Genomic DNA, 115,343 nt, shown 5'->3' with positions numbered 1-115,343 from the left:
GAGCTTTGTCGGATGGTATTCTTGTTGGAGTTATTGATTGATTTACAGACTGAAGTAGCGTTCTCAATTTGAAAGCCCGGCTTACTGTGTAACAGATAAAAGAAGATAAAAGGACAGTATTCATCATGCGGCTGAGCATTCATATATTATTTATATCACTGGTTTTTTCATTTGCTTCTGCTTTTGCACAAACGGTTTCATCTTTGGAGCAGATGCGGCAAAAGTTGGCTTTAAGCAAACAGGATACTGCGAAAGCAGTGCTGTTAATTGATCTTGGAAGATATTATTTAAACAAACCCGGGGAATTGGCAAAAGACATGGATAGCGCATTGCTTTTCAGCAGGCAGGCAAAACAACTCAGTTTAGCGCTGGACTACGATGCCGGTGTCGGACGAAGTATCCTTCTTGACGGGCAGGTTTACCGTGAACGCGGTGACCGTGACCTGGCGTGGAAAACAAATGAAAAGGCTCTGGCATTTCTCGTTGCTCATAAAATGCCCTACGAAACAGGAGAGGCCTACAGGTCTGCCGCCGCTTTTTTCTCCGTTGACGATGATGATAACCTGCATAAGAAGATCGCCTATACGGAAAAGGCGGTGGCATTGATCGGTCAGGCCGGTAATAGTCTGGAATTAGCCTACACATTGCAGGACCTGGGCGATTATTACCAGATCAATGAAGAAATATCAAAGTCAATCAGTGCGTTGGAGAAAGCATTGGAGGTTTACAAAGCAGTTGGTTATAAACAAATTCAGGGGGTTACCAATCTGCTTGGTTACGTATACCATTTAAATGGGGAAAATATGCTTGCGCTGAAATACGGTTTGCTCGCCGTAAAAGTCGCAGAAGAGGTCCATGACGATGGTATGCAGCTATGCACCATATACCACCGGCTGGCGATCACTTACTATGTGCTGAAAAACTATCAGCTTGCCTTCGTATACTATACAAAGGCCGAGGCAATCGCTGAAAAGTACAAAGATGCCGGGGCCATACAGGAAATTAAGTTCAATCTGGCACTTTTGCTAAAAAAGCTGGACAATCCAAAGAAAGCCCTCGCGGAGCTGAATGGGTTGGTCAAGCGATATCCGCCAACAAAAAAGGATCAGCTGATAACGACAAATTTTCTGTTTGCCAATATCTATATGGACCTTAAACAGTATCCCAGGGCCAGGTATTATATCGATTCGCTGGATCGGCTCGGTAAAAAGTTTCCGGCGGAGGTCGGCCGGAATACTACTTTAAATAAAGCCCCGATACGCTATTTTTTTGAAACCGGGCAATACAGGAAAGCCTATAAATATCTCCGTCTCAATGATTCGATAACTGTGCTTAATCATATGCATAATGCCCGGATGGAAAACGAATTGTACTGGTCAAGAACCGATTCGGCATTAGGAAAATACGCTTCGGCATTAGCGCATTATAAATTATACAAAACGGTAAGCGATTCCAATAAAAACGAGGCGTTGAGAAAGCAGCTTAATGAACTGCAGCTGCAGTTTGACGTTGAACACAAAGACCAGCATATCGCTATGCTTACCCAGCAAAGTCAGCTGCAGGAAAACAGGATCAGGATCGAGTCGATCTACCGGAAAGTATTCATTGGAGGCCTTATCATATTATTCAGTTTCCTGGGACTTGTTTATAACCGGTACCTGCTGAAAACACGGAGTAATGCCATCATGGAAAAAAAGCAAAGTAAGATCAATAACCAAAATGAGTTACTGCGTAAGCTTTTACAGGAGAAGGAATGGCTGGTAAAGGAAATTCATCACCGGGTTAAAAATAATCTGCAGATCGTGATCAGCCTGCTTAATACGCAATCCGCATATCTCGAAAATGAAGACGCGCTGGACGCTATAAAGAACAGCCAGCATCGTATGCAGACCATGTCACTAATACATCAGAAGCTTTATCAGTCAGAAAATTTGTCAACGATCGACATGGCTGTTTATATCCGGGAACTGGTAGCATATCTAAGTGACAGTTTCAGCAGCGACAAAAATGTAGTTATGGATCTTAAAGTAAGTGCCGTTAAACTGGACGTTTCACAAGCTGTCCCCTTAGGGCTGATATTGAACGAAGCCATCAGCAATTCCATTAAATACGCTTTTAAAGAAACAAAAATGGGCCGGATAGATATCTTTCTGAAACCGGCAAACGATGGCAGATATCTGTTGTGTGTTACGGACAACGGGCCCGGGCTGCCCGAAGGCTTTGATCCTTATAACACCGGTTCGCTGGGGATGAGCCTCATGCAGGGACTAAGCCAGCAACTGGACGGCGAATTTTTGCTGGAAAACAAAAATGGTCTGAGGGTATGTGTTACCTTCAAAGCCATAGAATTTGATAACTTAGAGAATGATATTTCCTGATCCGTTTTCAGGTATTTAATAAATTGATGGAAGAGAATATTTTAATAGTTGAGGATGAGTTTATAGTAGCAAACGATCTCCGGATCATGCTTCAAAAGGCTGGATACAAAGTTTGCGGTATTGCACCCTCCGTTGCCAAGGCTATAGATCTGATCAAGTCCAAAAGTCCTGACTGGATACTGCTGGATATATTTCTGCAGGGTACAAAAACAGGTATTGACTTAGCCGGGCAGTTAAGCGAAATGGGCATTCCGTTCATTTATATATCGGCCAATACCAACCAGGCCATTTTGGAAGCGGCGAAGGCGACAGAACCCTATGGTTTCCTGGTGAAACCCTTTCGTGAGAAGGATTTGCTGGTGATGCTTGATATTGCGCTTTACAGGCATGAGCAAAGCAGGAAGTTTAACCAGCCGAAAGAAGCCTCCCTGCCGGAACAGATCGAACAAATCGCTGCCAGAACTGACAGCAGGGACGAAAAGCTTAAACAGGCAGCAACCGCCTTGCAAAGTATTATTCCTTTTGATTGTTTAAGCATTACCAGAAACGAGGGAGCGACAGAGGGTGAACATGTTTACCTGGTAAAAAATACTTTAAATATTTTTCAGGTTCTTTCACTCGGCTCTTTGCTGGATCTGACGGGTATTACGCAAAGGGATTACAGGTCATGGAAATCATCAGCGACAGATACCAGGAACCAGTTTTATAATAATTTTGAATTCCGCCGTCTGAAGATGGACAGTTTATGGTTAAAAGCTTTAAGCGATCATTATAAATACCAGTCCGCTTTATATTACGACGCCAAACCGGCGGATGGCTATGTATACAAGTTAACCTTTTTTAGTGCCGGTTCAGAAAGTTATAACAAACTTCAAATGGACCTGCTGCAAAAAAATGAAGCGGCCATCAATCAGTTGATCACCGGAATCCTGCTAAAAAAAGACGCTGAGATAAAACAGGAGCGCACGTTCAGAACCTCTTCCGCGCCGCTTACGGTGCCTGCCGCTCATCAGAGTTTTAACGGAATTATCGGCGAAAGCCCACTGCTCAAAGCTGTATTTAATAAAATTACTATCGTTGCGCCGGATGAAACATCTGTTTTGATTATGGGTGAAAGCGGTACCGGGAAAGAAAGGATTGCACAAACCATCCACAAATCATCGCCGAGAAAAGGTAAGCCGCTGGTAACAGTTAACTGTGCCGCACTGCCGATAAACCTGATAGAATCCGAGTTATTCGGCCATGAAAAGGGGGCATTTACCGGCGCTACCGAAAAACGAACAGGCAAATTTGAACAGGCCGACGGGGGAACCATATTTTTGGATGAGATAGGCGAGCTGCCGCTGGAGGCGCAGGTTAAGTTATTACGTGTTTTACAGGAAAAGGAAATTGAACGACTTGGCGGCAATTATATCAAAAAGGTTAATGTCCGTATTATAGCCGCAACCAACCGCAACCTGGAAAAGGAAGTTGCCGAGGGACGTTTCAGGCTCGATCTTTATTATAGGCTTAATGTTTTTCCGATAGAATTACCTTCTCTAAGGCAGCGGAAGGAAGATATTCCGCTGTTGGCTAATTACTTTCTGGGCCGTTTTATTAAAAAGTCAAACAAAAACGTAAAGGGTATAAGTGACGAGGCTATGCAGACCTTAATGGATTATGACTGGCCCGGTAATATCAGAGAGCTGGAACACCTTATTGAGCGGAGTTTGTTAATGGCGACAGATGACATTATAGCGTATATTGATATCCCCAGGGCCACTCCCGCAGGGGCCTTGCAGGGACAGGAAGGCTATCGTGTCAGGACAATGGAAGAAATGGAACGGGAGCATATCCTGGAAATATTAAAATTATGTAAAGGAAAGATATACGGCGAGGGCGGTGCAGCAGAAATGCTGAACATACCCTCCACCACGCTTAATTCAAAAATTAAAAAGCTCGGTATTAAATATGAGTACGTGAAATAATCACTTCAACTAATTTTGAAAAAAGGTCCCGTTTGTGCGGGGCCTTTTTTATTGCATAATGAAATGACCTGTAAACAAACGGAGTTTGTCATAAATTGACGATATGGCGTAAATATTTTATTGTGGTTTTGTATGTAAATATTTGTTTTTCAGTATTTTAAATATTGGTATGTCGATGGATTATATAGGCTGAGTTAATTTCTAAATAATCAGGATCAGCTGCACATGCCGGTTACACCGGCAACTTAATTTATAGTTATGTCGATAAGTACTCAAAATCAGAAATATGAATCCGCGGTATTTGATCCCCGGGTTTTGCCGGTAGAACGGGCTTCGCGAACACTAAATGATTTTAGTCTGGATAGGATCATGGCGGACTCAGCTATAGGCATATGGGCATTTGACGGAGACACCATGAGGGTAAGCCTGTGTTCAACTATCAAAAGCCTGCTCAGGCTGCCGGATAAGACAGGGTATACTTTTGCTGAACTGTTCCGGAAGATCACTTCTTCAAGTCGCAAAGAAGTATTTAATGCGCTAAGGGATTCGTGCGGAGCACATGGGCGATTCACTGCAGAGTTTATGGTTCAGGAGCCGGCAGGAACAGAAGGCAGGTGGTTTAAATTATGCGGTAAAACTTACGATCAGGCCGGGGACCGGCGGAGAAGGTACATGGGAACCCTGATTGACATTACAGAAACGAAAACGAAGGAAACATGGAACCATGACCGCCTTGGCTTGCTCAGTCATGAGTTAAAAGGTCCGCTCAGCGTCATCAAATTATATCTGCAGCGGGCGTATAAGATCTTAGCAGACAAAAAGATAGAAGATGTGACGTTATTTCTGAATAAAGCGGACGAGCAGGTGTCGATGATGGCTTTGCTTACGGAGGATTATCTTTCATTTGCGACCATAGGCAACGCTAAAATGAAGCTGTTTTATGAGAGTTTCAATATGGCCGCGCTCATGGATGATATTATCGCCCAGATACGGTTAAGGCATCCCGGGTATCGGTTCAATATTGAAACCAGTTCTTCAATAAACGTCAAGGCGGACAAACGGAAAATTACGCAGGTGATTTTAAATTATCTTTCCAATGCCGTCAAATACTCAGCGGCAAACAGCCTTATTGAACTTAAATGCCATCAGGGAAACGGCGAAGTGACGCTGGCTGTTACAGATAACGGTATAGGTATCCATCCTGAATATCATCAAAAGGTTTTTGACCGGTATTACCGCACGCCCGGCACTCATGCTGATGGTTATGGTTTAGGGTTATACCTGGTGAAAGAGATTATTAACCAGCACGGCGGAAAAGTCTGGGTGGAAAGTATGATCAATCAGGGGGCTTCTTTTTATTTCTCATTGCCGGCCCCGGCAGGCAATCCGTGAATGTTAATCTCTTGAAAATCATATGTATATGGCGCACTCCGATATGTTCTTTACCGGGATGTGTTTCTTAACCCAGGTCAGGTCCCCGGCGACTTGCGGCAGGTATTTTTACAGTAACAAAAAGGAAATCAACAAATATTATAAACAGATATGGAAAACAAATTAAAGGGTATTCATCACATTACAGCAATTGCAGGTGATGCTAAAAGCAATTATGATTTTTATACGAAAATTCTGGGTCTGAGATTCGTTAAAAAGACGGTCAACTTTGATGATCCTGAGACCTATCATTTTTATTATGGCGATGAGTTCGGTACGCCGGGTACTATTCTGACATTTTTTCCATGGGGTAAAGTGCAGGCGGGCCAATCCGGCTCAGGCCAGGCAACAGCAATCGGCTATTCGGTAGCGGCCGGCAGCCTGGAATTCTGGAAGCAGCGCCTGTCCGATAATAATATCCGGCTCGGAGAATTCGCGGAACGCTTCGGGGAGCGCTATCTTACCCTGTTTGACCCGGACGGCCTCAAACTTGAATTGATAGAATCCCAAACGATTGATAAACGCAAAGGCTGGGAAACTGACGAAATCAAGCCGGAAAATGCTTTGAAAGGATTTTATAATGTCACGATAACAGTCAGAAAGGCAGGTCCTACAGCTAATATATTAACGCAGATCTTTGACTATACTCAACGTGCAACCGAAGGTAACCGTTATCGTTACGCTACCGGCGCTATCGATACTGCTAATACAATAGATATAATTGAGGCAGATGAGAAAGGCGGGTTCGTCGCCGGAGGCTCTGTGCACCATGTGGCATTCCGTGTAGAAAATGAAGAAGTGCTGATGCAGTACAGGGATAAAGTAATCGCTGCCGGTTTATCCATAACCGAAAAAATAGACCGTAACTATTTCTATTCCCTGTATTTCAGGGAACCGGGAGGTGTACTTTTCGAAATTGCTACGGACAATCCGGGCTTCGCTGTTGACGAACCGGTGGCCGAACTGGGTATGAACCTGAAACTGCCGGCACAATATGAACAGTATCGTGAACACCTGGAAAAAGTTCTGCCTAAGATAAATTAAGCAACTTATGTTGAAAATAGATTTCCGGAGAAAGGAGTATTCCCTTTTCTCCGGTATCTGTTTCAATTGCATGGATATATTTATACCCCATGAAAAGCTGATCGTAGATCTGGTCTATAAGCTTTACGGTGAACGCGCTGTTTTCGATCGCTGAATTGCTTTGCAGGCAAAAGACCGTTTTGCCTGTATCAACTGCAAAATCATACACATATCCCTCACTATGAAGCTGTTTAACCCGCTCTGTTAATGAGTAATTGATCTTTCGTTTTGAAAAGTTTGTCATAAATAAAATTTCAAAGAGAATTGCAAATGGAAAACCATTTTATAACTTGTTGATATACAATTATATACTGTTGTTTTAGATGGTTTTAGATGACGATATTTCGGAAATTGACGATATCAATAGCTTGATTTTCAGTCGTCTGTATGTTTTGCATTGCATATCCTGTCAGATTTGGCCGCCAGATATGGCTGTAGCATAATAAGTAATGCTGTATGGAGTCTTGGTTCAGTGTCTGGTTATGATACAGCGGATCAGATATTGGATTTCAGCACAGCAAAAACAGGAACGCTGTTTTTTGTCCCTGCCATTGATATACCCGATGACTTTTTATCTTAGCTGCTTGCACAACGGAGAACGCGTTTTCAGACTATATTTAAACAAAAAATTGTAAATCATGAGCCTCATACAACAAACAGGAAATGTTATTCGCAGCACATTTATTAATGGCATTATATTTTTAATACCATTGGTGGCACTTGGTTGGGTATTCAGCGGGGCTATAGGCGGCATTGGTACAGCTATCGGGACTTTGCAAAATAATCTCTGGATAAAATCGCATGGCGGTCTGGTACTGCTGCTCCCTGTTGTTTTATTAGCGGCAATCGCCTTCATTTTTGCGCTGGGCATCCTCGTTCGCATTGCTTTGCTCCGGCGTGCAAAAAACTGGGTGGAGCATCAGGTGCTGGATATGATGCCCGGCTACAACTTTCTTAAATCAATGATGGAGGAGAAACTGCATGTAAAGGAGAACAATGGTATACCGGTACTCGTGCAATGGCCATCCTCTGAACAGTTGGGCATACTTGTTGACCAAAAGGTCTTGCGCTGCGTCGTCTTTTTCCCCAACAGCACGATTTTGGGTGGAGGTGCCGTTCATATAGTTGACGCTTCACAAGTGGTCCGCCTTCCTTTTTCACTTACTGAGTTTGATAACATATTGATCCGCTCCGGAGGCGGGTTGCTGGGTCAGCTGACTGCTGAGGACGGTAAGAATGATTGATATGGTTCTTATTGGAGGCTCCTTATCTTAACATTAGCGAATGATCCGCCAGCTAACGGATCATCTTCTGCGAGCCTATCCATTGGTACTGTAATAGATTCCTGTTTCTCGGAAAGACACCTTATATTCGGGGTACGGGTGGACCGGAGCAGTAAGGGCGAATAAAAACGATTTAAAAACCATCATGATGAAGCCGGAATTTGAAAATATTAAGCTAAATAAGAATGCGGAGAAAATGCGATTTGAAATCGAAGTAAACGGGCATTTTGCGTATATCGACTACAAAGAAACCACGCATTTGATCGCATTGATCCATACCGAAGCCGAACCGGAACTTGCCGGTACCGGGGCAGCGCAGGCCGTGGTAGAAAAAACACTGGCGTATATAAAAGAAAGCGGAAAGAAATTGCTGCCGTATTGCCCGTATGTGTTTGCCTATCTCAAAAAACATCCGGAGTGGACAAGCATTGTGGACGAATCATTTCCAGCCTATTCTCAGCTTTCAAATTAAAAACATCAAGCTATGCAATCGAATATTGGGTTAATTTTAGAAGAGCGTGCCGCGGATATCGGGAATTTTCTTGTAGGCAGGCTTCTCCCTTTCCGGGAAAAACGGGCAGTAGGGCCTTTTGTTTTTATAGATCACATGGGACCGACTCTTTTGAAAGATTATCAAAATCTGGACATTCCGCCGCATCCACATATCGGACTATCTACGCTGACTTATCTTTTGGAAGGAGCTATTTTCCACCGGGACAGCATCGGGAATGCCGTTGAAATAAAAGCAGGCGCAGTGAATTGGATGAATGCAGGAAAAGGCGTTGTACACTCCGAAAGAACACCCGAATATCTAAGAAATACAGAACAAAAACTTCACGGATTCCAGATCTGGGTGGCTCTTCCAAAGGAAAAGGAGCAAAGCGAGCCTTCATTTTTCCATATTGAGGCCGACGAAATCCCGGAATGGAGCGTAGGTGATATACATTACAAGCTAATTGCCGGTGAAGCATTTGGAAGGAAGTCGGGCGTTCCGGTGCATAGTCCGCTTTACTTTCTGGAGATAAAATCCCAAACAGCACAAAAAATAAATATTGGTCACGAGCTTTTTGGTGAAGTGGGTATGTATATTCTTAGCGGATTTGTAAATATCGAGGGGAACACTTACGGGCCTAAACAGTTATTGATTGCTAAAAACGCCAACTTATGCGAATTTGAAATGGGCGAGAACACCACGATTTATCTTTTTGGGGGTGAGCCATTCGCGGAAGAGCGGTATATTTTCTGGAATTTCGTCAATTCTGATAAAGAAATAATCGAACAGGCAAAAGTCAATTGGCTGAACCAAAACCTGAGCGCCTTCCCCAAAATTCCGGGAGATGATCTGGAATTTGTTCCGTTGCCAAATGCAGTATTGAACAGAAAGTAAAATATAACTTAAAGAAATGGCGGTAAAAGTAAAAGCAACTTTGGGTACCGAAAAATATTATACCGAAGTAATCGCAGGAGAAAACCGGTTGATAACAGATGAGCCTGTCGAAAGCGGTGGTGGGAACAAAGGCTTCAATCCTTACGAAATCCTCGCCACGTCACTCGCAAGCTGTACTGCAGCCACTTTGCGGATGTATGTTGACCGGAAAGGCTGGGACATCCCGGAAATCAATGTAGAAGTAGAGTTGAAAAACTTCCCGCAAACTCATACGGTACAATTCACGAGCGTAATCAATTTCGGGGATATTGAAATTGAAAAAGATCTGGCATTAAAAATTCACAAAATTGCTGAAGCCTGCCCCGTCCATAAGATTCTGACCGGGACTATTGAAGTAATAACGCTGCTAAAATAGATACCAATACTCTAAGTGACTATTCAAGTGGTTAACTTCCTTAAGAACGGTACCTTTGTGCAGCACGTTTGAGAATGTGGGGTTTTACCACTTTGACAGAATATCTGTAAGCGGCAGTTGGAATCCCTCAAATGGTTTGGCCAGAATGGTTTTGGCAACGTCAAATTTGAACATACGCAAGCCATTTCAAACGACTTATTAAGAGATGTTTATGGGGATGTGTTTTATTTCAATGGCAATACACAATTCAAATTGGGCAAAGGCTGGAACGCGGAACTGAACGTTTTTTTCCAATCTAAAACCCAAAACATCCAATTCGACCAGGCAGGTGTGGGGCGTGTAAATGCGGTTGTCCCGGAAAAGTTTTCAAACAGTCTTTCAGTGAGGTTAACCCTGACCGATTTCCTGGAGCTGTTTAAATATAGTGTCACTTATAGCATTTTGCGTTAACAAGAACTAATTATCAAAACACCTTCGATACCCGCGGTTTTAATGTCAGTTTATACGGTCAAAATGATCTTTACTTTTTTTTGTGTAAAAAACAGAATATGAAATGATTGCCATTTGTTTATTTCCAGGTTTTACCGTTGGTTATACCGGTATATCCCTGACAGAATCGAGCGTAGATTTTTTTGTGTGTAATCCCGGTAAAATAGCGAGGGCTATAATGGTCAGAAAAATAAGTATGCTGATCAGCGTATAATAATCTATTGCGGTTTTTAACAAAACCTGCCGGTCCAGTAAGTTTTTGAGCATATGTGCTGCACCGGTTATACTCGTACCGGTGTCGGAGTTATGGCGGAGAAGCAAATGCTGGTATGATTTCAGTCGGGAAACGGCGGCGGGGTCAGTTGCGGACAGTTGATCCTTGAATCTGTCAAGATGCAGACCGGTATCGTATAGCTGAAAATAATTGATGATGGCTATACTCAGCGTGGTACCCAATAATCGCATGGAGACTGCTGTAGCCCCTGCCGTGGGTCCCAGATCCGGGGGGACGGAAGTGACCATGAAAACAATGATAGGTGTTAACAGCATACCTGCACCGGTGCCCTGCAATAGCAGCGGTAAATAATAAGCTGAATCATTAGCCTGATTACTGAACAAAAAGATCATCCAGATATAATGCGTTAGTAAAATGGCGAACCCTGCCTGCCAGATGAGATAGAATGACCGCTTAAAGATCATTAGCCTGGATGATATCAGGGTTCCGGCGATTGCGCCAAGTATGTTGAAAATTAAAATATTGCCAAGGTGAGCAGGATCCATGCCCAGTACATTCGTAAAGTACAGGGTGGTAAAATTGAAAGCGCCCCGTGCCAGATATAAGATGATGATAAGGCCAATGCCGGTGCGGTATGCCGGGTATTTGTAAACGTCAAGGTTAAGATACGGCTGTTTAAGATATCGCTGCCTTATGATATAAGTTATGAGAGAAACGGCGAAAATGATCGTGCCTTTAATGATCCCGGGATCCGAAAACCAGTTCAGCTGCTGCCCGTAAACCAGTAAATAGGTAAGGGAGAGCAGAGCGGCTGCGTAAATAACAAAGCTTTGCCAATCGGGATGATCGAGCGGTATTTTAGGGATAAGCCGCTCCCTGTTCATGATCAGCATGGCGAATAAACCGCCCGGTAAAAAAGCATACATGACGATCAGGTAAAGTTCATTATAGTTTACCGTATCCAGAAAGGGGGCTGTCAGTATGGTAGTTACCGGAGAAATACACAGCAGGATGCAATAGACAACCGAATAACCGATTTCGCGTGCGCGTTCTGTTTTAAGGTGGTTAAATATTAGGGAAATGCAAATAGCGGCCAGGCTTATATTGGCTATTCCCTGCAGGAACCGGAATATCAGCAAGGAGACCAGGTCCCTGGAGCACCAGGCCCCGTATGTGGTTCCGATTTCCAATATCAGACTGATCAGGAGATAATCCTTAGTAACCAGGTATGCAGCAAATCTTCGTTCAAACGGAAAATAACTGACCAGTCCAGCGTACAAAACAATCAACGAATAATTGGCATCGTTCGGGTCTATACCGTAAAAACCGCAGGCGGCATTTATGCTTGCCGTTGATATGGTAAACAAGAGTAAATTGGGTACCAGCAGCATAAATATGCAGAGCTTGACTGCCCATTCCGGCACCCGGTCCTTATACATTTTCGGAGGTGTTATCATGGGTGCCTGATGACTTTAACCGTCGCATTCATTCCGGCACGAAGCATTCCGGTATGTTGTCTGCTATCGGTCAGTTTTATTTTAACAGGTATACGCTGCACTATTTTTACAAAATTCCCGGTAGCGTTATCTGTGGGCAGCAGGGAGAAACTGGAGCCCGTACCTGGAGAGAACGATTCTATCTGTCCATGAAAAACTTCATCCGGAAACGCGTCAGTTTCAATCAGGACCGGCTGGCCTGTACGCATTTCACTGATCTGGGTTTCCTTAAAGTTGGCGATAACCCATTTATCCGCATCCTGATTAACGATATTGGCCAGGGTTTGGTTCGCCTGGACAAATTCACCGTTCTGAATGGTTTTGCGGCCCATTTTTCCTTTATAGGGGGCTGTAATAACGGTATAGCTTAAATCAAGCATGGCCCTTTTCTGAACGGCATCGCGGCGCCTGATCTCCGCTGACAAACCGGCTTTCCGGGACCGGTAATCTTCAATACGGGAGAGGGCAGCCCGGTAATTGCCAAGAGCCGATTCATAGTCGGACCGGGCTATATCCAGCGCTTCTTTTACCGCCTCCAGCTGCTGTGCCGTTGCCGACTCAGCGGCGAACAATTTGCTGTAACGGCTATAGTCTTTCTCCTGTTTGGTCAATCGTGCTCTTGCGGCGGAAATCTGTGATTCACTGACTGAGGCAAGTCTTGCCGCTGTCATGATATTGCTTTCCAGTACGCTAAGCTCTGCCCCTGCATTAGCGGTAGCTTCCGCCGATTCTGATTCCAGCAACAGGAACTGACTGGGGTCGATCTTTATCAGTGTATCTCCCTGATCTACCTGCTGGTTATCTTCAAACCTGACCTCTTTGACATATCCGCTTACGCGCGCCACTACAGGATTGATATATTCCTGTACCTGTGCGTCATTGGTTATCTGATACCGGAAACGATCAGTTATTATTCTGATCCCCATTACCAGTAAAACAATGAGGATCACGATTGCCGTCCAGGAAGTGATCCGGGTAATTATTTTGTCAGTTGCTGTATAGTCTTGTGTTGTCTTATCCATTTTATAAGGTTCCGATTATTTTTTGAAGCTGGTAATATCTTAGCTGTGCAGCCACCCTGGCGGCCGTAAGATCAAATTTTGTCTGCAGCAACTGTACATCTGCGTCCAGGTAATCAGTGATCAGTGATGTTTGGTTCAGGTAGCTGTTTTTAACAATGCGCAGGTTTTCAGTTGCCTGAATGATGCTGGATCTGGCTACCCGGATACGTTCCTGGTCATCCAGAAACCGCAGATACACTTCCTTAAGACGATTCCTGATCTGATCTTCAATATCCAGATGCTCCATGGTGTTTTTTTTAACCTCCAGTGCCGCGATATTTACGCGGTGTTTGTTTTTAAACAGGGAAGAAAGGGGTAATGACGCCCGGACACCGACGGATCCAAGTCCGTAAAGTGAGAGTACATAAGGATAAAACCGCCCTTGCGGATAGCTGTAAGCATAATTGGCGAATAATCCTATAACAGGCTGCGTATTGGCTCTGACATCCCGCAACCGGAGCTCACTGAGGTTTCTTTCCTCTTGGGAAATATTAATCTCATGTGCACCGGCCAGCGCTTTTGAAAGTAATGTCTCGTATGCCGCAAGCTGTATAGTATCAGGTAAAAACGGCTGCAGCGGTTCAATAGGGGTGCTGTCGGCCTGACCCGTCAGCAGGTTTACTTTTTGCAGGGCTATCGCATTGTCGCTTTTAATTTCATTGACCTGCAATGTCTGCCGGGATAATTTCAGCTCGGCTCTCAGCACGTCGCTTTTTAGGATCACACCATTTTTATATATCGCTTTTATCTGCAGTAAAACTTTATTCTGCTCTGTGATGTCCTGGCGGAGCAGCTCCTGGAATGCCCTGCCCCGCAAAAGATCCAGATAATAAGCGGTTGCGAGCAGTTTAATTTCGGATTCCGTAAGGTTTCGCTGCTGTTCGCTGATCTTTACATTTATTTTTTGCGCGTCTATTTGCCTGTTTAAATGCCCGGCGTTATATAAATTGAAGAATACTGATGCACCGAGGCTATAGGTATTGTTGGCAACCGGGTAGTAAGTAGGACTATGAAAGATACCGTCTTCGAATTGCGGCAGATTACTGAGCTTGGCGTATTCTCCGTCAAGACTTATATCCGGGAGGCGCGAAACAATCGCGTCTTTTACCTCTTCCTTGTGTTGTAGCAGCTCAAGCTCTCTTATTTTCAGAACCTTACTGTTCAGAGATGCTTTTTGCCAAAGTTCATCGATGGTGAAATAAACAGCGGGATTCTGTGATGACGCCTGGGCGGTACAACTGAGGGACGCACCGGTAATAAACGTGTTTAAAAGAATAAAGAATTTTATGAGTGGTACAGGCCCTTTCGGCAAGGTCCCGGAACACACACGCTGTTTCCAACTGAAAACTTCATCCGGAAGGGTTTTGAAAGACTTCCTAAAGACCGTCGGTAATGAAGGTTCAGGCTCCTGATGGGCACTCACCTTATATTTTTGCCCCATATTCCAGGTTTTATCCATTTATCTGAATTTTATTCAGGCGTACCAATATGAGTACCATAGATTAAAGAATTGATTAACAGTTAATTGTATTGTTTGGCGGGTTTTGCTGTCTTATGATATATCGTAATTTTATGTTAAGGTTAAATGGAACTTATACAGAACCTTGTTCAATTGATCACCCGGAGAAGCATCTCCGGCTATGGCCGGACGTTGGCAGTGACCAGGCATATCGTCATAAATTGACGATATATCGTTATGTTGAAAAGTCTGATTGTGTTTGTTGTTGTTTGATTATCAGTAGAATATGAAACGGATTGGAATTTGATAAGTTCATTCCGTCACATCTACAGTTTATGTTAACTTATAACGAACCCCCTGAAAGAAAAAAATATGCCCGATAAAAAAATGCATAGTTATTTTTACGGGGCGGTTCAAAGGAAAATCTGTTTTAGCCTGGTACTCATCGCTGCCTGGTCCCGGGTTCAGTGTCAGACAGATCTTAAGAACTCGTTAAATGATCTGAAGACCCAGTTTGTCACGGCGAAAAGCGATAGTCAAAAAACCAAACTGGCCTTAACTATCGGCAGCTTTTACCTGACCAACAAGGTATCTACAAAAGCCATGCGCGATTCCTCCCGTTCATATCTCGCAATAGCGGAAGCATTGAATAATACAAGCCCTTTGAAAGACGGATCCGATGCAGTCAAAATGTTGAAACTGAGAATTCTTTTATTGGATAACCAGGCTGCGGAGGCAGACAAAATGATAGCAGAAAGTTCCGGGGCACTTTACTGCAAGCTCCACTTTTTGGCGGGCAGGTACTTTTTAGAAAAACCCGGTGAAGAAAAAGCAGACCTTGACCTTGCCGGCTCACATTTTTTATCAGCACAGCATTATGCCGATAAAAAAGGCATGCCGAATATTTCGCTCATTAACCAGGCCTATTTTTATAATCTGATGGTTGAACGCGGCATCGACGAAACGATTTGCAACAAATATTTCGACAAGATTTTAGCCCTTTGCAGAGCTTATAAAAGCAAACGGGTTGAAATAAAGTTATTGCAGAACAGGGCCATTAATGATTTGAACCACCATAACTTACCGGGTTATATGATTAAGACGGCAGCTGAAGCAAGGGCGGGAGGGGAAATAGCCGTTGAAATTTTTTGCCTGAAAGAAATAGCTGATTATAACCTGAGGCAGGGAAGGATAGATTCGGCAGAACAGCAGCTCAACACGGTTTTAAAGATGTACAAGGCTCTTGGCTATAAAAATCTGCAGTTTACCTATGATCTGTTGGCCGGTGCTGCTCTGGCAAAAGGTAATATGGAAAAGGGGATGAGATACAGCCTGGCCACGGTTAAAGCCGCTGAGGAAACAGGAACGGATCACGCCATCAACCTATTTTATAACAGGCTTGCCGGCCTGTGCCGTGACCTGGGATTAAAAAGACAAAGCCTGATGTGGTACCGCAAATGGCAGGAAGCCGCAATGAGATCAGAAACAAGTTTTCCGTATGCCGCCTATAGCGCGCTGGCAAACGAGTTAATCTCGCAGGGCAAGGCAAGGCAGGTGTTAAAGACGCTGGACAGCGCCGCCAGGGTATTTAAATTTGACGCGAACGGGATGTTTCTGATACCGCAGCTGAAGGCAGATTGTTATGTGGCTTTAGGCAAAACGGACAGCGCTGAATTTTACAACTTCAGCATCATCAAAAACCTGGAAAACAGGGGTATGAAAGACTATCTTTATTACCAGGCGTATCAAAACCAGGCTGCGTTTTATATTAAACAAAAGAAATTCGAAAAAGCATCGCCTTTTGTGGAAATACCTTTGAACGCAGGCATGGGAGTAGTCAGGGCAGTCGATATGGCGATCTTACAAAAATTTAAATTTAAGATAGACTCTGCACGGGGCAATTATCTATCAGCGATCAATCATTTCCAGGCGTCAAAAAATATCAGTGATTCTATTTATAATCATGTCAGGGTCAAACAAACGGAACAATTGCAGCTGCAGTATGCCACAGCGGAGCGCGACCATGAGAACCTGATACTCCGCAACAGGAACAATCTGCAGCGCAGCGAATTGGAAAAAGAAGGGTTAAACAGAAAACTGATCAGCATAGCGCTTTTGGGTTCTGTATTTGTTACAGGCCTGACACTTTATCTTTACCGCGCCAAGCAAAAAAACAATAAAATGCTTCAGATCAGACAGGAAGAGATCAATAAACAGAACATTCAGCTCAGCCAGCTCCTGCAGGAAAAACAATGGCTGATGAAAGAGATCCATCACCGCGTTAAAAACAACCTGCAGATCATCTCCAGTTTATTAAATACACAATCTTCTTTTCTTGATAACGAACAGGCTATAACTGCCATCAGGGACAGCCAGAACAGAATGCAGGCCATATCGATCGTGCACCAGAAACTTTATCAGTCTGACGACCTGGCTACCGTCAGCCTGCCGGTTTATATCGAAGATCTTGCCCGGAATATCCAGGATTCCTTTCAGACCAGGCAGCATGTTCAATTTGAAATAGATATAACCGAAGCTCAATTAAATACGGCTCAGTCTGTGCCCCTGGGACTTATTCTGAACGAAACTATTACCAACAGCGTTAAGTATGCTTTCACAGAAACCGAGGTTGGTGTTATTTCCCTTTCGTCTTCGATATCCCCGGACAATTATTATGAATTGGAAATACGTGATAATGGCAGGGGCTTGCCGGAAGATTTTGACATAGACTCCTGCACGTCATTAGGAATGAACCTGATCTCGGGTCTTACCGCCCAGTTGGGAGGAAGGCTTGACATCCGTTCGGAAAAGGGTGCCGTGATTTTAGTAGCGTTTCCTTTATAATTATTACCCCCTGCGCAGCGTTCCGGTTTTGAAATATGTCATACGGTCACGCATTGAAGGTTAATCAGTTTAGCCGGATAATCGGAAGGGTGCCTTTAAGGGCACCCTTTAAAACAGATCGTGTTGTGATAAGTTAAGACTGGATAAAAGCTAATATATCAGCATTTATCGTCGCCGCTTCGGTGGTCGGCATTCCGTGCGGAAATCCCGGGTAAGAAATTAGTTTTCCGTTTTTTAACAGTTTTACGGATTTCGCGCCTGAGATCGGGAAGGGGACAACCTGGTCATCTTCGCCGTGCAGTACCAATACCGGAATATCAACACTTTTCAGATCCTCCGTAAAGTCGAATTCTGAGAAAGCTTTTATGCCGTCATAATGAGCCTTAACTCCGCCCATCATGCCCTGGCGCCACCAATTGTCTCTGATCCCCCGTGAAATTTTTGCGCCTTCTCGGTTATACCCGTAAAACGGAATGGTGAAATCCTGGAAAAACTGCGGCCTGTTGGTTGCTGTTTCTACACGTATCCCGTCTAAAACGGCAATAGGAACACCTTCGGGATTGCTGTCACTTTGCAGCATGATGGGCGTCACCGCGCTTACCAAAACAGCTTTGGCCACACGATCTTTGCCATACTTTGCCGCGTAGCGGATAACTTCGCCGCCCCCTGTAGAATGACCGATATGGATGGCATTCCTCAGATCCAGGAATTCGGTAAGTTCTGCCACATCGGCTGCGTAGGTATTCATATCGTGACCAATGGAGCCTTGTGATGATCTGCCATGACCCCTGCGGTCATGCGCAATTACCCTGTATCCCTTTTCAAGGAAAAACATCATTTGCGCATCCCAGTCATCCCCGGATAAGGGCCAGCCATGATGAAATACGATAGGTTGCCCTGTGCCCCAGTCTTTGTAATAAATTTCAGTTCCGTCTTTTACTGTGATTTTCATGTTTTGCAAGTTATAAATATGATTTAATGCGTTTGGTTACCGGACCCAGTTTTGCTATTAACATGCCATTGGATTAAATATTTGAAAGTCAGTTTTTTGTATGTTTTTCGGGCGTTGTGCGGATGACGCTATATCGTCAATTTACGCCGGAGGAAACTAACTTCAACTGGTTTGGCATTTGATCGTATTTGATTATCGCAGATACAGGGGAGAAGGAGGCAATGCCGGATTGGAAGGGCGTCGGATATTTATCCTGGCAGCGGCATGCAAAGCTTTACCCGTAATGATTTGATTTTTTTCTGTTTTTTTCATCGTATTTATACGCTGTTAGTCCGTAATTAACTTTTTGTTAATCTCCGGCCTGAACTTTGGCCCGGTGTTTCAGTAAGCGCCGATACTTTATAAAACAATAAACGATGAGAAGAACAACAACTATGCTGTGTACCTGGGTGCTCCTTTGCTTTTTCGGCCCCGTGTATGCACAGAACAAACACGGTAAAACAACTTTATACCCCAGTTACAAGGGACTGGTGATGGCCGGTTACCAGGGGTGGTTCAGGGCACAGGGCGATGGCAGCGGGGCAAATCATTTTGCTTACGGGAATGAACAGCGGTCTGGTATTGATATGTGGCCTGATGTCAGCGAGTATGAAAAAACATATCCGACTCCCTTTAAACTTGCCGACGGCCAACCGGCACGATTTTTCAGTTCGACAGATAAAAGCACTGCCGATCTGCATTTTAAATGGATGCGTGATTACGGGGTAGACGGCGTTTTCATGCAGCGCTTTTTTACCAATGCCCGCCCCGAAAACCGCGGGGAGGACCGGGTGTTCCGCAACGCTTTTGAAGCCGCGTCGGCTTATAAACGTGCCATTGCGGTTATGTACGACCTTTCGGGGCTTGCCGGTAAAGGAGAAGATTGTTCAACCCTTATTGAAGACTGGAAATACCTCGTTGATGAGTTAAAGGTGACCAATCAGAAAGGTACAGGCACTTACCTGCACCATAATGGTAAACCCGTTGTTGCTATATGGGGTGTTGGTTTCCCCGACAGGCCATATAATATCCGGAACATTGGCATTGAACGCTTTATTGATTTTTTGAAGAACGATCCTGTTTACGGCGGGTGTGCCGTTATGATAGGCGTGCCGAACTCCTGGCGTACGCTCCGGGCTGATTGTGTAAATGATCCCTATCTGCATGATATCATCAAAAGATGCGATATTGTATTACCCTGGAGCGTACAGCGCTATTCACCCCTGCTGCATAATGATATGGAGAGGTACCGGGATGATGTAATTGATGATATTAAATGGTGCAGGGATAATCATCTTGATTACGTCCCCTGCGTATATCCCGGTTTCAGCTGGCATAACCTCAGCCGCTATGAGTTCCCCGACGATGTAAAGCCGGTGGGTTCTGTTCCGAGGCAGGGCGGCAGGTTTTACTGGCAAATGCTGTCAACGGCTGTATCCGCCGGGGCAGAGATGCTCTATGTTGCCATGTTTGATGAGGTGAACGAAGGAACCGCCATATTCAAGGGATCAGATAATCCGCCTAAAGTGGGAGATGGAACGGGCACCGCATTCATCAATCTGGACGGAAAGCCTTCGGATACCTACCTGTGGTTAACCGGTGAGGCAGCCAGGATGCTGCGCCGTGAAAAGCCGCTCGTGTTCAAAATGCCTGAACGCAAATAGAAAGCAATGAATTCAGTTAAACAAAGCCTGTTGCCGGTCCCGGTAACAGGCTTTGCTGTTGTGATACCGGATAAGGTGTATATGCAACTGGCAGCGGCAGCTTTATTAAACCTGATTAATTATCCCCGAAGCCTTAAATACTTGATTTTTGCTTGCTTTTTAACTAATTGATAATCAAGTTTTTAATTTTTAATAATAAAAATTATCTCAACTAATTCATTATTAACTTTTTATTAACTCCCACAAATTTCTTTGAGTTCATAATCAGATTTTACCAATTAATCTAAAGTTATGAACATGAAGAAAATTTTATTAATGCTATTGGCATGGTGCCTCTCGGTGCCATTGTTTGCGCAGGACATACCGATAAGCGGTAAAGTCATCGACCAATCGGGCGGACCGCTGATCGGCGCATCTGTAAAGGTAAAGGGCAGTTCACAGGGTGTGGTTACCGATACCAAGGGTACCTTTACTTTAAAGGTAACTGATCCCAAAGCCACGCTTACGGTCAGCTATATCGGCTACAATAGTGTCGATGTTGACCTTAAAAACAACCGGACCGTTACCGTAACCCTAACAGCGCAGCAAGGAAGCCTTGACGAAGTAGTTGTAGTGGCCTATGGTACACAGAAACGGGCCAATCTGACCGGTGCGGTATCGACCGTCGCCGGAAGAGATATCGTAAAGAACTCCAATAATGATGTCACCAACACTTTAACCGGCCGCGCGCCGGGTGTGCGTGTGGCGCAATTGTCCAGCCAGCCCGGTAAATTCGACAGCCAGATCGATATACGCGGTTTCAGTTATGTTGACCCGAACGACGTAAACGGGAACCAGCAGGGTGGGCCGCTTTTTATCATCGATGGTGTGCAGCGCGATAAATCGGGTTTTGATCACCTCGACCCGAATGAGATAGAAAGTGTAAGTGTTTTAAAAGATGCCACCGCGGCTATCTATGGTGTAAAAGCGGCGAACGGTGTTATTTTGGTTACCACTAAAAAAGGTAAACAAGGCAGCATACAGGTTACCTATACCATGCACCTGGGCAGGCAGTTCATTACCAAATATCCCAAGCTTTCAAACGCATACGAGTATGCCACGCTGTATGATGAACAGCAGATCAATAATTTTATCAGCGGTAACCAGCAGATAACGCCTCCGCAATACACGCCGCAGCAAATTGAAGATTTCCGGACCGGCAAAACGCCAAGTACCGATTTCCTGAAAGCCATCCTCGATAATACCACCTCGCAGCAGCAGCATAACATCACGGTCAGCGGGGGAAATGAAAAGTTAAGATTTTTTGTATCAGGAGGATATTTTGACGAAGGCGGTTTGCTGAAAACGGATATCGAATACGGTAAAAAATATAACTTCCGCACGGCTATTGACGGGCAGCTGGGTAAGGGACTTACCTTTGGCATTAACCTGGGCCTGAACAATGTGATGAGTAAGAGCCCGAATACAGCTGCCTGGTCACTGATCCGGAACGCATGGTCCATCAGTCCTACACAGTCACTTTATTCAAACGGCGATACCCGCTATCTGAACCAGTTCTATAATCAGCCTAACGATAATCCGCTCGGACAGATTACGGAAAGCCTGGCTGGCTACAATAAAACCAACGATAAAGCGCTCACCTCAACGTTTACATTAAATTACGAGCTGCCCTTTGTTCAGGGACTGAGCGTAAAGGGGCTTTTTGCTTATGATAACAGCTATACTTTTAACCGCAGCTTTCGTAAAGAGTTCTATCAGTATCAATATGACAATACCACACAGCTGCAAACCCCTTTTTCACACCAGGGGCCTTCGCAGCTGAATGAATATTTCGGCCAGGGCTTAACCAATGATCTACAGCTTTCTTTGAATTATAACCACAGCTTCGGAAAAAGCAATGTATCCGGCCTGCTTATTTATGAGCAGATCTACCGCCAGGGTAACAGCAATAATGCCCAAACCCAGTTCGTAATTGATGCTATTGATCAGCTGGCTGCCGGCAACCGTGCTACCGACGTGGTCGGCTCCGGATACAGCCAGAGCGGCAACCGCAGCTACGCCGGTAAATTCAACTATGATTATGCCGGTAAATACCTGGCCGAGTTCGGTTTCAGGGAGGATGGTTCGTCATACTTTCCCGTTAAAAGCCGCTGGGGATTTTTCCCTTACGGATCAGTAGGCTGGCGTATTTCAGAAGAGCCCTTTATAAAGGAGAAGCTGAAGTTTGTGGATAATATCAAGCTCAGGGCTACTTATGGTAAAGAGGGGGACGATCAGGCTGCAGCCAATACTTTTGCTTACTTAACCGGTTATATTTATCCGAGTTCAGGCTCTGGTTCACTGGCGGGTTCGGTATTCGGCCCCGGTTTTGTGAAAGGGGTTGACTTTAAAAATGCCGCCAACGCCAACATCACCTGGTATACTTCAACCCAAACGGATATAGGTCTGGATTTCTCCCTGTGGAATGGCAAGCTTACCTTTGAGGGCGACGTTTTCCGCCGAGAGCGCAGCGGCCTGCTGGGTTCGCCTATTTCTAAAATACCAGGTACTTACGGCGTGAATTTGCCTCAAGTAAACCTTAACGGCGACCGTACACAGGGTTTCGAGATCGTACTGGGGCACCGGAGCAAAATAGGAGCTGTTGACTTTGCCGTATCCGGTAATATGTCGTATGCCCGTACACAAAACCGGTATATCGAACAGACGCCTGCCAGCAGCGATGCCGATAATTATCGCAATAAAACCGCTTACCGCTACAACGATATTGTCTGGGGTTATAAGGTTGCGGGCCAGTTTCAGAATTTCCAGGAGATATATGCCGCCCCTATACAGGATGGAGCAGGCAACCGCAGCCTGCTCCCGGGTGACCTGAATTACGTTGATCTGAACGGCGATGGCATCATTGACGGGAAAGATCAGACCGTTATCGCCCGCGGCGGCGGTAAACCGGCCATTTATTTCGGTACCAATTTCGAGCTGGGTTACAAGGGGTTTGATTTTTCCATGCTGATACAGGGCGCAACCATGTATTCGGTATCTTATCTTGATCAGCTTTCACGGCCGTTTTACTTTCAGTATGCCAACCCCATCTCCGTTTTTGCCGACAGGTGGCACCGGCAGGATATATTTGATCCGAACAGCCCGTGGGTACCCGGCAGGTTCCCTTCAACAGGACAGCGTCAGAATTATAAGGACGGCGTTCCTAACTCGTTCAGCAATTTTGATGCAAGCTATGTGCGTATCAAAAGCATCGAGCTTGGCTACACCTTTGATAAAAAGCTGCTGGGGCGGTTGGGGATCAACCGGTTCCGGGTATTTCTTAACGCGTACAACCTGTACACCTTCACCGGGAAAGGATTGGATTTTATAGATCCTGAATATTCAAGTAACCGCTTATACAGCTATAACTATCCTATAACCCTTAATGTTAACGCCGGTGTACAGGCAACTTTTTAAACCCGATATCATGAAAAACTTAAAATATATAACTGCGATTTTTGTTTTGGCGGGTTTATGTGCCTGCCGCAAAAACCTGCTCGATGTGCAGCCGACCACGCTGCTCACCAAAGACCAGATCTACGGAAGCCCCGCCGGGGTAACAGCCTATTTCGCGTCGCTTTATAAGGATATGCCTGTTGAGGATTATGCCTTTTGCAACGGTCGTTTCGGGCAATTCCCGGGTAACGGTGATCAATACACCGCAAACTGGAGCGATGAGGCCTTTAGTTCAAACAATGCCGGCATCAATGATGAGAACTGGGGAAAACTCTATAAATCCATCCGTAATGTAAACACATTTATTCAGGAGATAGCGGCAGTAAGTAATGTCGATGCACCTACAAAAAAACGCTATCTGGCGGAGGCGCATTTCGTAAGGGCGTATTATTACTTCGGATTGGTAAAATATTATGGCGGAGTTCCGATCCTTACCGAACCGCCTGCGGATCCCAATGCCCTGCTGAAGCAGCCGCGTAATAAAGAAGAAGAAGTCTGGGATCTGATCAAAAACGATCTGGAACAGGCAGCGGCGGATCTGCCGGAGACAAGTGATTATGGGAGGGCAAACAAATATGCGGCCCTCGCGCTTGAATCGCGTGCGATGCTGCACGCAGGCTCGATAGGTAAGTTTGGTACAGTGCAGCTGGGTGGTGTAGTGGGCGTAAGCCCCGCTAAGGCTACCGATTATCTGCAGGCAGCCTACAATGCAGCTAAAACCATTATTACTGCCGGTAAATATAGCCTGTTCAATAAATATCCGACCGATCTCTCCAAAAACTTCCAGTACCTGTTTTACGAATGCAAACCGGGCGATGCCAATACCGAGGCCATACTCTGTAAGGGTTATGACTATGCAGGAACCCAGCGTACCCACTCGCAGGATCTAATGGTACTGCCGGATTATATCCGCTCGCCGGCCGGTTATGATAATCGTCTTGAGCCTACGCTTGACCTCGTTGAAAAATTTGAGTCAAAAACCAGTACAGCAGGGGCGGCGGAGCCATTGAACATCGGTACTCCGGCAAGTTATGTACACTATCCAACGTTAAGCGGTCCTTTCGAGAACAAGGATCCAAGGCTGATGGGGACCGTAGTGGTTACCGGCACCTCGTTCCGCGGGGCGGTGATCACCGGGCAACGGGGTGTTATTTATAATAACAGGGAATATAACGGCAACCAAGTACTTCAATATTTTGATGTGAATACGCAGTCGTTTACCTTAACGCCAACCAACGTTACAGGTACCGGTAACTCCAATTCAAATTCACTCACCTTCTGGCTTAAAAAATGGACGGACCCGGTTACCGACCGTAACCTGCTGCGTGACTATACTTCCCGTACCTCATGGCTTGACCTGCGTTACGGCGAGGTATTGCTTAATTACGCCGAGGCCTCGTTTGAATTGGGTAAAGATCCTTCAGAAGCGCTCGGCGCTGTCAACCAGCTGCGCGCAAGGGCTGGTATGCAGGCCCTTACAGCGATCAGCCGGGAAAAAATCAGGCATGAACGAATGGTTGAGCTATCTTTCGAGAACCGCACGTTTTGGGATTATATCAGATGGCGTACCCTTACCACTGACTTTAACCTGAGGCAGGAGTACGGCCTGGATATTTATTACGATATCAGCGCCAAAGACTATGTATTCAAGAAAGTTCCCGTAGGCGGCGGAAAAACCTATCAGCCCCGGAATTATTATTCACAGATACCGGGCGGCGAGCGTTCGCTAAACACATCACTTATTGATAACCCAGGCTATTAAACATCAATTGAAATCATGAGATCATCATTTATATATACCTTAATTCCCTGCATGCTGCTTCTTTATGCGGGATGTAAAAAATATGATAATTATAAGGCTCCCGATGCAGGCGTATTCGGGAAAGTGACCGATGTTGAAACCGGCAAAGGCCTTGAAACCAAGCTGCCCGGCGGCGGCGTTATCAGGTTTTTACAAAATAATAAGGCGAAATACCCGAGTCCGCAGCCTATTGATATATCCATTAAGGCTGACGGATCTTATTCGGCAAGCCAGTTTTTTGCTGATAATTATAAGGCATTTCCGCTGAACGGCCCTTTCATTTATGCCGGCGATTCGGTCAATGTGGTGTTAAGTTCAAACGGGAAAGCACAGCTTGACTTTAAAGTGATCCCTTATTACCGCATTTCGGCCGCTGTTACCGACAGCACATTCAATTATACCGTAAACAAAGCGCCCGAAAACGATTCGAAACTGGTTGAGCTGATATTTATGGTCAGCAAAGATCCTGTGGTGAACGAGAATGTCAGCTCGAACGTAGCCGGTCCGGGTACGTATTATGCGAACCTGTGGAAAGTGCCCACGGGCGGTACGCCGGATGCAGCCATCATCGGTATACCGCAAACCTTTACTTTTCACTGGGCAGATACGAGACTGCCCAAAGGCGAGTATTATTTCAGGATGGGGGCAAGGGCTTCCAATTCACCTAATTCAACCTATAACTACAGCCCGGTAATCAGGGCAACGGTACACTAAATACAATTTTGAACAATAAAACAATTAACCCAGATTTTTTAACATGAACAATTCCGTCCTGCATTATATTGCAGGGCGGAATTTGCCGGAAATACAGGTCGGTACCGCTCTCGGTCAGATCAGTATTTCCGGATTAATTACATTATGAAACGTATATTTTTATTATTCGCCCTATCCGCTTCAACTGCATTGCAGGGTTTTGGACAACAGCTGCAATACCCGGGCGTTTTTGCTCCTTCTGCAGGTTTTGTTAAAGACCCTGAAAAGCCCTACCGCCAGGAAATATGTTTAAATGGCTCGTGGCAGTTTCAGCCGGTAAAATTGCCTGCCGGATTTCATGAAGGAAACGATCCTGCGCCATCCCTGCCGGATATGCAGCCGGACAGCTGGGACAAAACGCCCATCCGTATCCCTTCTCCCTGGAATGTGAACAGCTTTGCAGATGAGCAGGGGCAAGGCGGCGATTTCCGTACTTTTCCGTCATATCCCCGGGAGTGGGAGCATGTAAAGATGGGTTGGCTGCGCCGCAAATTTATGGTCCCCGCTGGTTGGAACAGTAAACGTTTGCTGCTGCATTTTGAAGCGCTGGCCGGCGATGCCCGCATCCTGATCAACGGAAAACCGGCCGGTGAACATTTCGGTATCTTTTTGCCTTTTGATCTGGATGTAACCGCCATGGTGAAAGCAGGCGCTGAAAATGAGATTGCCATTGGTGTCAGAAAAGCATCATTGTTTGATAAAAACGGCAGCTACGGCAGGCGCGTTTATCAGGCCGGTTCATTTTGGGGGCAGCATGTAACAGGTATCTGGCAGGATGTTTTTTTGGTTGCTGTACCAAAGGTTTATGTGAAAGATGTTTTTGTTAAACCTGATGCACAGGGGGGACGCCTCGCTGCTGAAATCACCCTCAAAAACGATGGTGACCGCGAAGCTACGCTGACAGTTGACGCAGAGGCTTTTAAATGGCAAGCGGAAAATACTTCCAATCCTGCTGAGCCCGCCGGAAAACTGGCTTCGGCTGCTGCGTTGGATATGACCGCGGTTAAAGTGCGCGTACCTGCCCATACCGAACGCGTGGTGACGCTCGATGCTCCGGCGGGCGATAAACTTGCCCGCTGGTCGCCGGGTGATCCTAATTTGTATGCATTACTGACGCGCGTAAGCAACGGCAAGCAACCGCTCGATACAAAATACACCCGTTTTGGCTGGCGTACCGTCAGTTTAAAAGGAGGACAGGTACTGCTTAACGGAAACCCTGTTGTAATGAGGGGTGATTCCTGGCATTTCCTGGGCATACCGCAGATGACCCGTCGTTATGCTGCAGCGTGGTTTAAGGCTATGCGCGATGCCGGGCTGAATGCCGTGCGCCTTCATGCGCAGCCATATCCGTCGTTCTATATGGATGTAGCAGATGAAACGGGTATATTGGTGCTGGACGAAACCGCTATCTGGGCGAGCGACGGCGGCCCAAAACTGGATGACTCCCAATACTGGCAGGACACTAAACATCATGTTGCCGAATTGGTATTGCGTGATCGTAATCACCCCTCCGTTTTTGGATGGAGCGTATCCAACGAGGTGATGCCCGTGGTGGTGAATGTAATGCGCAATCCGCCGGGTGTAAAGGATACGCTGATAAAATTTTACGGTATCTGGGCGGATATCTGTCGTAAACTTGATCCCACCCGCGCCTGGATCTCGGCGGACGGGGAGGATGATGCAGAGGGTAAACTGCCGACTTATATAGAGCATTATGGAGGAAGGGAAGCCATGGAAAGAGCCCGTAAAAGCGGTAAACCCTGGGGAGTGGGTGAAGCCGGAAATGCCTATTACGGCACGCCGGAACAAGTAGCCGAGACAAACGGTAACCGGGCCTACGAATCATTTTTAGGAAGGATGGAGGGGGTTGCCCAGTCATCTTATCAAAACCTTGTTCAGCAGCGTGATAACGAAGCCATTTATAACAGTGTATTTAACCTGGTCTGGTATGGTTTACGGCCGCTGCCGCTCGGACTTAAGGATAAAACCAAAGCACCCACACTTGATGACGGCGTATATTTTACAAGCTATAGGGAGGATAGCCCGGGGGTACAGCCTGAACGGCTTGGCCCTTACAGTACGACACTGAATCCGGGTTATGACCCTTCTTTGCCGCTTTACGAAACCTGGCCCTTATTTGATGCCATAAAAGCCGCCGCCGAAAATAAACCTTTTGAAGTTGGCAAGCTTGGCGAAAATCATGAAGTCAAAGAGATAACACCTGCAGCCAAAGGTTTGCCTGCAGCAATAATGGGAGGTGCCGGCAGCACACTGGCTTCCGATCTTAAAAAAGCAGGTGTTACTGAACAACAGGTGAAAGGCGTACCGCGCATTTTATTTATTGATGGCAGTAATCCACCCGCTGCACAAAGTAAACAGGCCATTGATAAAGTGCTGGCAAACGGTGGTACGGTATTGGTTTGGGGTGTAAATAAAGCCGGGACTGAGGCGCTGAACAAATTGCTGCCTGCAGCAATTGAGTTAACTGACCGCAAAAGCTCGTCATTATTGCCGGCAGCGGCTGATGCTTTAACTGCAGGGATCGGTGCAGCTGATCTGTATTTTTCAGAGCTTAATCCGGCAGATGTGATCAGCAACGGGCTGGATGGTGAACTGGTTAAACAAAGTAAAATATTGTTAACAGCCAATAATACCGACTGGCAAAAATGGAATAAACAGCCTGAATACGCCAAAACCGCGATGGTACTCCGGTCTGAACTGGAAGCCAGGCCATCCGGCGCTGCGATGATCGTTTATGAACGCGGCGCAGGAAAACTGATCGTCACTACCTTGCCTGCGGCTCCTAAATTAATTAAGGGAATGCGGCTCGTGCGAAAACTACTCGGTAATGCCGGGGTAGCTTTGACTGAAGGTACGAATGGTGGTGTGCTGAATACGAACGGCGACATAACCGGTGTATTATATGCGGGTAACTTCACTGCGGCATCGGCGGATGAGGCAAAAAAAAGGGTATTTATTGATCCTGCCGCCGCTGATGAAATGAAAGACGGCCTGGAGATGCATCGTAAAATATGGACTTCACTGCATGCTGACAAGGAAACCTTTGATTTATCGATGCTGGATGGCGGTACAGGCGGAAGCAAACAGCAGGTTGCCTATTTAAGCTTCTGGATCTCAAGCCAGCGTTCACTTGAGGATCTGCTTGCTGAGCCAAACCTGCCGGTGGTTGATCTGCAGGTTAAAACCGGCGGTAGCGCAATTGTATTTTTGAACGGTAAACAAATACTTGAAGGCAGTGGCAATGCCGGTGCAAAAGCACTCAAACTGAAGCATGGCTGGAATCATTTTTTAGTCAAACTGGTACGTAGCGGAAATAACTGGCAGTTTGGTGCCAGGCTTACTTCAGATCAGCCTGAGTTTATAAAAACGCTTGGTTCGGCAATTCAAAAGCCGTAAAAACTGTTTTGCAAATTAAAGCCCCGTACCGGTATGCCACCGGTACGGGGCTTTAATTGCTCATCACATAAAATTATAGTTATAAGTCGTCTCCGTATTTACAAGGTCATATTATCAGGCTGATATGTTTCATGGCAGATCAGTCTGTTTTTTTACGAAAATCGAAATTATTTGTCCCGTGCATGAAATTGCTATGCGGCATCATGTTTTTAATTTAAATTTACCCTTGCTATTTATTTATAGCGGCCAATTATAAACGTTGCTGCGGCATTGCCTATTAAAAGATAATTGTTTGGGATAAGCATGGGGAAGTTTTATTTACTTTACAGTAAAGTTGTTTTTGTAGCGTTTTTTTGTTTTGCCGGCCTGAACTGCTTTGCTCAAAACTATGGTCTGAGGTTCGCCAGTCATGAAGTCGTACAAGATAAAAGAACATCGCTTGAGCTGAGCCCCCAAAAAGGTTTTTGTTTTAACGGTAGTTTTGAGCTGTCTTTTGATATTTCGTTCTTCCCGGCATATAATGTTTATTTTGGTTATGTTGTCCGTATTGTATCAGATGATAAACGCAATTTCGACCTGGTATACAACACGGCCAAAAATCACTTTGAACTGGTGACCGGTGACAAGGAGCCGCAGATCAGCTTTGATATCAGTCAGCATGCCCTTTATAACCAGTGGAACCGTATCAGGATATCATTTGACGCGTCCCGCAGCCGCCTGCAGGTTTTTTCGGGCGGAAAAACTTATACCCAGCAAAATGTGACCCTGAGTAAAATCGCCTGTTACCGCATCACCTTTGGTACCAATAATCACGGTGAGTTTGAGACAACAGATGTGCCTCCGATGAAGATCAGGGATATTCAAATCGTACAAAGCGGCAATACCCAATATAAATGGCCGCTTAATGAAACCGACGGAAATATTGCCCATGAGCAGATCAGGCATCAGGATGCATCTATTGTTAACCCTGTATGGGTATCGTTAATGCACCGGAACTGGAGCAAAGTACAGGCTTTCACGGTAAACGGAATGGCGAGTGTCAGTTTTGACCAGGATAGCGAGTCGTTATTTGTAATAGCTACAGATACGGTATATACGTATGATATTAACACCGGCATTGTCAAAAAGAACGCTGCTGTTTCAAAACTTAACCTTAACCAGGGTAACCGGGCCATCTACAACCCGCTGAATAAAAGTTTATATAGCTTTTATACGGATGCCAGGCAGGTATCCAGGTTCAATTTCAGCACCAACAGCTGGCAAAGCAATTTTAAACCGGGGCAAGTCACACGCTACTGGCACATCAATAAAATAATTTCGCAACGGGATTCGTCCATGTATCTTTTCGGCGGTTATGGTTACCTGCTTTATCATAACCAGGTGCTTCAGTACCATTTTAATACCAATAAATGGGACAGCATCATTTATAAAGGTGATTTTTATATGCCGCGCTATCTCGCAGCCACGGGTGCTACATCCAAAGGTGATACGGCTTATATACTTGGAGGCTACGGCAATGCCAGCGGTAAACAGATCCTCACGCCAAAATATATGTATGATATGATGCGTTACACCGTCAGCGATCATACGTTTAAAAAGATGTTTGAAATAGCTCCTCAGGGCACCGACGGCTTCACCTTTGCGAATTCGCTGGTTGTTGATCCGGAGAACAAAAATTATTATGCGCTTATTTTTCCGCGGCATATTTACAATTCTACCCTGAAACTGATACGGGGCTCGCTCAGTAAACCGGCCTACCAGGTACTTGAAAGCGGGATACCTTATCAGTTTCACGATGTGCACTCTTTTGCCGATCTGTATTTTGCACCGCGATCAAATAAATTTATAGTAGTTACCCTTTTGAGGAGCGAGGCCGGGCAAACCGGGGTCGCTGTATATACATTGCTGGGGCCGCCGCTATTTCAGGCTGTCCGGCCGGAAAGCTCCGGCAGCAATCCTGCGGTAACTGTGTGGGCAATTGCCGCAATTGGCCTCATTGCCGGCGGCGCGGTTTATTTAACGCGGAAACGGCAGCCGCGCACAACTGAAATTAAACAGGTGGTGTTTGAACCCCGGGCAGCACATTTTCAGCGAATCAATGACCAGAGCGGCCCGCCGGCAGAACCTGAGCCTGAACAAATACCTGTTGAGCGGGAACCGTTGAAAAATACCATCCTGCTGTTTGGTGGCCTGCAGATATTCGATGCCGGAGGAACAGAAATAACCAAACTTTTTACGCCGCTTATCAAGGAGATATTTTTGCTTATGCTGTTGTATACCATCCGTCTTGGCCGGGGTATAAGTTCCGAGCGTTTAAATGAGATGTTCTGGATAGATAAGCCCGAAAAAAGGGCAAGTAATAACCGGTCTGTAAGTATTATCAAACTAAAAACCCTGCTTGAAGGTATGGACCACTGCCGGCTGTCGAAAGAAACGGGTGCCTGGACCATCGATATTGATCCCGAAGTTGTGTATGTTGATTACAACCGCTATTTAACCCTTATTAAAAACAAGCGCAAACTGAACAAGCAAAAAATAAAAGAACTATCGGACATTACGCAGCGCGGGCAGTTCCTGCCGAACAGCGATTATGACTGGCTGGATAGTTTTAAATCGGAAATATCGAACGATATCATCAATACTTACCTGTATCACGCCCGTTCTGCGGAGTTTAGTCAGGACCCTGAATTTCTCATCGAACTGGCGAATTTTATTTTCTATTTCGATCCTGTCAATGAGGACGCCATGATATTGAAATGTAAAGCGTTCTCCGCACTGGGCAAACATTCATTGGCTAAACATACCTTTGAAAATTTCAGCAAAACATATAAGGCTATCTACGAGAGAGATTTTGAAAAAGAATTTCAGGCTATAGTATCCTGATGCCAGATATTTGAATCGGAGATATTCTCCTCCCGTTCCCCAAATAATATTTCCTGCTTAAAATCGCGCCCTTTTGGAAAAAAAATCCCGGCGCTAATCGGTTTTTAACTTTTTTTTAATAACCGCAGGTTCATTTGTGTAACCCGGAATTGATTTTCCGGGGCCAAACAGATCTCCGGCCAGGAACTGTTTGTGCTTTATTAAACCATTTTAAACCAGATTTTATGAAGAAGATTTACTCAGTTGCACAATTCCTGCTGCTCCTCTGCCGTACGGGGTGTTTAAAAAAGCCGTGGTCAGGGCCTGCCGGTGCGCCGGAGGCGCCCGGAATACCCCCTGCGGATAATACTAAACGGATTAAGACCAACGACCCGGGGCAGTATACCGACGTTGAGCCAGGCTATCAATCCATAGGGCTTGCAATTAACCAGACTACCGGCCCCGCGGCTTGTGATATAATGGGAACACAACAAAGCATGATCGTTTTAACCTGTACCGGTTATCCGGTACACTTTTCCGCAAATTAACAGCAGATTATTCACCATAACAGCTATAAATGGCAGCTTTTTATCGCTGCGTCAATACCATCGTAATGATTAAATATTTAAAATTTATAACCATCGTCCTGGCCGTTTCTTTATGTGCTATGGCATGTTCAAAAAAAGGCGGTAATCCTCCTGAACCCGTTAAACCCGTTGTAGATCCTCCGGCGAAACCCGAAGGCCCGTACCTTGGTGTAACATTAGGCTTTCAATACAGCGCACAGCTTACCGGACCTCCTGATTATCCACAAATGCAAAACCGGTCAATGTACAATCCTGATCCGGCCCACCCGGAACTTACCTGGCTAAGCTGGGCCGAACAGTTGGGACAGGCAGGTGTTGATTTTGTATGTCCCAATCTTACCGGTTCAAAGCCTAACGACAATGGTTCTCCTGTGAAAATAGCTGCCATGCTTGATGCGCTCAATAAACTGGGTCTTTCTTCAAAAATCAAAATCGCGCTTTTTGACGATAATGCGGCTTCATGGACGGCGCAATGGAATATGGCCAATGGCAGGGGATATGGTTATGCCCAGCCATTTGACATCAGCGATCCCAATAACTGGAAATATATTTATGATTATAATTATAAACTTTTTTTCGAGACCATTCCTGATGCCAACCGCTTTAAAATAGCCGGACGGCCGGTTATCATCATCTGGACCTGTAACCCGACCTTCGTAGGGAATGCAGCCGGAAATGCGTCAAGAGCCATCACTTATATACGGCAGAAATGTAAGGCGGATTTTGGCTTTAACCCCTACATTATTCTTAACGGCGATTTCTTTACCAGCGACCCGAGCTGCGCCAGTCCGGGTATTGCGGATGCCAAACACAACTGGTTCGGCCCGCCATCATCGCCTTATACGCTTGGAAGCTGGAATAGTGTAAACACCGGCGTAGTGGTGCCGCAGTTTCAAAACCCCGCTAAGGGCGGGTCATATCTGAATCCCGACCATGGAAAATTATTCAGCGATGGGCTGGCCGGAACCGTAGGCAGGGGTGCTCAGCTAACCTTATGCGAAGGTTTTACAGATTATGAGGAAGACGCCGCTATGTGGCGTGCAGCCAATATCAATCCTGATGGCTCTGTCAGGGACTACAGCCAGAGCGGATATGATTATCCTAATCAGCGTATTAATATTTTGCGCAAATACAGCAGTGATCCATTCCCGTCGGTGCTGAAGCTGGAGGCCGAAGGCTGTGATCAGTTTTACGGAGCGGCAGGCGGCAACGGCAGAGTGAACTATTACCGTAACGGCAATATCGCCGTTTACGGGACCAGCGACGCGGGAGGGGGCCATCATGTAGGTTCAATACAAGCCGGCGAAGCATTGGAATGGAACGAATTGCCGTTCGGCACTGCGGGGGGACACATACAGTTACGTATAGCTACAGATAACGCCGATACACGTGTGCACATCGAAATCGACGGCACAGCACTGCCTGCAAAAAATCTGCCCAATACAGGCGGGCTCGACAAGTGGAGCACATTTGATTATGGCACAGTTAACAATACAGCCAAAAGCTACCATAAAATTAAAGTGGTATTTGAAAAAGGCGGAGTTAATTTTAACTGGATGCAGATAGCCGGGTCCTGAAACAGGTCAGTTTAATATTATTGGTTTAAAATAATATCAATTCAGGCAGGCCAAGCACCGTGTTTATACACGGTGCTTTTTTATTTTTTTTAATATTAATATTCGTCATTAGGCATCTGTTATTAATCCGTTAATCTCCCAACTGTTATTTGTTCACCCGGACACCAATACCAATAAACCAGTTTAATCTTACTAATATCAATTTCCTTAGCTCAGTCATGAAGTTTATTTACACCCTGATTACCTTTTGCTGTTTTGTTTTTGCTGCCGCCGCTCAAACGCCTATGTGGCTTAACGAGCAGCAAAGTGAAGATAAACGTTTGCCTATGCACGCTACTTTTTATACCTACGAAAGCGAACGCCTGGCCCGGCTGGGAGATTGGAAACGTTCCGCCAGTTATATCGATATTAACGGTACATGGAAATTTAAATGGGTAGAAAAGCCCGACCTGCTTCCCCCGGATTTTGCGTCTGAAAAATTGGATGACACGCGCTGGGATAACTTTAAAATACCGGCCACCTGGGAGGTTAACGGCTACGGATATCCCATTTTTGTAAATATCGGTTATGAGTTTCAAAATATTATGCGCATTAATCCGCCTTATGTGCCGCTTACTTATGATCCTACGGGTGTGTACCGGAGAATTGTTAATATGGGCAGCGGATGGAAAGACAAGCAGGTCGTGCTGCATATCGGGGCAGCTAAATCAAATGTGCAGGTTTGGGTCAACGGCAAGTACGCGGGTTACGGTGAGGACAGCAAACTGGCATCGGAGTTTGATATCAGCCCGTTTTTGCGCACCGGAAAAAATCTGATAGCCCTGAAGGTCATGCGCTGGAGCGACGGTACCTATCTTGAGGGGCAGGATTTCTGGCGCCTGGGCGGAATTATGAGGGCGTGTTATCTTGAGGCACGCAACCGGTCAGCCGGCGTAAATGACGTGGAGCTGCACACTGTACTTCGCGATCATTACACAAACGGAACACTCCTTACAAAACTGAATTTCAGAAATCAGGCGGCGGGTACAACTGTCAAACTGGCCTTATCGCTTAATGGTGTTCCGAAAGCTGCGGTTCAATACCGCCTGAACAGCGATACCGCTGGCAGTAAAGAGTTTAAAATAAATGTTGCCGGCATAAAACTTTGGTCGGCTGAGCAGCCGACGCTTTATGACCTGATGATCACACTTACGGATCAGGGTGGACATGTCATAACTGCCATTCCCCAAAAAGTCGGTTTCAGAGAGGTGAAGATACAGGAGGGCAAACTGCTCGTAAATGGCAAACCAATATTGATAAAAGGCGTCAACCGGCATGAAACCGACCCTTTAACCGGCCAAACCATCTCAGAGGAATCTATGCTGAAGGATATCCAACTGATGAAGCAGTATAACATTAACGCCGTACGTACCTGCCATTATCCCAATGCCGAATACTGGTATGAACTGTGTGATCAATACGGGATATATGTTTTGGATGAGGCCAATATCGAATCGCACGGGGTAGGGTATAACCCCGATAAGACACTGGCTAATAAGCCCTCATGGAGAGACGCACACTTTAAACGGCTTACCCGTATGGTTGAGCGCGACAAAAACCATCCGAGTGTTATCATCTGGAGCCTGGGCAACGAAGCCGGTAACGGAGTGAATATGTACGATACCTATAACTGGCTGAGAAAGCGCGATCCTTCCCGTCCGGTGCATTATGAACAAGCCATTACGAGTTATGATAGCTTTAATGCCAAGTTCAACAGCGATATTATAGCGCCGATGTATCCCGGTCCGGGCCCAATGGTCAATTACGCGCGTAATAATCCAAAACCTTCCAGGCCGTTCATTATGTGTGAGTATGCGCACGCAATGGGTAATTCGCTTGGGAACTTTAAGGATTACTGGGACATTATCCGTAACAACAGGCACGCTTTTCAGGGCGGTTTTATATGGGATTTCGTTGATCAGGGTCTGCGGAAGATCACTGCTGCCGGTGATACAATTTATGCATATGGCGGCGATTTCGGCCCGGCGGATGTACCCAGTGATAACAATTCGATGAGTGACGGCGTATTCGAGTCGGACAGACGGCCAGAACCTGAGGCTTTTGAAATGAAGCATATTTATCAAAACCTCCACACGCGCTGGAAAGGCGGAAATACCATCAGTGTATATAATGAAAACTACTTTAAAGGTACGGATAACCTAACACTGCACTGGGAACTGATGATTGACGGAAAGCTGAGCCAGTCCGGCGATGTTAACAGTTTGCATATCGCGCCGCAGGACAGCGCAACGATCAGGCTACCGCTGAACACGGCATCAAGAGGTGAAATGTTCCTGAACCTGACTTACCGGTTAAAACACAATGAGTTATTAATGTCCGCCGGCCATATAGCAGCGTGGGACCAGTTTCACCTGGGCGGGCAGTTTGTTAATTCGCCTGCCGCCGTTAAACCTGGTAATACACAAATCACCGAAGACAGCGTCTCATTGATCATCACTTCTGAAAAGACAAATGTGCGGTTTAATAAAATGACCGGTTTCCCCGACAGGTACCGGGTAAATGGTACCGACATCATCGAGCCGGGTACCGATATGCGCCCGAATTTCTGGCGGGCGCCTACCGATAATGATATGGGCGCCAATGTGCAGACCCGCTGGAAAATATGGAAGCAGATCACTGAAGCGCCCGGTAAGCTCAGCATCAGTGCCCGCAGCATGGGCGACAGCAGTGTGGTTAATGTGTTTTATAACCTGAAAGATTTGAACGCAGATCTGTCCGTTATTTATACAGTAAAGGGAAATGGTGAACTGGCTGTAAGGCAGGAGCTGTTCCCGGGCCAGGGCAGCACAGCTCCGATGCTGCCCCGGTTTGGCATGAAGCTGATAACACCGGCCGGATTTGAGACCGTTAATTATTATGGACGCGGCCCGTACGAGAATTACCAGGACAGGAATGCCGCTGCTATGGTTGGCATTTATCACCAAACAGTCAAGCAGCAGTTTACTCCGTACACCCGCCCGCAGGAAACAGGCAATAAAACGGATATCCGGTGGTTTGAACTGCTTAAGGCGGAAAACAAGGGGATACGTGTAACCGGGAGCGGATTACTGAGCATGACAGCACTTCATCTTTTCCAGGAAGATCTTGATGACGGGGATGAGAAACACCAGCGGCACGCCGGAGAATTAAAACCGAGAAAGCAGACACAACTGAGCATCGACTATAAGCAAATGGGTGTAGGCAGTGTTACCAGTTGGGGCGATCTGCCGCTTAAGCCTTATTTACTGCCTTTTCAGAAATACAGTTATTCGTTTGTGATCACCCCGGTTAACCTGTAAACGCGATCAACGGCTGATAATCCAAACCCAACACCGATGAAGAAAATTAATGTCCGGTTTTTACTTACCGCTTTGGCTTTGCTTACAGTGAGCTGCGGTAAACCTGAAAAAAAACAACCGGGGGTTAACCTGGCTGACAAACAGCAAGGAGGAACAACAAACAGATCTCTGCCGGGGGACGATGATAAAACGCGGGACACTGTTAAATGGAAGGCCGAAACCGGCAAACTGCTCAGCGGCGCTGCCAGTGTGAGTTTTGACCCGGTCAACGATACTATTTATTTGTTCGCACGTGATTCCGTCTATGCTAAAAATATAAATTCCGGAAAGCTGAAAGCTTCCGGTTATCGTACCGGAGGACATCCCGTTATGGCCGGCAACCAGTCGCTTTTTATCGGAAACTGGCTTAATTCGGCCAGGGTCCTGAATTATTATCTCGACAGAAAGGCTGTGGCGCTTTTTGATCTGCATACCCTGTGCTGGAATGCAGGGTTCCCTTATCCTGATACTGTAACAGATTATTGGCAAACCAATAAATTTTATTCGCATGGTGACACATCGGTATACGTTTTAGGCGGATACGGTCATTACCGGTACAGAAATGAAGTATTCAGGTATAGCCTCAATACAGGCAAATGGGAAAAAATGAATGCGGGGGGCGATTTTTTCAGGCCGAGATACCTTTCGGCATTGGGCGCAGCAGAAAGGGGGGCATACGTATTAGGCGGATACGGCAGCGCGCAGGGTCGTCAGTTGCTGGGTGCACGCAACTTTTATGATATGATGTTTTATGATGTCGGGAGTAAAACGTTTAGAAAATTATATGATCTTAATTTTGATAAGGCAGTAACGTTTGCCAACTCCATGATCGTGGATGAGAAGAGCGGCCTGTTTTATGCGCTCGCATTCGAAAATCATAAATACAATTCGAGTTTGCGGCTTATAGAAGGCGCGCTGCACAAACCGGTTTTCAGATGGGTGGGAGATGAGATCCCTTATCTGTTCAACGACATTACCTCGTTTAGCGATCTGTTCTATTCACCTAAAAGCAAAAAACTTATCGCTGTTACCATGCTTATGAAGGGCGATAAAACTGAAGTAAAGTTGTACTCACTCATGATGCCCCGCCATTTGTCATCCGGAGACGAACAACCTACCGGGCCGGGGAAAGCCAGAGTAGAGCTGGGGCCGGAGTCTGCATTATTAATTTTCGGCGCCGTCTTATTCTTTTTGCTTTTTCTCAAGCTGCATAAAAGGCCATTGTAAAGGATATTTTACATAACGAAAAAGAACATATGCGGGGAATTAACAGCATCAATCAGGCGGCGGCTATCTGTTTTCTGAAATTTCAATTAAAATTTCAGCTAAATTAAGTATTTGATAATCAGAGTTTTAAATAAAAATATTTTGAATGGTTCACCTGTTATTAATCTGTTATTAATCTGTTAGCTGTAATAATGACATTTGATACTGTAACCAATAAATACGCCGGCATCTAACAGGCCGGCAAGATAACCACCTGTATCCGGGCTTTAATATCCCAGTCTGCAGGAAGTATAAACCAATTTATTAACCAGTTTTTTGATTATGATTAAAACATTTACACATTAAAACAGACTCCCGATCCTGTTGAAACAAGCGCTGTAACTGGCCAGTACAGCCACGTTGACTTCCATGGGAACGCGCCGGGATTTTAGCCAATTAAATCAGACACGATATAAAATTGAATTTGTTTGCTTATTCAGGGTGCTGAATCACGAGTAGCGGACAGATGATATATCCTGTCAAAACATGTACTAACTAACTAATTAACCTTTTGCAACCGAATTATGAAACTATCCATCAAGACTGAAATTTAGCGGGCGCTGTTCCGCATCCATGCCTTTAATGGCAGAATCTTCTTCCTGTCTCCTTCAGAAAATTTTAAAAGTTGCTGATTCGCTTATTTAATGCCTGTATTCGCATGCAGCAAAAGTTAAGCATGCCATGTCTTTTGCTTTTTCGAAAAACGACCGGAGCTAACCTAATTAACTCAACTCTTATTTATACAAAACCAAGAAATATGGAAAAGCTTTTACCCGACCTGGTTAAAGAACGACAAAACCTGATGCTTTTTCTTCGTTCCGGAAAGGGGACCTTTTTTAAAATCCTAACATTTTTAATTTTTACGCTGGTATTCGGTATCACACAGACCCGTGCTGACGAAGTTGTTGCGGGGGATGGCAGCCGCGACTGGACCGTTTCAGGCCGCGTGGTTGATGAACATGATAAAGCGCTGCCGGGCGTAACCGTTCGGCTTATAGGCGGAGCGGGCAGAACAGTGGCAACCGATGTCAGCGGCCACTTTGAAATATCGGTAACCAACAGTACGGATAGCTTGAGATTTACCTTTGTAGGCTACGCAGCCCAAACCCTATCCGTAGGGAATATGAAGGTGTTCCACGTTAAATTAATGCCGGCTACTGACGGGGCGCTTAACGAAGTTGTTGTTGTGGCTTTTGGCGGCAGGCAAAAAAAGATCACCACTATCGGCGCCCAATCATCCATTGTAGTTGCCGATCTGAAGCAGCCGGTGGCCAACCTGTCAAACTCCATTGCCGGGCGTATAGCCGGTGTTATCGGTGTGCAGCGCAGCGGCGAGCCGGGTTATGACGGGTCACAGATATTTATCAGGGGTATCTCGACATTTACCAACGCCAGCCCGCTTATTCTGGTTGATGGCGTGGAGCGTGCGTTCAGTAATATTGATCCCGAGGATATTGCCAGCTTTACCATCCTGAAAGATGCTTCGGCAACCGCGGTTTATGGTGTCCGGGGTGCCAATGGTATTATCCTTATAGAAACTAAAAAAGGTAAGGCAGGCAAGCCGGTATTTAACGCGCAGTTTAACCAGGGTATTACCGCTTTTACGCGTACCCCGCAATTTGCCGATGGCGTTACCTACCTGCAAATGGCTAATGAGGCGTTCCGCAACAGTAACCCTAATAACACCAGCCCTTTATACTCTGATGAGCGCCTTCAAAAAACAGCTGATGGTTCAGATCCTGATCTGTATCCTAATGTGAACTGGGTAAAGGAGATGTTTAAAAGTCACGGGCAAAACCGCAAGGCCAACCTTAATACCAGCGGCGGTTCCGAAAAGGCGCAATATTACCTGTCGCTTGGCTATTATGACGAGAATGGGTTATACAAAACGGACGAACTTGCCAAATACAACTCCTCCATTAAATTTACCCGTTATAATTTCACCAGTAACTTAAGTGTACAGGTATTCTCCAAAACCAAGGTCGATTTCGGTGCGTCCGGCTGGATATCTGACATTAACTCCCCCGGTAAAACTGTAAACGATATCTGGACTGCCGCACTGACCATGCCGCCGACCGTTATACCGGCACGTTATTCAAACGGCTACATCGCGCAGACAAGGGCCATCGATGTTCCAAACCCTTACGACCTGCTTACCCAGTCGGGCTATGCCAGCGAAACAAAAAGCCAGTTATGGTCAAATATCAGGGTTACGCAAAACCTTGACTGGCTCACCAAAGGTTTATCGCTGTATGGTATGTTCTCGTTTGATAACCTGAACAGCTACAGGCTTGCGCGTACCAAAACGGTAGACACTTATTTAGCCACCGGCCGCGACATCGACAATAACCTTATATTTGAACAAACCCGCATCGGTTCAAGCTATCTGAATTACGATCGAAAAAACGGCGGTTCGCGCCAGTTTTATACCGAAGCGGCTTTTACCTACAATAATTCGTTCGGCAGGCATGATGTAAGCGGTTTAATACTTTATAACCAAAGCGATAAATCTGATGCCTTTGCTGACGATTTTCTAAACTCCATCCCGAATCGCTACCAGGGTATCGCAGCAAGGGCTACCTATGCTTTCGACAATCGCTATATGGCCGAGTTTAATCTCGGTTACAACGGTTCTGAAACCTTTGCGCCAGGCAAACGTTTCGGATTTTTCCCTGCTTACGGTATCGGTTGGGTGCCGTCGCAGGAAAAATTCTTTGCGGGTATAAAAAACGCTATCCAGTTCCTTAAACTACGTGCATCATATGGTACGGTCGGTAACAGCAACATAGGCGGCAGGCGTTTCGCGTTCATCTCAACCGTGGCGAATACCAATGGCTATTCTTTCGGTAAAAACAACGACAACACCTACAGCGGCCTTGATATCGGCGATTACGCGGTTGAAGTAGCCTGGGAAAAAGCCAAAAAACTAAACATTGGCCTGGAACTGCACACCTGGCAGGACGCCATTTCCCTGGTGGTTGATGTTTTCCAGGAAAACCGTACAGGGATATACCTGCAGCGCGGGGATCTGCCTGCCTATGGTGGTATCAGAAATGCACCATACGGCAATCTTGGCGAGATCCGCAACCGCGGTATCGATGGTACAGTGTCATTATACAAAAAACTCTCAACCGACTGGAGCCTTGAGTTTCGCGGAAATCTTACCTGGAACAAGGCTATCGTGATCAGTAATGGCAATGTGCCAAAACCTTATCCATGGCAGCAGGCCATCGGCCGTCCCCTCGGTCAGCGTTTCGGAAAGATCGCTTTGGGTTTATTCCAGTCACAGGAAGAAATCGCCAACAGTCCGGTACAGACCGGAGATATAAAACCGGGGGACATCAAATATAAAGACCTGAACAGCGATGGCAAGATAGACAGCTATGATGAAGGCCCGATAGGCAACGGCTCTATACCGGCAATAGTTTACGGCTTCGGCCCTTCAATCACCTATAAGGGCTTTGCCATAGGCGGCTGGATAAAAGGCATCAGCAGCGTAGATATTTTTATGAACGGCGAAGGCTTGCAGCCCTTTCAAAAAGAGGGCATAAGGGGCAACGTTTTCAGTAATATCACCGACAGGTGGACACCCGAAAACAACGCCGCTCATCCGACCTATCCGCGTCTTACTTACCCTTCAACCGCCAACTCAAACTATGACAACAGCAGCTGGTGGATAAAGAACGGTGCCTTTTTGCGGATCCAGAATATTGAACTGAGCTATACTTTTCAGAAAAAGGCCTGGCTGCAAAAGATGGGGCTGTCAAACTTCAGGGTTTACCTTATGGGGTATAACGTAGCCACACTGACAGGCTTTAAAATGTGGGATGTGGAGCTCGGCGACGGTCGCGGTGCACAATACCCGCTGTTGAAGACCTATAACCTCGGAATTGATTGTCGTTTTTAAAAACTGAGAGTAATGAAACATTTAAAAAAAATAACACTTATATCGGCATTATTTGCGTCTGCAATGCTGCCTTCATGCAAAAAATATCTTGATCAGGTACCTGACGACAGGCAAACCATTGAAGAGGTTTTCCAGAAAAAAGGGCCTACGGAGCAATACCTGGCTAACGTTTACAGCTTTATCAAAGATGAAGGTGATCAATGGGGCGTGAACTACTGGGTTGGCAACACCGACGAAATGGAGATAGCCTGGGCAAAACACCCGATTTACCGGCTGAACGTAGGCAACTGGAGCGCCGCCGATGCCCCGCTGCATACCTGGCCGGAGTACTACCAGGGTGTTCGTTCTGCTACTTATTTTATTAACCACATTGACGGTAATAAGGAGATCCTTGCGCTGAACGGTCAAAAACTGATCGATCAGTATAAAGCCGAAGCACGGTTTTTAAGGGCATATTTTTACAGCCAGCTCATGAAGCAATACGGACCCGTGGTAATCATCGGCGATAAGGAACTCCCGGTCGATGCTGCCCTGTCCGATCTGCAGCTGGCCCGCAGCCCTTATGATGTGTGCGTTAATTACCTGTCGTCCGAACTGGATGAGGCCGCCAAATTTTTACCGCTGGTGCCCGCCGAAGACAGGGATTACGGCAGGATATCGAAAGGTGCTGCTTTAGCGCTTAAGGCCAGAATGCTGCTTTATGATGCCAGCCCTGAATTTAATGGCAACACTACCTGGTCCGGCTTTAAAAACGCCGACGGTACAAACCTGATTTCACAAACCTTTGACCGTGAAAAATGGAAGAAAGCGGCGGATGCGGCTAAAGCGGTGATTGACCTGGGTATTTACGATTTATACAAAGACCCGGGCAATAATCCGATCAAGTCATACCGGGGCGCGCATCTTGTCCCATGGAACTCGGAGTCCATATTTGTGAAAAAGAATAACAATATGTGGTACTGGGATATTCACGCGTCGATACGCGCTGCAGGCGGCTGGAACGGCCTGGGCCCGACCCAGGAACTGGTCGATGCCTACCTGATGAAGGATGGCAAAAGCATTACCGAATCTCCTTTATATAATGAGAACGGCTATACCAATAATATCCGTAACATGTACGTAAACCGTGAGCCCCGTTTTTACGCCTCGATACAGTTTAACGGCATGAAGTTTAAGGGCGGCGCAGTTACAGGTGATTCCGTAAATCTGGAGTTTAATTTCACTGGAAGGGATGGTAAGAAAAACGGGGGAGAGGACTATTCTCATACCGGTTACCTGGTGTTTAAAGACGTTTCGCCGGAAACCAACCGTCTTACCAATCAAAATGCTTCCCGGCCGCAGGTTATGATCCGTCTGGCCGAGATGTATCTGAATTATGCCGAGGCCCTGGCCGAATATGGCGGTAATGATGCGGAGGCTGTTAAGTATGTTAACCTGATCAGGGAACGTGCAGGCATACCTCAATACGGTGCAGGCCCTAATCAGCTTCCGGTTCCGGCAGGTGCAAACCTGATCAGGGCGATCCGTGCTGAACGCCGTATTGAGCTTGCTTTTGAACAGCATCGCTGGTTTGATGTGCGCCGATGGAAAACTGTTGCCGGCATTATGGGTAATCTGCATGGTATGAATGTAGAAAATGACGGAGACGGCTTTTACCAGCGTGTGGTTGTGGGTAACCACCTGTGGAAGGAAAATTATTATTTCTTCCCTATACAGCAATCTGAAATTGACCGGGATAAACTGATGGTGCAAAACCCCGGCTGGTAATAACTTTAAACATTTAACAAGATGATCAATAAAAAAATATATTGTTTGGCAGCTGCACTGGCCATACTTGGCGCTGCAGCATCATGTAAAAAGGCCATTGAAATTCCGGGAGGCTCAGAGTCGCGTTACAGCATGGTTTACTTACCGGCAGCAGCCACCAACTTAAATACCTATATTTTACGTATGACTGACTCGGTGCAGCAAATAGCCCTCGGCGCAACGCTGGGGGGTACCGGGCAAGCTGAAAAGGATATCCAGGTGCAATATCAGGTGGATCAGAAAATGGCTGACGCTTATAATGCGGCTAAAGGTACAACTTACCCTATTCTGCCGGCAGGCGCTTATGAAATGCCGGCAAGTACGGTAATACCAAAAGGACAGCTGAGTTCCCCGCTGGTACATATCAAGATCAATCCATCAAAAGGGTTGGAGCTTTTTAAACAATACCTGCTGCCTGTTACGATTCAAAGTATCAGTGATGGGGTGCAGTTAAATCAGAATCTGCGTACCGCCTATTATCTGGTTTCCGCGTCCTTAAACCTGAATGACTTTACGGAGTTCAGCAGGGATAAATGGACAATATTGTCCTACGATTCGCAGGAGCCCGCGGAAGGGCAGCCTAACGGTGGTCTGGCGCTGAATGCTATTGATAACAATACCGCATCATTCTGGCACAGCAAATGGAATGGCGGTGAAACGCCGATGCCGCACTGGCTGGCTGTCGATCTGGGTGAAACTAAAACGCTGCATGGCATTACGCTCATCGGCCGCCAATCGGACAATAAGGGAAAACCAAAGGATATCACAGTGGCTGTAAGTACCAACGGGACCGACTGGGAAGATGTCGGCCAGGTAACAGGAAAGGATACCAATGATAAACAGAAGTATTTTGTTACCACATTCCGTGAAGCGAGATATTTCCGGATAACCGTAACATCAGGCTACGGTGATACCCGGTATACGCACCTTGCCGAGCTTGGCGCGTTTTAAGCGCCGGTTTAAGTTGATTGATTGAAGAGGCTGCCATTACAAGGCAGCCTCTTCTTTTTGTAAATGAGGGTGATGTAAACAGGGTGGCGCATTTTTTTAATTTAATTATCTATTGATTAAGCTTAATTGAACAACATTAACTATTTTAGGTGATACAAAATTATAAACAACTGGGTGTTTCGGGGCTTAAGGTTTGTCAGTAATCTGATGGACGATCAGGTCTTCTAAAATTAATAAAGTATTTACCGGATTTTATAACGGGGCTTTATGCAGGTATTGTATCGATCCTGCCTGATACTCTTGTCCCTAATAACTGTGTAGATGATAACTCAGAGCAGGAGAATACTATGGTGAAACTTTACTTTTGGCGTTTTTTATCTGTAATATCGATATTGGTTTTTTTGGCGCCGGTCAGGCTTTTGGCGCAATCATATGGTTTGGGGTTTTACAGTCACGAGGTTGAACAGGATAAGCGCACCGGGCTTAATCTGAGTCCGTCCGGACCAATGTGTTTCAGCCGGAACTTCAGCGTTTCGTTTGATTTTAAATTTGTCCCCGGTTTGCGTACCTATTTCGGGTATATCCTGCGGATCGTGGAGGACGATAAACGTAATTTTGACTTTGTTTATGATAACGAGGCTGATACCTTCACGATGATAGTCGGAGAGGAGCTGACCTCTATCAAGTTCAGGATATCAAAGAACAGGTTACTTGATCAATGGAACAGGTTTACAATAACATTTGATCGGGATGCGGATGATATCTTACTTACTGCGGCGGGTAAGGAGTATAAACATCATATAGGCTTCACTAAAATCGGATGTTATAAGTTTTATTTCGGGGCCACTGCAGATAAAAATTTTGGCACGTCAGATGTGCCGCCAATGAAGCTCCGCGATATTAAGATAACCGAAGATGACAACCTGAAATATTACTGGCCTTTGAACGACAAAAGCGGTTTGCTTGCCCGCGAGGTGATCGGCGGAAAAAACGCGGCTGTTGTAAATCCGCTCTGGTTTAAAGCCGAACATTTTTACTGGAAGCAGCAGTATAGCCGAACCGTAAAAGGTCCCGCCAGCGCTGCGTTCGACGCAAAAAAAGAGCAGGTAGTTTTCCTGGCGAATGATTCGCTTTATACCTATGATGTTAAAACCGGGAAATTATCCGGTCGCGGTTACCAGGGTGCCGAATTGCCTTTAAACATCGGCAACCAATCCATAGTTGATCAGCGTAACGGCCGTTTATATAATTTTTACCCTGATGACGGCTTTTTTGCCGCTTATGATCATGTGAACGGCACTTTTAACAAACCTTTCAAAGCCGCCCCGATTACCGATTTTATCCAGATCAACAAGTTCATTTCACCTTTCGATTCATCACTTTATACACTTGGAGGATACGGTCATCACCAGTACCGCAACATGTTCAGGCGGTATAGACTTAATACCGGAACATGGGACACCATAAAAACGAAAGGTGATTTTTTTACCCCGCGATACCTCGCTGCATTGGGAACCACTGCGGGCGCAGATACCGCTTACATCTTGGGTGGGTACGGCAATACCAGCGGGCAGCAGATACTGAAGCCCAAAAGCCTGTACGATATGATGCAGTTTACTGTGAAAGATCACAAACTGAAGAAATTATTTGAGCTGAAGCCCAACGGGGAAGATTTCGTATTTGCCAATTCGCTTATTGTCGATAAAAAAACAAACAGCTATTATGCTGTCATCTTCCCTGAACTGAAATTTGATTCCAAATTACAATTAATCAAAGGTTCGCTGACAAATAATTCATATACCGCAGTGGGCAGTCAGATCCCTTTTCCGTTTAATGATATCCGTTCATTTGCCGATGTCTTTTACGCTCCTCAAAGTAATAAATTCATTGTAGTAACATTGCTGCGAAGTATGGACGATAAACGTTCGGACATAAAGATCCTTACACTGGCCGGCCCTCCGGAAACGGGCGAAGCGTCGGTAATCGTTGGCCGGCCGCAAAGATACCGGTTCTGGTTTTGGCTATGCGCGATCGTTGTTGCTATTCCCGGGCTGATATTTTTGATCGGGTGGGTTGGATGGCTTAAAAAAAGGATCAAACCGGTACCCTCTTCAAGGGTTGATCCGGTTCCTGATGTTCCTGCTACCCTGCCTGATGTTATTCCGCCACATAATTCAGTTGTCAGCAATTCGCAGTTTATCGTCGTTGATGAAAGTGTTTCGGCACCCGGCATTTACCTCTTCGGTGAACTGCAGCTGCTTGCCGCTAACGGGCAGGAAATCGTGTCTTCATTTACAAGGCTTACCAAAGAATTATTCATTTTCCTTTTTCTGCAGTCGGTAAGGTCAAACAGGGGCGTCAGTGCCGAAAAGCTTATCGAAACATTGTGGTTTGATAAAGATGAAAAGAGCGCGCGAAATAACCGGTCGGTAAATATGGCTAAATTAAAAAACGTCCTCGACCAGCTTGGCCCTTGTGTTATATCGCGCGAAACCGGGTACTATCGTATCGATACAGATTACACGAAGATCCATGTTGATTACTATAATTATCTGCAGATAGTACGCGACCAATCGGATCTCACCCGAGACAAGATCATCAGGCTGGCGGGTATTACGCAACGGGGAAAATTCCTGTCAAATTGTGAGTACGAGTGGCTTGATCAATCCAGGGCAGAAGTTACCGACGAAATTATTGACACCTACCTGAGGTATGTTCATCAGAACAGTATCGATAATGATCCGGAGTTTTTTATTAAAATAGCTAACTATATCTTCCTGCATGATACGGTTAATGAGGAAGCTATGCGTGTGAAATGCAAAGCCCTTGTATTCCTTGGTAAACATTCGCTGGCAAAAAGCACCTACGATAATTTCCGTAAGGAGTACAAAGGCATATACCAGGAAGATTTCAAGGAAGATTACGGTTCCGTGCTGGAGTAAAAATCTTTATATATTAGTATAATAAGTACCCGGTTGCCCTCATCTGCGCCGGGTATTTCTGTTTTACGCTTATTTTTTTGTGAATATTCCCTCCTGTTAGACAGCTGTTATTAATCTGTTAAGCCGCTCAGCTTTATTTGTCAGATATAAGCGCCATCCGTTATTTATTTTTTTAGCGGAGGCAATTGCAGTTTAACCAATTATTATGAGAAGAATTTTACTATGCCTGGCTTTGTCAGGTTGTTTGTTTGCCTGTTCAAAAAATGACGGCGGAAAAGTAAACCCCGGCGGCAAGGATACCACTCAAAAGCCCGTGGTTTCACCTGTCGGTGATGTTGTCGGAAAGGTGACCGCGGGTTACCAGGGATGGTTTTCGGCAACCGGTGACGGGTCGCCGCTGAATAGCTGGGGGCATATGAACCTGGAGTGCTGGCCTGATGTAAAAGATTATCCCGTAACCTATCAAACTGAATTTGGCAACCTGCAGAATGGTCAGCCCGCCAAAATGTTTTCATCGTATGATCAGTCCACGGTTAACCTCCATTTCAAATGGATGCAGCAATATGGTATAGATTGCGCCGCCCTGCAAAGGTTCAGCGGCGAATTGTCAAACGCCACATTAAAGAATCAGCGTGACGGTATGGCTCAAAAGGTGCGCAATGCCGCTGAAGCTGCCGGTCGCAAGTTCTATATTATGTACGATATATCGGGGCATAAAGAGATGCAGGCCACCCTTAAGGAAGACTGGATAAATACAATTACCGGCAAACTTGATCTGTTATCCTCGCCAGCATATGCCCGGCAGAACGGTAAGCCTGTCGTATGCATCTGGGGCATGGGTTATGTACAGCAGCCGGTACCGGGCGGCGGCGATCCGGTTGCATGCCTTGATTTGATCAACTGGTTCAAATCAAAAGGCTGTTATGTGATCGGTGGTGTGCCTATGGCCTGGCGGGCAGGTAACAACCAGTCCCGGGCCGATTTCTTTAGCGTTTATAAAGCATTTAATATGATATCCCCCTGGGCGGTAGGCGCGGAGGTAAACAGCACTTACGAACCCTGGATAAAAGGCGATAACGATTTTTGTGTAAAACAGGGTATTGATTATCAGCCGGTGGCTTATCCCGGTTTCTCATTCCACAACTCCAATTCCGGTTCCCGCCAAAATGAAATACCACGTGTGCATGGCGATTTTATGTGGAGCCAGGTGGCTACCATGAAACGCGTAGGGGCAAGAAGCCTTTACATGGCCATGTTTGATGAACTGAACGAAGGGACTGCCATATTTAAGGTCGCGCCGTCAGCCGCTGAGATACCTGCCGGCCGCTGGTACCTCACGCTTGATGCCGACGGAACGGCTACTTCATCTGACTTTTACCTGAGGCTTACCGGTGATGCAGGTAAGATGATAAAGGGAGAAATAGCTTACACTGAAAAACACCCTACATCGCATATGTAACGGTAATTTCTTAGTGTTTACTATGGTGCTTGCGGAAAGTGAGTTTTTACTTGTTGCCAAAAACAAATAAACCATATAAATCTATTTAAAACCCTTATGAGAAAGTTTGACCTTTTATGCCTTGCCGTGACCGTATTGGTTACCGGCTGTGCCAAAAAAGAACTGCTCGGGACCAATCCTGAGAGCAGTAGCAGTACAAAAAATGAACTGCGTTTAAAAGTGAACGGATCGCCGGCAGGTGATGTCGTCGGCAAGCTAACCGTTGGTTACCAGGGCTGGTTTGCCGCTCCGGGTGACGGCTCGCCCCAAAACAACTGGGTACACTGGGCAGGACATTCCACACCTGCCCCCGGCAACCAGGGCTTCGAACTATGGCCCGATGTGCGTGAGTACACCACTACTTTTCAAACAGGGTACGCGAACCTGGGCAACGGGCAGCCGGCCAAACTGTTTTCATCCTACACGACACAAACCGTTAACAAACATTTTGAGTGGATGCAAACCTACGGCATTGATTGTGCGGCGTTGCAACGCTTTGGCGGACCGACTTACGATGATGCGAGTATCAAAGCCCACAACGACGGTATGTCCCTGAAGGTAAAAACCGCTGCTGAAACGTACGGTCGCAAGTTTTATATCATGTATGATGTATCCGGCTGGCAGAATATGCAGTCGGTAATTAAAAGCGATTGGACAAATACTATTGTGGGAACGCTCAACCTGCTGTCGTCGCCTGCGTATGCGAAACAAAACGGGAAGCCGGTGGTGTGTATTTTCGGGATGGGCTACCTTTCAGCTCCGGTACCCGGCCCGGGTGATCCGACGGCCTGCCTTGATGTGATCAACTGGTTCAAATCGCAGGGTTGTTATGTAATAGGCAGTGTGCCCATGGACTGGCGCAATCCCAATAACGTTTTTTCACGGAATAATTTTGCAAGTGTTTATAATGCTTTTGATATGCTTGCGCCTTGGGCCGTAGGGGCCGAAGTAAATTCAACCTACCAGCCATGGATACAGGGTGATTACGATTATTGCGAAGCGCATGGGATCGATTATCAGCCTATTGCCTACCCTGGTTTTGCATGGTCAAACTGGAAAGGCGGAGCCCAAAATGCCATCCCGCGCATGCATGGAGACTTCATGTGGAGCCAGGCATCGGTAATGAAAACTGTGGGAGCCAAAAGCCTTTATATAGCCATGTTTGATGAATATGACGAGGGTACAGCCATCGCCAAGGCCGCAGAAAATGCGTCAATGAAACCTACCAATCAATATTTTCTTACGCTTGACGCAGATGGCGTTGCTGTATCGTCTGATTTTTATCTGCGGCTCGCACAGGATGCAGGGAAATTGATCAAAGGTCAGATCCCGCCGCAGGCCATTCACCCGACACCTCACATCATCGGCGGCGCGGGTCCGATTCCTAACGGGACTTATAAGATTGTCAATCGCAATAGTGGTCTGGCCGTGGATGCACAGGCCCAATTGACAGCAAACGGAACAGCTATAGACCAATGGACATACAACGGGGGCGGCAATCAAAAATGGGTGCTGACCAGCCTCGGCGGTAATATTTACAGTATAGTAGGTGTTCAGAGCAACCGCGCGCTTGATGTAACAGGACAATCTGTTGCAAACGGCGCGTTGATACAATTATATGATAATAATGGCGGCCCTAACCAAAAATGGGAGATAACGCCAACATCAGGTGGCTACTATACGGTTAAGGGTGTGCAAAGCGGTAAGGTACTGGATGTTCCTGCGCAATCAACGACTGCGGGTGTGCAACTGGATCAATGGCAAAGTGATGGGGGAACCAACCAGCAGTGGGCTTTCCAGGCCCCCTGAGTACAGTCGAATTTTTAAACTATTCACTATAAACGACAAACATGAAACTACGAACACTTTGCAGACTTTTAGTAACTGCTGCCATGTTGCCGCTCTTAAGCTGCGCCAAAAAAAACTTACCCGAACCTGCGGCCGAATCCGGACTTGAACCCGGAGTTAAAAACAGGAAAATGGAAGTGCAGGCTGCCAACGGATTGCTTGACGACACCAATATCAAGTACTTTGGCCGCTGGGATTTTAGTAACCCGGCGCAGTATGTAAGCAACTGGGGCGGGGCCTATATCAAGGTGAACTTTACAGGCACTACAGTTAAAATTAAGGTTGGGAATACCAATAACTATTTTGCCCGTATAGATGGCGGTGCCTGGGTTACCTATAATAACGTATCAGGTACGGTTAACCTGACCCCAACGCCCTTAAGCGCCGGAACGCACACACTGATCGTTGCTGAAGGGAAAGATTATGATTATGAGTTTAAGTTCGAAGGCCTTATACTCGATGCGGGGGCAGCAACAGCGGCGCCGTCAGTATCCAACTACCTTATCGAGTACATCGGCGATTCCATTACTGCGGGTTTTAAGGACTCACAGGCTAATGTGTCGGCCTATGGCTGGGTTTGCGCCGAAGGGCTGAATAGCGAACATACGCAGATAGCTTGGCCGGGCATCAAACTGATAAGCGGTACAAGTTCAAAAGGAATGGACTATCAATATCTGAGACTGAAAGGCAATTATAACGATCCCACGACGACCGCAACCTGGGATTTTACAAAATACACGCCGCAGATCGTAGTCGTGAATTTAGGTACAAACGATAATCCGGCTGAAACTTCAGATGCAGCTTTCCAGTCCGCTTATACATCGTTCCTGGCAACGATCAGAAGCAAATTTCCCAATGCGGAGATATTCGCTATGCGTACTTATGTAGGTGTTTGGGAAAATGCCACCCTTGCTGCAGTTAACGCGCGTATTACTGCGGGGGATAGTAAAGTTCATTTTGTAAATACCAGTGGCTGGCTTACTGCCAATACCAGTGATTACCTGCCGGGGGATAATACACACCCAAGCGAAAGCGGACACATCAAAGCCGGTAATCTTTTAAAATCAATTATTTCGCCTTATGCAGGAGGATCAGCGCTTATAGCAAATGGCACCTATAAAATAGTGAACCGTAACAGCGGCCTGGTGCTTGAGGCAACCGGTCAGGGTACCGGGAACGGCACTGCTATTGAGCAATGGTCTTACAACGGCGGCGACAATCAGAAATGGGTGGTTACCAATCTTGGCGGTAATACCTATAAAATAATCGGAGTCCAAAGCGGCAGGTCTCTTGATGTTAACGGACAATCGCTAATTGACGGTGCAGCCATCCAGTTATATGATTATAATGGTGGCGACAATCAAAAGTGGACTATTACGCCCACTACGGGCGGCTATGTCACTATAAGCGGGGTTCAGAGTGGAAAACTGGCCGAAGTTGAAGGGCAATCCACCGCTGCCGGAGCCCTTGTAAAACAATGGACAAGTAATGGCGGAACCAATCAGCAATGGATATTCCAGGCACCGTAATTTAAAACAACCGTATCTGTTTGTTTGCGGATAATCAGATCACAATAGAAAGACAATGCCTGCCAGCCCGCAGGCATTGTCCTTTCACTAAGCCTAATCTTATCATCACTAACCTTTTTGTATTTGAAAAAGATGACCAACTATATGTCAATAATTAATAAACCGATTTTGCTTTCGGTTATAAGCCTCAGCGCCTTAACATACCGGGTAAATGCGCAGTCGCTGCCTGCGGTAGAAACGCAGAAACCCAACAGCGAATATAAACCCGCTTTTGTCGGGCAAACCCGCATCGGCGGCGTCCGGACTAAAACAAAGTTAAATGTCACTGTGATCAATCACGAGCTTAAAGCCCCCTTTGCATTGCGCTGCCTTCCTGACGGGCGTTTCCTGATCACTGAGAAAGGCGGCAGTATGCGTATACTGAAAGCCGATGGAAGTTTTGATAAAAATATTGAAGGTCTGCCTGCAATCGCTACCGGCGGGCAGGGCGGTTTGCTGGATGTCAATTTCGATTCGTCCTTCACCAAAAACCGGACTTTATTCTGGGCTTATTCCGAACAGGTAGATGGCGGTTTTCAACTTGCCGTGGCTAAAGGCAGGTTATCCGCCGGTGATAACAAGCTTGAAAATGTTCAGGTGATCTACCATGCCAAACCTGCCTATAACGGTCATTCACAGTTTGGTTCACGGATTGTTTTTGATAAGCGGGGTAACCTCTTTGTAAGCACCGGTGAGCACGGGGCTGATGACATCCGTATGAAAGCACAGGACCTGGGCGCGGCTGTCGGCAAAGTTGTTCATATCACCCGGGAAGGTAAAGCTGTTCCTGGCGGTCCATTTGCAGGAAAGAGCGGTGTATTGCCTGAGATTTATGCCTATGGTCTGAGAAATCCTGAGGGCATGGCCACCAATCCTTTAACGGGTGAGTTATGGGAAGCTGAATTTGGTCCGCGCGGAGGCGATGAGATCAACATCATCCGGCCGGGAAAAAACTATGGCTGGCCCGTAGTAACTTATGGTATTGAGTATAGCGGCCAAAAGGTAGGAGATGGCATACAGCAAAAAGAGGGCGTAACGCAGCCAATATACTATTGGGACCCGAGTATATCTCCCTGCGGCATTATGTTTTATACTGGTAACCTGATCCCTGAATGGAAAAATAATTTGTTTGTAGGTGCGCTTGGCGGTTCGCATATTGCCCGCCTGGTGATCAAAAACAACAAAGTTGTGGCCGAAGAGCGCTTGCTGAAGGACAAGAATGAGCGCTGGCGTTCATTGGTTACCGGAAAAGATGGTGCATTGTACGGTGTCACAGATAACGGTAATTTATACAGAATAGGTAAATAGTCGTTTTTTTATGATTTTACTTTTTTGCCGGATTTAAAAAAGATATGCGATCCTGCTTTAAAAAAAGATGATCCGGAGCGAAGAAATCCTGGTATGTCACCTGAAGTTTTAGGGTCAATTACGGATGTGGAACCGATGTAAACAAGTATTGTCTTTGGTGTGCAGTACCTTCCCATCAAATCAGGACAAGTCTTCAAACGTATGCGTATAACGGACAGATTACTTAGATAATTGAGCAGGGTGTAAAATAAGCCTGCTCAATTACTCAATTCGTATAAGATGAAACTCAAAATGTTAGTTCTGTTTCAATTGATTTTTTTCTGGATTAACTGTAACTCCAGAAATGATCCAGGCCTGTTTATTGATCTTTCATCATTAAGGTTTGAGGGGTCAGTTAAAATTATATTATTAAAATTTAACCGTGATGGGGATTTTACACACGAATGGATAAAGGTTGATAGTATTACCACGAATGAGAAACGTGTAAACTGGGCCGTCAAATATGACCATCCGTTTCTGGCGCAGCTTTCTGTAATAGACAGCAAAAAGCATATCATCGGGTTTTTACCTTCTTTTATTTATTCTGAGTCCCATCTGAATATCGGTACAGATAAAAACATAAAGGTTTATAATAATAGTAGTCCATTCATTGCTGATGGCAGAGAAAACGAGCTTTATAATAAAAAGCAAGGCCTTTTCAAACGCCCCCATTTTAAAAATGATGAAGTTTATTATAATGCCATCAAAAACAATTACAAACCGGTAATTGATGACCCACAATTAATATCCCAGGTGAATGAATACGAAGAAAATGTTTTAGGAACAGTAAAGGAATACCATAATTATTACTTCACTGTACTTCAGCTAATGGACATAGCTGCATTTTTGAGTACAAATACGCTTGAAAAGTGTTATAACGAGTTAGATGCCAATTTGAGGCACACTATCGAAGGTCAACGTATTTCTAATTTTATTGACAACAATAAACTGTTATTTAATGGGAAAAATATCCCTCCTTTTGTTGTAAAAGACAAAAACGATAAAGAAATCAGTTCCGATAAGATCTTGAAGGGAAAATATCATTTTATAAACTTTTGGGCAAGTGGTTGTGCACCCTGCATAGACGAGATCAGAGATCTTAAATTAATGTATAATGGTTTGGACACAAATAAAATACAGATAGTTTCATTGAGTCTTAACAGCCATTTTGACGATTGGTTAAAAGCTTCAGATATAGTAAAAATAAACTGGCCGAGCTATGTACAAGCTAATAACGGGAATCAAAGCTTAATGAAGATATTCTCTTTAGGATATATTCCTCAAAGTATTCTCATAAATGAACAAGGTGTTATCGTAAACCACAATTTAAATATGCATCAATTAAGTTCATTTATAAAGAGCAATCGGATGCTGGTGACAAATTAAATGCGTGCATTCAGGTCACCACAGGCATGCGCACTTTTCAATTTTACCGGGGCAAAGCCATTTCGAAATGACCTGACAGACCTTAGGCAATAATGACGGCTTAATCAAATAATCAGGTTTATCAAAGCTATTATCAGTCTGCCTTAATGGACAATGGCATCCATATAAACGAAACCTTATCACAAAATGAAAAAAAAAACAATGTATGATAATACATATGCTGAAAATAAAGTTCTAACGATTGACTTGACAAAAGATCGGTCTGCTAATTTTCTGAGCGATTATCATCATTTATTTCAATTAATTATAAATCAAATTGGCTTTGTAGCAAATGGTATAGGGCACAGTCAGAACGCAGAAGATGACAGTAAAGATCACGTTCTTGTTTATTGTTTAGAAGGGAAGGGCAATTGCACTTTTGATAATAAAACTTATAAAGTAAAAGCTAATCAATATTTTATCTTGCCCGCGATGACCGTCAACAGGCGATATTGGGCTGACCCTGTTCAACCTTGGACAATTTATTGGATAAATTTTCAGGGTCACAAGATTGATCAATTTAACGAATTGTTACAATTGGACATCTACTCCGGGCCTGTAAGTATTCCATTCAACGAAAAGGGTATTGAGATTTGGCATTCTATATATGATATACTGAAGCAAGGTACGAATTTGGGAAATCTATGCAACTCAAATTTTCGCTTATATAATTTTCTCGCCACGTTTCTGTTTCCTGAAGATAAAAAAATAAAATCTGAAGCGAATGATCGGAATTTAGCAAATCACACTATTAAGCAAATGCTAAACAGTCTAAGTAAAAAAATATTTGTTGGCGACATGGCAAAACAGCAAAACTTGTCAGTGTCCAGATTTTCAAAATTATTTAAACAGGCTACGGGCATGGCTCCCAATGAATATTTTATTTATTTGAGAATGCAAAAAGCATGCGAGCTTTTGGATGATGAGGAAACGCGAATTAAAGAGGTTGCCATCAATCTGGGGTATAATGATCCTTTATATTTTTCAAAATTATTTAAAAGGCATATTGGATTATCTCCTGAGAATTATCGCCTTGCAGCCAAACTGGGTTCGATTGCTGATGATAGTTTAAAATCTACAGGATAAGAACTTATTGCATTAAATGAAATAAATATTTGGTGCGATTTGAATGCCGTGATTTCTGCGAGCGAATAGTCTATCTTGTGAACTAGCAAGCGGTGATCGTATACTATTTTTTGTCTCTCAGCGAACTATTGATCAAATGAAGTGCTAGAAAGTTTCTTGTTGCTATAAGCTTTTATCTATTGAGTTAAGGAATTCGGAATTATAAAACCTTAATCTCTTTATTGATTTTGATCATTCACATCGAAATCTACGAGGATGGAAATTTTGAGCACAGATATGGGATTAATTCAGCTCATTGCAATTAGTGTTTTTATCATACCGATTAATAACATTAAGCCTAAATAAATGCAAGCCAAAAAAGATAAAAGTCCATACAAACGCCTGAAAAAGACATTTGAAGAGACAAATTTGACATTTAACTTTGATTAATATCAATATTATTCAATAAATAATATTAATCTAAATTTAACACTATGAAGAAAACTGTAATCAGAGGGTTTACTGCCCTTATGCTAGGTGTTGCCGGAATTACCGTCTTATCATCATTTGATAGCGCCAGCGGAGCAAGTGGAAGTGGTTCTGGAGTATTCCAACAAGAATTGAAGATCGACTGCTCGGAAACAACAGATATTTACAATTACAATAGCACAGGAACTGGTGCCTCTGGTACTGTAAGTGGTAATGTAAGTCCGGGCGGCGGCGGTGGCGGATCTATCGGAGGCTCATATAACGGCAATACAGTTCAATCCGGTTACGTAGGCACACGAATAATACACAAAGATAAAATTGATTGTGTATGGGCTTGGAGTTTGTGGTGTAATCCACGTGCATGCGCAAGAAATGGTCAACCAGACTCATGGGTTTGGCTGCCTGGAAAATAATTAAACACCAATTAACCAGCTACCGGGTGGTAACTACGGAGCTGGTAATCTTTAAACAATGATTAAGTTATTACAGTGTTTAATATTTATTTCCGTAGTCACATTCTTGCTTTCTTGTGGTAGCTCAAACAATCCACACTTAAGAGATTCAATGGAAAAGGGGGAGCTCATTAATTTACATGTTGATAAAGGAACTAAGCCATTGATATTGGATGAACGCACTACTAAATTTACTGTCTCGAAAATAGACAGCAGTCAGCTTGTTGCAGAAGTAAGTAAAATTTTAACTATTGACGGAAACAATTTCATTCTTGATCGCAAAACGAACGCTTTGTTTTGCTTTGGACTGGATGGCATATTTAAATGGACTTATGGCAAACCTGGTAAGGGGCCAGAAGAACATGATGCACTTACCGATTTTAGTGTAAGAAGAGACACCGTTTATTTATTTGATAAATTAAACAAAATTCTAAAACTCGATACCTTAGGAAGATTCATTAAAGCCCAAAAACTAACCATTGGAGGGCAATGGTTTTACGCGGATTTATTTTTTGTAAATAAACAAGGTGAATACGTTTTTTATAACAGTGATATGGCCGATAGCCACGAGTTTGCCTATAAGTTTCTCACAGTGCCACCTACCTTCAAAAAAATAAACGATGTCTACATGAAAAAGACAAACAAGGAAGGTGACCGTCGCTGGGCAGCAGGTTTTTATCCTGTGCAGACTATGACCGATAATAGCGGGTTCTTTTATACGGAACCCTTGAACGATACCATCTATAAGTATGTGGATACAACGTTTACCCGTAAGTATGCCGTTGATTTTGGTAAGTATACCCTTTCTAAATCCTATCTAAATCAAAATAGACATGAGCTTTCCGATTTTTGGAAAACCAAATTCGGGAGCAATATTACATCGATATTTGAAACTGACTCACTTTTAACTTTTCGGACAACAATCGCCGGACAGCTTTATTACCATTTTTTTAGGAAAGCAACCCATGAAGTACAAAATTTCAGCGTAGTGTTGCTCAAATCCGGAGATTTCTACGCTTCGATGCAATTCATTGGAGGTGCTGAAAACAAACTGTACTTTTTGATTGAACCTGATCTTTTAATGAATGCATATAAATACATAAAGAAAGGGAAGTATAATAAGATCTCTGATACAGAGTACCGGAAAATCCTGACAAAAACAAGTCCATTATTTGCGAAATTATTGGACGGTACCAATATTTATTCTAATCAGCTGATTGTTTCCGTAAATATATCGACTAAGGATTTATTCAAAAGCAATAAGTTATGATTTACAGATGTGAAAGAATTACTTTTTATTTGGTCATTTTTATTTTTTATATCCTTTGTTCGTGTAAAGGGAGGGCGTCTATCGTTCAACAGGATGCCGTTGTCTCCACTAATGACAATAACTTAAATCGCTTGTTAGTAGAAAATGAGGCATTATTGAATAAGCTCAATAACTCTTATTTAAATGATAGCATAAAGTTTGAGAATTTTAAAACCGGAAACTTAGTAGGAGCTAAAGAGCTTTTTGAAAGTGGACGCCATTTAGTGCTGCAATATTCCGAACTTGATTGCGACGTTTGTGTCGATTCCGCACTTAATGATTTCCAAAGATATGCAAAGAAAATAGGTGTGAATAACGTAGTTGTGTTGGCTGCCGCTGATAATAGGAGATACATGGCGAACTTTGTTAGGTTGAATAAGTTTCATTTGGATAATATCTATTTGATCCCCCTACGCGACTGTAAAAGTCTTTATGTAATGACCCCTGGCATGCCATTTCTGTATATCACAGACGGTATGCTCAAATTAACTAATACATTCATTCCCAGAAAGGAGTTGCCAGCATTGAGCAAGTCTTACTACAAGAAAATTGAAAATATGTTTATTAATTAATATGACATTGCTTCGCAAAATTAATTATCATACAAGACCCGGGCTGTTTTCTTCAATTTTCCTTGGAATGGCATGTGTTTGTTCTGTTAAATTACTTAATGTAGACGCAACGGACGGTACCCAAATCGCGACTCCTCGGGATGGAATACAGGGAAGGGTTATGCGATTAAATACTAAAACGGATGATCCATACTGGAGCGAGTTTTCAACAAGCCGATTTCCTCTCACGAAACGTTTGGATTCCTCCTATTGTGTATATGATGATGGTAGACGCAGGTACACATTCAATACTCTTGTAGCGGGTAGGAATACATTATTCTACAAGTTTACATCGGTTAGCTATAGCGAGTTCATATTAAAGCAGATTGAGGATCTCGGGCGGGGGCTCAATATCTGTTTGGTGCACGAATCAGATACGTATCGTGATTTCAAAATCGATGGACAGTATATTAATCATGGCGCTTTTAATATTTTTTATGTGCCAAGAGAAACTATAGACTGTATCTATAAAGGAAAAAATGTCTCGTGTCTTTTCCTAGTAACGCCGGATTTTAACGTTCGCAGCGTTTTTCCATTAACTGGGAATAATATGAACATCAGCAGAAGGTATATAAATTACTTACGGCAATTACCTCAATCTAAATTATAAACGATCAATGAGAATAGTAAATAAGATAATATGCCTGGTAAAACTGGTAGGACGGGTAGGTCTGCTATCGTTAATATTATATTTGTCCTCAGATATTGTCAATGCCCAACCCAAATTCAGCGGTAAGGTGTTGATCAAAGGGAGGATTATTAACACAACGGATTCAAACTTGAAATTTTTCTTCCAGGACTGGTTCACGCCTCATCTGGATAGTGTTTCAATAAATAAAGATGGCGCTTTTACAATAACGAGGACCGTTGATCCTAATTCGCAGTTTGTTTTCTTCCTAAAGGGGCAATATCATGCCATAGATGTGTGTCCCGGCGATGTGTTGAGTTTTTTTTATGACGTCAGCAAATCCAGGTTATTATCAATATCAGGCAACAGAAAGGGCGGTAGCGCGTCGATAAGATACGACTTTTTAAACCTGCTGGCGGAGGGATTTCACAGAGACTCAATACTCTCATCGATTAGGCAGCAGTCCACAGATGATTCTTCAAGATATCGATTAATTCAAAAATTTTATCAAGAAGAGAGAACTCGGTTAGCGCAGAATAAGTCACACATTGGTGCAGCATACGGGCGATATCAGGCTGACTTATATTTCGGAATCATTAATTTCATGAGGTTGATCAACCTCATGAATTATGATATTTTAACAAAAGGAATAACTCCAGATAAAATAATGCAATCCTTAATAGCGGATCGCACTAACCCTTCAAAAAGCTTGTTGCTTCGATCAGGCAAATACCGAACGTTTCTTGTCGATCGATTCACGATTGTTTCTAGTCCGGCTGACACACTTTATGCAAAATTTGGAAGTACTCCAAAAGCCGCTCCATGGGTTGAATACCAAAAATCGGAGTTAATAGAAGACAACTACATTCGTTCATGGTTCATTGCGAGATCACTTATCTGGGCGTTTCAGCAATATGACATTAAGGAAACTGAAAAGGTAATGCAAAATTTTCTTAAAGGTCCTTTCGATGAAAATTTCAAGAAGAGGGTATTCGATTATTGGAACCTCAATTATAGGCTTCGGATTGGTAGTCAGGCGTCTGCATTTACATTACGGGATAGTTCCGGTAATAATGTTTCGCTTGCTGATTTCAAGGGAAAGGTTGTCTACGTTAATTTTTGGGGCGTACACTGTTCACCATGTTTGACTGAAATTAAGGAATCATTGCCGCAGTTTTATGAAAAATACAGTGCAAAAGGCCTTGTTATCTTAAATATCTGTATGGATGAGACCGAAGAGAACTGGAAAAAAGCCCTTTCGAAAATAAGGGTTCCCGGCAGAAACTTGGTTAGTAAATATGGATCAAGATTGGGGCAGGATTATAATATTGTTTCCGCGCCTCACTTTCTAATCATTGACAAGGAAAGTATCATAAACGAACTCAATGCGGGCGGCCCGAGTGAGTTCCTATCAGAAAGTATCAACAAATTAGATTTATTATTGAAGTAACAGATATTATTAATGAATAATAAAGTCGCGTTTAATAGAAGAAGATGCTATGATATGATCTCCTTAGCTATGGGAACAATAATTCTTTGTTCCAGCGGCTTTTGTAATAAATTTCCGCTATTAAGCTCTGACAGTGCTGCATACATCAACTCAGGTGGTGCCAGGATCGTTTCATTTGACCGGATATTTGGATATTCGCTTTTTAGCGGATTGGTGTCAGATTTGGGATCCGTCTGGTTCATAATACTTATTCAGGGGGCGCTCTGTTCTTTGCTTGTTTTTTATTGTTTTCTTTATTTTTCAAATAATCGGGATTTTCATTTTCATTTTATTACTTGTATAACCTTTGTTTCCGTTTTTATGACGACATCCGTCGCCGTGAGTACGATTCAACCTAATGTATTTTGCGCTCTTGGAATTCTTGGCATTGGTTTACAATTAGTAAATGAAAGGTTAAAACGAAGAGACTCAGTAATAATATCAATGCTTATTGTTTTTAGCGCTGCGATGGATATTTCATTCCTGGTACTCTTCCTGTTTTTAGCTGTTGGCTACTTTTTTATGACTTTATGGAGAGTGTTATCAAAGCGGAGATTCAAGCAAAGTTTGATGAATGCAGTTTATGTGATTTTTCTGGTTGGAGTTAGCTGTTTGGGCACATTGTTGGTTCATTATAAATATTCCGGCGAATTCAAGCTGTTACGCAGCGCACAAATATTGGAGTTGCCCCGCCTGAAAAATCTGAACTTAGTTCAAAAAAAACTTCAATTTGAGTACGAACACGGAGATTTTCTTTTGGGTAGCTACAATGACACACTTGAGAATATTGTTTCGAATCAAGGCAGATTTTTAGATGTGATAACGCCAGATCAAGCCAAAACGTTTGAGCTGATTTCATCGAGCGTCGGTTTTGATTCCTTATTTTCAAGAGCTTCGATATCAAAAGTTGTCCTGGATGCTTTACAACAAGTTGTCAATGTTAAAACAAGTGAATTCAATATTTCAGGTGCAAATGTGACTCTGCATAATGCTATTGTAAACTGGTTTGGAGCAGAGATCCGGGAATACTATTTGTCTTATCAAATGAACAGTGCGATAAATTTCAGGTTTCTGAATTATTGTCAGATAGTATCTGTCGGCGGTTTGATTTTTCTATCGATATCAGTATCGCGGCGACAGCTTATAAACAAAAAGATATTCTATTTCCTTTTGGTGGGAACTATCGCTAACGGGGTAATAACAGGGACGATTTATGGATGCGAAAATGACATGCAGAGCCATTTAATTTGGGTTCTCGCAATTCCATATTTCATTTATCTAACAAGGTTACCGGTAAAAGACTTCCCAACGGCAACCGAAATTGCTATTGAAACAACGATTGAACAATGAAACAGGCTGCCTTGTCTTTATTTTTAATTTTATTGTCAGGATTGGTTTTATGTTTTATGGCCATAAATAATGGTTTTCCATTGGCATTCAATGTTGACTCCCAAATGTACATTTCGTCAGCGTTTACGGGGGTTGTTCGCGATGATCGCCCGATCTTATACGGCTTGTTCATCATGTTCGTGAGCCTCCGTAAGTCATTGTGGTTGGTAACTATAGCACAAGCTATTTTGACGTCAACAATGATTTATTTCTATTTCCGCTACAGTAAAAACCAGGTTAAGAAAAGGTTAGCGCCGTTTTACATAGCTTACATTGCACTTGTTTCCTTTTTTATGGGGGCTTCATTCGAGGTTGGGTGGCTGATGTCGGATGTATTTGCATCCATATTTGTATTGGGGATAGGTTTACTTCTTTTTTACGGCAATATTAAATGGTATCATCATGCATTAATCTCTTTCATGACGGTGCTAAGTATAGCAATGCATAATTCACACTTGTACATATGCATTATTCTTTGCTCGCTTTTAATGGCAGGTTTTGTTTTTAAATCTACCAGAGCAAAATTATTTGTTGTTGGCATCACGCTGAAAAAGGTTTTTTATGTGCTTTTTCTAGCGGTTTTAAGCAATGTCTCGCTTTCATTGATACAATATTCATTTAACAAACAAATGGCGGCTTCAAAGGGAGGCGTTGTCTTTCTTTTTGGAAGTTTTGTCGAAATGGGGGTGATTGATAAATATTTGGATGAGAATTGTAATAGAAGTAATCTCAAACTTTGCAAGTTCAGGGATTCTATTCCGAGTAACTTTCTTTGGGATCAACGCAGCCCGCTTTTCAAATTAGGCGGGTGGGATAAAAATCGTGAAGAGTACTCTTTGATTCTGAAAAATATAGTCTCAAGTCCGAAATATTGGGGAATTATCGCTTACAAATCAACGCTGCTGACATTGAAGCAATTTTTTCAATTTGACACGGGAGAGGCATCAAAACCCTGGCCAATCGTTAATGAAGCGGTTGAACAATATTTTCCATCCGATTATTCCCAATATATTTCATCAAGGCAAAATAAGGAGGCATTGAACTTTGATTTTATAAATTTCACACAGAGGGTTATTATAGCAATAAGCCTGCTAACCTATATCTATGAATTTTTACACAAAAAGATGGCATCAAGATATCGTTATCTGATGGCATTTATCCTGATCGTACTCGTCGTCAATGCATGGTTTTGCGGAACTGTATCTGGGGTATACCCTCGCTATCAAAGTCGTTTAATTTGGCTTGTTCCTCTGCCTTTATTCATTTATTTAAGTGATTATACCCCACTGAAACGAATCAGAGCATTAAGGTTTGGTCAACTCTTAAAATATCTCGGGTTTAACTGAGCAAACCAATGTGTACAAGATAATACTACACCGAAGTTATGATTTAACCTAAACCACAAAATATGGAAATAACAGTTTTGATGCCTTGCCTCAATGAGGAAGAAACGCTTGAGATTTGTATTCGGAAGGCAAAACGATTTATAGAAAGGAACGGCCTGAAAGCGGAAATTCTGGTTGCCGACAATGGCAGCACAGATAATTCGATTGTTATAGCTCAGAATTTCGGGGCTCGGGTGATCAGAGTAGCAGAAAAGGGGTACGGTATGGCTTTGCGACGAGGAATAGAGAGTTCCCTTGGAGATTTTGTCATCATGGGAGACTCCGACGATAGCTATGATTTCGATAGCATCGAGCCATTTATTGTTAAACTTCGTGAAGGATATGATCTGGTTATAGGAAACAGATTTCAAGGGGGGATCAACGATAACGCTATGCCATTTTTACATCGATATTTGGGTAATCCGGTACTATCCTTTATAGCTCGTCTCTTTTTCAGAGTCAAAATAGGAGATTTTCATTGTGGTTTGAGGGCAATGAATAGGCAGTCGATATTAAAAGTCAATTTTTCGACGACCGGGATGGAGTTCGCCTCGGAAATGATTGTCAAATCATCTATGATGGATTTAAAAATTACCGAAGTGCCGACAAAACTTTACGTTGATGGGCGATCCCGGCCACCACATCTACGAACATGGCAAGATGGTTGGCGGCATTTGCGATTTTTACTTATGTATTGTCCCCGGTGGCTTTTTCTATATCCTGGATTGTTGTTTTTGTTTACGGGATTGATAGGAATAACTGTTCTTGCTGTCGGGTCTGTTAAATTTCTCGGCGCTAATTTTGACATAAGCACCATGCTTTTTTTTTCTTGTCTGATTGTAATTGGCTGGCAGGTTACGGCTTTTTACTTATTCATCAAACTAAATACTATAGATTTGAGGTCGAATAATTCCTTGGAAAAAAACCGAACACACAATCGATTGGTACAACTTTTTAGTTTGGAAAAAGGATTGAAGGTTGGAGGAATATTGTTTTTGATCGGACTTTTTATATCATTCTATAGTTTAAACATTTGGACGCGGGCGTCCTTCGGCGACTTGCAACCGGACCATATTCTAAGAATAGTCATTCCTGCTGTGACCTGCCTGATACTGGGGACGCAAACTGTTTTTAATAGTTTTTTTATCAGTATGATAGGATATACCACAATCGTAAGCCGAACTTTGGGGGATCCGCTGACATCCCGTATAGAACAAGCCGTTTACTAATCCCGTCCGACTATGAAATTTAATTATTGGGGCTATTTATGAGGAACTTTTTTTACTATGTTGTTGTAAACATATTAATCTTAAGTGCGTGTACGCCTTCCCAAGGTAACCTTGAACAGGATATACCTGTAACTGACCAGAAAACTGATATATCCAGTAAGGTGACAACTATGTATTTGAAAAGAAAGCCTTTCAATTATTTCATCCAGTGTGCCGGCAAAATCCGCCCTTTGCGGCAACAAACGGTGTCTGCACTAGTTGGTGGAATGGTTGTTTATGACAATCTTCATAATGGTCATAACGTATCTTCAGGTCAGCTATTGATGGCTTTTGAAAGTAAAAAACTGAAAGGGCAATTGACGATTGCAGAACAAAATTTGTTTAACAGTAAACTCACCTATGAAAGTGAAATCCTAAGCCAGGAGGGATTATTAGAGGGAAAGCGAAAGGGAATAAGAGATACCGTTTTGAGAAAGTTGAGTATTGCTTCCGGATTGTTGAGTGCGAGAAATGATGTCGAGCAGTTGAAGACCGACCTTGGCAACACAATGGTAAAAGCGCCTTTTTCCGGAAAACTAGCTAATGTAAGAGTGAAATCAGGTGAAGTTGCTAAAGTGGGGCAAGAATTATTTACGGTCTTCACAGCTAACGAAATGCTGCTTGAGGGTAATATCCTCGAGTTGGATTTTTCAAATGTTAGCATTGGACAGAGTGCAACGATAACCCCCGTTGCAAGTGGAAAAGAGTACAAAGCGGTGGTGACCGAATTAAATCCTTCTGTCAGCGAGGATGGTTTGATAACTTTAAAAATACGAATTTCCCATCCAGAAGGGTTGTTGCCCGGAATGAACGCAACAGCAGTAATTGATGTGCCCAAATCAAAATCTTTATCGGTTCCTAAAAGTGCTATCGTTAATCATAATGATAGGCCAGTGGTTTTTACTGTGGTAAATAATTTAGCGAAATGGAATTATGTTGTAGTTGGGAGAGACAACGGCAAAGATGTTGAGATCGTAAAGGGATTGAAAGAAGGTGATGAGATCATAATTAACAAAAATGTGCAACTCGTGGATAACTCACCAGTTCAAAGGCAACAATGATCGACTATCTTTTAAAACGTCCACGGGCGGTGCTTGCAACTTTCCTAACTTTATCAATGTTTGGTTTTTTCGTGCTCGGTAACATTCCCATAACCTTACTGCCTACAATCAGTATTCCTGAGATCACGATCAAAATACCATTCCCTAATAATTCTTCCCAGTCGATTGAGCATACGGTTTCACGGGTTCTTCGGGACCATCTCAAAACCTTAAATGGGTTAAAGGATATGAAAAGTATCAGTGAAAGTCATGCCGCTGTATTGAAATTGACCTTTGACTTTGGAACCCGTATGGATCTGGCGTTCATAGAGGTAAACGAAAAAATTGATTTAGCCACGAATTCGCTTCCTGCCAACTTAGATCGCCCTCAGGTTATCCGGGCAAATACTTCAGATGTTCCGATTGTCAGAATGGAAGTCGTACCAAAGAATGTCCAGGAGTTCTTTAATGTATCAAACCTTACGGATAAGGTTATCAGAAAGCGTTTGGAACAAATAAAAGGGGTGTCCCTTGTTGACATCAACGGATTGGAAAGGAACCGCATCACTGTGGCTCCGCGGATTGATATTTTAAGGTCCATGGGTTTAAAGAGCGACGATATTATAAACACGATTCAGGCCGCAAACTCAGAGCTTGGAAATTTGACTATATCTGATGGACAATATGAATATTTGGCGAGCATAAGCAATCCTCTTGAAACCGTTGAGCAACTTAATCATTTACCAATTAAATTGCCAAACGGTATGATGACTACGATTTCGGAGATCGCAGAAGTCGAGTCTGTGCCGGAGAGTCGACAGGGGGGCCATTACTTTGATGGCATTCGAAGTCTTGTTTTAACAGTGCATAAACAAGATAATGCCAAAATGAGTGATGTCGTTGATGAGATTAAAGAGACTACAAAAGCACTGAACAGTGAGTATCGAAATATACATTTTATGATCACACGTGATCAAAGTTTTCTGGTTGATCAATCAGTTCAAAACTTGATACAGGATCTAATTTATGGCAGCGGCTTTTGTGTGCTATTATTATTTATATTCATAGGCAATGTCTCATCACCGATTTTAATGAGCATCAGTATCCCATTATCATTACTGCTGACCTTTATTTTATTTTATGCTTTTAAAATTTCTTTCAACATTATTTCATTATCCGGGCTGGCGCTGGGTATAGGAATGCTCATTGACAATTCTATTGTAGTATTAGATAACATCACGAGAAAAATACATGAAGGCCTTGATGTTGAAACAAGTTGTGTCGTGGGGGTGATGGAAGTAGTCGCCCCGGTGATAAGTAATGTCTTGACAACCGTCGCGATTTACTTGCCGCTGATTTACCTGAGCGGCATGGCTGGAGCGTTGGTTTATGATCAGGTATTAGCCCTCACTATTTCTCTCGCAGTATCTCTGCTGGTAGCTTTTTTCTTAAACCCTGTTTTATACAAATTTCTTATCGGGAAAAAGGGCTCCAGGTTAAAAGAAGACACTGAATTCTATCGGGTTATTTCTGATAAACATCACAGATTGGTTGAGCATGTGTTCAAGAATAAAAGACTTTATTTGCTTGCTTCTGTCTTACTCATGCCTATGGGAGTATTGCTACTGACAAAGTTACCGATTACGTCGCTTCCGAAAATAACTGAGAACGAAACGATCCTTAGAATTGATTGGAAAAAGGCGATCTCTGCGTCGGAGAATGAGCGACGGATTTTAGAAATCGGTAGAATTCTTAGCCGCTTTGCCAAAGAATGGGAGGTAGATTATGGGCTTAATCAATTTGTATTTCAGTCAGAGGGAAGTGGAGCCAATAAGGCAACTATTTATTATCGTTGTAAAACCGAGGAGTCAAAAAGAGCATTAGATAAATATTTAACGCGTTGGATTAATATTCAATTTTCAAACGTTGTGACAAATTTAACGGCGGCACCCAACGCGTTTACGAAGCTATTCTATAACAATGAACCTTATTTGGAACTTAGATTTTACGACGAGGATAAACGATCCTTTAAATATCTACCACAAGTTTTTCTTGATATAAAAAAAACTTGTCATTTAAAGTCAATTGATACCTCTGGTTTTCAGAATGAATCCGACATAGAATTAAGTATCGACAATCGGAAGCTCCTTTTATATAATGTGAGCGCGACAGAGTTAAAAAAAGAGTTGCAGCGAATATTCGGTCAATCGGTAATCTCGCAATTACGTCGCTTTGGGGATTTTCAGACCATAAATCTTGTTGATAATCAGGCATCGCTGGATGATAAACTATCTCTGAAAATTAGATCGGTCAACGGAACCTATTTTCCGATCAAATATTTTGTTTCCGTGAACATGGGAACTGATAAGAAAATCATTTTGGCTGATAATGGAGGAGTTTATTATCCAATAACGATCATGAAAGACGAAGTTGGAGATATTGATGTCTTTATGGCATCTGTGAGGCAACTGTCATCAAAGTATAATTATAAAGTTCATTTTACGGGAAACTATGTTTCCGATCGTAAGCTGCTCAATGATATGTGCATGATTTTTTTGATCTCGGTCGTTTTAATATACAGTATTTTAGTGATTCAATTTGAAAATCTGTTACATCCTCTGGTCGTTATGGCGATCATTCCTTTCGGTATAGGAGGAGCAGCGCTACTGCTTTGGTTAACAGGTGGTTCGCTGAACATAATGACGGGCATCGGTTTTGTTGTTGTACTAGGAATTATCGTTGATGACCCTTGTCTAAAAGTCGAAACTATCAACCGGTTGCGAAAAGAATACGCTCAGAATATGGGTTTAAGCAAAACAGCTATTTTGTTAAAGTCATTGCATAAAGCCGGAGAGATTAGTTTAAAACCGCTTTTAATGGTTTCGTTAACAACCAGTCTTGCCATGGTTCCAGTGCTATTCATGGGGGGCATTGGAAACGAATTGCAGAGACCAATGGCCATAGTAATCATTGGTGGATTGACCACTGGAACTTTTTTCACCTTGTGGTTTATACCGTTGCTTTATTGGCTCGTAACGAAATCAAAAAATTAGTTTACAAATGACAAAAACAGCATTTTCGATACTCTTATTTTTGATGGTTAATACGTTTGCTTTTGCCCAGACCAAGAGCTTCTCATTAAACGATATTATTCAGATTGCGGAAGGCAAATCCACCCGCGCTCAGATAGTCGCCAGCGTTCAAAAAAACAAATACTTCGCATTTCATAGTTTCAAGGTTGGATTACGTCCTCAATTATTATTAAATGGCAATTTGGCTGATTTTAGCCGGGATTATTTTCCAGTAAGGCAGGCGGATGGAACTATTCTTTTTCAGTCAAGAAGTCAGAATTATTCGAGTGTTGGTTTAAGTTTGTCTCAGCCGGTTGAATTTACGGGAGGGACAGTTTCACTAAATACAAATTTAGTTAGATTTGATGATTTTGATCGCAATGACAGACTTTATAATGGCACTCTGCTTAGTCTTAACTTCAATCAGCCTATTTTCTCCGTCAATGAGTTAAGATGGAATCGACGAATAGAGCCATTGAAATATACAGAAGCTGTACAACAGTACAGTAGTGATATGATAGGAATTTCAGTGCAAACTGTTAAATATTATTTTGATGTGCTGTCGGCACAGGAAGACTTCATACTGGCAAAGCGAAATTTGGAGACAGAATCAAATATTCTGCGTATCGAAACCAAGAGAATTGATCTGGGAACGACAACCAAAGAAAAAATACTCCAAATACGTCTGCAGCTATTGAAATCTCGGCAAGACCTATCCACAGCCGAATTGCGAATAAAATCCACCTTGTTTAATTTAAAAAGTTACATAGGCATTAAAGACAGTATGAACTTCAATTTGGAACTGCCAAATGAGATTCCGAGGTTGAAGTTGAATGTAGAAGAGGCGCTGGAATTTGCGAAGAAGAATCGTCCGGAATATATTTCCTACAAAAGGCGAAGGCTGGAAGCTGAAAGGGACCTGAATAAGGCAAAGAAAGATCGTTTCAAAATCTCTATGAATGTTGGCTTAGGCTTAAATAACACTTCTACGGGTTTGACGAATCTCTATAGCGGCCCAAAAAGTCAACAATCCCTAAGCATAGGTTTATCTGTCCCGATTCTGGATTGGAGCAGGCAAGGAAATCAGGTGAGTATGGCAACAGCTAACCTTAATACAGTTGAGTATACAATTGAGCAAGAGGAAGCGGATTTAAAGAATGAAATAATCAATATAGTATATAGCCTAAACGCATTGTCAAATGATATAAAAATCGCTTCTGAGGCAGACCTTATAGGCCAGGAAAGATTCAGGTTAGTAACTGAGCAATTTCGATTTGGAAAGGTAAGTGTAAACGATTTTAATATTGCCGTTTCCGAAAAAGATAGTTTTAAGAGAGCATATATTAGTTCTTTAAGAAATTTTTGGGAATCCTATTATCAATTGGCACTTTTAACGTTGCATAAATTCAATTAATTAATTTATTTTAATTTCCAACTTAGCACCGGGAGTATAAAAAATAACGGGAAAAAGCAGCATGCCAGCCCGCTAATCGATGCAACTGCAAACGAAAACCAGAAGGGGTCTGTTGCCTTGTCTAAAAGAAACGGCATCAGGCTGCAGATGGATGTAATCATTATTAAAACCACAGTTTGACTTCTAACGAAATTTGCTTTTATCAAAGCTTTATTATCATTAATAAATTTGTTTTTGCTCTTTCGCATAACGAAGTAATCGTATTTGATGTAAAGACATGAATTTATGGCAAATACGATAATGAATATAGCAGATGCGTAGATTCCGTTGTTGTAAGGTATGTCGAAGCCGAAAAAAATAAGGAATGGACCAATGAACGATACTGGTAACACTAAAACAATAAGGAGAGGTTCAATAATCATTTCAAAGAAAACCACGCAGATGATATAGGTGATTAAAACAAAAAAAATAACTAGATAATAATACTGACTGAAGGAATCAAAGTTAACGTTTGAATATCCTTCTCTGGTTATTGAATACCCCATTGGTAGATTTTTGCTTGAGGCATTTATTACTTCATTCAGGAACTCTTCCCCTAAGCGTTCTGAGCCTAAAAAATTGAATTCAATAGCTTTGACGTATTCCCTGTTCTCCTTGTAAATTAAGCTAGAGGAGCTATGTTTGACGAGCTTGATGGAATTTTCCAGCCTGACATATTTTTGTCCTGATAAATGTAAATTACCGTTGAGTAACTCCCATTTTCCATAATGATAAGCCGAATCATCTTTAATCACGAGTGTGTTAAAGGAATTATTTATTGTGGCGGGGTAAAGTTTAATCTCGTTTCCTGCCATTTGTCTGATACCAGAAAAAACTTCCCTTGCATCTGTTCCTTTATGAAGTAGCTGCTTGTTATCAAAATGTAGCGTTAAATCCTCAATACCCATTTTTTTGAACTTTCCGTTTAGAGTGATGTTTTTAACTCGGCGTTGTTTTGATAAAGCAGATGTAAAAGTATCTACATACTTATTTAGATTGTCATAATTATAGCCCTTGAAAATCACGGTAAATTTAGATCCCGTTTCTGACATCGATGTGCTAAAACCCCGTCCAACTCCAACAATTTCCCAATCCACCCCTCCTAATTGATTGGCAATTTGGGTGAGTGTTGATTTTATTTTTTCCGGAAGAGGTCCGTTTAATAAGTTTTTTTTGAAACTGATTTCAATAAAGCCGTTCCTGTTTGAATTGATCTTTGTTACGAATTTTTCAACTCCGGGCACTTTTTTGAGGTAATCTTCCATTATTGCCAAAATGCTATTCATGTCATTGATGTTGCTTCCAACTCCGGTGTCACACATCACTAGCAGTTTCGTTTCAGACATATCACTATTGAAACTGTCTTTAGCAAGGCTCTCGTAAAAAAGTCTTAAGGAGCCACCAAGTAGCGGATCGAGTATAGGACGCAACGATTCATTATATAAGTTGGATCCGATGGTGGAATTATAAATATCATTTCCTTCAATCTGTCGAGGTAACATAAATGTTGGGATTCCGAACAGCAGTACGATAATAACGATATAAAGCTTTCGGTGGTTGGCAAGATAAAAGATTAGGTCCGTATATCTTCGCTTGACCATCATTAACCGTCGCAATTTTTTGTGTTGTAAATTGACGTTATATGTTCCCTCGGGAAATAAGAATTTAAATAGTGCTATGTTAAAAATACTATTTGTAAAAAGCGAACAAGTCATGCTTAATAGAACTATTACTGAAAAATCTTTGAGACTTTGTCGTTGATCTTCAGGTAGAATAAACAGCAGCAGTGTAGAAATACCAATGGTAATGCATCCGGCGACGAGGGCTGGAAAAAACTTGCTGTTCTTATATTTCCCAAAGTAATCTATTGTCACAATCGCATGGGTTACTACGATTCCAAAAGCTATTGTAATCCCCGGTATGGAGAACAGGCTTATTTCAAATTTGAATATCGAAATAAAAAAAACTACTATACCGATATTAACCGATACGCTAAGTATTAGTATTAGCACCTTCCTTATATTTCGATAAGAAATCAGTACGAATGCCAGAAGAATAATCAATGCAATCCCCAATTTTTCGTACACTTTATAGAGTGCAGATTGAAGTAACGCAGAGCCATCATATTCCAGATCTATTCTGTACGCATCTTTATAAACCTTTTTTTCTTGTTCAATTATTGCCTTTATTTGCCTAGTTAGAAAAAGAACGTTTTGGCTCTTGTCTGCATAAATAAGGATATTTGAGGCGTTTCTGCCGTTAATTCTAAAAAAATCTGTCGTTTTTGTGTTTTCCCAGGAAATGCTGGCTACGTCACCTAATTCAATAATCTTATCACCTATCTTACGTAAGGGAAAACGTTGAAGTGCTGATAAATCTTCGAATTTCGAAGGATTAATCTTTAGAAAAAAGTCAGTCTGATTTTTTGTGGTTGTCCCCAAAAAAACCGGATCTAATACAGATTTAATATCCGAAGCTATATCGAATGCTGACAATTGGTATTGCTTAAGTTTTTCGTCGTTATATAAAATCGATACCTCCTCAGCCGGTTTTTCTAAGAAAAAGACCTGTTTAATTCCTTTAACTGCTTCTATCTTTTTTAAAAGATTTTCCCGTAAACCTTTGCGATCAATATCATGTAGATTGTCGCCGCTCAATGAATAAATTAAAAGCGGTGATTGATCGAATATTTTATTCGCTGAGCCAGACGAAACCGTAGGATAGCTTACAGAAGAATGAAGGGCGCTCTTTACTCTTCTAATCAAAGATTGAACTTCAAGCCGCTTCTCCGAAATATCCACCTTATTGTCGAAGATAAGCTGGATTTGTCCATATCCATATCCAGATGTTGAATTTAGTAGTTTCAGATTCGTTAGCTGTGACAGCACGTTTTCAATTACGGAGGTTGCATATTGCTCCGTTTGCTCTGGATTAGCGTTCTGTACGTTATAGTTGACAAATAGTTCAGCGTTATTACTGTGAGGCTCTAAATTTATATTGATGTATGGAATAAAGAGTAAACTTAATATAGAGAGTATTAACAGCGAAAATAGACTTCTGAAAGGTCTGGTCATTTGTATGGAAAAAGGTTAGATCAGTGATAATCCGATTAGGTGATATAATAAACAGGATGTTGGTACAAGATACGACTTATGGGGCGATAAGAAAAAATAAATACAGACTTGTCTTATTGCTGGAAAGCAAATAGGAACATGCCAAACTTCTAATAAAGAAGTGTAAAAATCAATTGGATCGGGGCAGCGCCACCGGGTATTTCGCGAGCAGGGCGATGGAATCCTTCTCAAATTTACTTGCAAAGATGAAAATCATGTGTTGTTCCCGTTCGATATTACTAAGAAGACCGTTGGCAAGTTAACGTGGCTAGTATGTGCCATAGATAAGACCGTCAATTATACGGAATAGAAACCCATACCATCGCAAAATGACGCTATATCGTTAGAATAGTAATCTCATGTTTTAGGTTATTTTGCTGATTGTCAATAAAATAGATATTGGTACGCTGTTAGAACCTCCTGTATTCAACAGGCTGGAATTTATGGTTAATCATGCAGCTCCGATTGTACAGAATACAGTAAATTTTACTGTAAAATATTCAAAGCAGTTACCAATGCATTTTTCCAGGAGAGCAAAGCCTTTTTAACCTACTTAAAATCATTTTATCATGGACAATGCTTTGCCGTCAGAAGGCTCTTTAAAAAAAGGTTTTATTATTGCGTGGTTCTTTGGTCTGATCTTTTATTTTCTCGAATATGTGATCAGGTCGTCCCCCGCTGTTATGTTGCCCGGGCTTTCCGGGGCGTTTGGCGTTAATGCTCTTCGTGTAAGTGCGGTTCTGGGGACCTATTATTATACCTACTCAGTAACCAGTCTTATTGCGGGTGTGGCGCTCGACCGCTCCGGCGCCAAATATCCCGTAGCCGCAGGATTGGCGATCCTCGCTATTGGATGTGTCTTATTTGCAATACCCAATGTGCTGGCAGGAGATGCGGGCCGTCTTTTGCAGGGGGCAGGTTCCGCGTTCGCCTTTACCGGATGTGTCTACCTTGCGTCACACGGATTTGCGCCGCGATTTATCGCAACGGCGATCGGCTTAACCCAGTGTATAGGAATGCTGGGCGGTTTTGCAGGGCAATTTGTTGCAGGGCCACTTATTCAGCATGGGGTGTCCGTTCATACCTTCTGGATCGGGATAGGCCTGATTTGCGGAGCAACCTGTTTGCTTTTGTTTTACACCACCCCGAAAGAAAATAAGGGTGCAGAATATGGGGCAACGTCATTGAGTCTCCTGAAGCCCTATAAAGTCGTATTTACCAATGTTCAATCTTACTTAAGCGGTATTTTGTCGGGTTTGCTTTTTGCGCCTACGACCATTTTTGCAATGACATGGGGAGTCGCCTTTTTTCAAAAGGACAGATTATTTGATTATGATAACGCTGTATTAACCTGCTCTATGGTTCCACTGGGCTGGGTTTTGGGATGTCCGCTTCTGGGTTGGATCTCGGATAAACTGGGTAAGCGAAAGCCGGTCCTTTCAGGAGGGATACTCATTATGCTGCTGAGTTTTGCACAACTCATCTTTATGCCGTCTTTAATACCGGGTTATATCTCCATGTTTATATTCGGTACAGCTTCGGGTGCAGCCATGATTCCATATACGATCATTAAGGAAGCTAACCCGGACAATGTAAAAGGAAGTGCAACCGGCGGTATTAATTTCTTAACGTTCGGTGTGACGGCTTTACTCGGGCCGGTATTCGCCTCTCTTTACGGGAAATCGCTGGGGACAGCAACAGATCACCTTTTACATTTCAGAAATGCAGGCATATTCTTTTTGATTACTACGGCTATCGCGCTTGTGGTCAGCCTGGTGATTAAAGAGACCGGGCGCGGTGCAGAAAAAAGATAACCTGTTGCTCAACCTTTAACCTAACATCAGGCTCCTCATGAAAAACTTTAAGTATATACTGGTCTGCATTTTTATTTCGCTATTCGTGACAGATACTGTCCGGGGGCAGGGCGGCTCATCTGAATATAAGGATGGCATGACTGTTAAACTGGATAGTACAGGAAAGAAATATATCCGCTTTTCCACCTGGGCAACTTTTTGGGCCAGACAGACCGCTGCCAATCCGGGCACCGCTGTTAACGGTATTGAAAAAAGCGGTTACACCGATTTTAGCTTACGGCAATTCCGCTTTTTAACCTACAGCCAGCTTTCTTCTCGGTATTTGATCGTTGCCGATATCGGCATCGATAACCAAACAATTTCCAGTGGCGGCGCGCCCGGGGGTGGCAACACCGGCAACGGCGCAGCTGCTTATGCCGGAACACTTGGCAAGAAACCCGGAATCTATTTGCATGATCTGTGGAATGAGTATACGGTTTTCCCGGATAAGGATCCGGTGTCCAATAAAAAAAGGCCGGCGTCACTTTACATCGGAACCGGTTTGCATTACTGGATGGGGCTTAGCAGGATGACGACTTCAAGTTCGGCAAATTATCTTGCGCTGGATGTCCCCCTTTATAACTGGCCGCTGGTCGATCTTTCTGACCAGTTTGCCCGGCAGATCGGTATCTATTTCAAAGGAAATATCGGCCCGGTAAGTTACAGGTGGGCTCTTAATAAGCCATTCACCGTTTTATCAACTGCTGTTGCGTACCCGGCCGGCTCTCCCGAAATCAACTACGCAGTTGACAATAATGCTACCGGAAAAATGTCTACTACAGGCTATGCGGCATGGCAGTTTCTGGATCATGAAAACGACCTGCTGCCTTACACGACTGGCACTTATGTTGGGACAATGCGGGTTTTTAACATAGGAGCAGGGTATTACAACACCGGTGACGGTACGGTAACGCAAGCCAATAATACTGCTGCTTCGCCGCTTATCCGCCATTCTATTACGCTGTGGGCGATTGATGCCTTCGCTGATCTGCCTTTTGGAGACAGTAAAAAAAACTGGGCCTTTACCGGATACAGTGTGTTTTACCATTACGATTTTGGCCCCAATTATCTCCGGTTTGGTTCCATCATGAATGAGAATGTTAGTGAAGCGGCAAACTATTCCGGAATAGTTTCGGAGGCCGGTTTTGGGAACCTTGCCCCGATCATCGGAACAGGTAATTCCTGGTTTACCCAGGCAGGATTACTGCTTCCGAAGAACTTATTCAAGGGCAGCATCCGACTACAGCCATTCGGAGAGTTCAGCCTTCAGCAATTTGAGCGGTATGGAAATGCCAGGTTCACCTACTGGAGTGCCGGCGGAAATGTTTATCTGGACGGTCACCATGCCAGGATTTCTTTTAAATATCAGACGCGGCCAATTGTGGTTGCTGACAGGCAGCAATCATCCAAAGGTTCATTCATTATAGCAACCCAGGTAAATCTGTAATAAATCTTTATAGTAGTGTCATTCGATACCCGGGAAAGAGATCGCATAAGAAAAGGACGTCAGCCATAAGCCCTGTTTAAAGTTACCGGGATGAGGTAAAGGAATTGCAAACCATATAGGTGTCTTACAAAACAAAAAAAGCAAAGTATGATGAAAGCAATAGTTTTAGAGGGATTTGGTTCGGTTGAAAACCTGAGGATACGGGAAATGGATATCCCGGAGCCTGGTGCCGGTGAGGTATTACTTGCCGTAAAGGCGATCAGTATTAACCAGGCAGATATACTTCAGCGACTGGGTAAGGATTTAAAAACAGGACGGAGTGATATGCCGTTGATTCCCGGTTGGGATGTATCCGGCGTGGTTAAGGCTGCAGGTGCAGAAGTTATATCGTTTAAGCCCGGCGATGAGGTATTCGGAATGATCAGATATCCGCTTCCCGGAGGGACATACGCGGAGTACGTCTCGGCTCCTGCGATGTCTTTAACCCGGAAACCCGCGGCTATTTCCCATGAAGCAGCCGCAGCGGCTACGATGTCGGCACTTACCGCGGCAACAGCACTGATCGATCTTGGCGATGTACGCCCCGGACAGGAGGTGCTGATCAGCGGGGCAACCGATGGTACCGGACATTATGCGATACAAATAGCCAAACATCTGGGCGCACAGGTCTACGGCATTTCCGCCCTGGCATCCCGGGATTTCATTATAAGTCTCGGTGCAGATTTACACTTCGATTGGGGGGATATAAACCGCCGGATCGCTGCAGGAATGCTCGTCGATTTCGGCCTTGACAACAGCGGCGGCAATTGGAGGAATGAAATGCTGCAAATGATCAGGTGGGGCGGGACAATGGTCGACACGTTCCCCGATCCCAGAAACATATTTCCGGATACCGCTGCTTACAGGGGGATACGGGGATTTTCTGATCCCGTTCGGCCGGGTGCAGCAGGGATGGAGCGTATTGCGGGGCTTCTGGGAAGCAACGCGATAAAATCGCACATTTTTCGCACCTTCGATCTGGACCAGATGGCCGACGCGCATTCACTGGCAGAAAATGGCGCTTATCACGGTAAGATCGTACTTAAAACCTGAAAGAAAGATGGAAACAAATCTTCTCCCCGGATTCAGGGACGTTAAGCTATGAAATACAATTAAAAAAATGTTTGGCAGGTTAAACAGGCTCAGTATCCGGTATCCCGTCATCGTGTTCTTCGTCGCTGCGCCGCGGAAAGACCGCAGATATCACAACACCATGATCGTCATATATCTTTAAATCTCCACCAAGCTGCTCGCTGAGGCCGTGCATCAGCACCATGCCCAGGGTATTACTGCTACTGAACTCGAACCCGGATGGGAGGCCCAGGCCATTGTCCGCTATACGAAGCTCATAATTGCCATCTTCACGTACATGAAAGATAACGGTCACCTTCCCCGGCCGGTTTCCGGGGAAGGCATATTTGATGATATTAGTAATGGCCTCATTCAGGATCAGACCCAATGGAATGGCCTGGTTGATATTTATATACAGTTCATCCACCTGGATATCAAAGGTTATCTCCTGGCTAAAATGAAAAGTATCACAGAGATACTTCATCAGGTCAATGATATAGGGACGTATCTCGACAAGCGAAACGTTATCATTCTGGAATAGTTTCTGGTGGATAAGGGAAATGGAATACAGCCGGTTCTGGCTGTCCTTTAGTGCATTGACAACTTCTTCATTCTGGATATGGTGCATTTGGGTATTCAACAGGCTCATCACTACCTGGAGGTTGTTTTTAACCCGGTGATGTATCTCTTTGATCAGTCTTTCTTTATCGCTGATCAGTTTTGCTTGTTTTCCGATGAGGTTTTCCAGGGATATGTTTTGCTTTCTGATCTCCTGCTCCTGGAGCTTGAACGTGCGTTCGGATTTACGCCGGTACCGGAGATAAACATACAGCAGGAACACGATAAGCAATAAAGCGGCAATTCCGGCAATGGTGATGCGGGTATAGAGCTGAGCCCGCTGCAGCTGATTTTTTTGTATCTGGCTCTCTTTTTTTAACAGCTGATTTTCGTTCTCCGTCTGTTTTGTATCGTATTTAATCAACAGTTCCTGTATCTGTTTCGATTTATCTTCGGTAAACAATGAATCATTTAAAGTCTTATATTGCTTATAGTGTCTATAGGCGGCCCGGAAATCACCCTTCGCACTGTCTGCAGCGGAAAGCTTTAAGTAGACTTCTTTTATTCTGGAGGGGGGATAGGTACTGGGCGGTAATGAAAGTACTTTATTCAGATAATACTCCGCATCGCGGAATTTTTCGCGTGCCAGGTAGAAATTAGCGATGGTGAAATAAGAGTCTGCAGAGTTATACGTGTGTATCCGGGCAGCACTTTCCCACCTGATCATTTCGAGGTAATAATGCTCAGCCTTCGAATAGTTCTTTTGGGAGAGGTAACAATTTCCCCTTATAGCTGCGATCAGTTCCTTGTCGAGCGCAGTCAGCTTGTTGCGATTATCTGCTGCTTCCAGCTGTGCGAGGATATCACCGGCCTGCCCGCGTTTGATATAATAATCAGACAGATCTTTAAGACTATTGTACATGAGGTCAGAGTTTTCCTGGTGCAGCAGGTCCAGGGTCTTCCTGTACCAGCTGATGCTCTCGGATTCCTTTCCCAGGTCGTTACAGATCTGCGCGAGCGCATTATAATAATAGCTTATCGATTGGTCACTTCCGGTTTGATTTGCACATTCAACGGCCCGTAGACCATAATCAAGGGCTTTTTCAAGGTTTCCCTTGAAGCGGTAAAGCATGGAGTAAAGAAAATAGACATCCTGAACACCTTTATACTTGTTCGATGTGTACCAGTTCAATACGGAAGCCAGTTCTTTTTCGGCAAGATCCAGTTTGCCGGCACGAAAGTGTACATCAGCTATTGCCTTCCGGATATTTATTTCGAGTTCTGTCAGATGTCCTTTGGCAAATAATCTGCCGGCCTGCCGGTAGTTTTTCAGCTTTCCTGTCGTGTCTGTAAAATTCGCGTGATCGCCAAGCCTGGAATAGCACTCTCCGGCATTCTGGAAGTCTCCTGTACGTACACAGTGGTCAGCCAAACTTAAAAAACCCGCGTGTGACTTACTGATATCACCTCTTTCACTGCTGACGTCACACAGGTAGTACGCAGCGTTGTTTTCTAAATAGTTGTCGCCTAACTTCCTGCTTTCTCTCACCGCATCATTTATAAAAAACTCCGCACTATCCAAGTCGGACTTGAATTCCCCTGGGCGGTACAGGTAAAATTTCCCAATTCTCACCGCGAGCCGGATACGCAGTCGCCCGGTGCTTCTGTCATATAAATTCAGTGCTTCACGGGTTAACCCGGTCCGGATGCACGCGTTGCCAAGAGCAGTCACCGCATCTTCGTATGAAGCACCATCGGCCTGTTTCAACTGGGCTACAGCCGCCCGGGCAAAATGAAGGGCGCTATCCAGGTTACCGGCAGAGCGGATTTTGTTATAAACGTAAAAATTACTCAGGCGCGAAAGAGCAATAGCTTTTTGCTCGCTGTTCTTTGCCTTAGCCAGTAAGTCTCTCAGATCCTGCAATGAGTACTGCAATGTTTCTTGTCCTGATGCTGACAAACACGTACAACATATTGCTGCAAAAACCGCCAACCACCGCAAATAATTTATCAAGGAGTTTGTCTTATTCACCGTGGAATAAATATAGATAAATAATCCGGCTTGAAAACACTAAGCCGGTTAAAGCAGCATCAGCCAGGCGGGATATTGTTCAGGTTGTCGTTTCCCGCCGCCCTGAAATTTACACACACTGACAGCCCCCCGGTTGAAACGATTTCCAATTCACCATTCAATTGCTGCGCAAGCCCCCTCATCAGATTTATACCCAGTGAATTGCTCTCATCCGGATCAAATCCTTCAGGCAGTCCTTTTCCGTTGTCGAATATACAAAGCCGGTAAAACCATTCATTGATACGGCTAAGCTGAATGGTTATTATATTATGGCTGTTTATACTGTCAAAAGCATATTTCACTGAGTTGCTGATCGCCTCGTTAAGGATCAGTCCGAGCGGAACCGCTTGCCCGACATCCAGTTTTAATGGTTCCAGGTCGCTGATAAATTCTATTCTTTTGTCGTTTTTAAAATATTCCTTTAAATATTCTACGAGATCGCAGATGTAGTCGGGTATATCGATCGTCTCCATATTCTCCGATTGATAGGATTTCTGATGGATTAGTGAAATAGCATACATTCTCTGCTGGCTGTTCCTTATAGCCTGAAGCGCATCTTCACTTTCAAGGTAAGATGATTGTGTGTTAAGCAGGCTGATCACGATCTGCAGATTGTTTTTTACCCGGTGATGTATCTCCTTTAACAGCCATTCCTTTTCTGTCAGTAATATTTGAAGCAGTTCATTTTTATCATTGATCTCCTGTTGTTTTGCTGTCAGCGAATCGGAACTTAGTTTTTTTATCCGGTAACGATTGTACATCATTCCCGCGAAGACGCCAGACATTATAAGACTTGTAATAAAAATATAACGGGTGGTTGTCTCATTCCTGGCTCTGTTTCTTTGGATCTGCGCCTGTTGGACGAGGAATTGGGTATGCTGGTGTTTTTTGTTTATGTCAATTTGCTGCTGTAATTCTGCCAGTTGCTTCTCTAAAGATTTGCTCCGGGCAGAATCATTAATCCCTTTATATTCCTGATGATACTTTGACGCAGGAAGACGCTTTTCACTGGCCGAAGCTGTATCGGAGCGGGAAAGACGATTTTTAATCTGCGAATTTTTATTCAGACCGGCAGTTTGGGGATTGGGCCGGGCAAAGGCCGGCAGCGCCAGATAAGATAATATTAATGCAGGTAAAAGAGCTCTTAACAGTAATTTCATTGATTTATGTCTTTGATCACGTGCAATAGCACAAAAACACCAAACACAGCCATTGTTCACTCCGGACGCCCACCGTATCAATGACTTCAATCAGTTTATACAATCCGGGTGCCTTATTTAATTAACTGTTAATCAGTTGGTTGTTTTGTATTGAGGTTTGAAGGGCTTACGATATTTCGTAAATTAACCAATATGATCAATATAAAAAGTATATACTGATAAGGATATATAGTCCTGCAGAACTTGACAATTGTGACCGGATCATGTTCATTTCGGGAATTCACGAAATATCGCAGATGTATTAAGTTGGTTTTTATATAAGATGTTGTTTATCAGTGGTTTTTGATTGGTTCGAATATTGGCATCACAGGTCAGTTTTAAGTACGAATAGCATGATATGAAAACAATAATCATTGGAGGTTCTATAGGGGGCCTTATCACAGGGATTGCGCTTAAAAAAGCTGGTTATGATGTTGATATTTATGAACGCTCCGCATCTGAAATGCAGGGAAGAGGGGCAGGCCTGGTTGTGCAACCCGGCCTGATGGACTATATGATCAGTAATGATATCAGCAACCGTCAGCAGTTTGGCGTTCCAGCGACACAGAGACAAATATTGAACGGGCATGGGCATGTGACCCTTCGTTATGAAAACGACACTTCTTTTACCTCCTGGAATTATTTATGGAGGCAACTCAAAAACTATTTCCCGGCGGAAAACTATCACTATAACCACAAGCTGGAATCGTTGAATCAAAATGATAAGACTGTACACGGTGTTTTTTCCGATGGAAAAGAGGTTGCCGCTGACTTGCTTATCGGAGCTGATGGTTATAGTTCTGTGGTGCGGGAGCATATTTCCCCGGGAATAGCACCTTTGTACAGTGGTTATGTCGCTTACCGGGGCCTGATACCGGAATCAGATCTGAACGAAGAAGAAATTGAATTTTTCTCCAATAAATTCACCTTGTACCCGTATACAAATTCCCATCTGTTGGCTTACCTGGTACCCGGAAACCATGGCGAGTTGGAAAAGGGCGGCCGGCAGCTAAACTGGGTTTGGTACCTTAACAAAACAAAATCGGAACTCGATCGCCTGATGACCGATAAAAATGGATTAATCAGGCAATTCAGTATACCTGCTACCTTTTTAAGTACGGAAAGTGTCACAGAGTTGCACGAAAGGGCGCAAAAAGAGCTGCCCGATATTTTAAGGGACAGGGTTTTGCAAACCACAAATCCATTTGTGCAGACAATCGTTGATATGGAGGTGCCGAAAATGTACGAGGGAAGGGTTGTTATTTTGGGAGATGCCGCGTCAGTAGTAAGGCCGCACACGGCCTCCGGTACAGCAAAGGCATACGAAAACGGTGTTGCACTTTCCGCCGCTTTATCCCGGCATAAGCAGGTAGAGGAAGCTTTGTTGGAATGGAACAATGATGAATTAAGATATGCCGCTGATCTTATCGCATACGGAAGAAGATTAGCCAAAGGAAGCGGTTTAGGATAAATCCTTGTTATCGGGGCCAGTTACCAATAATGTAAGACCAGCTCAAAAAAATGTATATTATGCAACGTAGTACGAAGCCGGCCAAAGAACGATCCCTGCGTCAGATTTCCTCCTGAAGCATGGCAAGGGTAAGATAACTCCGGATTGATCCATAGAGGAGTGGAATTATTTTCTTTTTTCTGCCGGTTAAATGAAGACATTAACCGTTGCTGCGAAAATCCTTAAAATGCCGCAGTGTATAGCTCCTGTCAGCTGCTTGATACCACCTCATCCTATTCTTTGAAGATGTTTTTTTTACAAGAAGTGCATCTTTTTCAGCGCGTTATTTATCTGTTAGTATACTGTTAATCCCCTGCCTGTTAATTTGTAGTTAATTATAAACCAGGTCGTTTTCCGGCCATATAGACTTTGATCATACTATAGGCTAAGCCGTTAATGAGCTGGATTTCGAAAACCATCCCAAATTCCGTCTGATGAAATATTTTTTATTAATGTGTAGTGAAGGGGTGCATGGACATGTTTATCGGCCTCCATAGTTAACCCCGTAATCAACATTTAAATCAGTTATATAATCACCAATTAAATCAAATTATGAAAAAAAGACATTTATTTTTATTTCTTCAGCTTGGGTTATTGTTCTTTTTGACAAGCTGTTTAAAAAAGATGGAGCCGATGAACGGCTTAAATAACCCTGAGAATGTACCCGCGAATATGCCGGGGCAAAGATTTACGAAGCTTTCCGCGGCTTTACCCGGTCAATATGTTGGGGTGACCATGGGTTTCAATGGCGGTTCAAGGGACGGCGGCCACAATCCCAGCGAAGCGGGTAATGTCACTTACAATATGTCGCTGTTTAAATCGTCGGGAGTAGACGACGACTGGTGGGACAACATAGCGGAGGAACTGGCTTACAGCGGGGTGGATTTTGTAGCCCCCGATTGTCGCGGATATACTCCAAACGATCCGCGCGATGCCGGTGATCCGAGAAGGCTTACCAGCCTGGTGGCCGCGATGGACCGCAGGGGATTGAGCAATTCGTTTAAAATCGCTCTTTTTGATGATGTTCCGGCTTCATGGACCGCATCCCGGAATTTAGATAAAGGCCTGGGTTATGGTTATGTGCCTCCGTTTGACTGCGCCGACACCGCCAATTATAAATACATATGGGACTACGATCTTAAAGCAGCGTATACTGCTGTTCCTGATTCAAAAAGATTTAAGATAGAAGGCAGGCCCGTCATTATTTTCTGGTCAGTGAATGATCCTTTCTGTACAAACAGGGGCAATGGAAACTTAAAAAAGATCCTTCAGTTCATCAGGGCTAAATGCCAGTCCACCTTTGGATTTAATCCTTACATTCTTGTAGATTCATCATGGATAAATAACGACAGCCAATGCAATGATCCGGCGGTTATTGATGGTTTACAACCCTGGTTTGGAACAACCAGCATCGGCGAAACAATTGTTTTCAATAATAAAAAAATCGGGATGACCGTGCCCGGCTTTAAAATTGGCAATGATTTTATCGACCCTAACCATGGTGCAACCTTTAGTAACAGCCTGGCTGCTACCGTAAACCAGGGCTCACTTTTAACGCTGGTTGAAGGCTTTACCGATTGGGAAGAAAACGCAACCGTATGGCGGAGCAAGGATGCAACTTACTATGACTATCCTAACCAGCGTATCAATATTCTCAGGAGTTTTACAAGTAAGGCTTATGTCGATAATTTAAAAGTGGAGGCCGAGGCCTGCGATACCTATAATGACCTGTCAAGCGGCAACAGTGGCAATACATTCCGGGATGGCAATCTGGATATTGTAAAAACGAATGATACGTATGGTGGCTGGCACGTTACATCTACGCAGGCCGGTGAGTGGATGGAGTGGAAAGAGTTACCGTTGCAGGCCAGTACAAAATTTCAGTTACGGTATGGTTCTTCCGCTTCCTCATCCATCTCCTTTTCTGTAGATGGCACCGCGATAAGCACGGTTTCCCTTCCTTCGACAGCCGGTGCATGGGCAACCATTGATGCCGGAACATATGCCGGTGCAGCTAACGGTCCTCATACTGTAAGACTTACCATCATATCAGGAACGCCAAATATCAATTTCTTTAATGTTTTGAATACTGCCTCGGGACCAATCTCTAATGGTACCTACAAGATTATCAACCGTAACAGCGGTATGGCACTTGACGCACAAGGGCAGTTAACCGCGAACGGAACGCCGCTTCAGCAATGGGGCTATAGCGGGGGTAACAACCAGCGCTGGACCATCACGGACCTCGGTGGAGGCCAATATAAGATCATTGGTGTGCAGAGTGGCAGATCACTTGACGTAAACGGACAATCGCTGGCCGATGGCGCAAAAATTCAGCTTTACGATTATAATGGCGGAACAAATCAGCAGTGGGTAATAACAGCAACGTCGGGAGGTTACTATAGTATCAAAGCAGTGCAGAGTGGCAAAATGATGGAGATTGGGGGAAACTCAACAACCGCTGGGGCCCTTGTTCAGCAATGGGGTAATAATAACGGAAATAATCAACAGTGGGCGATTCAGGCACCATAATTGAATTTAATTAAATAAGCAGGAGCCGGTAGGATGAAATGCCGGCTCCAGTTTTTCGATAAGTCAAATTAACAAAGCAGTAGTTACAATTTGCGACCACCGTCCGATTAATTATTACTGTTTATAGTATGTTCAGGTACTTTTCCAATGGGATTTTAAAGGTCCGATTTAACCCGCCACCAATAGCTTCAAATAAAAAAAGAGTTTGAGATTTTTTCCCCTGGGCAAAATTTCAATTTCGTCACCATTATATTCATAATTGATTTGTGCGGCCGCCCTGAATTCCAGCAACCCTAATCAACGAAACTTGTTCACTTGATATTTTGCAATTTTATACAGAACTTTCAATTCCTTGACCTGCAACAATTATGTCCAACCGAAAGGCCCCTTTTGATATTATTCGTTTTATTTTACTATTGATCTCCATCATTGGCATCTGGTATTTGATCAGGGATTGGCGCAGAAAAAGAGCTTTTAAGCAAAGTTTGCCAGGTATTATTGATCAGGTCACGGAAGCCAATATTATTTTTACCAGGTTAACCGGTTTTGAACGGTATTTCGCAAATTCGGATGAACAAGCATTCTTAAATAGTTACTGCGTAACGCGTGAAGCCATCGTTCCGGATTATGTAAGTATGGGCTTAGTGGACGGGATAGCGGAAGCATTACGTTCATTCTGTAATAACTTTGATTTGTGTGCTATTGAACGAAAGGATTACAACAACGAATTTGTTAAGCGCCAACAGGTGAAATATGCCGACTTTTTTGCCGGGTTGGAAGCTTACCCCTTATCTCCCGATCAAACCGAAGCCATCATTCGGGACGAGGACAATAATTTGGTACTTGCGGGTGCCGGCACGGGAAAGACGACGACTATTTCAGGAAAAGTAGCCTATTTACTGGAGAAGGGAATTGCTACACCCGATGAATTATTAATTATTTCTTTTACGAATAATGCTGCTCTGGAAATGCGGGATCGGTGCAGGAAGTTTTGTCAGAATATGCCTGGAGCAGAGAACTTAGAAGTGCGCACATTTAACAGCTTTGGCTTTCTGGTTTGTCGCAGTTGTTCTGATCAGGAAATACGTCTGGCCTTTGATGATAGTGATAAAGCGAAAATCTATTTGCAGGAAAAATTCGATGAGTTGTTTATCAGCGACCCTTCGTTTCAGCGAAAAGCAGTCAATTACCTTGCTTTCTTCAACCGGCCGCCCAAGGATGAATCGGAATTTGAGACCAGGAATGATTATCTTACCTATGAACAGGGCTTTAAAAATATTACGCTTGACGGAATTAAAGTTAAAAGTCAGCAGGAAATGGAGATCGCCAATTTCTTCTGCCTCTTTAATATCAGGTATGAATATGAGCGGCATTACCCGCTTGAAGTCGAGGATAGAAATCCCATGTTTGGCGTTTACCAGCCCGACTTTTATTTAACAGATTATCAGATCTGGCATGAACATTACGGGATCACCCGTAACGGCGATGTGGCAAAAAGTTTAACTACCAGGCCGCCATACAAGACTGCACGGGAATACTATCATGCCGGAATGGCCTGGAAAGAGCATATCCATGAAAAGTACAAAACCCGCCTTGTTAAATCATATTCGTTTGAGGCGTCAGAGGGGAACCTGATCCGCAACTTAAAAGAAAGATTGCTTGCCGAAGGGGTTGAAATGCATGAGCGTAGCCCCGAAGAAATACTGGAACAAATTAAGAAATCGGCCGATTACGAAGACTTTATTAATCTCATTTATGTCTTTCTTGGCTTAATGAAATCATGTGGCAAATTGCCGGAGGAGTTGCATCCTGATAAGGGTGATAAACGCTTCCGGGTATTTCTGGATGTGATCGGTCCTCTTTTCAAGGCATATGGTCAACATTTGAAAGGCATTCCAGCCGTGGACTTCAACGATATGATTAACCAAGCCGCTCAGCATTTTAGAAACGGCGAGTTCAATAAGCCTTATAAATACATCCTGGTAGACGAATTTCAGGATATGTCGCTCGGCCGTTATGAGTTAATAAAGGCTATCCGGGCTCAGAATCCGGGCGTTAAGCTTTACGTGGTGGGTGATGACTGGCAGTCCATCTTCCGTTTTACCGGAAGTGACCTGTCAATTATCACACAATTTGAAAAACACTTCGGAGTGACCAGCAAAACGGCTATTTTAAAGACTTATCGTTTTAATGATCAAATACTTAACATGAGCAGCGCTTTTGTTCAAAAGAACCCTGCCCAAATCGCAAAGCAGTTGATAGCTCAACAGCCGGCTCCCGAGGGTTATGTGAGTTTTGAATTTATTAAAGTCGCATCAGGTGGTGGACGGGAACAATATCTCAGGTTCAGAACGCAGCATTTATCAGAAATATTAGGAAAGATCAATGCGGAAAAGCCTGATGCCTCCGTTTTCATGATAGGCCGGTATAAACTCAATGCCCCAAGAGACATGCGCTATTTACATAATCAATATCCCGGGCTTGATATCAAATTTTTTACGGCTCATGGCGTGAAAGGCATGACTTGTGATTATGCGATTCTATTGGATCTTGACTCTGGTATTCTTGGCTTTCCTTCAGAAATGGCCGATGATCCTATGCTTAACTATTTGCTTCAGGAAGGAGATGATTATGAAAATGCGGAAGAACGGCGGGTATTTTATGTCGCAATAACCAGGGCACGGTATAAAAATTATCTGATCTATAATGAAAATCAACCCAGCAAATTTATTACGGAATTGCAAATGACGGAGAATTCAACGGAGCAAGCGGGGATCAAATGTCCCGAATGTACCGGGCCAATGATAAAACGAATAGGGCCGCATAGCGAATTTTATGGTTGTCTTCACTATCCGAGATGCACCGGAAAAGTGGCTTTAACCAATGTTATTATTACTTAAAATCGGGAATTTATGAAATACGGATGCCAATAATGTATCCTTTTATCCATTATTGGTATCCTTTTAAACTTATCTAATCATTATTTTACAAAAAAAGCTGAGCTTAGTTTTGAAAATATTGCATGAATTTTTAATAAAAATACTTGCATAATCTTTGATTTATCACCAATTCTGTAAAAAATAAGAAAATGTCTACGCTGGAACATCTTAAAGCACATTTGCAGGAAGGGCAGGTTTATCGAAGGGACGAACTTACGCAGTGGTCGAAATCAGTAGGCAGGCATCTACATGCTTTACTAAAAGAGGGCGTATTACAGAAATTATCGCAAGGTGTTTATTATTATCCCAAAAACTCCAGCTTTGGAAAAATACCCCGGAGGAAGAAGTTTTGGTACGTTCATTCTTAAAAGATGATCGTTTCCTGCTGACGTCTCCCAATCTGTATAATGCATTAGGTGTGGGTACTACCCAATTGTATAACCAACGTACTGTTTATAACCATAAACGACACGGGAAGTTCGAACTAGGTAATCGTACATTTGATTTTCAGGTTAAGCATCATTTTCCTGAAAAGCTGACGCCGGAGTTTTTGCTTGTTGATCTGGCGGGTAATCTAAACAGATTAGCTGAAGATCAGCAACAGGTACTAACCAATGTTTTATCAAAAGCCCGGATCATGGATAAAAATAAGCTGCAACAGACCCTTGATCTGTACGGAAATGGAAAGGCAAAGCGGTTGTTAACCCAAGTGTTATTATAACAATGTATGTTGGCTTTATTCCAAAGACGAATGTATATCTACAATATCCTTTAAAGAGTAAGAGTCACCATTTTGTGTCACAGAATTAGGTAAACGATTTTAGATCATTTTGATGCGGAGAATAATTGCGCTAAACTCCGCAGATGTGCGGAGTTTAATTTGGTGGAGACCCTAGATAATATGATAAATTGATTTTGGAGTGATATAGCGGTATAAGACACGCCAAAAAACAGGAGATCGTTATTTATGACCATGGTAACCACCGATGGAGTAAACGAATGTAAAAAGCTATCCCGGACTAATACAACTGAAAATTACAATGGATGTACTTTCCAGACCTTGATCGGATTACATTAAAAACGATAGCAGGTTACCCCCCAAAAAAGCATAGATACCTGTGATTTTATAAATCGGCTCAAATAAACAGTCGATTTGAGCCGATTAGCTATGTTAATCGACTCAAGATAGCTTGATAGAAGATCATATCTTTTTCATAACCAGTTATAGTGACTTCCCGGGCAAATGCCAACGCACCGCGTTCGCATTTGTAAATAGGGTGGGCCTAACAGGGGGAGGATTTATTTAAAGGACATTTATAATTTTATCTTAGAGTTTGTTTAGAATTCTGGACTCTACAGCAAATAGAAGCAGGGTATAATGAATTAGATTTGTAATCATGAAGCCTGTGATACAGCTATTCGGAGAATCCTTTCTTTATTCGTGTTCGTTTGCTCAGACACATGCGTATGAGCAATTTGTTCCGGAGCATGTGCTGGCGTACCAAATTTCAGGGCAAACCCAAATTTATCATCAACAGCAGGAAATGATATTGGAAGAAGGACAGATTTTGCTTGCCCGAAAGAACCAGTTTGCCAAAAGTATCAAAATCCCCGCGGGAGAAAAAGCCTATCAATGTGTTTCTGTTTTACTGACCAAATATCAGTTACAGCAATTTGCATTGGATAATGTTATTTCCTGCGAAGAGCGGTATCAAGGTCGCAAAAATATTTTGCTTGGACCGGATACGATGCTGAAGGATTATTTCCTTTCCATACTATCTTATATTGAACCGGGGAAAAGTGTAAGCCGGAAGCTGGCATCTGTTAAGGTAGATGAAGCCATTTTATTGCTGCTGGCAATACGGCCGGATCTGAAATCCTTTCTTTTTGATTTCAGCGATCCGTATAAGCAGGACCTGGAAGAATTTATGCTGAAGAATTTTCATCATAATGCGCCGATCAAACATTTCGCAAAGCTCAGCGGGAGAAGCCTGACCGGTTTTAAGCGTGATTTTGCGGAGATTTTCAATACCTCTCCCGGTATCTGGCTTAAAAACAAAAGGCTCTCCGAGGCCTACTATCTTATCAAGAAAAAGAGCCGGAACCCCCGGGATATATACCTGGACCTGGGTTTTGAGAACTTATCGCACTTTTATACTTCTTTCAAACGAAAATACGGGCATACCCCGGCTGAAATTAAACTTCAAAACAAATAAACCATGAGCGTTGAACAAAGACTACAGGAACTGGAAGACCGGATAGCTATCCGGGAGCTGATCGATCAGTATACTTATACTGCAGATACCCGTGACGCCGAAGGGCAAATGGCAATTTTTACCGGGGATGCAAATTTCGAGGTATATATGGATGAAAAGGAGCCAACGCCTACCCAGGTTGTGACTGGTCGGAAAAACCTTCGCCCTGTTTTCGACGATCTGAACCAATACCTTTCAACTATGCATTTTAATGGGCAAAGCACGTTGAAGCTTAACGGCGATAAGGCAACCGGGGTTATCTATTGCCGTGCTTACCACCTGAAAATCCTGGATGGCGCGCAAAAGCTGATGATCGCCGGGATCCGATACCATGACACTATGGTTAGGCAGGATGGCGTATGGCTGTTTTCGGAGCGGAAATTAAAAGTGTGCTGGATCGAAAACAGGTAAAAGTGCAATGGGATGGCCAATACCGGACCGGCTGATCAAAAAGAGGAGAGAAAGCAATAAGGTTAAAAAACAAAAAGACATGGAAAAATCAAATCTGTTTATAATTAAAAAGGCAAACAGGAACATCTTTCTATTCGCACTTGCCGGCTTGGCATTATTAATTTCATTTGCGGCTACAACAACAAATTCTCCGAATCGCATGAAAAAATCCAATCAGATTATATATATGAAAAAGAACAACGTTGCAGGAACCTGGAATTTGGTTTCCGGTTACCTTGATAATCACGGAACCCATATAAATATCCTTGGTCCGCACCCGGCCGGGATGTTGATTTTCACTGAAGATTTACACTTTATCGTCATCGTCCATAACCCCGATATACCAAAGTTTGCTTCAGGAGACCGTGCAAACGCTACGCCGGAAGAATACGAAACTGCGGTAACTAATAGCCTTGGCGTATATGGCACTTATACCGTAGACGAAAATGGCGATTTTGGTGAGGAACATGTTTTAGGCTCTACGTTCCAGAACATGAACGGCCACACCAGGGGTAAGAATGAAATTGATGTAAAAGTTGATGGTAACAGGTTGATGGAAATTCAAAAAATAGGGGACGGAATTGCGGTTCATCTGGATTGGAAACGGGCGGAATAGTACGTAATTATGAAGAAGTTGCCTATAACGGCACAAAGTTGTAACGTGAAAATAGTGTCGTCATGGCTCCCACGATTAAGGACGTGCCGTTAGGGGCATTCTTCCTGTTTTGATGGCGGAATATTGCGGACGTCGTAAAGAACTTAATTATAACGTGGTGCTGCTCCTGTGTTTGACACGCTGAGTTGTCCCCGCATGCCCGGGATTTTTCCGGTTAACAAGTCGAGGGATAGAAACCGGCAACCGAAGCTACACGGGAACATCTTAAAGCACATTTGCAGGAAGGGCAGGTTTATCGAAGGGGCTAATTATGCAGTGGTAGAGATCGTTACCCTAATTATGTGCCAGGAATAATTAATTTTTACCCTAATTCTGTGCCATGATATTAAAATATTTACCCTAATTTTGTGACATGTTCAAACGAAGCATCGTAGTAGAATTAGAAAAGTGGTTATCTAAAAATGGCCGTAAGCCTTTGGTAATTAGAGGTGCAAGGCAAGTTGGAAAGACAACAATGATTAATCAATTTGCTGAACGATTTGAACAGTACATTTATTTAAATCTTGAATTAGCTAATGACAGGTTGCCCTTTGAGCAGTTTAATAGCATAGAGGTATTAGTACAAAGTCTGTTTTTCATAAAAAACAAATCGCTGTCAAAAAAAGGAAGCACCCTTATTTTTATTGATGAAATACAAGAGGTGCCGGAGGCACTGAATATTTTACGTTATTTCTATGAGTCGGAGCCTGAAATAGCCATAATTGCGGCTGGTAGTATGCTCGAAACCTTATTTAATAAAAACATAAGTTTTCCCGTTGGCCGGGTAGAATACAAAGTACTGCGACCGGCCTCATTTCCTGAATTTTTGGACGCCATTGGTGAGCGAGCTGCGTTAGACTATTTAGAAACTACGCCAGCCCCGCAATTTACACATACTAAATTATTACAGCTTTTTCACACTTATGCATTGATCGGCGGTATGCCCGAAATAGTGAATAATTATAGCATAAGTAAGGATTTGACTGCATTGCAAACTGTTTATGAATCTCTCATCGTAGCTTATATAGATGATGTAGAGAAGTATGCAGCAACAAGTTCGCAGGTACAATATATTCGGCATGCTATACGGGCATCGTTTTCACAAGCTGGAAAACGTATAAAATTTGAAGGTTTCGGTAACTCGTCTTACCGTTCCCGGGATATGAGCGAAGCATTGCGCACTTTGGAGAATGCGTTGCTTATACAGTTGCTTTACCCATCTACGGATACAAAACTCCCATTGCTACCCGATCATAAAAAATCACCACGGTTACAAATTCTGGATACCGGGATGCTCAATTACTTTGCAGGTATTCAAAAAGAGATCTTGGGAACCATTGATTTAAATAAAGTATATCAGGGTACCATGATCGAGCACCTGGTAGGACAAGAGCTGCTGGCATCGCAATACAACGCTTTAAGCAGTCTTAACTTTTGGGTAAGGGAAAAAGCGACTTCTTCCGCCGAGGTGGATTTTATTTGGCCGTTTGAAGGTAAACTCATTCCAATTGAAGTAAAATCCGGGGCAGAGGGAAAACTTAAATCCCTGCATTTATACATGGACTTAGTTTCCCATCAAATGGCTATACGGTTTTATGCCGGGGAAATATTGATTACAGAACCTGTAACCCCTGAAGGAAAAAAATATCATTTGCTTAATTTACCCTACTATCTGGCTTCTCAGACAGAACGCTATTTACAGTGGTTTCAAAATAAAATTGAGAATAGTAAAATGCTCTATTAATAGGTGTATTGGAATAACATTATTACTTTGAATAAAAGAAACAAGAGAGGGGTAGAAATACGGCTTATAGTTTGATAACTTAAAGACATTGTGGATATAGTTGTTTATTTGTTACTTAAATCCCCCAAAGCATTTTGATAATCAGCCGATAAAGATTTTTTGGATGCAAAAATATATTTTACAGTACCTATGTTTTAATTATAGTCGCCTGGCTAAATTAGTGTAGAAGACGGAATTATCGATGTGGCATCGTGAAAAAAAGCAACCTGCTCAGGCATTTAGAGAGCGGTATCTGGAAACAAGGATTGGATCTTGGCATCGGATGTAACAGTATTCAGCTGAGGTTAACGGTGAGCCCTTAATTCGTGTTCAAATTTCCAATGGCCGCTATCCGTAAAATTATGCGCATTAGGATAGCCCCAGGCACGCCATAAACGCTTGAACCAAACAAAAAGATCCGGTATGTCGAAATCAAAAGGCTTTAATTGTAGTTCATCGAAGGTCAGCCGTGCGGGGGGTGTTTGCGGGGCCAGTAAATGGCCCGCTTGGGTGGCATAGAAGCTTTGGCCTGACAATCCATCTATTGTTAGATATGCGCGGATATTTGTGTCGTTGGTTTCCTCACGATAGAACTTCATATAATCCAAAATTGCGCTCATGATATAACGCTCCAGAAGATTCGCATCTAGCTGGTGGGGTGCGATGATGATTGAGTTGACTGTTTCGATTGAGCCATCAAAATAAACCTGTAAGAAAGCGGCATCTACAGTATTGCCCGGTCTCCTGGCGCTTAACAGCAAGCCCTCAAGATTGTAAGCGTGAGAAGTGTCAACATTACCTAAAGGCCGCAGCCTCCGAGCCCCGGCCGCAATTCCGGTAATGTCATGTGTTCTTGCATATAGCAGGCTGGTTTCCGGGTATAGTTGCAGAATAATCCTTGGGCCAATAAATAGACGTTCGGGAGTATTTAGTAAGTTATGGAGACTGGTCTGCTGTCTTTGACGTATCGTCTGCAGTAGCAGCCCTTGGGCGGAAACCGCCTTACGTACTTCAGCATTGCTCAACTGATATTTACCAGCCGGACCCCTTGCATAAAATTTCCCTGATTGCTTAAAGGCGATGCTGTGCGGCCCATCCAATGAGGGCTGTATTTGTAAGATCAAAATGATTTGGTTGGGTTGAACCGTTAATACCCTCATTTTAATACCCCGCATGGATATTTCCGGGTCGAGTCCGTCGCGAATAACGGCAGCGGCTTGCAGAATCAACGCATCTGCATCGGTGCAGGTAAAACCATTTGCGTGAACAGGCAATCCCTTAGCTTCTGAAATGCCAAAAATCATTAGGCCGCCATCAGTATTGGAAAAAGACGAGACATCAGCTAAAAATTCCTTTTTATTCCCATCGCCTTGTAAGGACAATGTGGCTTTGTAATCTAATGAAGAGTCTTCAGGGACTTGGCTCTTGATCAGATCAAGAATATCAGTAAAGGTGACAAAATTCAGGTCTTTAAAACGCATACCCGAAGATACAAATTCAATTTTGTATCCAAAAAGGCCGAAAGTTAAGGCGATCACCAAGTGATTGCTATATTTAGTCGATCAAATATGGATAACGAAGAATTTTTGCAACGATTAGCGCGTGCGGTCGCTGCCGGACCGGAGGCATTTGAAACATTTCTGAAGGAATGGGTAACACCAGGGCTGCACTGGCGGCTGTTCGATGCCATGATCGGCTATTTGGAGGATCTGCCGGAGACCGAGCCTGAATTGGCTTTAGTGCTGAGCCAGATCTTCTTGGATTTCTTCCCCGAAGACGAGTATGCTGATCCTTCCCATCGAGGCATGGCTTGGTATTTCCGTATCATGGCCTTATTTCAAAAGCCGGAGCCTGAACTTTTTCTAAAGAGCCTCGGACAAGCATTGGATTATTGTGAATCGGTCCGTGAGATTCACGGGGGATTTTTGATCTGCCGCAATGCCAAGATCATGATACGGCCCGGCCTGGCGGGCGAAGATACGCTGCTTTTGTTGTATCAACGAATTGCTGCTTTTTTTAATACGATGGGTGAGGCCGGTGAAGCGTTCGATTTTCTTCTGAGCGCGGCTTCAATCTTTTCCCGCCAGGGGGCGTACCAACCCGCTGAACGGCTGTTATTCGAGGCCAATAAGCTGGCCAGGGAAGAGGGGAACCAGGATAACATGCGTGAGGTCGACGCGGCATTCGGAAAAATGGCTGTTGACCGCCAGGATCATGAATGGGCCGAAAGTATCTTTGAGGAACTGATCGAAAACCGTAGGCTAGCCGATCTTCCCGTTCCCGATCAGGATCTGTTCAATCTTGCCGTGGTCAAGATGCGGCTAAAAAAAACTGACGCTGCTTATCAGCTTTTCACGGATATTGCCTCAAGGACCTCAGGAAAGACGATCCTTAATTTTTCCGCGCCCTTACACCAGGCAATCTGTCTGAAGGACATGGGGGATTGGGCCGGTGCGGAGTCTGTCTTTAGGGCCCTTCAGGCTGAAGCTGACGAGATCGCTAGCTATGAGCAGAAAGATAGGGATGTCGAGTTCAACGAGCTGCTGATAGAGTACGAGCTGATCTATTCCCTTGTCACCGCCGTCAATGCTAAACCGGCCACCTCGATATTTTGGTTCAACAGGGCTGTTTTCCGTATCGAAGACGCTATGCAGTTCACCGTTCGTCCGCATTACCGGAAAAGGATCCGGAGCCAGTATAATGGCCGACTTCTGCACGTCATGCTATTAATCAGGCGATGGGCAAAGCCAGCAGATCTGCTACCCGCTCTCGTCGCCTTGAAAAAGACCTCACAAAGCGATTGGTTAGCTATTTTGGCTTGGGCGGAATATGTTGAAGGTTTGCCGCAGATACCGCGTGCGGAGCAGCTCAAGCTCAAACGGATCGTAACTAAGCTCCATGAGCATAGCGGAATGATCCTTGGGGCTGAAAAAGAGCAGAGCGACGATCCGTTTTTGACGGAGGTGAGCATTGCGACGTTGTCGGCCCCTAATGATGATGTCAGCGACTTGCCTTTTCAAGATTTTGCCCTGTTGGCTGGCGAACTTATTCAACATTATGGTTTGCGGCCAGTGTTTGATTTCAGCAGTTTGCCGGTACTCACAGAACTCCTTGCTGACCGGCTGGAACAAAAATATGTGCTGGTATTCGTTATTAAAGCAAACGATAGTTATATCAACTTTATCTTAAATGAACGGTCGGTCCACTGCGCGTTTTTTGAAACCACTCATTTCAAGGCTTATCGGGAGGCACTGCTGGACTACCGAGGCAAAAAGATTCCCTGGACCACGTTTGAAAAGCAGTTGGCTGCGGTCGTTGAATTCATAGATGATCAGCTGAATGCGATTTGGGATGACTTGCCAATGGCCGACCAAAAAGGAATGAATATCTTTTCCGGGGTAGAGGATGCCTATTTTCCGCTACCGGAAGCATGTCTGGCTAATGAGCTCATGCTTCTGCGCTTGGGAAAAGGCGATTTCACGCTCGTGCAGTGTCCAATCATGTTTCCACAACAGCACGTTAGGAGGGAGCTGGAACGGATGCAGATCCTTATCAATAAAAAGGGAGCTCTGGGATTGTTTGAGCCGGAGGCAACTGTAGTTGCCGGCTATTTCCCGCGGCCCGCAATATTGACGGTAACCAGCGATAAGGATATTCAACAGCAGCTGGGTAAGATCAACGGAGCGGATCTGGTACATATCATTACACATGGTGCGCCAATATCCAGGTTTGCTGATCCAGCCGATGCAGGTCTGGCCGGGGAAATTTTCAACATCGATACCTTGAAGGCCTTACACAGCGCTAAAAGCCAGCTGTATTTTATCAGCGCCTGCAATGCCGCGGATACCGCAAATCCACTCTCAGGGGCAACCGTTGCCACTAACGAGATCATTGGTTATACTACCGTACTCATGCAGAACCGAATAGCTCAGGTGATCGGCGCAAAATGGCCGCTGCTGGATCAGATAGGGTTTATGTTTGCGAACATTTTTTACAAAATTTTAGGAGAAATAGGTGATATTCAAAAGGCTTACGGTCAAACCGTTCACTTATTAGCCACGGAAAAGTCAGCGTTTTTCCTACCCTTTGCCGAACAATTAGTTTCCGGCGTAGTCAAGAATAAATTAATAGCCGAAATTCAGAATGCGGAAAAACCTTTTGATTTGGTATTTTACTATGCCACGCTTAACCTGTATGCACTGGTTTAGTGCGCCAAATAAGCAGTCAATCTTATTAATTTAGCCACTCTTAGATTATTTTGCAAAAGTATGTTGCAAAATTTTGCACATGGCTATTTTTTTTGGATCTGCTCGATGATCTTTTTGAGCCGATATATCAAACTATCATAGGTAATGATATCCATTACGTTTTTATATTTCCTTTTTACGACCTCAAAGTCCAGGCGCTGTTCCGTATTGAGATTATTTTCCCGGCCCATAATGATGATACCATTAGGATTGGTGATCCTGATCTCTATGTCATCAGGTAACAGGTCCCGATATTTTTCAAGTAGGTACTTTTCGCCGTCCGCAGACCAACGGTTCAGGAAGTAGATGTATTTTTCCAACTGCATGATCGTTCCAGACAGTTCCCTTAGCGGGATATAATTATTTCGGTGTTTACCTGATGTGATGATGCTGTTATCGAATGGTTTCTTAATCTCGATAATATCAACATGGCCATTGGTATCGATCAAAAGAAAATCAAGAATTCGGTCACTGATCGTCTTGTCACTGATCGGCACGTTGGAGAGGACGGCGATGTATTTGGGGTAGAGCAATTGGATGATCTCCAGGATCTCTACTTGCCATTGTTTCTCGCTGTAATCTTTTTCGTCAGATAGCATGCCTTCAACTTTTTCCAGCAGAGTTTGATACTTGACCAGCTCAGTTTCCTTAAATGTTTTCTGAAGATTCGCACCCTGCCGGCTGATCTTTTTATTCATGTAACGCTGATATTGCATCTCACTGTCTTTGGTTTTATCCAGGTAATTTTTGAGTATCGCACTCATTCTGGCTTCAGCATACAACTTTTTCTCATGAGCTGTAGGAAAACCTTCGATCATTTTTTCAAACTCAGAGATCGGTATTGCTGTTGGAACGTCACCGCCTATGTAAATAGGCTCTTCAACCAGTCTTTCCAGCAATCTAAAAATAGATGTGGTCACGTCAGCAACGAAATAACTAATGTCCAGGTCAATATTGGCTTCGAATAAAATGCGGACCGTCCGACTGATGATCCCCGGAATGACCTCAAAATATCCGTCACTTAAGTTGGCAAAACGAAACTTATAAATTTCCGGGTCGAAGATCTCATCCTCTTCTTCATCGTCCTGAGATTGCGTAATGAAATTTTGTTCTTCCAAAAGGAACGTTTTCTTCAAGCGGATATACCCAGATTTTTTCAGCTCTCTAGAGACCCAGTCTGACTCCCCGTATTCAACAGTATAATTCAGACTGATAAAATCATCGTGCCGGGTAAATGTGATCATAATTTAATAGAATTAAGATAAGAGGTAAGGCCTTTACCATGGCAATGTTTATACTTCAGGTTGGAAGAACAAAAGCAGGGTGAATTACGTACACCGCCCTTTGCCAGCAGGGCATCTACAGCTATCATCATCCCATTAATGTAGTTCAAGATATCCTGTTCATTTTTGGTCAGTCGAATAAATTTCTGTGAGGCTTTTTCCCCGCCGCTAAAAATAAAAAATTTGGTTTCTGCAAGTGAGATGAAGTCGTCAACCAGCTGGTTGACGGTCGTGTTTAACCTGATATTATCCAATTGTACACCCTGATAAGGGCGAGTCGGAGCTTCAATAAACATTATGTGCTCAAACGGTAAATTCTTTGGCGTAATATCCACCAGTTGGCCCTCAGGAGATCGCCATACCGCATGATATTCCGCTTCGAGCATATAATCATGCTGCCAGATCGACCACCCGACAACCCGCTCACCACCGTGGGCAATTACCTTCGCGCTTACGTTATCAAAGCATTCGTTTTTTGGATAATTTTCTGAAAGATCCAGGTTCACAAAAACTAGGGTATCGTCGCAGCCAATGAGTTTACAAAGCTCAGCAAGTTGGTTGCTTTCTATTGCCGGTACGGTTATCATGATATTTCTTAAACAATTTTATACTTGGTAAATCCCTGACATTGGTCCGCATTAGTGTAATTATACACTATGCAGCAACTATAGCGGGCACGCGTAACTGCCACATAAAACTTGGACTTACTTGTAGGAGCAAGCTCGCATTTATTATTTTTTAACCAATCTATGATGGGTTTGGTAGGATAGATCAAAACCCTGTCAAAGGAAAGACCTTTTGCTTCTCCGAAATTCATCACATCGAAGGCATCATTTACGGCTTTAGTCTTTTTATCTCTAAGTTGCATAACCTGATACTTATTAAGGTAATGATCTACTTCAGACTCCCTGATAAAGAACAGTCCGTCGTGACCGGTTAACTGATCATTTCCTGCTGTGGTGCCTGCAAAGTCGGGGAATAGCTTGTTGGACAGGTCACAGATCGCCTTATTACAACGGTGGTTGATCTGTAGAGATTGGTCATCAGTTTCAAGCCCGAGGGTGTGATCCTCGAAAAAGTGTGTGATCTCGGACCTTTTATATTGTTTATTCTTTGCGGCGTTATTGGTGGAATAGGTGCCCTGACGGGGATCGCCCACCAGTAACACCTCGGGACTGGACTGAAACAATAATTTTAAGAAGTTCAAATCATATCCTGCCAAGTCCTGTACTTCATCAATGAAAATATGCGTGTATATCCGTGATAAACGGTCGATCACCGCACCTGAGGATCGCTCATTACAACGCATGACAAGCTTGGACAGTTTATCAGAATAGATCTTCATTCCCTTATTAAAATAATGATTCTCGAATTCTTTATCCTCACTGAAATAAACGACCTGACCCGTTTTGGAAGTGAATTTTATGCCGGACTGCCCACTGGATAAAATAAGGCCTTTAATTTTCTTATCGAAAACACAGCCCTGGAACGGGCGGACCCCATGTTGCAGGAGAAAAGTGAACCAGGTTTGAATAACAATATGGCCTGGAATACACTGATTTAATGCGATGATCTTATTACGGATCTCCAATTCGTTGGCCTGTGTGTAGGTTGTAATCAGCACTTTATTACCGCTGAGCCTGAGTGCTTCTTCTACCAAATGTGTTGTTTTACCGGAGCCCGCAGCCGCGATGATCAATTTATTGGAACCCGCCATTACTTTATTGCTTCTAAAATGTAACTGGGGAACTGGATAGGTATTTGCGCATCAAATAAGGCAAGCGCGCATTCCGTTTTATTACTGCGCATGTACCGGTGCATATCATTAACATCCTTGTAGGTGGTTTTAAATAATGTGTTGAATAGTTTAAGGCTATTTACAGCGAGCATTTTTGGCTCAAGGGTGTTATAATTGAAAGCTTTGTCGCCGATCTTCAAGTCTCCCTTATCAATCTTTTCGTCATAACAGATCTTGATGTTTTCTTTGACGTTAACACCGCTATAGTCCTCATATTTTTTTAAAAGTGCTTTCGGGTCGCCGTCGTTATCTGTAACTACCGTTACCGGCTTATTAATCATCGCCGCTATTTCCATGAATCTCAGAAATGAGGTACCTACCGAGATCACATCGATGCCTTTTTCTATCGGCAATACGCCGTTTTGCATAATAAAAGCCTTTTGAACAATCAGTTCGTCCGAGTCGCCTTCTACCAGGATAGCCTTTTTACATAAGATCAGCCTCAGCGTATCATAACCCGAAAGTTTTTGAAAGAAGTTTTGTGTTTCCGGATCGAGGTCGTTTAACCTGACGGTTTTCTGGTTATGCAATAAGATTAGGTTTTCCAGCCCAAGTTTATTGGCTACGAAACTGCTGTGCGTGGAAATTAATACCTGTTTGGCGGCTTGCTCAGTTTGGATGTCCTTTATGAGTTGGTTAAGTTTGGAATGTGAAAGGTGGTTCTCCGGTTCCTCCAGCAAAATAATGTTAGCCTGTTTAGCCTTCTTATGCCCCAGCGCCAGCTTGGTTTTGATGATACATTGCTCGCCCTTACCAATGTAATGAAACGGAATATTATCCAAATAGGTCATCAAGCTATTCTCCCAAGCATTCTTGGAAGATAGTTCAACAGATAACTCGATCTGTTTTTCCGTTATCTTCGCCGCTTTTTTGATCTTTTCATTAATGGTCTGGATAGCAGATTGCGCCATGAAATATTCTTTCATCTGGCGATGAGACTGGGAAATCTTTACGATCTCTTCTTCATCAAGGAATTCTTTAATAATCCTGGAAATGTAAATATCAGACCCGTTCTGATGGCGGTTGCTGGCCGAATCGATCAATGCGGATTTGATCGGAATTGACCGTGGCGTGATCCCTTCATCCCTCGCAAATGATGTCCACTGTATCTGGTAATATTCTATGGGAAGTGTTTTTATACCTCCGTTTTTGACCAGCTTCTCATACTCTTCCTGATATTTGTCATCAAAAAGAATCTTTAATCCAAACCCGGGTTGTTTAATCCTTTCTTTATTGCCATCGCCTTCAAACTCTGCAAGTCCGTCTCCAGCCATAATTATCTCGATCAGGATCTGTGGCGGGACCGCTTTAATACCTTTGGTTTCCAGCTCGGTGATATAGGTACTGACCACATCGCTGTTAAAAATATACTGTGTGAGTTCATTTTTAAGGTACCGCCCATGAAGCATACCTGTCAGGGCCAGGTGGATCGCTTCTAGAATCGTGGACTTTCCGGCCTCATTATCCCCCACAAGAATATTAACGCCTTCATTTAGCTTTAACTTGAACAGGCCGTTAAAACATTTAAAGTTCTCGATGATGACATTCTTAATATACATAGTGACAGGTTTTCGTATTAAAAATACAATTAATTCCAGGCTTAACGTTATTTGTCTTCCCACCAGATGAATCTCTTGGAATTGGCCGGGTATTGAAATAAATGGTCCATTTTTCTTGCGAAGTACAGCCGTAGTCTGTTGTTCTTCGGCTCCTTAAGTTCAAGACAATACTGGGTTAAATAATCCTGAAGCCTGAAATGTAAGATGGTCCTGTATATCTTTAAGTGATCGCCTTCCTTTTCGATAAAGACAGCTTTTCTTGGATCGACCTTACTTATTGGATCTGCATTGATGATCCAATTGCCTTTGGTTCTGGCTTCGTGCATCAAAGCGCAGCGGACATCACTGTAAAAAGATGATGCACTAAATGGAGGTACTCTGGCCTTGCCGTCTTTTTCATTTGGATCCTCCGCCCAGAAGTGTTCTTTAAAAATGGCTTCACTTTCAAGGAAATCTGTAAAGATGCGTTTGCTCTCAAAATACAGATACTTTTTTTTTACCGCAGCAACTCTATTATTAGTAAAAATTTGTCCCGTTCGAAGCGTTGCAAAAGCCTCGATCAGAGAACACTGTACGGTCAGTATGGTAAAGCCTTCCCCTTTCAGCCAATCCAATTCAATAAGCTGTTGGATAGGATCAAAATACTTAACCTTAAAACGGTCAGAAAATAATTTGATTGCAGATTCCCATTCCGGGTTATAGGCGAGGTCTTTGTTAAGGTTGATTCGCAAATGGTTCCATTGCGAACATTCGGTCTTTTCTTTTTCCATTAATAATTGTGAGTTAAAAGGCTGAGATTAGCGAATTATCAAAGATAAAATATTGGCTTTACATATTCCAGAATTGTAAGGCTCAAGGAATTAATGAGTTTTTAATCCAAATCATCAAATTCATAGTTGATAAGATAGCATTAATGTTTCAATGCTATGTACCAGTTGTCGTTAAAATCTGGGTTTGGGCTTATTCCTTCAAAAAAAGATGCTCGAATGACACTGTAGGAATGTGCGATTTGTATTTTTGCATTATTGGTAGCGATTGCTGCTCTAATAACCATAGTTTACTATGTGTTGTGCATTTTCCGAGCATTAAGGAAAATGTGCCGAAAGGCGAAGAGAAGGAAGAAAAGGTAGGTTTCGGCCGACCTCTGAAGTTATGTTTCAGTAAAACCAGATACACCAAACTGCTTACATAGAAAGTTTTAGAGGGATGTTCTGCAATACGGGCATCCTATTTTTATTTTGTTAAGGCTGCGTTCTATGGAAGACTGAAGTCCAAGAATCAATTAGATGCTTTTCAGTTTCTGTCTGATATTGAAAAATATTGATTAACTTCGCAAAGTTTTCCACATCCTGGTAACAAGATAGCGTCAAAAATGACCTAAATTTAGGTCAAGAAGTTTGTTGCTATTTTGGTGCTAAAAATCTATAACTTCCTGATAACCATAGCCTAAGTACTTTCTGTATCGGGAAGTAATCTCATTAAATAACCTAATCTTTTGACAAGTTACGATAATTAACAATCTCATTGTTAGTGATTTATTCTTGTTTTGGTTGCCCGGATCCCTGGACAATTGGCCTTGTTTTTTCTGTTCTGTTACCCAGGTGTTACCCAAAATGATTTTTTCAGGGTAGTAAAAAAATGGGGAATTAAGTCACTTATGACGCTTTTGCTACTTATCTACACTAAATGCCCCCTAAATGCGGGGAATTATAGAAATTACAATCGGTGATAAATCAAAAAAACATCCGTAATTAAGTCTCCCTGCTAATCAGACTTCTCACGCGGTCTTGTCAATCGATTGTATTTCGGACAGGCAGCTCCCCTAAAAAACTTTGTTACAGATGGCTATAACCCTGTTTATGATCGCAGGTGCTTGAAACGTGGAAAAATGTGTGCAATGGGATAATAATTTTATATAGTTGGTTAATTGTACGACAATCCGGGCTTTTTAAAGACAATATATTTGGCGAAACAGTATTTGTATAAATGCTTGCTTTACAGCGATCTATAATCATTGCTGTGAGATTTTAAACCAATTAAAACCAAATATGCCCATGATGAGAAATTTTTACTCAAGAATTTTGTTTGTCTTTTTTTTACTGGTTTTTTCCGGCGCATTGTACGCGCAGGAAAATATTCAGGTAAAGGGAATCGTATCCGATACGCTTTCGCACCCGATACAGGGTGCTACAGTGGCCGTATCGGGAAGCGCAAAGATAGGTGCAATAACAGACAAGGACGGTAATTATACGATCAACGTCAAATCAAATGCTACGTTAATATTTTCATCGGTTGGCTTTATTAAAGTTACGGTCGATGTTAACGGTCAAAAAGTCCTGAATGTCCACTTGAAGGAGTTTGTGACACAAAGTGAAGAAATTGTAGTTACTGCATTTGGACGAAAACAGCTAAAAGAAGCAGTTGTAGGCTCCGTTACTACAATTAACCCTAAGGAATTAAAAATTCCGGCCAGTAACCTGACAACTGCACTCGCCGGACGGGTGGCGGGGCTAATTTCCTTCCAGGGTAACGGACAGCCCGGCCAGGATAATGCTCAATTCTTCATCCGCGGTGTTACAACGTTTGGATATAAGCAGGATCCCCTGATCCTTATCGACAACGTTGAATTAACGTCAAGTGATCTCGCACGCCTTCAGGTAGATGATATCGAGAACTTCAGTATTCTTAAAGATGCGTCTGCTACAGCACTATACGGTGCCAGGGGTGCTAACGGGGTGATTCTGGTAACGACCAAAAAAGGGAAGCTCGGGAAAGCCACACTTAATTTCAGATTGGAGAACTCGATATCAGCGCCGACAAAAACGCTGGAGATTGCCGATCCGATAACCTATATGAAGCTTTATGATGAAGCCCAGACAACCCGGAACCCTTTAGCCGTTCCGAGATACGATCAGAATAAAATTTACAACACTGAAGCAGCGCTGAGGGGCGACCCCGGATCTAATCCGTATGTATACCCGGCTGTAAACTGGCTCGATAAACTATTTAATAAAAACGCCACCACGCAACGCGCCAATCTAAGTGTGAGCGGGGGAGGTGCAGTGGCAACCTATTATGTATCAGGATCGGTAAACGTTGATAACGGCATATTGAAAACTGAAAACAGGAACCCTACTGAGAAAAACAATGTTAAGCTTCAGAATTACCAGCTAAGGTCGAACGTAGAAATTAATCTTACAAAAACTACGAAGGTTTCTGTGATGCTTTGGGGCAACTTTACGGATTACGGAGGACCAATTTCCGGCTCCGGACTGGCAACAGATCTGTATTATAAAGCACTGCATACTAATCCGGTTCTTTTTCCGGCATCATTTCCGGCTGTGGGCGATTACGCAGGTGCCACACATATCCTGTTCGGCAATTACCCGGGAGGCTCGGCTAACAGCGTAAATTATGTTAATCCATATGCCGACTTGTTAAAGGGGTTTCAAACCTACTCTGAATCCAGGATGTCTGCACAGGCGGAGCTGAACCAAAACTTCAGCTGGATTACCCCCGGTTTAAGCTTTCAGGGCTTGTTTAGCACCAACAGGTATGCCTACTTTGATTATACAAGGCAGTATAATCCGTTTTACTATACTGCGCCCACGAATCTGTATGATCCGCAGACGGGAGCCTACAGCTTGTTGTGGATCAATCAGCAGACAGGCGATGACCGGGCTACCGAATATTTAAATTATTCCCCTGGTCAGTCAAATATTACAACTTTTGTATTATTAAGGGGGATCCTCAATTATAACAGAACTTTCGGAAAGCATACTATAAGCAGCGCATTAGCTTTGGTGCGGCAGCAAACCTTAAATCCTAATGCTCAAAACCCTGTTACCCATCAACCGGATTTACAGTACACCCTACCTTACCGAAACCTGAATTATACGGGCAGGGTAAGTTATTCCTATATGAATAAGTACTTCGTTGAAGCCAATGCTGCTTACAACGGTTCAGAGCGCTTTTCGGAAAATAACCGCTTTGGGCTTTTCCCAACAATCGGTGCCTCCTGGGTAGTATCTAATGAGGGATTTTGGAAAGGTGGTTTTACCGATATAATCAGCAGGCTTAAATTCCGGGGTAGTTACGGACTTGTGGGTAACGATAACATAGGATCACAGCGCTTCTTTTATTTGTCAAATGTTAACCTGAATGGTGGTAATTCGGCCTGGTTCGGATATAATAATACAAATTACAGGGGTGGCGCATCTGTAATCAGTTATCCAAATCCTGATGTTACCTGGGAAAGATCAAAACAAACCAACCTGGCTGTAGAAGCAACGTTATTTAACGATCTGAATATAACTGCCGAAATCTATAAGCAGCACAGATATGATATCTTGATGCCCCGGACATCAATCCCAACTTCTGTCGGACTTGAAAATCAGGGGAGCTCGCCTATTGCAGCAAATATAGGAGTTGCAGAGTCAAAAGGCCTTGATTTGAATTTGAACTATAAAAGGACATTTAATAATTTCTGGCTGTCTGCTTTAGGAAACCTTACTATAACGAGCAGTAAATATATTTCGTTCGAGGAACCTCAATATAAGGAGCCATGGCGATATAAAACGGGACAGCCCATTAATCAATTTTACGGGTTTATTGCAGAAAGACTTTTTGTAGATGACAAAGAAGCGGCAGCTTCTCCTACGCAATTATTCGAATCTTACGGTGTTGCACCCAAAGGCGGCGATATTAAATACAGGGACGTTAACGGAGATGGAATCATTTCGGAAAGGGATATGGTTCCGATCGGGTTACCTACCACCCCGGCAATAACCTATGGCTTCGGCGTTTCTGCCGGATATAAGAATTTTGATCTTAGCTTGTTCTTCAACGGTAACGCCAGGGTGTCATTCTTTATTAACCCGCTTGAAACAAGCCCCTTTGTAGGAGAGACACAATTGCTGAAAGGTTATGCCGACAGCCACTGGTCTGAGCAAAATCAGGATCTGTACGCTTTATATCCAAGGCTGGGAACTGATTGGGGAACGCTTTCCAATAATACAAGAGCGAGTACATGGTGGCTTCGCGACGGGAGCTTTATACGGCTTAAATCCGTGGAGTTCGGATATAGCCTGCCTAAGGATCTCGTGAAACGATTGAAGATGTCTAACATGAGGATCTATTTCAGCGGACTGAATTTGTTAACCTTCAGTTCCTTCAGGCTATGGGACCCCGAATTGGGAAGCAATGGTTTTAATTATCCTATCCAGAAAGTATTCAATATCGGCCTTAACGTCAATTTTTAAGTTTGACCACCGGAATCTGTTCAATAGTTAAGCGTTTTAAATTATACAAGAAGCAATGAAACAATATTATAAAATTTGTATGTTCCTGGTATTTGCAGCAGCATTTGGCTCCTGTAAAAAATACCTGGATGTTACTCCGGACAATACAGCCACTTTGGATTATGCTTTTCAAAGCCGGAATGAAGCTGAAAATTATTTATTTGCCTGCTATTCCCCTTTACAGGTACTTTCGGATGTGCTGCGGAATCCGGGATTTACAAGCTCTGCGGAGATCGTTATACCCGACCCCTCCCTGGTTACCTATTCAAACCTTGGAAGCGGTGAAGAAGGTTTTAACCTGTTAAAAGGAAGCCAGAATGTTGTTAATCCGGCTATGAATTTTTGGGATGGCGCAGGACAGGGCCTCCCTATGTTTCAGGCGATCCGCAGGTGCAATATTTTTTTGGAGAATATTGATAAGGCACAGGGGATTTTGCCAACTGATAAGCAACGATGGGTTGCCGAGGTGAAATTTTTGAAAGCTTATTATCATTACTGGCTGGTAAGGATGTATGGTCCGATCCCGATTTTACGGAAAAGTTTGCCGATAGATGCTACGACAGCAGAAGTCAGGGTTAAACGCGAACCGGTAGACAGTGCGTTCAATTATGTTGAACAATTGCTAAACGAAGCCATAACCGATTTGCCGCAGGAATTACCGGATCCAAGCAGTGAGTTTGGGCGGATCACCAAACCAATCGCCCTTGCGGTAAAAGCCGAGGTACTGTCTACCGCGGCAAGCCCGCAATTCAACGGAAATCCGGATTACGCCAACTTTAAAGGCAAGGATGGTGTAAACCTTTTTTCCACAGGCACCGACCCTAAGAAATGGCAGAAAGCGATGGCCGCGTGCAAGGATGCCATCGACGCATGTGAGGGGCTTGGCCTGAAGCTTTATCAGTTTATAAAACCGGGGAATATCGGGACAATTACAGACCAGCTTAACCTTGTACTGACGCTGCAAAATGCGGTCACGGAGCGTTCAGAACTGAATAAGGAGGTGATCTGGTCGCTTAATCCTATTTTCACGTATCAGAAATTTGCGCTTCCCCGCTTAACAATTTTTGGGGTAACGCAATACCACGATATCAAATCGAACTTTTCAGCACCGCTTGGCATAGCACAAATGTTTTATACTGCTAACGGGGTACCGATTACTGAGGATAAAACCTGGGATTATAGCAGCCGTTACTCGATCGGGACCGGAGACGACAAGAATAGTTCCTTTGTTGAAAATGGATATCCTACTGCAAATCTGAATTTGAACCGTGAAGCAAGATATTATGCAAATCTTGGTTTTGATGGAGGGATTTGGTTTGGCCACGGCAGAACGGAACAAAACAATGCACTCTACGTGCAGGCGGTCAGTACAAGCGGCACTGCCTATGCCGGTCCGAATAACTATATCAATATTAATGTAACAGGCTATTGGCCTAAAAAATTAGTTCACTACCAAACTACGTATTTCTTAAATGATCAGACTACCGCTACCGAGGTTGGTTACAGGCTTCCTATGATGAGGCTTGCTGATTTATATCTTTTGTATGCAGAAGCTATTAATGAGGTTAACGGACCTACCGCAGATGCGTTCCGTTATATTGACATCGTCAGGAACAGGGCCGGTTTGCAGGGCGTGAAACAATCCTGGGATCAGTTTTCTACTAACGCGGGCGAATATTCAAGTAAAGAAGGTATGAGGAAAATTATCCACCAGGAGCGCCGTATTGAGCTTTGCTTTGAAGGAAGGATAGGGTGGGACCTCAGACGATGGAAGGAACTTGAATCTGTGCTGAACGTTCCGATACAGGGCTGGAACTGGAAACAGACAACTAACAGGCAGGCCTATTATACCCCGCAAACACTTTTTCAACCGGTATTTAATAAGCGGGATTATTTGTGGCCTATTGCCGATAATTCACTTACGGTTAACCCGAACCTGGTACAAAATCCAGGTTGGTAGTACTCATTGATAACATTCACATAACAATTACCAGATTATGCACTTATATAAAAGATTTTATTTTGTTTTAGGCTTTGCAATAGCCTGCTGCTTTGTTTGCTGCAAGAAAATAGACAGCTACAATAGCCCCGCATCTGAGGATAAGACCAAGCCGCAGGTAGTTACCAATATTAAAGTTGATAACTATGACGGGGGAGCAAACATTACTTATGATCTTCCAAACTCACCAAATATTTTGTATGTACAGGCCAGCTATAAAATAAATGACGCAACCTCCAGGCAAGTTAAATCTTCTTATTATTCTGACAGTATAAAGGTGGAAGGTTTTGCCAAAAGCCAGGATTATGATGTAACACTCAGGGTAGTGACCCGGGCAAACGTAGCGTCTGATCCGGTGACTGTCAAGGTACACCCGGGTGAGCCGGTTTATCAACAAGTATTTCCATCATTAGCCATGCAATCTGATTTTGGCGGGGCGAATATCAAAGCAAGGAATCCGCTTAAAAAGAATATAGGAATAGTGGTTGTTGATCTGACCCAGCCAAAGCCCCTGCTTATTACGCAGTATTACACCAACTTGGATTCTATTGAATTTAATGTAAGGGGGTATGATATAAAAGAAAGGAAGTTTGGAGTTTATGTTACCGATACCTGGGGTAATATATCAGATACGCTGGTCAAAACAATTAACCCGATTTTTGAAACGGAGATCGATAAATCCAAATTTTCTACTTTCCCGCTTAATACGGATAGTAAGATTTATTCTAACTGGGGAGTACCATACTTATATGACGGCGTAACAGACGGCAGCGTGCCCCCTATGCATACCGACGTGGGTGCCGGAATACCGGGTATTTTGTCCTTAGATATGGGACAGGTGGTGAAGCTAAGTCGCTATAAAGCCTGGCAGCAATTTCAGTTTGCCTACACGGACGGCAATCCCAAAACATGGGTGCTATGGGGGGCCGCGACTCCGGGAGTCGATGTGAATTTGCCGGCGACATCTTCTCTTGGCGACGTTGTTGGGGGCTGGACCCAAATCGGGACTTATAATTCTCCGCCGCCGCCTTCAGGAAATATCCCGCCAACTCCTGCTACTGCAGCCGACGTAGAATTTGTGAAACCAGGATTTGATTTTAATGTGCCATTCAGCGCGCCGCCGGTAAGGTATATCCGCATTCAGGCAGTGGAGCTGTGGAATAAATCCATCAACTTTTTCATCTTCCAGGAGATGACCTTTTATGGAAAACCACAATAAATGCCTTATTAAATTCAACTGACAATTAAAAAAGAGATAAATGAAATCATATATAAAACTCATTTTCGTCCCGGTAATTTTTCTTTTAGCTGCCGGTTGCAGCAAGGATGCTACAAAATACCGTAGTTTCCTTGATAAGAAAGAACTGATTTACCCCGGTGTAATATCCGGCCTTAAAGCGGCGCCCGGCAACAATCGGGTGTTATTAACATGGAGCCCGAGCCCGGATCCCTCTGTTAACAAATATGTTGTTTACTGGAATGACGGCAATGATTCAACTGTTGTAAAAGCTACCAGCCATACCTCAACAGATACTGTAAAAGTTTATATCAGTAACTTAGGGGAGTACACCTATACCTTTTCTTTGGTATCATTTGATGATAAAGGCAACAGGTCGATAACATCGACGGCAAAGGCTACTAAAGTCTTCGGGCCACTGTATTCGGCAGGTTTGACTAACAGGCCATATAACAGCAGTACGCCCAGTGTTTTTAATGGTGATGCTGTTACACTTAATTTCAATACACCTGATACCGTTAATATTACAACACAAATAAAATATACCGCGACGAGCGGAACGGAGAAAAAAGTGTTTTTAGGCCCCAAAGACAACTCGATAACCTTTTCTGATTATAAAATCGGGCAGCCAATCTTGTACCAGTCGTCCTACTTGCCTGTCACAGGTGCTGTTGATACTTTTTATACTTCTAAGTTTGATAAGTTCCCGGTTACTAAAGATGTAACATCTTATTATTTAAAGAATGCAATTAATCCAATTCAGCCGTTGGAAACCGATATAGGCGACAGGTTCAGGTCGGCGAAGGATTGGATCGTTAATGATGCGATCAAAAATAAAACGGGCTCGAGCAGCTTCGGTAGTAAAATGGGGGGCTGGGGCGCAGATCAGGGTGGCTCACTATTGGTTACCACCGAGTACCCTCAGCCCAATGTTGTAAACGGGAAGATATACCAGACAGTCAGGCTTCCTGCGGGTAGTTATACACTTAGGATTGATCTTGTTGCCGCGAACTATGGATCCAATCCCTGTTTGATGGTTGCTGCCGTTGGAAGTACGCTGCCAGATCTCAACGGAAATATCCCGGCCGGATCGGTACTTGGTTATGCTGATTTCAATAGCAGGGAATTATCTTTTGTGCTGACCGAAGAGAAGACCGTATCAATTGGGTTTCTGATGAATATTCCGGCAGGCAATTACTGGATCATGCGGGGCATGACATTGGTCGCTAAGTTTTAACAAGCAGCGAAATGGGACTAACATGCAAAAAAGCAAAATGAAAATTCATAACAAAATGAGCTAACCTTTTTCCACTTTTTCCCTGTTCAGTTTTGAACATAGGAAAAAGTGGATTTACTGAAAAAGTTCAAAACGAGGAGCCGTTTACTGGAAATGGAAATCACAGGCATCATCAAATAAAGGAAATAGCAGCCTGAATGCAGACCTTCACTTGTTTTCAAAAGAGTAAAGTGATAAAACGGATGAAAGGCGCTCGTTTTGTTTACGACCTATAGGAAAAAAACGAAATGTCGGAAATTTTTATTCGGTATGTTTTTATTTCTGGTTTTTCAATAATCAAAGCATTTTTTTATTTATTGCTGATAGTCAGTTATTTGGTTGTTTGTTTTATAAAGAAAACCGAATTGTTATCCGAAATCATCATTGGCTTACTTTATGTAGAGCTTAGAAATTGATGAAGCTACATAAAGCGGGGCCATGAGGGTTGCCGAACTACCGGATGTACTCATAATCACATTATTCAGCAAAATGAAACGTTTGGGCATCCCCGGTAAATATGTATCGGATAACGACTAAAATGCGGTTTTGAGATCACAAGTTATCTCTCCGGTAAACATGTTATATAATAATATTAAATGCTGTTAATTATTAGTTAGGTTTTAAATTTTTAATAAATTATTATGAAATTTCCATCAGTTTTAATCTTTTTGGGTATACTACTTATGGTAGGGGGATACATAGCATTACCAACTTCTTCGACTGTAAATGCAGCAGATTCTACCATTCCCCTAACCAATACCCCCGGGACCGTGCCACCTGGCATGCCTGTTTTCTTTGGCATAGCAATCATATTAATAGGTGTGGTATTTATCGTAGCAGGTCGTTCCAAGCCTGGATACAGGCAATAATAAAATAAAGATCCGAAGCACTTTTTAATTATCATGATATT

At 43.5% G+C, this 115,343-nt stretch carries 71 protein-coding genes; 56 read left to right on the top strand and 15 right to left on the bottom strand.

All coding sequences use genetic code 11. From position 1 onward, the window contains the following. Nucleotides 1-125 precede the first annotated feature (125 nt). From ACFFGT_RS02535 to ACFFGT_RS02520, 4 genes are all read left to right on the top strand, one after another. Nucleotides 126-2,378, top strand: a complete 2,253-nt coding sequence (locus tag ACFFGT_RS02535) for a tetratricopeptide repeat-containing sensor histidine kinase (protein WP_377020927.1) — start codon at nt 126-128, stop codon at nt 2,376-2,378. Between the two features lie 26 nt (nt 2,379-2,404). After that, nucleotides 2,405-4,345, top strand: a complete 1,941-nt coding sequence (locus tag ACFFGT_RS02530) for a sigma 54-interacting transcriptional regulator (RefSeq protein ID WP_377020926.1) — start codon at nt 2,405-2,407, stop codon at nt 4,343-4,345. A 258-nt stretch (nt 4,346-4,603) separates the two neighbouring features. Further along, nucleotides 4,604-5,737, top strand: a complete 1,134-nt coding sequence (locus ACFFGT_RS02525; protein ID WP_377020925.1) for a sensor histidine kinase — start codon at nt 4,604-4,606, stop codon at nt 5,735-5,737. 150 nt (nt 5,738-5,887) lie between these two features. After that, entirely contained in the window at nt 5,888-6,820 is a 933-nt protein-coding gene (locus tag ACFFGT_RS02520; protein WP_377020924.1) for a ring-cleaving dioxygenase, read from the top strand. On the opposite strand, the gene ACFFGT_RS02515 is transcribed toward ACFFGT_RS02520, so the two are convergent. Further along, nucleotides 6,807-7,103, bottom strand: coding sequence for a hypothetical protein (locus tag ACFFGT_RS02515; RefSeq protein WP_377020923.1), 297 nt, complete (start codon nt 7,101-7,103; stop codon nt 6,807-6,809). The two genes, ACFFGT_RS02520 and ACFFGT_RS02515, sit on opposite strands and share 14 nt — an antisense overlap. Before the next feature lie 394 nt (nt 7,104-7,497). Between ACFFGT_RS02515 and ACFFGT_RS02510 the strand changes: the two genes are divergently transcribed. The 5 genes from ACFFGT_RS02510 (at nt 7,498) to ACFFGT_RS02490 (ending at nt 10,394) form a co-directional block, all read left to right on the top strand. Continuing rightward, a complete protein-coding gene (locus ACFFGT_RS02510) occupies nt 7,498-8,103 on the top strand; it encodes a DUF502 domain-containing protein (protein WP_377020922.1) in 606 nt (201 codons plus the stop codon). A gap of 184 nt (nt 8,104-8,287) precedes the next feature. Further along, nucleotides 8,288-8,614 carry a GNAT family N-acetyltransferase gene (locus tag ACFFGT_RS02505; protein WP_377020921.1) on the top strand — a complete coding sequence of 109 codons (327 nt, stop codon included), beginning with the start codon at nt 8,288-8,290 and terminating at the stop codon, nt 8,612-8,614. Between the two features lie 12 nt (nt 8,615-8,626). Then, on the top strand, nt 8,627-9,529 hold the full coding sequence (locus ACFFGT_RS02500) for a pirin family protein (RefSeq protein WP_377020920.1): 903 nt from the start codon (nt 8,627-8,629) through the stop codon (nt 9,527-9,529). Nucleotides 9,530-9,545: 16 nt separating this feature from the next. Beyond that, entirely contained in the window at nt 9,546-9,944 is a 399-nt protein-coding gene (locus ACFFGT_RS02495; RefSeq protein ID WP_377020919.1) for an OsmC family protein, read from the top strand. Between the two features lie 117 nt (nt 9,945-10,061). Then, entirely contained in the window at nt 10,062-10,394 is a 333-nt protein-coding gene (locus tag ACFFGT_RS02490; protein WP_377020918.1) for an outer membrane beta-barrel protein, read from the top strand. Between the two features lie 141 nt (nt 10,395-10,535). Here ACFFGT_RS02490 and ACFFGT_RS02485 read toward each other — a convergent pair whose 3' ends face one another. From ACFFGT_RS02485 to ACFFGT_RS02475, 3 genes are read right to left on the bottom strand one after another with little or no spacing between them, the layout of a single operon-like run. After that, on the bottom strand, nt 10,536-12,125 hold the full coding sequence (locus ACFFGT_RS02485) for an MFS transporter (protein WP_377020917.1): 1,590 nt from the start codon (nt 12,123-12,125) through the stop codon (nt 10,536-10,538). Continuing rightward, nucleotides 12,122-13,186, bottom strand: coding sequence for an HlyD family secretion protein (locus tag ACFFGT_RS02480; protein WP_377020916.1), 1,065 nt, complete (start codon nt 13,184-13,186; stop codon nt 12,122-12,124). The genes ACFFGT_RS02485 and ACFFGT_RS02480 overlap by 4 nt, the downstream gene beginning before the upstream one ends. A gap of 1 nt (nt 13,187) precedes the next feature. Then, nucleotides 13,188-14,684 carry a TolC family protein gene (locus tag ACFFGT_RS02475; protein WP_377020915.1) on the bottom strand — a complete coding sequence of 499 codons (1,497 nt, stop codon included), beginning with the start codon at nt 14,682-14,684 and terminating at the stop codon, nt 13,188-13,190. A 372-nt stretch (nt 14,685-15,056) separates the two neighbouring features. Between ACFFGT_RS02475 and ACFFGT_RS02470 the strand changes: the two genes are divergently transcribed. Then, on the top strand, nt 15,057-17,528 hold the full coding sequence (locus tag ACFFGT_RS02470; RefSeq protein WP_377020914.1) for a tetratricopeptide repeat-containing sensor histidine kinase: 2,472 nt from the start codon (nt 15,057-15,059) through the stop codon (nt 17,526-17,528). A gap of 133 nt (nt 17,529-17,661) precedes the next feature. Here ACFFGT_RS02470 and ACFFGT_RS02465 read toward each other — a convergent pair whose 3' ends face one another. Further along, a complete protein-coding gene (locus ACFFGT_RS02465) occupies nt 17,662-18,480 on the bottom strand; it encodes an alpha/beta fold hydrolase (RefSeq protein WP_377020913.1) in 819 nt (272 codons plus the stop codon). A 416-nt stretch (nt 18,481-18,896) separates the two neighbouring features. Between ACFFGT_RS02465 and ACFFGT_RS02460 the strand changes: the two genes are divergently transcribed. From ACFFGT_RS02460 to ACFFGT_RS02315, 30 genes are all read left to right on the top strand, one after another. Continuing rightward, nucleotides 18,897-20,183: a glycoside hydrolase family 99 protein gene (locus ACFFGT_RS02460; protein WP_377020912.1), complete on the top strand. Its 1,287-nt coding sequence runs from the start codon at nt 18,897-18,899 to the stop codon at nt 20,181-20,183. 297 nt (nt 20,184-20,480) lie between these two features. Then, nucleotides 20,481-23,639 (top strand): SusC/RagA family TonB-linked outer membrane protein, encoded by a 3,159-nt coding sequence (locus ACFFGT_RS02455; RefSeq protein WP_377020911.1) that lies wholly within the window; start codon nt 20,481-20,483, stop codon nt 23,637-23,639. 10 nt (nt 23,640-23,649) lie between these two features. Further along, nucleotides 23,650-25,440 (top strand): RagB/SusD family nutrient uptake outer membrane protein, encoded by a 1,791-nt coding sequence (locus tag ACFFGT_RS02450; protein ID WP_377020910.1) that lies wholly within the window; start codon nt 23,650-23,652, stop codon nt 25,438-25,440. Nucleotides 25,441-25,455: 15 nt separating this feature from the next. Further along, the gene (locus ACFFGT_RS02445) at nt 25,456-26,193 is read left to right on the top strand and encodes a DUF3823 domain-containing protein (RefSeq protein WP_377020909.1); all 738 of its coding nucleotides are present in this window, start codon (nt 25,456-25,458) and stop codon (nt 26,191-26,193) included. A gap of 144 nt (nt 26,194-26,337) precedes the next feature. Continuing rightward, complete coding sequence (locus tag ACFFGT_RS02440; protein WP_377020908.1) at nt 26,338-29,649, top strand: glycoside hydrolase family 2 TIM barrel-domain containing protein; 3,312 nt, start codon at nt 26,338-26,340, stop codon at nt 29,647-29,649. A gap of 303 nt (nt 29,650-29,952) precedes the next feature. After that, nucleotides 29,953-32,532, top strand: a complete 2,580-nt coding sequence (locus ACFFGT_RS02435; protein WP_377020907.1) for a galactose oxidase — start codon at nt 29,953-29,955, stop codon at nt 32,530-32,532. Between the two features lie 224 nt (nt 32,533-32,756). Then, nucleotides 32,757-33,059: a hypothetical protein gene (locus ACFFGT_RS02430; protein ID WP_377020906.1), complete on the top strand. Its 303-nt coding sequence runs from the start codon at nt 32,757-32,759 to the stop codon at nt 33,057-33,059. 29 nt (nt 33,060-33,088) lie between these two features. Beyond that, nucleotides 33,089-34,675 (top strand): DUF5010 domain-containing protein, encoded by a 1,587-nt coding sequence (locus ACFFGT_RS02425; protein WP_377020905.1) that lies wholly within the window; start codon nt 33,089-33,091, stop codon nt 34,673-34,675. A 218-nt stretch (nt 34,676-34,893) separates the two neighbouring features. Beyond that, nucleotides 34,894-38,013, top strand: a complete 3,120-nt coding sequence (locus ACFFGT_RS02420; RefSeq protein ID WP_377020904.1) for a glycoside hydrolase family 2 TIM barrel-domain containing protein — start codon at nt 34,894-34,896, stop codon at nt 38,011-38,013. Between the two features lie 36 nt (nt 38,014-38,049). Further along, complete coding sequence (locus tag ACFFGT_RS02415) at nt 38,050-39,279, top strand: Kelch repeat-containing protein (protein ID WP_377020903.1); 1,230 nt, start codon at nt 38,050-38,052, stop codon at nt 39,277-39,279. A 796-nt stretch (nt 39,280-40,075) separates the two neighbouring features. Next, complete coding sequence (locus ACFFGT_RS02410; RefSeq protein WP_377020902.1) at nt 40,076-43,225, top strand: SusC/RagA family TonB-linked outer membrane protein; 3,150 nt, start codon at nt 40,076-40,078, stop codon at nt 43,223-43,225. A 12-nt stretch (nt 43,226-43,237) separates the two neighbouring features. Further along, nucleotides 43,238-44,992: a RagB/SusD family nutrient uptake outer membrane protein gene (locus tag ACFFGT_RS02405; RefSeq protein ID WP_377020901.1), complete on the top strand. Its 1,755-nt coding sequence runs from the start codon at nt 43,238-43,240 to the stop codon at nt 44,990-44,992. 21 nt (nt 44,993-45,013) lie between these two features. After that, nucleotides 45,014-45,982 carry a discoidin domain-containing protein gene (locus tag ACFFGT_RS02400; protein ID WP_377020900.1) on the top strand — a complete coding sequence of 323 codons (969 nt, stop codon included), beginning with the start codon at nt 45,014-45,016 and terminating at the stop codon, nt 45,980-45,982. A 347-nt stretch (nt 45,983-46,329) separates the two neighbouring features. Next, entirely contained in the window at nt 46,330-48,924 is a 2,595-nt protein-coding gene (locus tag ACFFGT_RS02395; RefSeq protein ID WP_377020899.1) for a galactose oxidase, read from the top strand. 205 nt (nt 48,925-49,129) lie between these two features. Then, on the top strand, nt 49,130-50,383 hold the full coding sequence (locus tag ACFFGT_RS02390; protein ID WP_377020898.1) for a glycoside hydrolase family 99 protein: 1,254 nt from the start codon (nt 49,130-49,132) through the stop codon (nt 50,381-50,383). Between the two features lie 96 nt (nt 50,384-50,479). Next, complete coding sequence (locus ACFFGT_RS02385; protein ID WP_377020897.1) at nt 50,480-52,231, top strand: RICIN domain-containing protein; 1,752 nt, start codon at nt 50,480-50,482, stop codon at nt 52,229-52,231. Nucleotides 52,232-52,272: 41 nt separating this feature from the next. Continuing rightward, entirely contained in the window at nt 52,273-53,799 is a 1,527-nt protein-coding gene (locus ACFFGT_RS02380) for an RICIN domain-containing protein (RefSeq protein WP_377020896.1), read from the top strand. Nucleotides 53,800-53,943: 144 nt separating this feature from the next. Beyond that, on the top strand, nt 53,944-55,146 hold the full coding sequence (locus tag ACFFGT_RS02375) for a PQQ-dependent sugar dehydrogenase (RefSeq protein ID WP_377020895.1): 1,203 nt from the start codon (nt 53,944-53,946) through the stop codon (nt 55,144-55,146). Nucleotides 55,147-55,425: 279 nt separating this feature from the next. Further along, nucleotides 55,426-56,571: a TlpA family protein disulfide reductase gene (locus ACFFGT_RS02370; RefSeq protein ID WP_377020894.1), complete on the top strand. Its 1,146-nt coding sequence runs from the start codon at nt 55,426-55,428 to the stop codon at nt 56,569-56,571. A 186-nt stretch (nt 56,572-56,757) separates the two neighbouring features. Then, entirely contained in the window at nt 56,758-57,696 is a 939-nt protein-coding gene (locus ACFFGT_RS02365) for an AraC family transcriptional regulator (protein ID WP_377020893.1), read from the top strand. A 473-nt stretch (nt 57,697-58,169) separates the two neighbouring features. After that, on the top strand, nt 58,170-58,577 hold the full coding sequence (locus tag ACFFGT_RS02360; protein ID WP_377020892.1) for a hypothetical protein: 408 nt from the start codon (nt 58,170-58,172) through the stop codon (nt 58,575-58,577). Between the two features lie 58 nt (nt 58,578-58,635). Continuing rightward, nucleotides 58,636-59,886, top strand: coding sequence for a DUF4934 domain-containing protein (locus tag ACFFGT_RS02355; protein ID WP_377020891.1), 1,251 nt, complete (start codon nt 58,636-58,638; stop codon nt 59,884-59,886). Continuing rightward, nucleotides 59,883-60,497 carry a hypothetical protein gene (locus ACFFGT_RS02350; protein WP_377020890.1) on the top strand — a complete coding sequence of 205 codons (615 nt, stop codon included), beginning with the start codon at nt 59,883-59,885 and terminating at the stop codon, nt 60,495-60,497. The genes ACFFGT_RS02355 and ACFFGT_RS02350 overlap by 4 nt, the downstream gene beginning before the upstream one ends. A gap of 656 nt (nt 60,498-61,153) precedes the next feature. After that, the gene (locus ACFFGT_RS02345; protein ID WP_377020889.1) at nt 61,154-62,614 is read left to right on the top strand and encodes a TlpA family protein disulfide reductase; all 1,461 of its coding nucleotides are present in this window, start codon (nt 61,154-61,156) and stop codon (nt 62,612-62,614) included. A 12-nt stretch (nt 62,615-62,626) separates the two neighbouring features. Beyond that, entirely contained in the window at nt 62,627-64,003 is a 1,377-nt protein-coding gene (locus ACFFGT_RS02340; RefSeq protein ID WP_377020888.1) for a hypothetical protein, read from the top strand. After that, the gene (locus ACFFGT_RS02335) at nt 64,000-65,388 is read left to right on the top strand and encodes a hypothetical protein (RefSeq protein WP_377020887.1); all 1,389 of its coding nucleotides are present in this window, start codon (nt 64,000-64,002) and stop codon (nt 65,386-65,388) included. Before ACFFGT_RS02340 ends, ACFFGT_RS02335 begins: the two co-directional genes overlap by 4 nt. Nucleotides 65,389-65,450: 62 nt before the next feature. After that, complete coding sequence (locus tag ACFFGT_RS02330; protein ID WP_377020886.1) at nt 65,451-66,656, top strand: glycosyltransferase family 2 protein; 1,206 nt, start codon at nt 65,451-65,453, stop codon at nt 66,654-66,656. A 38-nt stretch (nt 66,657-66,694) separates the two neighbouring features. Next, on the top strand, nt 66,695-67,756 hold the full coding sequence (locus ACFFGT_RS02325) for an efflux RND transporter periplasmic adaptor subunit (RefSeq protein ID WP_377020885.1): 1,062 nt from the start codon (nt 66,695-66,697) through the stop codon (nt 67,754-67,756). Continuing rightward, nucleotides 67,753-70,788, top strand: a complete 3,036-nt coding sequence (locus tag ACFFGT_RS02320; RefSeq protein ID WP_377020884.1) for an efflux RND transporter permease subunit — start codon at nt 67,753-67,755, stop codon at nt 70,786-70,788. The genes ACFFGT_RS02325 and ACFFGT_RS02320 overlap by 4 nt, the downstream gene beginning before the upstream one ends. Before the next feature lie 7 nt (nt 70,789-70,795). Next, the gene (locus tag ACFFGT_RS02315) at nt 70,796-72,220 is read left to right on the top strand and encodes a TolC family protein (protein WP_377020883.1); all 1,425 of its coding nucleotides are present in this window, start codon (nt 70,796-70,798) and stop codon (nt 72,218-72,220) included. Between the two features lie 5 nt (nt 72,221-72,225). Here the strand turns inward: ACFFGT_RS02315 and ACFFGT_RS02310 are convergent, their stop codons facing one another. After that, on the bottom strand, nt 72,226-75,333 hold the full coding sequence (locus ACFFGT_RS02310) for an efflux RND transporter permease subunit (protein ID WP_377020882.1): 3,108 nt from the start codon (nt 75,331-75,333) through the stop codon (nt 72,226-72,228). 608 nt (nt 75,334-75,941) lie between these two features. Between ACFFGT_RS02310 and ACFFGT_RS02305 the strand changes: the two genes are divergently transcribed. The 3 genes from ACFFGT_RS02305 to ACFFGT_RS02295 all read left to right on the top strand — a co-directional run bounded on the left by ACFFGT_RS02305 (nt 75,942) and on the right by ACFFGT_RS02295 (nt 79,764). Continuing rightward, the gene (locus ACFFGT_RS02305; protein ID WP_377020881.1) at nt 75,942-77,186 is read left to right on the top strand and encodes an MFS transporter; all 1,245 of its coding nucleotides are present in this window, start codon (nt 75,942-75,944) and stop codon (nt 77,184-77,186) included. 37 nt (nt 77,187-77,223) lie between these two features. Next, complete coding sequence (locus ACFFGT_RS02300; RefSeq protein WP_377020880.1) at nt 77,224-78,672, top strand: hypothetical protein; 1,449 nt, start codon at nt 77,224-77,226, stop codon at nt 78,670-78,672. Nucleotides 78,673-78,819: 147 nt separating this feature from the next. Next, nucleotides 78,820-79,764, top strand: a complete 945-nt coding sequence (locus tag ACFFGT_RS02295) for an NADP-dependent oxidoreductase (RefSeq protein WP_377020879.1) — start codon at nt 78,820-78,822, stop codon at nt 79,762-79,764. 79 nt (nt 79,765-79,843) lie between these two features. Here the strand turns inward: ACFFGT_RS02295 and ACFFGT_RS02290 are convergent, their stop codons facing one another. Both ACFFGT_RS02290 and ACFFGT_RS02285 read right to left on the bottom strand, forming a co-directional pair. Then, on the bottom strand, nt 79,844-82,276 hold the full coding sequence (locus tag ACFFGT_RS02290; protein ID WP_377020878.1) for a tetratricopeptide repeat-containing sensor histidine kinase: 2,433 nt from the start codon (nt 82,274-82,276) through the stop codon (nt 79,844-79,846). A gap of 155 nt (nt 82,277-82,431) precedes the next feature. After that, nucleotides 82,432-83,571, bottom strand: a complete 1,140-nt coding sequence (locus tag ACFFGT_RS02285; RefSeq protein WP_377020877.1) for a sensor histidine kinase — start codon at nt 83,569-83,571, stop codon at nt 82,432-82,434. A 397-nt stretch (nt 83,572-83,968) separates the two neighbouring features. Here ACFFGT_RS02285 and ACFFGT_RS02280 point away from each other — a divergent pair, with 397 nt between their 5' ends. The 8 genes from ACFFGT_RS02280 (at nt 83,969) to ACFFGT_RS02245 (ending at nt 95,695) form a co-directional block, all read left to right on the top strand. After that, complete coding sequence (locus ACFFGT_RS02280) at nt 83,969-85,081, top strand: FAD binding domain-containing protein (protein WP_377020876.1); 1,113 nt, start codon at nt 83,969-83,971, stop codon at nt 85,079-85,081. Nucleotides 85,082-85,672: 591 nt separating this feature from the next. Then, nucleotides 85,673-87,652: a DUF5010 domain-containing protein gene (locus tag ACFFGT_RS02275; protein WP_377020875.1), complete on the top strand. Its 1,980-nt coding sequence runs from the start codon at nt 85,673-85,675 to the stop codon at nt 87,650-87,652. A 485-nt stretch (nt 87,653-88,137) separates the two neighbouring features. Continuing rightward, nucleotides 88,138-90,552 (top strand): UvrD-helicase domain-containing protein, encoded by a 2,415-nt coding sequence (locus ACFFGT_RS02270; protein ID WP_377020874.1) that lies wholly within the window; start codon nt 88,138-88,140, stop codon nt 90,550-90,552. Between the two features lie 259 nt (nt 90,553-90,811). Further along, nucleotides 90,812-91,312: a hypothetical protein gene (locus ACFFGT_RS02265; RefSeq protein ID WP_377020873.1), complete on the top strand. Its 501-nt coding sequence runs from the start codon at nt 90,812-90,814 to the stop codon at nt 91,310-91,312. A 676-nt stretch (nt 91,313-91,988) separates the two neighbouring features. Then, nucleotides 91,989-92,807 carry a helix-turn-helix domain-containing protein gene (locus tag ACFFGT_RS02260; RefSeq protein WP_377020872.1) on the top strand — a complete coding sequence of 273 codons (819 nt, stop codon included), beginning with the start codon at nt 91,989-91,991 and terminating at the stop codon, nt 92,805-92,807. A 3-nt stretch (nt 92,808-92,810) separates the two neighbouring features. Further along, on the top strand, nt 92,811-93,257 hold the full coding sequence (locus ACFFGT_RS02255) for a nuclear transport factor 2 family protein (RefSeq protein WP_377020871.1): 447 nt from the start codon (nt 92,811-92,813) through the stop codon (nt 93,255-93,257). Nucleotides 93,258-93,483: 226 nt separating this feature from the next. Further along, nucleotides 93,484-93,912 carry a lipocalin-like domain-containing protein gene (locus ACFFGT_RS02250; RefSeq protein ID WP_377020870.1) on the top strand — a complete coding sequence of 143 codons (429 nt, stop codon included), beginning with the start codon at nt 93,484-93,486 and terminating at the stop codon, nt 93,910-93,912. A gap of 412 nt (nt 93,913-94,324) precedes the next feature. Then, nucleotides 94,325-95,695: an ATP-binding protein gene (locus ACFFGT_RS02245; RefSeq protein WP_377020869.1), complete on the top strand. Its 1,371-nt coding sequence runs from the start codon at nt 94,325-94,327 to the stop codon at nt 95,693-95,695. Between the two features lie 344 nt (nt 95,696-96,039). Here the strand turns inward: ACFFGT_RS02245 and ACFFGT_RS02240 are convergent, their stop codons facing one another. Beyond that, on the bottom strand, nt 96,040-97,272 hold the full coding sequence (locus tag ACFFGT_RS02240) for an AlbA family DNA-binding domain-containing protein (protein ID WP_377021146.1): 1,233 nt from the start codon (nt 97,270-97,272) through the stop codon (nt 96,040-96,042). A gap of 30 nt (nt 97,273-97,302) precedes the next feature. Here ACFFGT_RS02240 and ACFFGT_RS02235 point away from each other — a divergent pair, with 30 nt between their 5' ends. Further along, nucleotides 97,303-99,942: a CHAT domain-containing protein gene (locus ACFFGT_RS02235; RefSeq protein ID WP_377020868.1), complete on the top strand. Its 2,640-nt coding sequence runs from the start codon at nt 97,303-97,305 to the stop codon at nt 99,940-99,942. 83 nt (nt 99,943-100,025) lie between these two features. On the opposite strand, the gene ACFFGT_RS02230 is transcribed toward ACFFGT_RS02235, so the two are convergent. From ACFFGT_RS02230 to ACFFGT_RS02210, 5 genes are read right to left on the bottom strand one after another with little or no spacing between them, the layout of a single operon-like run. After that, entirely contained in the window at nt 100,026-101,225 is a 1,200-nt protein-coding gene (locus ACFFGT_RS02230; protein ID WP_377020867.1) for a Shedu immune nuclease family protein, read from the bottom strand. Continuing rightward, entirely contained in the window at nt 101,222-101,851 is a 630-nt protein-coding gene (locus ACFFGT_RS02225) for an SEC-C domain-containing protein (RefSeq protein WP_377020866.1), read from the bottom strand. Before ACFFGT_RS02225 ends, ACFFGT_RS02230 begins: the two co-directional genes overlap by 4 nt. Before the next feature lie 8 nt (nt 101,852-101,859). Further along, a complete protein-coding gene (locus ACFFGT_RS02220; protein ID WP_377020865.1) occupies nt 101,860-102,981 on the bottom strand; it encodes a UvrD-helicase domain-containing protein in 1,122 nt (373 codons plus the stop codon). Next, on the bottom strand, nt 102,981-104,621 hold the full coding sequence (locus ACFFGT_RS02215; protein ID WP_377020864.1) for an AAA family ATPase: 1,641 nt from the start codon (nt 104,619-104,621) through the stop codon (nt 102,981-102,983). Before ACFFGT_RS02215 ends, ACFFGT_RS02220 begins: the two co-directional genes overlap by 1 nt. 47 nt (nt 104,622-104,668) lie before the next feature. Further along, entirely contained in the window at nt 104,669-105,391 is a 723-nt protein-coding gene (locus tag ACFFGT_RS02210; protein ID WP_377020863.1) for a hypothetical protein, read from the bottom strand. Nucleotides 105,392-106,675: 1,284 nt separating this feature from the next. Between ACFFGT_RS02210 and ACFFGT_RS02205 the strand changes: the two genes are divergently transcribed. The 4 genes from ACFFGT_RS02205 to ACFFGT_RS02190 are packed head-to-tail and all read left to right on the top strand — an operon-like array spanning nt 106,676 to nt 114,394. Then, nucleotides 106,676-109,882: a SusC/RagA family TonB-linked outer membrane protein gene (locus ACFFGT_RS02205; protein ID WP_377020862.1), complete on the top strand. Its 3,207-nt coding sequence runs from the start codon at nt 106,676-106,678 to the stop codon at nt 109,880-109,882. A gap of 55 nt (nt 109,883-109,937) precedes the next feature. Further along, nucleotides 109,938-111,881, top strand: a complete 1,944-nt coding sequence (locus ACFFGT_RS02200; protein ID WP_377020861.1) for a RagB/SusD family nutrient uptake outer membrane protein — start codon at nt 109,938-109,940, stop codon at nt 111,879-111,881. 37 nt (nt 111,882-111,918) lie between these two features. Further along, a complete protein-coding gene (locus ACFFGT_RS02195; RefSeq protein WP_377020860.1) occupies nt 111,919-113,139 on the top strand; it encodes a DUF5000 domain-containing lipoprotein in 1,221 nt (406 codons plus the stop codon). Nucleotides 113,140-113,179: 40 nt separating this feature from the next. After that, nucleotides 113,180-114,394, top strand: coding sequence for a DUF4998 domain-containing protein (locus ACFFGT_RS02190; protein ID WP_377020859.1), 1,215 nt, complete (start codon nt 113,180-113,182; stop codon nt 114,392-114,394). A gap of 667 nt (nt 114,395-115,061) precedes the next feature. Here the strand turns inward: ACFFGT_RS02190 and ACFFGT_RS02185 are convergent. Further along, entirely contained in the window at nt 115,062-115,235 is a 174-nt protein-coding gene (locus ACFFGT_RS02185) for a hypothetical protein (protein WP_377020858.1), read from the bottom strand. Nucleotides 115,236-115,343 lie beyond the last annotated feature (108 nt).

The sequence above is a fragment of the Mucilaginibacter angelicae genome (assembly GCF_042434235.1).
Lineage (GTDB): Bacteria > Bacteroidota > Bacteroidia > Sphingobacteriales > Sphingobacteriaceae > Mucilaginibacter > Mucilaginibacter angelicae.
The sequence above is the reverse complement of the archived record's forward strand: the minus strand, read 5'-3'. Positions and strand labels throughout refer to the sequence as shown.

Excerpts from the sequence above, each read along its gene's own strand:
- ACFFGT_RS02245 (WP_377020869.1), top strand. The coding sequence starts at position 94,325 with ATGTTCAAACGAAGCATCGTAGTAGAATTAGAAAAGTGGTTATCTAAA.
- ACFFGT_RS02275 (WP_377020875.1), top strand. The coding sequence starts at position 85,673 with ATGAAAAAAAGACATTTATTTTTATTTCTTCAGCTTGGGTTATTGTTC.
- ACFFGT_RS02500 (WP_377020920.1), top strand. The coding sequence starts at position 8,627 with ATGCAATCGAATATTGGGTTAATTTTAGAAGAGCGTGCCGCGGATATC.
- ACFFGT_RS02410 (WP_377020902.1), top strand. The coding sequence starts at position 40,076 with ATGGAAAAGCTTTTACCCGACCTGGTTAAAGAACGACAAAACCTGATG.
- ACFFGT_RS02195 (WP_377020860.1), top strand. The coding sequence starts at position 111,919 with ATGCACTTATATAAAAGATTTTATTTTGTTTTAGGCTTTGCAATAGCC.
- ACFFGT_RS02510 (WP_377020922.1), top strand. The coding sequence starts at position 7,498 with ATGAGCCTCATACAACAAACAGGAAATGTTATTCGCAGCACATTTATT.
- ACFFGT_RS02205 (WP_377020862.1), top strand. The coding sequence starts at position 106,676 with ATGATGAGAAATTTTTACTCAAGAATTTTGTTTGTCTTTTTTTTACTG.
- ACFFGT_RS02385 (WP_377020897.1), top strand. The coding sequence starts at position 50,480 with ATGAGAAAGTTTGACCTTTTATGCCTTGCCGTGACCGTATTGGTTACC.
- ACFFGT_RS02475 (WP_377020915.1), bottom strand. The coding sequence starts at position 14,684 with ATGGATAAAACCTGGAATATGGGGCAAAAATATAAGGTGAGTGCCCAT.
- ACFFGT_RS02470 (WP_377020914.1), top strand. The coding sequence starts at position 15,057 with ATGCCCGATAAAAAAATGCATAGTTATTTTTACGGGGCGGTTCAAAGG.
- ACFFGT_RS02515 (WP_377020923.1), bottom strand. The coding sequence starts at position 7,103 with ATGACAAACTTTTCAAAACGAAAGATCAATTACTCATTAACAGAGCGG.
- ACFFGT_RS02210 (WP_377020863.1), bottom strand. The coding sequence starts at position 105,391 with ATGGAAAAAGAAAAGACCGAATGTTCGCAATGGAACCATTTGCGAATC.
- ACFFGT_RS02400 (WP_377020900.1), top strand. The coding sequence starts at position 45,014 with ATGATCAATAAAAAAATATATTGTTTGGCAGCTGCACTGGCCATACTT.
- ACFFGT_RS02370 (WP_377020894.1), top strand. The coding sequence starts at position 55,426 with ATGAAACTCAAAATGTTAGTTCTGTTTCAATTGATTTTTTTCTGGATT.
- ACFFGT_RS02315 (WP_377020883.1), top strand. The coding sequence starts at position 70,796 with ATGACAAAAACAGCATTTTCGATACTCTTATTTTTGATGGTTAATACG.
- ACFFGT_RS02310 (WP_377020882.1), bottom strand. The coding sequence starts at position 75,333 with ATGACCAGACCTTTCAGAAGTCTATTTTCGCTGTTAATACTCTCTATA.
- ACFFGT_RS02375 (WP_377020895.1), top strand. The coding sequence starts at position 53,944 with ATGTCAATAATTAATAAACCGATTTTGCTTTCGGTTATAAGCCTCAGC.
- ACFFGT_RS02455 (WP_377020911.1), top strand. The coding sequence starts at position 20,481 with ATGAAGAAAATTTTATTAATGCTATTGGCATGGTGCCTCTCGGTGCCA.
- ACFFGT_RS02190 (WP_377020859.1), top strand. The coding sequence starts at position 113,180 with ATGAAATCATATATAAAACTCATTTTCGTCCCGGTAATTTTTCTTTTA.
- ACFFGT_RS02230 (WP_377020867.1), bottom strand. The coding sequence starts at position 101,225 with ATGATCACATTTACCCGGCACGATGATTTTATCAGTCTGAATTATACT.
- ACFFGT_RS02250 (WP_377020870.1), top strand. The coding sequence starts at position 93,484 with ATGAAAAAGAACAACGTTGCAGGAACCTGGAATTTGGTTTCCGGTTAC.
- ACFFGT_RS02350 (WP_377020890.1), top strand. The coding sequence starts at position 59,883 with ATGATTTACAGATGTGAAAGAATTACTTTTTATTTGGTCATTTTTATT.
- ACFFGT_RS02420 (WP_377020904.1), top strand. The coding sequence starts at position 34,894 with ATGAAGTTTATTTACACCCTGATTACCTTTTGCTGTTTTGTTTTTGCT.
- ACFFGT_RS02520 (WP_377020924.1), top strand. The coding sequence starts at position 5,888 with ATGGAAAACAAATTAAAGGGTATTCATCACATTACAGCAATTGCAGGT.
- ACFFGT_RS02440 (WP_377020908.1), top strand. The coding sequence starts at position 26,338 with ATGAAACGTATATTTTTATTATTCGCCCTATCCGCTTCAACTGCATTG.
- ACFFGT_RS02280 (WP_377020876.1), top strand. The coding sequence starts at position 83,969 with ATGAAAACAATAATCATTGGAGGTTCTATAGGGGGCCTTATCACAGGG.
- ACFFGT_RS02235 (WP_377020868.1), top strand. The coding sequence starts at position 97,303 with ATGGATAACGAAGAATTTTTGCAACGATTAGCGCGTGCGGTCGCTGCC.
- ACFFGT_RS02465 (WP_377020913.1), bottom strand. The coding sequence starts at position 18,480 with ATGAAAATCACAGTAAAAGACGGAACTGAAATTTATTACAAAGACTGG.
- ACFFGT_RS02390 (WP_377020898.1), top strand. The coding sequence starts at position 49,130 with ATGAGAAGAATTTTACTATGCCTGGCTTTGTCAGGTTGTTTGTTTGCC.
- ACFFGT_RS02415 (WP_377020903.1), top strand. The coding sequence starts at position 38,050 with ATGAAGAAAATTAATGTCCGGTTTTTACTTACCGCTTTGGCTTTGCTT.
- ACFFGT_RS02260 (WP_377020872.1), top strand. The coding sequence starts at position 91,989 with ATGAAGCCTGTGATACAGCTATTCGGAGAATCCTTTCTTTATTCGTGT.
- ACFFGT_RS02450 (WP_377020910.1), top strand. The coding sequence starts at position 23,650 with ATGAAAAACTTAAAATATATAACTGCGATTTTTGTTTTGGCGGGTTTA.
- ACFFGT_RS02295 (WP_377020879.1), top strand. The coding sequence starts at position 78,820 with ATGATGAAAGCAATAGTTTTAGAGGGATTTGGTTCGGTTGAAAACCTG.
- ACFFGT_RS02445 (WP_377020909.1), top strand. The coding sequence starts at position 25,456 with ATGAGATCATCATTTATATATACCTTAATTCCCTGCATGCTGCTTCTT.
- ACFFGT_RS02485 (WP_377020917.1), bottom strand. The coding sequence starts at position 12,125 with ATGATAACACCTCCGAAAATGTATAAGGACCGGGTGCCGGAATGGGCA.
- ACFFGT_RS02435 (WP_377020907.1), top strand. The coding sequence starts at position 29,953 with ATGGGGAAGTTTTATTTACTTTACAGTAAAGTTGTTTTTGTAGCGTTT.
- ACFFGT_RS02495 (WP_377020919.1), top strand. The coding sequence starts at position 9,546 with ATGGCGGTAAAAGTAAAAGCAACTTTGGGTACCGAAAAATATTATACC.
- ACFFGT_RS02405 (WP_377020901.1), top strand. The coding sequence starts at position 43,238 with ATGAAACATTTAAAAAAAATAACACTTATATCGGCATTATTTGCGTCT.
- ACFFGT_RS02395 (WP_377020899.1), top strand. The coding sequence starts at position 46,330 with ATGGTGAAACTTTACTTTTGGCGTTTTTTATCTGTAATATCGATATTG.
- ACFFGT_RS02480 (WP_377020916.1), bottom strand. The coding sequence starts at position 13,186 with ATGGATAAGACAACACAAGACTATACAGCAACTGACAAAATAATTACC.
- ACFFGT_RS02330 (WP_377020886.1), top strand. The coding sequence starts at position 65,451 with ATGGAAATAACAGTTTTGATGCCTTGCCTCAATGAGGAAGAAACGCTT.
- ACFFGT_RS02530 (WP_377020926.1), top strand. The coding sequence starts at position 2,405 with ATGGAAGAGAATATTTTAATAGTTGAGGATGAGTTTATAGTAGCAAAC.
- ACFFGT_RS02215 (WP_377020864.1), bottom strand. The coding sequence starts at position 104,621 with ATGTATATTAAGAATGTCATCATCGAGAACTTTAAATGTTTTAACGGC.
- ACFFGT_RS02360 (WP_377020892.1), top strand. The coding sequence starts at position 58,170 with ATGAAGAAAACTGTAATCAGAGGGTTTACTGCCCTTATGCTAGGTGTT.
- ACFFGT_RS02505 (WP_377020921.1), top strand. The coding sequence starts at position 8,288 with ATGATGAAGCCGGAATTTGAAAATATTAAGCTAAATAAGAATGCGGAG.
- ACFFGT_RS02430 (WP_377020906.1), top strand. The coding sequence starts at position 32,757 with ATGAAGAAGATTTACTCAGTTGCACAATTCCTGCTGCTCCTCTGCCGT.
- ACFFGT_RS02355 (WP_377020891.1), top strand. The coding sequence starts at position 58,636 with ATGATTAAGTTATTACAGTGTTTAATATTTATTTCCGTAGTCACATTC.
- ACFFGT_RS02300 (WP_377020880.1), top strand. The coding sequence starts at position 77,224 with ATGAAAAACTTTAAGTATATACTGGTCTGCATTTTTATTTCGCTATTC.
- ACFFGT_RS02365 (WP_377020893.1), top strand. The coding sequence starts at position 56,758 with ATGAAAAAAAAAACAATGTATGATAATACATATGCTGAAAATAAAGTT.
- ACFFGT_RS02220 (WP_377020865.1), bottom strand. The coding sequence starts at position 102,981 with ATGGCGGGTTCCAATAAATTGATCATCGCGGCTGCGGGCTCCGGTAAA.
- ACFFGT_RS02340 (WP_377020888.1), top strand. The coding sequence starts at position 62,627 with ATGAATAATAAAGTCGCGTTTAATAGAAGAAGATGCTATGATATGATC.
- ACFFGT_RS02325 (WP_377020885.1), top strand. The coding sequence starts at position 66,695 with ATGAGGAACTTTTTTTACTATGTTGTTGTAAACATATTAATCTTAAGT.
- ACFFGT_RS02285 (WP_377020877.1), bottom strand. The coding sequence starts at position 83,571 with ATGAAATTACTGTTAAGAGCTCTTTTACCTGCATTAATATTATCTTAT.
- ACFFGT_RS02305 (WP_377020881.1), top strand. The coding sequence starts at position 75,942 with ATGGACAATGCTTTGCCGTCAGAAGGCTCTTTAAAAAAAGGTTTTATT.
- ACFFGT_RS02320 (WP_377020884.1), top strand. The coding sequence starts at position 67,753 with ATGATCGACTATCTTTTAAAACGTCCACGGGCGGTGCTTGCAACTTTC.
- ACFFGT_RS02425 (WP_377020905.1), top strand. The coding sequence starts at position 33,089 with ATGGCAGCTTTTTATCGCTGCGTCAATACCATCGTAATGATTAAATAT.
- ACFFGT_RS02185 (WP_377020858.1), bottom strand. The coding sequence starts at position 115,235 with ATGCCAAAGAAAACAGGCATGCCAGGTGGCACGGTCCCGGGGGTATTG.
- ACFFGT_RS02460 (WP_377020912.1), top strand. The coding sequence starts at position 18,897 with ATGAGAAGAACAACAACTATGCTGTGTACCTGGGTGCTCCTTTGCTTT.
- ACFFGT_RS02255 (WP_377020871.1), top strand. The coding sequence starts at position 92,811 with ATGAGCGTTGAACAAAGACTACAGGAACTGGAAGACCGGATAGCTATC.
- ACFFGT_RS02200 (WP_377020861.1), top strand. The coding sequence starts at position 109,938 with ATGAAACAATATTATAAAATTTGTATGTTCCTGGTATTTGCAGCAGCA.
- ACFFGT_RS02335 (WP_377020887.1), top strand. The coding sequence starts at position 64,000 with ATGAAACAGGCTGCCTTGTCTTTATTTTTAATTTTATTGTCAGGATTG.
- ACFFGT_RS02225 (WP_377020866.1), bottom strand. The coding sequence starts at position 101,851 with ATGATAACCGTACCGGCAATAGAAAGCAACCAACTTGCTGAGCTTTGT.
- ACFFGT_RS02380 (WP_377020896.1), top strand. The coding sequence starts at position 52,273 with ATGAAACTACGAACACTTTGCAGACTTTTAGTAACTGCTGCCATGTTG.
- ACFFGT_RS02525 (WP_377020925.1), top strand. The coding sequence starts at position 4,604 with ATGTCGATAAGTACTCAAAATCAGAAATATGAATCCGCGGTATTTGAT.
- ACFFGT_RS02345 (WP_377020889.1), top strand. The coding sequence starts at position 61,154 with ATGAGAATAGTAAATAAGATAATATGCCTGGTAAAACTGGTAGGACGG.
- ACFFGT_RS02535 (WP_377020927.1), top strand. The coding sequence starts at position 126 with ATGCGGCTGAGCATTCATATATTATTTATATCACTGGTTTTTTCATTT.